Here is a 106,467-nt window from a genome sequence, read left to right as displayed (position 1 = left end):
CATTGAACATTGAACATTTTTTTAAAGCATTCCCAATTCCAGTTTCGCTTCCTCGCTCATCAATTCTTGGCTCCACGGTGGATCGAACGTTATTTCTACTTCGGCATCTTTTATCATTTTCATGGACTTCACCTTGTCTTCCACCTCCATTGGCAGACTTTCGGCAACGGGGCAATTGGGGGTAGTGAGTGTCATCAATATTTTTACCTCTCGGTCTTCGTTTATAAAAACGTCATAAATAAGGCCAAGTTCATAAATATCTACAGGTATTTCTGGGTCGTAAATGGTTTTTAGCACAGTTACTATTTTTTCGCCCAGTTCGGCCATGTCTATTTCTGCTTCCATATTTTTAATTCTTTAATTGTGTTTGGTATGCCAGGGCATACATTTTCATTTGTTTTATCATTGAAACCAATCCGTTCGCCCGGGTAGGCGAAAGATGTTCTTTTAAACCTATTTCATCAATAAAATCAGTATTTGCATCAAGTATGTCCTGGGGTTTTTGATTTGAAAAAACCCGTACCAAAACTGCAATTATTCCTTTCGTAATAATGGCGTCGCTATCTGCTGTAAAAATTATTTGGCCGTCTTTCATTTCAGAATTTAGCCATACTTTGCTTTGGCAACCTTTTATCAGTTTGTCTTCAGTCTTTAGATTTTCGTCAATAAGTGGAAGTGATTTGCCCAAATCTATCATATATTCATAGCGCTGCATCCAGTCTTCAAACATTGAAAACTCGTCAATCAATTCTTCCTGTATTGCTTCAATGGTCATAGGTTTGTTTTAATTATTTGCATCTTTTGAGGCGCTGAGCAAAACGCTTCTATCAGTTTTGGAATATAGTGTTAGTACACCGTTCTCCAAGGCATAAGACCCAGTATTGTTGAGTGCATCAAGAAAATCCCTTTCGGTTTTCATAATATTTTTGTCCATACACATCTTTTCGCTCACAGCTAAATCACCAAAACTAAGGCTGTAGAGATTAAGGGTGTAATTTCCAAATACGGAATTGCAACCCGTGGTGCCACGCACGGAATTATCCAAAGCAGATAATGTGAATGTTGGGTTGGTAGTGTTTGTAAGTTTTTTTCCATTAATAGCAGAAACCGTGTAACTTCCCGTTAGCTGCACGCTTCCGGCAACGTCAATTACTTTTTTGGTTTCATCGCAACCTGTAAATATTACTGCAAATATTAATAGTGATAATGTGGCAAGTGTTTTCATAGTTGTTGTCTTTAAAAGTTTGAAAATCAAAGTTCAAGATTTCCATTATAGCTCTTGGTCAACTTAACATCATTTTAGCTTTTTTTACGGCATTTACCAAAGCATCCACTTCTTCCAAAGTGTTATAAAATGCAAAGGAAGCCCGCACCGTTCCTGGGATTTTATAAAAATCCATAATAGGCTGGGCGCAGTGGTGGCCAGTCCGCACGGCAATTCCTAATTTATCTACAATAGTTCCAATATCATAGGGATGAATGCCTTCAATATTGAAAGAAACCACTGAAGTTTTATCAGGCCCAGTGCCGTAAATTTTTAAACCTTCAATTTCCAAAAGCTTTTCTGAGGCGTATTTTAAAAGTTCGTTTTCGTGTTTTTCAATTGCCTCAAAACCGATGGAATTTAAATAATCTATCGCCGCTCCAAAGGCAATTCCACCACAAATATTGGGCGTTCCAGCTTCAAATTTATGAGGAAGTGTTGCATAAGTGGTTTTCTCGAAAGTAACTTCGGCAATCATCTCGCCACCTCCTTGATAGGGTGGAAGTTTGTTTCCCCATTCCTCTTTCATATAAAGAATACCTACACCCGTGGGACCGCACATTTTATGGGCCGAGGTTACGTAAAAATCCACATCCAGTTTTTGAAGATCTGGTTTTATATGCGAACAGGATTGTGCCCCGTCAATAAGTACGACCGCTCCAACTTCGTGTGCTTTTTTAATAATTTTTTCGATTGGGTTTATTGTTCCCAATGCGTTTGAAATATGGTTTACAAAAACAAGTTTTGTTTTTTCTGAAAGCAATTTTTCGTATTCCGAAAAAATCAAAACACCTTCCTCGTTCATTGGAATCACTTTCAAAATGGCTCCAGTTTTTTCACAAAGCATTTGCCATGGCACAATATTGCTGTGGTGTTCCATTGCGGAAACGATAATTTCATCGTCTTTTTTCAAAATTCCCGAAAAACCATTTGCAACCAGATTTATTCCATGCGTAGTACCTGCAGTGAAAATAATTTCAAAAGCTTCCTTCGCGTTAAAATGGGTTTGGATTTTTTTGCGCGAAGCTTCGTAAGCATCTGTTGCTTCTTGCGAAAGTGTGTGTACGCCACGGTGGATATTTGCGTTGTAATTGCTGTAATAATCAACAATGCTGTCAATAACCTGCTTCGGTTTTTGCGAAGTCGCGGCATTGTCCAAATAAACCAACGGATAACCATTCACCTTTCGGGAAAGGATGGGAAAATCGTTACGTATTTTTTGGATGTTGAAGGGCATTGTTTTTTAATTCACATTTTTGTTAGCAGAAACTGATTAGATAATTCGACTGCGTGGATATATTCTTTCATACTTTTTTTTGATTTTTCCGAAAGTCCACCCAACATAGAATTAGACCAAAAGTCAGTAATTCCATTTTTATTATATTTTATCCAAATGCTATACGAAGAGACACCAACAGAATACTTATTGTAAGACATTACCAAGAAATCACTATTCTTAGCAAGAAAAATTAGATGTTTTGAAGGTAACCCATCTATCGTAGAACAGTCGTCCTGATATGGTTCGTCAGAATTCGCAATATCAAAACCGTTAAAAAAACAGTCTAATTGTTTTTTAACGAGAAGAGGTATGTCATTTTTATTATTGCTTATTTTCAATTCTTCTTTACTTAAATTTTTCACAAACCAATTTAATTTTTGATTTGATTCTGCTGGGTCTGTTATATTTTTAAATCCGCAATCTTGTGAGAAAGTAGTTGTCGTTATGAATAGAATAAGTAGAGACAAAATTTTCTGTTTCATAATTTAACTTTATTAAGGTATAAGCAAAGCAATAAAAGATGTTTTTATAAATAAGTATTTATTAAAATACTAGCTGTTATAAATTTCATTCCTTATTACAATTCAAATCCCAAACTAACCCCAATTTTGTTGGCGATAAGCTTGTTGATCCGCACTTTCAATTCTGGAATTTTCACGCTTTCCAAAACAGTATTTGCAAAAGCGTACATTAATAAAGCGCGTGATTCTTTCAAACCAATTCCACGGCTTCGCAGGTAAAACAAAGCATCTTCGTCAAATTGGCCAATGGTGCAACCGTGTGAGCATTTCACATCATCCGCAAAAATTTCTAACTGTGGTTTGGCGTTGATTGTTGCTTTATCATCAATCAAGATGTTGTTGTTTTGCTGAAAAGCATCAGTCTTTTGCGCATCTTTTTCAACAATAATTTTTCCGTTGAAAACGCCTATGGACGATTCAGCAAATAATCCTTTGTAATCTTGGTGGCTTTCGCAGTTTGGCGCAATGTGGTGTACCAAAGTATTGTGGTCCACATGTTGTTTGCCTTCCAAAATGGTTATTCCTTTCAAAGTAGAATCGCAGTGCTCTCCTTTTTGATAAAAGTTGAGGTTGTTGCGAACCAAATTTCCACCAAAAGCGAAGGTGTGCACACGGCAAACCGTATCGCGTTCCTGTGAAATATAGGTATTGTCTATCAATGAAGCGGTTGCTTCGTCGTTTTGAATTTTATAATAATCTACATAAGCGCGCTTTTCAGCAAAAATCTCAGTCACTGAATTCGTTAAAACCTCATTGCTGGAAAGACTTTGATGACGCTCAATAATTTGAACATGTGCATTTTCGCCAACCACAATCAAATTTCTTGGTTGAAGAAACATTGCAGCTTCATTCCCAGTTGAAAAATTGATTATTTCAATAGGTTTTTCAACTTCTTTGTGCGCCGGAATATGAATGTATGCGCCTTCTTTGGTAAATGCTGTATTAAGTGCGGTCAAGCTGTCGCTTTTCGCCACTTTGTTGAAATAGGCTTCAATAACCGGCTTGTATTTGCTCTTGTTCAAGGCCGAAGACATTAAACAAACATCCAATGAATCGTGTGTGGTTTCTGAAAGGAACGAGTTGTAAACCCCATCCACAAAAACAAGTTTATAGGTATCTATTTCGTGAAGGAAATACTTGCGAACGTTTTTCAGCTCTACGTTTCTCTCCTTGTTTGAATAGACGCTGTAATCGGGTTTCAGCAATGAATTCAGGGAAGTATATTTCCAAGCCTCTTCCTTTTTGGTAGGAAAACCTTTTTCCTCAAAGATTTTAATGGCGTTGTTCCGCACATCATGCAATGGCGAATCAAACTCCAAATAGTCTTCTAGGGCTATGTATGATGATAATAATTTGTCTTTAAAACTCATTTTTTTTAATTCATAATTCAGAATTCATAATTCTGAATTGTTTTAAACCAATTCTTCCTTAATCCAATCGTATCCTTTTTCTTCAAGCTCGTAAGCAAGTTCCTTGGTGCCGGATTTTACGATTTTTCCATTCATAAGAACGTGAACAAAATCTGGAACGATATAGTCCAAAAGACGCTGATAGTGCGTAATTACTAATACCGCATTGTCTTTGCTTTTCAATTTATTTACTCCGTTGGCAACAACTTTCAGCGCGTCAATATCCAATCCGGAATCTGTTTCGTCTAGGATGGCAAGTTTGGGCTCTAGCATTGCCATTTGGAAAATCTCGTTACGTTTTTTCTCACCTCCGGAAAAACCTTCATTTAAGGAGCGAGAAAGAAATTTGCGATCAATTTCCAGCATATCGGCCTTTTCCTTTATCATTTTCAGCATTTCTGAAGCTGGCATGTCTTCTTTTCCTTTGGCTTTGCGTGTTTCGTTGATTGCCGTTTTAATGAAATTGGTTACTGAAACACCCGGAATTTCCACAGGATATTGGAATGATAAGAATATACCTTTGTGTGCTCTTTCTTCGGGATCTAATTCTGAAATATCCTGATTTTCAAAAGTGATGTAACCTCTGCTTACTTCATATTCCTCTTTGCCGGCCACTACCGATGCCAAAGTGCTTTTCCCAGAGCCGTTAGGCCCCATTATTGCGTGGACTTCGCCTGCTTTTACCTCAAGGTTAATACCTTGCAATATGTCTTTTCCTTCAAGTCCGGCGTATAAATCTTTTATTTTTAACATTTTACTTTTTCTTAGCTGTTTCGTCTAATTTTATATCTACTTCGGAAGGTTTATCGTTAACCCTCATAATGTCTTTGATTGTAATAACCTCTTCCCACTCACTGTCGTTATCTGTATTTTTGGAAACCACTCCGCGAACAATAACCCCAACCATATCAGTATCGTTCTTTTTTACGGCTGCTACCTGTTTTGAAAGGCTTTCGGAAATCGCATCCCGCTTAACACCGTAAATAAAATTACTTCCCATCAAAACGAGGGCGCCGTTGGAATCTATAAAATCTCCTTTATAGGCTTTTAAATTTTCTGCGTTTTCCACATTCTCAGTCGTGGTTTCTTCTACTTTTTTCTCTTCGGAATTTTTACAAGAAAAAACTGCTGCTGAAAGCATTAACAACAAAATGATTTTTTTCATAATAAAATGATAGTTTAGTTTTTAAAATAGTGAGTTTTATTATAAATAATTATCCAACCGAGCCTTCAAGGCTGATTTCCAATAACTTTTGAGCTTCAACTGCAAATTCCATCGGGAGCTTGTTCAATACTTCCTTGCTGAAGCCGTTTACTATCAACGCGATTGCCTTTTCGGTATTAATTCCCCTTTGGTTGCAATAGAAAATCTGGTCTTCCCCAATTTTGCTGGTTGTAGCTTCGTGCTCTATTTGGGCGGTCTTGTTTTTTGCTTCAATATACGGGAAGGTATGTGCGCCACAACTGTTGCCCATCAACAAAGAATCACATTGCGAAAAATTCCGCGCATTGTCTGCGTTTGGCATAATTTTCACCAAACCCCGATAACTGTTCTGTGATTTCCCGGCTGAAATACCTTTTGAAATAATAGTGCTTCGGGTGTTTTTGCCAATATGTATCATTTTGGTTCCCGTGTCTGCCTGCTGAAAATCATTGGTTACGGCAATGGAATAAAATTCCCCGATGGAATTATCACCTTTCAGTACACAGCTGGGGTATTTCCAGGTTACGGCACTTCCGGTTTCCACTTGTGTCCAAGAGATTTTAGCTCTGTTTTCACAAAGACCTCTTTTGGTTACAAAATTATAAACGCCACCTTTTCCATTCTTATCACCCGGATACCAGTTTTGCACCGTTGAATATTTTATTTCGGCATCATCCAAAGCAATCAATTCAACCACTGCGGCATGCAATTGGTTTTCATCGCGGCTTGGGGCGGTACAGCCTTCCAAATAACTTACATAGCTTCCTTCATCTGCAATTACGAGGGTTCTTTCAAATTGCCCCGTTCCGGCTTGATTTATTCTGAAATAGGTAGAAAGTTCCATTGGGCAACGAACGCCTTTCGGAATGTAGCAGAAAGAACCATCACTGAAAACGGCACTGTTCAAGGCTGCATAAAAATTGTCACGCTGCGGCACAACGGTTCCCAAATATTTTTTTACCAATTCCGGATGCTCTTTTATCGCTTCGGAGATGGAACAGAAAATAATCCCCTTTTCTGCCAAGGTTTTTTTGAAAGTAGTTGCAACGGAAACCGAATCCATCACAATATCCACAGCAACTCCGGCGAGTTTTTTTTGCTCGTCCAAAGAAATTCCGAGTCTTTTAAAGGTGTCCAAAAGTTCGGGATCCACCTCGTCAATGCTATCGTATTTGGGTTTTTTGTTTGGTGCGGAATAATAGGAAATATTCTGAAAATTCGGTTTTTCGTAATGCACATTTGCCCAATCGGGCTCCACCATTTCCTGCCAATAGCGAAATGCTTCCAACCGCCATTCGGTCATCCATTCCGGCTCTTCTTTTTTTAGGGAAATAGCTTTTACTATTTCCTCATTCAATCCAACCGGGAAAGTGTCAGATTCTATATCAGTATAGAAACCATATTCGTATTCTTTGGTTTCTAGTTCTTTTTTTAAATCATCTTCAGTGTACTTACTCATCTTCATTAATTTTTAAAGAGAAAAAGATTCTCCACAACCACATGTTCTGTTTGCATTTGGGTTGTTAAATACAAACCCTTTACCGTTAAGGCCACCACTGTACTCCAATGTTGTGCCTACGAGGTACAAAAAACTCTTTTTGTCCACAGCAATTTTCACGTTATCTTCTTCAAAAAGTTTATCGTTTTCACCCAAACTATGGTCGAATTTCAACTCATAGCTTAGACCAGAACAACCGCCGCTTTTAACGCCAACACGAACAAAATCCTGAATAATATTGAAGCCTTCTTCAGACATCAATTGTGCGATTTTGGTTTTTGCATTTTCACTTATCTTAATCATATATAGATTAATTCTAAATTAGACCGCAAATATACATCAAATACTACTTTTAACCATAAAGAAGTGGGATTTTAAAACTATAGCATGATAGTTTTAGACAATAAGTAAAAGTGCCATTTTATTGGGAAATTAATGGCTTGAAAAAGAAAGTGGATTAATTTGGATCCTGAAAATCAGGATTGTTTATAAAGGAAGAATCAGAAAGTGAAAGAAGAAAGGCTTTTAAATCCGCTTTGTCCGGTTCGGTTAAATGGACACCACCTCGCGAAACAGCTTTCATTAATGGATCAATGGTTTCAGAATACACCAAACCTTCACTGTAATGGTTTATTACTTCTTCTAAAGTTGCAAAACGGCCATCGTGCATATAAGGTGCCGTGTAGGCAAGATTTCTCAACGAAGGCGATTTAAACCATCCGTCTTGACTGGGGTCTCCCGTAACATTGCCCAGCCCTTTATCTGTAATAACAGCGTCCAAACCGTTATTGTGGAAAATATTATCCGTCCATAACGGACTATTTTCGTTGCCATGGCAGTGGAAACAATCCCCCCGGGCTTCATCCATGAATATTTGGAAACCATTAAGTTCTTGTGGGGTTAGTGTTCCTTCGCCCAACAAATATTTATCAAAAGGCGAATTTGCGGAAATAAGGGTTCTTTCAAATTGGGCAATCGCTTTTGCAGTAAGTTCCTTTGTGATATTGCCTGTTCCGAAAGCTTTGTTGAAAAGTTCGGGATATTCACCATCACTTTGTAAACTAGATACGGCATTTTGCCACGTATTGTGCATTTCTATGGGGTTGGTAACAGGTTCCAATGCTTGTGCCTCAAGACTAGTAGCGCGGCCATCCCAGAAAAACTTGCTGTTACCGTTCCAAGCCATATTATAGATTGGCATGGAATTGCGCGTTCCTTCCAAACCGTCAATACCTATGCTAAATTTTGTGTCGTCAGTAAAGGAATTGCTTGGCTTGTGACAAGATGCGCAGGCTTGTGTTCCATCGCCGGAAAGAATTGGGTCAAAAAACAATTTTCTTCCCAAAGCTATTCCTTCCACGGTCTGTGGATTATCTCCCGGAACTAAAGGAGGTGGAAGTAAACGTTGAAAAATGGGAGGAACGGTCAAAGGTTTGGGCGTGGGCACATAATCCTCATTCGGATCAACCGGATCTGGGTCGTTTGAAGAACAAGCGACCAAAAGGCTGAGTGCAAATATGCCAACCAATAATCGATATGTTTTCTTTGACCGTTCCTTCATTTTTTAAATTTATTGTACTATGGCACCAATGCTGAAAACAGAAGCACCGTTTCTTTGCATATCTTTTTGTGCCAGATAATTCATCATTAGGTCTACACTTCTGTCGTTAAGATCCCAAGTTAATGGATTTTTATACCATTCAGAAATGTCCATTTTTATTTCAATGGTTGCGTCGCCAGTAATTGTAAAATTTTGATTGAAATCAAAAGAGATGAAATTTTGCTCAAAAACATCAGGGCTCACTCTTGCAGTACCGTTGTGGTATGCATATGGTTGTGGAGCTCCATTTGTATCATCAAAAGATCCTTCCATCTGCATAAAATGGTACCCGCCGCCAAGCATTGATGGCCAGTTCCAGTTTGCGGCATTCAAGTCTGGGTACGCCCCACTGATATTGTCTGCTTCATTAAAACCATAAACAAAGGAAATACCCGTGTAATCGCCCGTAGTAGCAGTTAATGCAGGAGATAAGTTTAATGTTGTTGGATCTGTAAGATCCACTAATTGATATTCAGTAAAATCTACTGAAGAGCCATCTGCTTTATGAAGTGAAATCCTTGAAATTAAATACCGAAGTTTTGAAATAGTAACAAAATTTCCGGCGGCATTGGTATAAATTGATGAATTGAAATCAGCTTGTGTCACTGGTGCACCTCCCCAATTTTGGGAAAATTTAAAATCAACGGACACATTCTGTGGTGTTGGATCACCACCATCGTCATCTTTTTTACATCCAAAAGCAACAACAGCTAGTGCGAACAATAAAATTATTTTTTTCATAGGTTAAAATAAATGGGTTTTTAATTGTTGATTTTATTTTAGTTTAATTATTAAAAAGTCTTTAGAGCCTTGGTTTAAAGGGATGTCTAAATCGTTACTTTCACTATCTCCAACAGCGAGTATTTTACTGTCTGATGTTTCAATGGCTTCAGAAGCAAAATCCAGACCTGAGCCACCAACGCTCTTTTCAAATTTTAAAGCTCCGTTGTTGTCAACTACAAGTATCCATGCATCGTTTACGCCGTTGTTGCTTTGCAAATCCCCATCTGAACTTCTGCTGTGTCCCGCAAGTATATAATCGCCATTGGCGCGTTGCACAATACTATGTGTGGTATCAAACTGTGAGCCTCCAAACGATTTTTGCCAGATTTTATTTCCGTTGTCATCAAATTTTACCATCCAAGCATCGGCATTTCCGCGAGGAGATGTTACATCTTGATCGGAACTCCTTGAATCTCCAACCATAATATAGTTGCCATCATTCGTTTTCAAGGATGCATAGGAATTGTCTATTTCTGCACCTCCAAAGGATTTGGTCCAGACCAAATCGCCAGAAGGAGTTAAACGAACTGCCCAATAATCATAACTTCCCTTGGGGTCTATTTTGTCAAAATCAACACTTTCTGAAGTGCCGGTCATCAAGAAACCGCCATCTGCTGTTTGCCAAGCATCATAGCTTCGGTCGTTATTTGTTCCGCCAAAATAGCGTCTCCATTCTTTGTTTCCATTGGCATCCAACTTTATGCCCCAAAATTCACCCACACCGTGAACAACGCCTCGTTGTAGATCATTTCCCGCACCGCCACTGGCCGAAACATCAAAAAACCCTGTTATGAAGTACCCTCCATCTGTAGTTTGAAATGCTTTGTAGGCTTGGTCACTTCCGGCAAAACCAAAGTTTTTATCCCAAAGTATATTTCCGGAAGCATCAACTTTTAAAATCCAGTAATCCTGAAACCCTTCATTTCCAGAAACATCCCCATCATTGCTGGTGGTGTAACCGCTTAAGAGATATCCGCCATCATTAGTTTTAGTGATACGGGCTGCATTTTCGTCATCGCTTCCGCCATAGGTTTTACTCCAAACTATTTCTCCGGTCTTGGTGATTTTTAGTAGCCAAAAATCGCTGTCATTGCCTGATTTGTCTGTAATATCTCCATTGGAGCTTCGGGTGGTTCCTAATATAACAAAACCCCCATCAGCTGCTTCAACCACTGATACAGCTTCATCGCTTTCGCTTCCGCCATAGGTTTTTACAAAATCTATGTCTCCGTTTATTTCTTGATCGGGACCATCGCCGCCATCATCTTTTCCGCAGGAAACAATCAATAATGTGAAAAATAGCAGGAATGAAATCTTCTTTAATTTATTTTTTTTTAGGAATAGCATAAGGGGATAAGTAGATTATTTTAGTCTATTAATAAACGTTTTGTTGTAGCTGCATTTATTTTCATCACATACATTCCAGCTTGAAGATTTGAGATGTTTATGTTTTCCGAAAGGCTTGCTTCAAAATTTTGATCCATTACTTTTTGACCCAAAACGTTGAAAATTTCAACCTGTGAAATTGGTTCTGCTTTTGAACTAATGGTAACAAAATTCTTTGCAGGGTTTGGAGCAATCGCAAAATTTGAAACAGAATTATCGTTTAAGCCCAAAAGATGGTCCCTAACAATAAATAAACCTCTATCAATATCACTAATTACAATGTTTCCGCTTGCAAAATATGGGTAAACACTCCAAGCTCCGTCAAAGTTAGCAGAATCATTATTTGGATATGTGTCAAAATATTTGGTTTCAGACATATTTCCATTTTCAATATCGCTTATATCTATTATCCGCAAACCAGCACGGTAGCTGGAAAGGTAAAAATCATTGCCCACTACATAACCGTTATGGTCTATTGCTTCAGTATCACCTTCATATTCAAAGTGAACAAAAGGATTGTCCAAATCGCTAACATCAAAAATAATAGTTCGGGTGTTAAAGCCAAAACTAGATTCATCTAATTCATCACCTATTATAAAGTAACGTTTGTCTTCTGTAAGCCAGCCTTGGTGGGTATATTCAACACTGCCATAAAAACCATTTGAAATTCCTTGTGGGTTTGCCTTATCTGTAACATCAACAATAGAAACTCTGTCTTCATTGCTTCCAAAAAGAATTTCGCGACCAGCATAGTCTGCGTCTGGCCCGTCATACATTACTACTTGTGCATCGTGGCAATAATTATCTCCACTAAAACCACCTGCAGCAACGGGATTTAATGGATCCTGAATATTCACAAAATGTGGTCCACCACCAAAAGAACTGGTTCCAACTGCATAAGCATAACCGGTTTCTTCATTGATTACTATATTATGGCAATGTCCAAAACCACCGTAGTAAGCATCTTCTGAAAATGTTGCGGGCGGATTTGCCACACTTCGCAATCTTGTTAAGTCAAAAACTTGCATTCCGTGTCCGCTAGCTTCACTCACTACAAACGCATAATTGTTGTAAACTTTTATATCTCTCCAAGTACTGGAATCTGTATGCGTTGGTAATTTTCCGAGGTAAACTGGGTTTACTGGATCTGAAATATCAACAAATGCCGCACCATTGCTTAAGCCCATAATTGCGTATTCTTTTCCGTCCTGAGGGTCGGTCCAACCCCAAGAATCGTTTCCTGAACTTGCCCCTAAATCGTTAAGGCTTAGTCGGGATAAAAAATCGATGCCATCGCAAGGATAACCGCCGGCTACACCATTTACACATGGGGTTTGTGCTAAGGAAAACGCACTAATAAATAAGGCTAAAACTGGTAATATTTTTTTCATAATAGATAGGATAAGGTTTAAAAAGGGCTAAATGTAACTATAATATCACTTTCTCTACAAACGCAAAAGGTTAAAAGTTAGTATGCTACTTATTTTAGCTTAATTTTTATAATCATAAGCAGTGAAATTAGGGATTATTTACAACTGGCTTCGTTTATTGTTTATTGATGGTGTATTTTTGCAGAAACTACTTTTATCATTAATAATATGTTTGAAAATAAAGGCAATTCCAACACTAATATTGAAAATTTAGGTGAATTTGGGCTTATAGACCACCTCACTAAAAATTTTAAAATAAAACAAAAGTCAACCATTAAGGGCATTGGTGATGATGCGGCAGTAATTTCCTGTGATTCTGAAAAAGAACTAATTATTTCTACAGATTTGCTTTTGGAAGGAGTGCATTTTGACTTAAGCTATATGCCGCTGAAGCATTTGGGCTACAAGGCTGTAATTGTAAATCTTTCCGATGTGTATGCGATGAATGCCGAACCTTCACAAATAACAGTTTCCATTGCAGTTTCAAATAGATTTCCGGTGGAGGCTTTGGAGGAATTATATGCGGGTATTGAAGCAGCAGCAAAAATATATAATGTGGATGTCATAGGTGGCGACACCACTTCTTCAACAACTGGTTTGCTAATAAGTATTACGGCTATTGGAACTGTAAATAAAGGCGAAGCCATCTACAGAAATGGGGCCAAGGAAAATGATTTGTTGGTAGTAACGGGTGATTTGGGAGCAGCATATATGGGATTGCAGGTTTTAGAACGCGAAAAGGAAGTTTTTAAAGTGAACCCAAATTCACAGCCAGATTTGGAACCGTATTCCTATTTGGTGGAGCGACAACTGAAACCAGAAGCCAGAAAGGATATTTCGAATTTATTGAAGGAGTTGGATGTGAAACCTACTTCAATGATTGATATTAGCGATGGGCTATCTTCAGAAATAATACATATTTGTAAAAACTCAAAGGTGGGCTGTAATCTATTCGAAGATAAGATTCCACTTGATCCACAGGTTGTTTCAACTTGCGAGGAATTTAATTTAGATAGTGCCACGATAGCTTTAAGCGGTGGGGAAGATTATGAATTACTTTTTACAATAAAAACGGAAGATTATCCAAAAATCAAGGCAAATCCGCATTTAACGGTCATTGGACACATAACAGATGAAAAGGAAGGGATGCATTTAATAAGCCGTGCAGGAACAAAAATACCTTTAATTGCAAGGGGCTGGAACGCATTAAAAAATAATGGGTAGATTTTTATGAAAAGGCACTAAAAGCCTTATTCCTTAATTTAAAGGAAGAGTATTCTTAATGAAAGTTCCAGATTTTTAATGGATTGAAAGTCTTTTCTTTTTTCTAAAAAAAGAAGATAAACATTCGTTTACTTCGCGTTGTTTGCGGGTAAGTAATTCAAATTTACCAGAATAGCTATTGGAAACCTCCTTGCCACAACAAGCACATTTGTATTCGTTAATGTGATCTGTAATTTTTCGGGTTACGATGTAATCATGGCCAAATGCAGTGCATACTAGGCTCAAGATTGGAGGTCGGCTTTGGGGCATAACTTTATCCATCTCTGTCAATTTAATTGGGGTTAATCCTCAATATTAACAAAATTTTAGATAAAGTGCAAGTTTTATCCGATAAAATGTAAATATTCTGCAACAGAATTTAAGTTTTCGACCAAACTCATATGGCCTCCTCCAATAATTTTGACTGAAGCATTACACTTTTCAGCTACCTCTTTTACCTCCAAAAAAGGTAAAATAGGATCTTCTTCTGCTAAAACTAGATATTTTTCTTTGTTGAAATTTTTCAAAATTTCGGTTCGGTCCTTTCGGTCGCGCATTCCTCTTATTGCGGCTTTTATTCCTTCCACCGGAAAAGAATAAGCTTCCGTTTTTAAATTTTCAATTGCTGCGGCAAATTTTTCCCGGGAAGATTCCGCGAAGAGATTTCCGATAGCCATGCTAATATATGCTTGTGGATTTTGATCAATAACTTTCAGAGCGCGGTCACGGTTTTCTTTACGCTCTTCAGAATCTGCAATAGGTGTGGAATTGAGAAGAATCAACCTTTCAACTTTTTCAGGGAACAGTTCGGCGTAGGCCAGAGCAACATAACCGCCCATAGAATGGCCAATAAATGTTGCCGAGGAAATTTGAAGATTTTGCATTACATTATTCACAACTTCCGCCATTAATTCCATGGAATGGGTTTCTGAAATAACACTGCTTTTTCCGTGGCCGGGAAAATCAATTGTGATTACAAAGTTATTTTTTGATAACTGCGGAATCAAATGTTTCCACATAGTTGAACTTTCCAAAAAGCCATGAAGCAGAATAATTGCTGAACCTTTTCCAAAGGTTTCAAAATGGATTGGAACATTTCTATAATGAAAAGCCATCTACTTTTTATAAGCTTTAGAATTCGATTTGACGAGAAGAAAAATTACACTTCCAATAACAATAGGGAAAAAGATATAGCTGGCTATTTCAGGATTTTCCATGTATGAACTGGCAAACCCCAAAAGAATGATTGACAGCCCCATAAAGACCAAAACATTTCTTAACAGTGTAGCTACTTTTTCAATATTTACTTTTTCCTTATCAGCTTTGCTCATAGTGTTGTAGCCAGCAATAAGAAAATAGAGTTTGAAATGCTTTATCACGATTCCCAAAAGAATAAGAAAAATACCAATATAGATATATGATGTTTCCATAATTATTGTTTTTACAAAAAAACCTAACAGGTAGATTGCTTCGTTCCTCGCAATGACGTCTGTCAGGTTTTTCTTCTTTCTTCTTTTCTCGGAATTCTATTTATTCATCAACTCCTCAATCTCTTCCGCTTCAATAGGAATATTGCGCATCAAATTGAAAGGTTCTCCTTTTTTCTGGATAACAACATCGTCCTCCAAACGGATTCCGAAACCTTCGGCAGGAATATAGATTCCCGGTTCAACGGTGAAAACCATATTTTCGGTCATCTTTTCCCAAAGAATTCCGTAATCATGTGTGTCGAGCCCCATATGGTGGCTGGTGCCGTGCATAAAGTATTTTTTATAAGCTGGCCAGTTTGGGTCTTCGTTTTTTACATCGGCTTTGTCCAAAAGTTTTAAGTCAAGAAGCGCTTTGGTCATCAGTTTGCCCACTTCTTCGTGATATTCTTTCCAATAATTTCCTGGAACTAGCATTTTTGTGGCGTCGTCTTTAACTTTTTTTACGGCATCGTAAACTTCACGCTGACGTTTGCTGAATTTTCCGCTCACGGGAATGGTTCGAGTCATATCGCTTGCATAATTGGCATATTCCGCACCAACGTCCAAAAGAATCAAATCACCTTTTTTGCACTGTTGGTTGTTAACGATATAGTGAAGCACGTTTGCATTATTGCCACTACCAATAATAGGAGTATAGGCAAAGCCGCGCGAACGGTTTCTTAAGAATTCGTGCATTAATTCAGCTTCAATTTCATATTCCCAAACGCCGGGTTTTACGAAATTCAGAATTCTTCTAAACCCTTTTTCGGTGATATTACAGGCTGTTTGAATTAAATCAATTTCAATTTTATCTTTTACGGAACGCAAGCGTTGCAAAATTGGGTTGCTGCGTTCCCAACTGTGGGCCGGAAATTTTGCTTTTGTGGCTTTGATGAAACGGTCTTCGCGGGTTTCCGTTTCTACACTTTGGCGATAATGCTCGTTGGTGTTGAAATAAACACGCTCGGCTTGGGTCATTACTTCAAAGAAAATTTTGTCGAATTCCTTTAACCAGAAAACCGATTTTATTCCACTTACTTCCGTAGCTTTTTCCTTTGTAAGTTTTTCGCCTTCCCAAACGGCAATGTGATCGTTGGTTTCACGAACAAAAAGCATTTCGCGATGGTCTTTGTTTGGGGCATCAGGAAAAAGAACCAGTTTGGTTTCCTCTTGATCTGCACCGGTTAAATACAAAATATCGCGCGCTTGCTGGAAAGGCATTGTGCTGTCTGCACTAATGGGATATATGTCATTACTATTAAAAACCGCAACGCTTTTCGGCTTCATCTGCGCCATAAAATTTTTGCGGTTTTTAATATAGAGTTTGCTGTCAATTTGATCGTACTTCATGGTATTGATTTATGAATTTCTTCAAAATTAATTATTTCAAAGTTAATTGTGGGTTTGGGAGGGTTAAAAGTGTACTAATAATAGCGTGAAAGAAAAAGTAGTCTGTCTTATTTCCTTTGGCTGCGTAATTTAATCTCTAATATTCGATGATTCTATTACATTATAATTTCTATACTCTTCTTGAAATTGAGCGATGAAGGAATTAATAAAGAGTATAGAAGATAGCACTAAGATTTTTTTCATGGGTTTAATTTTATTTGATTATTAATGAAATGGTGTTTCCGCAATGGGCTATAGCTGGTGCTGGCAACTGACTTTTCTTATTCAAACGAAAAGTTTATATCAGTATATAATTCCAATAGTTCAGGTAAAGTCTTTACCTCAATGTCTAAAATCTTACTAATAGCTGGTAATTTTTTGAAAGCTTTTAAGTCATTACTTCCTTCTGTTTCTTCTGTAACAAGAATGATTTTTTCAAATGAATTTTTGCTGATTTGAGTCAGCAAATAAATAATCATTCTTGCGTCTGCTGAATCTAAAAATTCCTTTTTTCGCTGTTCAAATTGAGCACTATTTAATTTTTTAGCATTAGGCGTTATAAAATTGTTATCAACGAGATTATAGAATTTTTTAGGTGAAGGTGGAATTAAATTCTCCGTTTTAACTGGAATTTTATGTGCTTTTAAAAAGTCCTTGTCACTTAAAAAGTCCAATTTTTTTACAACCAATTTTCCAGAAACCATTTTGCATTCGTTTAATACTTCATCAATCACTATTATGTTGTGATTTTGTATTTCTTTCTTGATGAAATTAAAAAGCTTATTGTTTTGGTCAAATGGTAAGTAGTAACGAACCAAGGATAACAAAGAACTTGTATCGATTACTACTATCATTGAATAAATTTATCTAATTTTTCAGGCTTTATATTCAGTTTCTTACAAACATCGTATTCATTTATAATTCCTTCGTAAAATGCTGCTTGAATTGTTGATATAAATAAAGGCGAAGAAATTGGTTGTGCAACTGAACCTCTTATTTTATTACCTTTTTCTTTTTGTAATTCCTTTTCTCTTTCTTTTTCTTCTTGAAATTTTTTGAATTGTTCTTCAAAGTCATTCCTTACTTTATTATAGTTAGATTGACTAATTTGATTTTTAAATAATAACCTTGTAAACAAGGCGATTTGACTCAAATGAGTGTTTTCAGAAACTGTTTTTATTAAGTCAAAATGATAATCATTTGAAGCTTTGGCTGGTTCAATATTTTTAAGCATTTCTCCATATTCTCCGACTAAAAAATAATAAGCAAAATCATTACACCATCTTTCAATAGATGACAAATGTTTGTCAGCAATTACATTATAATCGAGTAATTCAATTTCCTCTTTGTTGAGCAAAAAATGACCTAGTTCGTGAGCTAACGTGAATATTTCTCTTCTAAAGGATTGATGTCTTTTTAATACAATAACATTTGGTTTAAGAAAAAAGCCATCAATATTCGCTTTCTCTTTTCTGTTGTGAGTTTCTACAAACTCAAAAACTAAAATATTACTTTCTGCAAACTTTGAAATTAGTGCTTTAAGAAAATCTCTACGTTTAGTTGTGAAACTTGGATAAAGAATTTTTCTAAACTCGTTAGCTACTTTTTCTGGATTGTCTTTTATGCTGAATTTTGGGATTTTTCTTTTTGTGTCTAATTCTGCTAATTTAGCAATTGCAGAAATAGATATTTTCAGTTCCTCAAATTGGCTAACTATTTTTTTAGCTCTAAAATTTAAGTCAGTTCCAAAATTTTCTTTTCTAAAAAAGACACTCGCTTCTTTTGAATTTTCAGGTGCTTTTGGGTCTAAATAATAATGAATTCCCTTTTCAAAAAGTTTATCGATTCTTTTTAGGTGTCCAATTTCTATTCTTTCGGAAAAAACATCTTTTTCAGAGATAGGTCGTTTTAATCCTTCGCTGATTTTCGATAAAAATTCAGATACTGAAAGCTTGTACATTTTCAGTAAGTGCTTTAATCGAGATATGTTATGTTCTACTTTCAAGAATATTTTTTATTTCAGAGGTCAAAGGTATTAATTTAGTTCTTTGTTCAGCTTGCGTACAACCAGTTTATCCCCCCAACTTTATAGCATTTATCCCGCCAATCGGGTGGGCTAACCCCCGGAAATTAACTTTTTTAATTCCGTATAGCACTCAAATATAATCAAATACTCCTAACCAAAATGCCAGCATTAGGGTCGTGGATCATACAATTTACGTATAACAGCCTCCCATTAGGGTCATCAACCCTTCCGTTTGGGTTGCGGACCCCAAAATATACGTGCAACAACCCCAACGTTAGGGTTAAGAACCCTAACTATACGTCCACCAACCCCAACGTTTGGGTCCTGAACCCTAACGGGTAGGTAAAACACGCCAACGGATGGGTTTTTAACCCTAACGGATGTGCCTTTAACCCCAATGGAGAGGTAAACCACCCAAACGGATGGGTCTTAAACGCTACCGTTGGGGTGTGGGCAAACTAAAAAACCCTGCAACTTAAAAGATGCAGGGCTTTTAACCGGAAATTAAAATACATTTTTGTTTTAGGGTTCCGTGGGGGTTTCTGGCGTATTGGTTCGCGAGTAAAACTGTTTCATTTCGTCATACTTTGTTTGGTAGCCTACATCGCCACTTTTCAGCTTATACATGGTGTAGGCATAATCTGCATTGGCGGCGGTATAATTATCAAAGTCAAACAGAATCTTGCTGCTCTCCAGGTCTTTCACCATCCCGTAAAGGGACTGCAGGGTGTTTTCAATAAAGGTGCGCATGTTATAATCATTGGTAAACTCGGTCCAGTCCACGTCTGGGCTGCTAAGGGCGGGTTGGGCGTCGTTAAAGCTTTTGGCTTTGTTCACGATGCCCTTGTTCAGTTCGTTAATGCTTCCGTAGCGTTTGCGCTCTTCAGGCGTTAAGTTTACGGCAATGGGCTGGAGGAGCGCTCGCAGGCTGTTTATGGCTTCTGAGATGGCTGCTTGTTCTACTTCCGTTAAGTGCGTGCTGTTTAAATTTGTAAATGGCATAGGTCTAGGGTTTTATGTTAAACAATAGCACTAATTTTAAAAAAATAGCAACACCAGTCAATAGGGGAAATCCTCCATTTTTTTGAAGATTTTTCCTACATTTTTGAAAGGACTTTGTGGTGTGAAACAATTTTTTTGATGGAGCATTTCAGAAGATGCAAATCAAAGTAAAATTGCACAGGTTTTTAGTATGCGAAAAAGTGGTAGGGTTAATTCCGGTTTTCACCTTTTCGCTACTCCCTAACCACTAAACCAACTATTGCAAAACCCGCCATATTTAAGTACCTTCAATTTTTTTAAAAAACCACACCAAATGAAAAAACTTTTCCTTTCGGCATGTTGCCTTATTTCATTTTTATCTTTTTCACAACAACCCGCCACTCCCGCAACCGCCGTACAAACAGGGCTGAAACAAAAAACTGAATTTGCGCAGGCCTCTCCAGTAAAAAATCTACCGTTTAAAAGCATAGGCCCCACTATTATGAGCGGCCGCGTAGTAGATTTTGCCGTAAATCCAAACAATCCCACAGAGTTTTACGTAGGCTACGCCAGCGGGGGACTTTGGTACACCAATAATAACGGAACGTCATTCATGCCAGTAATGGATAGCAGCCCAACACAAAACGTGGGTTGCGTGGCGGTAGATTGGAAAAATGGAACTATTTGGGTTGGAACTGGAGAGGTGAATGCTTCCCGTTCTTCGTATGCGGGAATTGGTTTGCTGAAAAGTGATGACAAAGGTAAAACCTGGCAAAACGTTGGGCTTACCGACAGTCACCACATCAGCAGTATTTTTATAAATCCAGCAAATCCAAACGAAGTTATTGTTGGCGCAGTTGGGCATTTATATTCCAACAATGACGAAAGAGGTGTTTTCAAAACCACCGATGGCGGTAAAACGTGGAGCAAAACACTTTTTATAAATAATGAAACAGGGATTATTGAGATTTCAGTAAACCCAAAAAACTTCAATACAATGTATGCCGCCGCCTGGGACAAAGACCGAAAAGCCTGGAATTTTGATGGCAGTGGTGAGGGCAGTGGCGTTTATAAAAGCGCCGATGCCGGAAACACGTGGACCAAAGTTTCTACTGAAAATAGCGGCTTGCCAATAGGAAAAGGAATGGGCCGGATAGGCACCGCCGTGGTAGATGACAATACGGTCTATTTGATTGTTGATAATCAATTCCACAGAAAAGAGGAAACCAAAAAAGAGGAAACGGATATCCTCACCAAAGACGATTTCAAAAAAATGGACGTAGCGACTTTTCTTGCTTTGGATGATAAAAAGCTAAATCAATTCCTAAAAATGAACGGTTTTCAGGAAAAATATCGTTCGGAAAATGTAAAGCAAATGGTTCGCGTAGGTACGGTAAAATCTGAAGATTTAGCGAAATATTTAGAAGATGCAAATAGCCAATTGTTCGATACGCCTGTAATTGGCGCTGAGGTTTATAAAAGCACCGACGGTGGAAAAACATGGAAGAAAACCCACGATGGTTTTTTGGATGATTTATATTATTCATACGGGTATTACTTCGGAAAAATTCACGTAGATCCCAGCGATGCCAATAAAATATATGTTTATGGCGTGCCAATCCTAAAATCTGCTGACGGCGGAAAAACCTTCGAAAGCATAGATGCAGACAACGTTCACGCAGACCACCACGCGCTGTGGATAAACCCAAAAATGTCTGGGCATTTAATTGATGGCAACGATGGTGGCGTAAATATAAGCTATGACGATGGAAAGACTTGGATAAAAAACAATTCGCCAGCCGTTGGTCAGTTCTATTCCGTAAACATCGATCACGAAAAAAACTATAATGTTTATGGCGGCTTGCAGGATAATGGGGTTTGGGTTGGCCCGCACGATTATGAAGCCAATCCGGGTTGGCTTCAAAACGGGAAGTATCCTTACGAATTTATTTTTGGCGGCGATGGCATGCAAGTTCAGATTGATAGCAGAAACAGTAAAATTGTTTACACAGGTTTTCAGTTTGGAAATTATTACAGATTGAACCGAAATGGTGCCGAACCTGTTTACATTCAGCCGAAACACGAATTGGGGGACAGTCCGTATCGTTTTAATTGGCAAACGCCTATTTTGTTGAGTTCGCACAATCAGGATATTCTTTATTTGGGAGGAAATAAGCTGATGCGGAGTATGAATCAAGGGGATGATTGGACAGCCATTTCCGAAGATTTAACCCAGGGTGGAAAACCAGGGAATGTAGCTTATGGAACGCTCGCAACAATCAGTGAGTCGCCTTTTCAGTTTGGATTATTGTACACAGGAAGTGATGAGGGTTTGGTGTATGTTTCAAAAGATGGAGGTGGAAATTGGACAAAGATTTCAGACAGTTTTCCTAAGGATCTTTGGGTGAGTCGCGTGATAGCTTCTTCCCATAAAAAAGAAAGGGTTTATGTTACACTGAACGGCTATCGTTGGGATAATTTTAAACCCTATGTGTATGTGAGTGAAAACTATGGAGCTACTTGGAGAGACATCAGCAGCAATTTGCCAACTTCTTCAATTAACGTCATCAAAGAAGATCCCGTAAATGAAAACCTATTGTATTTGGGAACCGATAACGGCGCGTATGTTTCCTTTAATCGCGGTGAAAGTTGGGAAGTATTTTCAAAAGAACTTCCAAATGTTGCCGTTCACGATTTGGTGATTCAACCGGAAGCAAAGCATTTGGTTTTGGGAACCCACGGAAGGTCAATTTATATAGCGGATATTTCGTTGCTTCAAAAATTAAATGAAACAAATAGAAATGAAGTGGTTCTTGCCGAAATAGATTCTTTGAATTTTTCTCCACGTTGGGGACGAAAATTCAGCACTTGGGGCGAAGTTTTTGAGCCAAAAGTAAAAATTCAATTTTACAGTCCACAAGCTGGAAAAGCAACAATTTCTATTAAAACCGAAGATGGAAAAGAGTTGAAAAGTCTTTTCATTGAGACTGTAAAAGGCGTAAATATTATTGAATATGACCTTTCAATTTCAGAAAAAGGGATGAAGGTTCTTGAAAAAGAAAATGTGAAAATCAAGAAAGCTGAAAATGGTAAATATTACTTGCCAAAAGGGCAGTATAAGCTGGGTATGAACTTATCTACAAAATATTCTACAATTGTTTTTTCAATTAAATAATTTAATACATTTGATTACTAACATTTAAAAATTTTATATGATGAAAAAACTACTTATTCTTTCAATCGCTTTTGCACTAGGTAGCGGTATTTCTACTTTTGCACAGGAAACGGAAGCTGCTCCATATTCAAATGGACAGCCAGCTACTGAAAATAGCAATGCATTATTTGACCTTCTTACGCTTGTGGATGCAGGCACATCAACAGGAACTAATGGCCTTGCTGCTGTTATTTACTTTAACGATCAATACATCACTACAAGATGGGACGCGACCATGTCAGAAGATTTTTATCGCTTGGATAGCGGTGGGGTTCTAATTGAAACTTTCCAGATTCCAGGAGTGGCTGGCGTACGTTCAATAACCACGAATGGTACAAGTTTGTTTATGGGTACGGCTGGAGCAGTTATTTATGAAATCGATCCAGGTAGTATGACAATTGATAATACAATTAACATAACCTCCTCTGCTGCTGCCCGTATGCTTACCTATGATGAAACCCTTGATGGTGGAAACGGAGGTTTTTGGATAGGCAGTTTTTCGAATGACATTGCTTCCATTGATATGGATGGAAATGAGCTTTCAGTAATACCTGCAGCTACTCACCAAACGGTGGTTTATGGGGGTGCAATTGATAATGTATCGCCCGGAGGTCCATTTCTTTGGATCCACGATCAAACCGGAACTGCCCCAAGTAGAGATTTTGTTACACAATTAAACGCAACTACAGGAGTTCCTACTGGAGTTGTTTATGATTTCTCTGCTGATGGATTTGCTTCAGGAGCTACTGATGTACTTGCGGGAGGACTGGCCATAACAGATGAGATAGATGGACACAATGGTTTAGCATTGGTAGGTATGTGCCAATGTACTCCTTCCAACCTGATTTTTGCTGTTGAATTGACTCCTTCTTTGGGCGTTAGTGATAATTCAAATTCTAACTTTAGCATTTACCCAAATCCTGCAAATGGAAAAGTCAATATCAACACTTCTATTGCTGGAGAAAAACAAGTTGTAGTTTATGACCTTTTAGGAAAGCAAGTTATCAATACCACAACAAATGGTGAGCTTAACATTTCTGCTCTTAAATCTGGTGTTTATTTGGTAAGCATAACTCAAAACGAAACAACGGCTACTGTGAAGTTAGTTGTTCAGTAAATAATTTTTTTAAGTAAATAAAAAAACCATTCACTTACGGTGAATGGTTTTTTGTTATAACAAATCTAAATAAGATACTAATAAAGATATTTCTTTGGCATTCAATTTTGGGTAACGTATTTTTGTACAACTATTCTTGAAATAAAACCATAATGGCAATACTATCCTCTTCAATTGCACGAAAAGTTGCTATGGCACTTTCGGGCTTATTTCTTGTGTTTTTCTTGGCACAGCATTTTACCATCAACATCACTTCGGTTATAGATCCCGAAACTTTTAACAGTTGGTCGCATTTTATGGGACACAACATTTTGGTTCAGTTTATTCTGCAGCCAGTCTTGATTTTTGGTGTGGTATTTCATTTTATTATGGGAATTGTACTTGAAATAAGAAACAACAATGCAAGACAAATAAGCTATAAATCCTTCAAAGGAAATAGAAATTCAACCTGGGCTTCGCGAAATATGATTATTAGCGGTGCTGTTATTTTAGCTTTTTTAGGATTACACTTTTACGATTTCTGGTTTCCGGAAATAGTTCACAAATACATTGAAAGCAATCCATTGGACGCTACGCGTTATTACCCAGAATTATTGCACAAGTTTGAAAGCCCCGTCCGAACAGGTCTATATTGCTTGGCTTTTGTATTGTTGGCGCTTCACCTTTGGCATGGCTTCTCTTCGTCTTTCCAAAGTATGGGCTGGAACAACAAATATTCAAAAGGCTTGAGGGCTTTTACACAGTTTTACGCAATATTTATTCCGTTGGGCTTTATTTTTATTGCACTTTACCTTCACTTTAATCAAATCCACTAAAAGAAAAAGCGATGTCGAAATTAGATTCCAAAATACCCAAAGGACCCTTAGCCGATAAGTGGACAAAACATAAAAACGATATAAATCTGGTTAACCCAGCCAACAAGCGTAATATTGACGTAATTATGGTGGGTACAGGTCTTGCCGGCGGAAGCGCCGCAGCAACCCTTGCAGAATTGGGCTATAACGTAAAAACATTCTGTTATCAGGATTCCCCACGTCGTGCTCACTCCATTGCCGCGCAGGGAGGTATCAACGCTGCCAAAAACTATCAAGGCGACGGTGATTCAAATTATAGATTGTTTTACGATACCATAAAAGGAGGCGATTACCGTTCGCGTGAGGCAAACGTGTACCGTCTTGCTGAGGTTTCAGCAAATATTATTGACCAATGTGTAGCTCAGGGAGTTCCCTTTGCTCGTGAATACGGTGGTTATTTGGACAACCGTTCCTTTGGAGGGGTATTGGTTTCGCGTACTTTTTATGCAAAAGGACAAACTGGGCAACAACTGCTTTTGGGTGCATATTCCGCGATGAACCGACAAATTAATCGTGGAAAAATTACTCCGTACAACCGCCACGAAATGCTGGATTTGGTAATTGTAGATGGAAAAGCAAGAGGGATTATTGCTCGCGATTTGGTTACAGGTGAAATAGAAAGACATTCCGCACACGCTGTAGTTATTGCTTCGGGTGGTTACGGAAATGTTTTCTTTCTTTCCACAAACGCAATGGGAAGTAATGTTACCGCTTCGTGGAAAATCCATAAAAGAGGCGCTTATTTTGCAAATCCTTGCTATACACAAATTCACCCAACCTGTATTCCTGTTTCGGGAGACCATCAAAGTAAGTTGACTTTAATGTCAGAATCACTTCGAAATGACGGTAGAATTTGGGTTCCGAAGAAGAAAGAAGATGCGGAAGCTATCAGAAACGGAAAGAAAAAACCAAACGATCTTTCAGCTGAAGAACGCGATTATTACTTGGAAAGAAGATATCCATCCTTTGGAAACCTGGTGCCACGTGATGTTGCTTCACGTGCTGCAAAAGAGCGTTGCGACGCAGGTTTTGGAGTAAATAAAACAGGACAAGCTGTATATCTTGACTTTGCCTCTGCCATTGAGCGCTACGGAAAAGAGCAGGCAGCAATCCACGGAAACCACAATCCTAGCAAGGAAGAAGTTACAAAACTCGGAAAACAGGTTATCGAGAATAAATACGGAAACCTTTTCCAAATGTATGAGAAGATTGTTGATGAAAACCCATACGAAACCCCGATGATGATTTATCCTGCGGTGCATTATACGATGGGTGGTATTTGGGTAGATTACAATTTGCAATCAACCATTCCGGGTTGCTACGTAACTGGGGAAGCCAACTTTAGCGATCACGGTGCGAACCGTTTAGGAGCTTCGGCCTTGATGCAAGGTTTGGCAGATGGTTATTTTGTATTGCCATATACTATTGGTGATTACCTTTCAAAAGATATTAAAACAGGAAAAATTCCAACAGATACTAAAGAATTTGACGAAGCCGAAAACAAGGTCCGTGAACTTTTGGAGAAGTTGATAAACAATAAAGGCACACATTCCGTAGATCATTTTCACAAGAAATTGGGCCATATTATGTGGGACAAATGTGGAATGGCGCGTAATGCAAAAGATTTAGAGTCTGCTATGGCTGAAATTAGAGCACTTCGCGAAGAGTTTTGGAGAGATGTAAAAGTTCCCGGTGGAATGAACGAAATGAATGCTGAGCTAGAAAAAGCAACCCGCGTTGCAGATTTCTTGGAGTTGGGTGAACTTTTTGCAAAAGATGCGCTTCATAGAAATGAAAGCTGTGGCGGTCACTTCCGAGAAGAATATCAAACTGAAGAAGGGGAAGCATTGCGTGACGACGAAAACTTTATGTATGTCGCCGCGTGGGAATACACTGGAGATCCAGGAAATGAAGTACTTCACAAAGAAGAATTGGAATACGAAAATATTGAGGTTAAATCGAGATCATACAAATAGATTATGAAGTTAACACTAAAAATCTGGAGACAGAAAAATAGTCAAACAAAAGGAGAGCTAAAAACATATCCTATTGACGGAGTAGAAGGTGACATGTCTTTTTTAGAAATGCTCGACGTTCTCAATGAAGACTTAATAAACAAAGGCGAAGAGCCCGTAGTTTTTGATCACGATTGCCGTGAGGGAATTTGTGGTAGCTGCTCGTTGCAAATAAATGGTGAACCACACGGGCCTGACCGTTTGGTTACAACTTGCCAATTGCATATGAGAATGTTCAACGATGGCGATACAATTGTTATTGAACCGTTCCGTGCAAAGGCTTTTCCTGTAATAAAGGACTTGGTGGTAGATAGAAGCGCTTTTGATAGAATTCAACAGGCTGGGGGTTATATTTCTGTAAATACTTCCGGAAATACTATTGATGCCAACACCATTCCAGTAAACAAACACGATGCAGATGAATCATTTGAGGCTGCTACTTGTATTGGTTGTGGTGCTTGTGTGGCCGCTTGTAAAAACGCCAGCGCGATGCTTTTCACTTCTGCAAAAGTTAGCCAGTTTGCTTTGCTTCCGCAGGGAAGAATTGAAGCAACGGAGCGTGTATTGAATATGGTTGCACAAATGGACAAAGAAGGTTTCGGAAACTGTAGCAATACAGGGGCTTGCGAAATTGAGTGCCCAAAAGGAATTTCCTTGGAAAACATTGCCCGTATGAACCGTGAATATTTAAGCGCGAGTTTAAAAGGATAAACACTACCCGATAAATTTTATAAGAAATCCTAAGCAATTTAGCTTAGGATTTTTTATTGCTCAATAGTTGAATTTTTGTGGTAATGAAACAAATCCTCTTCATCATCATTTAGACTGTGAAGAATTATTTTTAAAAATTTATCGGTATCATAGGGTTTTACAATAATATCGTTCATCCCGGATGCTAAAATTCTGTTTCTCATTTCTTCTACCTCAATAGCTGTCAAAGCCACAATTGGAACAATTTTATTGAACAATCTTATCTCTTTAGTAGTTTCAATTCCATCTTTCCCCGGCATATTTATGTCCATCAAAACAAGGTCAAAAGCTTCTTGCTGTAATTTTTTTATTGCATTATCGCCATTTTCAGCAATATCACCCATCATTCCATGATTTTCAAGTATTTTCTTGGTAACTATTTGGTTGATGCGATTGTCATCTACTATCAATATTTTCTTTCCGTTTAAAATGCTATTGTTGTCCAGTATTTTGTCTTGAAGCAAATGCTTCAAAATTTGGAAACTTAACGTAAAACTAAAGGTAGATCCTTCGCCGGGTTTGCTTTTTAAGTTGATTGAAGATTTTGAGGCTTCCAGCAATTTCTTCACGATAGTAAGCCCCAGACCAGTGCCCTGAAGTTTGTAATCCTCAGAATCTACTTGTTGGAATTCTTCAAAAATGGCTTTCTGTTTTTCTTTCGGAATGCCAATTCCATTGTCTGTAATGCTGAAATATATGGCTATTTCATTTTCTGAAATTGATTCTTCCTGGGCTGAAATATAAATATCGCCATTAGTGGTAAACTTTATGGCATTGCCCACTAAATTCATCAGAATTTGTGAAAGCCGCACGCGGTCACCGATAATGGTGTGTGGAATATTTTCTGAAATAGCTACGTGAAGTTTGTTTTTATTTTGAACCAAAGCGTATTGAAAAGACGAAACAATAGACTGCACTAAATCCTTCAGATCAAAGGGAGCCTTCATTTCTTCCAGGGTATTTGATTCCAATTTGCTTATTTGTAACACATCGTTTATAAGCGCCAAAAGATAGTCTGCTGAAAATTTTAGATTTTTCAAATCGGCACGGTGGTTTTTAAGCGATTCGTCCTCCAAAAGCACAGAGCTCAACCCGATAACGCCGTAAAGTGGAGTTCGTAATTCATGGCTCACGGTTGAAAAGAATTTACTTTTTGCCAAGGCTAGTTTTTCAGATTTTTCTTTGGCTTTTAAATATTGTTGGTTCTTTTCTTTTAATGTAAGTGTCAATTTTTTTCTTCCTTTATGGGATATGTAAAGAATTATTAAAAACAACCCCATTAATAGAGCGGCCCCAATAAAAAAGTAAAGGAGTACATTACTTAATATAACTTTTTCAGAAATCAATTTTTTTTCAAGTTCTGCTTGGTGCGCCTGCTTTTTGTACTCATTGACGCTAAACTGGGCCGCTGCATTTTGAATGGCCATAAGTTTCTCCTTTTCAAATTGGAGGGCTGTGAGGCTATCAAATGTTTTCCGCACCAAAAAAGCTTCTTTATAATCCCCAACCTCAAAAAGAGCCTTGCTGTATTCTTTATATGACTCAATTAAATTGTCGTCAATATAATTACCATTTTGAGCAAAAGCGATAGCTTCCTTAAAGTTGTTTATGGCTTCACTTGGGTTGTTTGAAGATAGGTTCAACTTGCCTTGCAGCAAGCTCATTTCGGTTGTTAAACCTTTAAATTTCATGGCATCTATTCCCTGTTTTGCCTTTTTGAAATAAAGCTCGGCCTTTTTTTTATTGCCTTGGTTAAGGTTAGATTCCGATAAATTGTAATATACCATGGCCACTTCCAGTGTATCTTTTCTTTTTAGCGAAAGTGGCAATGCTTTTTCAAAAAAAGGAAGGGCGGAATCGTATTTTTTTTCGGTAAGATAAAGCGCCCCCATAAAATTATAGGCGCGGGCAATCTTAAATTCGTCTTTTGATTTTTCTGCAAACTTTAAATAATCTTCCGCGTAATCGTGGGCGTTTTTAAAATCTTTTAAATATATAAAAGAGGCGCCCATCATATATCTGGAATAATAGGCGGCATCTATATCGCCAATTTGTTCGGCCAGTCTTATATTGTCTATGGATGTTAAAATAACCGAGTCGTATTTTCCTTCAAACAACATATAATCTGCTCGATCCTGCATTGCCTTGAGGGAATCTTTAAGAACAGTTTGGGATATGTTGTTTTGTGTCGAAATAGTGTCTTGGCTATTTTGCGCAAATCCTATAATGGAAATAAAAAGTATGGAGTAGCGTAAATATTTCAACATTCAGAAAGTTTCAAAAAGGGGTTTTTAAAGAGTACTAAAATAACATATTATAATGAAATTCAAATGCTAAACCAATGTCCATAAATTCAAAAAAGATTATAACTGTAAAATGTATGTATTTTTCTTAATGATTAAATTCTTCAAACTGTTGCAATAAAAATTTATCTTTAAGTACTAAATCATTTATTATGAAATCTGTTCTTTTAATTTTTAGTTTTTTTTCAATCTTTTCAACAGTGGCCCAAACCCAGAAACCCAATGATCCTTTGGCGCATACCTACTCAATAGTGGCCCGCGATGCCAAAACAGGCGAAATGGCCGTGGCGGTTCAAAGCCACTGGTTCAGTGTAGGCACTGGCGTTTCTTGGGGCGAAGCTGGTGTGGGTGTTGTTGCAACGCAATCGTTTACTAACAGATCCTTTGGGCTTCGTGGCTTGGATTTGCTTAAAGAAGGAAAAACACCCCAAGAGGCTCTAAATATATTGTTGAGTGATGATGAAGGAAGGGATTTTAGACAAGTGGCAATTTTGGATAAACAGGGAAGAGTTGCAACACACACGGGCAAGAGTTGTATTGATTTTGCAGGGCATGCCAATGGCGAAAACTTTTCTGTGCAGGCAAATATGATGCTCAATGAAAAAGTGGTGCCGGCAATGGAAAAAGCTTGGAAAGAGAATAGCGAACTGCCATTGGCTGAAAGAATGGTAGCGGTCCTGCAAGCTGCACAAAATGAAGGAGGCGACATTCGCGGCAAACAATCTGCCGCGCTGGTGGTTTTTGCAGCAGAAGCATCTACAGAACCTTGGAATGACAAATTAATTGATTTGCGGGTTGACGATTCTGAAGATCCAATAAAAGAGATTGATAGACTCTTAAAAGTATTTAGAGCTTATGAGCATATGAATCAAGGCGATTTATATGTTGAAAAGAATGAAATGAAAAGCGCCATGGACGAATACAATGCTGCCATGAAAATGTTTCCCGAAAATCTGGAAATGCAATATTGGACTGCGATTACCTTGGCAAATGACAAGCAAATGGAACGTGCTGTTGAAATGCTTCAGAAAATCTATAAAAAGGATGAAAATTGGCGCGAACTTACCAAACGGCTTCCAAAAGTTGGACTGCTGAATGTTTCTGAAATGGATTTAAAGAAATTGACCAAATAAGTTTTAACACCTTCGTTTTCAATATAACTTTAATAATTGCGTTTTCAAATAAATCATTTTGGGTTTATGCGCAAGCAATTTATTTTTTTACTTTTTTCATTCTTTGCATTTAATTGCTTTGCACAGATTGGTGCCGTAATTGGAAATGATACTGAGCAGAGAGATTATATTTCTATAAAGAAGCCTGCTTTTTCTACTGAAAAACTTGCTTTTGCCATCACAAAAGATGCTATTGCGGATACTGATAAAGTTCGCGCAATCTATGAGTGGATAACTTCCAATATTTCTTATGACAATGAATTGCGATTAAGTGCAAAACTTCAAAAGGAAATTTACACTTCAGAAGAAAATATAATTAAAAACGTCTTGGAGCGTAAAATGGCACTCTGTGGAGGGTATGCATTCCTCTTTAAAAGCCTTTGTGAAAATGTTGGAATCTCTGCGGAAGTAATTCACGGGTTCACAAAAGATTATTCGGGTAAAATTCGAAAAGTGAAGCAACCGAACCATACTTGGAATGCCGTAAAGCTAAATGGAAAATGGCAATTGCTTGACATTACTTGGGCCATTAGTTATGGCAGCAAAAGTAGTACGGATGATTATTGGTATTTAACGAAACCTGCAGATTTTATATATACCCACTATCCAGAGGATGCGAAATGGACGGGGTTGAAAAAGACTATTTCTTTTTCAGAATTTCAAAAACATACCATAAAATAAAAGACCTTCACATTTCTGCGAAGGTCTTTATTTTTATAATACAAGGTTGATACTATGCTTCAGCGTTTGGAACGATAGAAACGTAGCTCTTGTTATCTCTCTTTTTGGTAAACTTTACAGTCCCGTCCACTTGCGCGTGAAGGGTGTGATCTTTACCACCATATACGTTTTCACCTGGGTGATGCGTATAACCTCTTTGTCTTACGATGATATTTCCTGCAATGGCAGCCTGCCCTCCGAAAATCTTAACGCCAAGACGTTTCGATTCTGATTCGCGACCGTTTTTGGAACTACCAACTCCTTTTTTGTGAGCCATGGTTTATACTTTTTAATTAATGATTTCGGTTTATTTGTTTTTCAACAATTCCTTAGCTTGCTTCACCCACTCTTCAGATTCAATCTTATCACGGGTAATCCCGTCGATAGCTGAAAGTTCTTCGCGGTCTGCAGCTTTAAGTTTGCTTATTTGCTCCCAAGTATAGATGCCTACTTCGTTAAGTCTAGCTTCATAAGCTGGGCCAATACCGTTGATGAGTTTCAAATCATCTGCTTCTGCTTTTGTAGCAGTACCGATACTGTGAAGTACTTTATCGATGTTCATTTCGATATTAGCATCTTCCGCTCTGTGCTCTGCACGCGTTACAAGATTTTCGCTAACTTCAACTTCTTTTTTCGCTTTTGCTTTTGGCTCGGCTTTTTTAGCTTCAGTTTTAGCGGCTGGCTTGGTTTCTTTTTTAGGAGCAGCTTTTTTAGCTTCTTCCTTTTTAGCAGGTGTAGCTCCTGAGGCTACAATGCTTTCGATTACGATTTCAGAAAGATACTGACGGTGACCGTTTTTCTTGCGGAAACCTTTTCTTCTTTTCTTTTTGAATACAATAACCTTGTCACCTTTAAGGTGTTTTACGACTTTGGCTCCTATTTGAGCTCCGTCTATAGCTGGGGCGCCGATGGTAATTTTGTCTCCGTCACCAATAAGAAGTACATTGTCAAAAGACACTTTTTTTCCTTCCTCAACTGGCAAACGATTAACAAAAACCTTCTGGTCTTTCGCAACTTTTACTTGCTGCCCTGCTATCTCTACAATTGCGTACATAGCGAATCGTTTATAAATTAGTTAAACAAAATGCTTTCACCGTCCGGCAAAAGCGGGTGCAAATATAATTTTTAAAAAGGAAACAACAAAGGATTTTTATTTAATCTTTTCAAAGCCAAATACTAAAGGTTTTTGGATTTTTTTTTGGAATTCGGAATTTGCGGTTTGGGATTTTTATTTAAAGGGTATTCCTGTTTCCATCCTGTGTATTCCAGGATTTTTTGAGAAGTTGCATAAAAGCAAGTGTTAAAACCAAAGTGGTGGAAAAGCCCATAATTAAAATAGATAAAAGCAACATTAGCGTGCCCATATCATATTCTAAGTTCCAGGCATTCATAATATTTTCGGCAAACTCTGTATCAATTTGGTACATATAAATTGCCATAAAAAGAGTGAAGAGTATAGATGCAATTCCGCCGGAGAGCAGGCCTACTTCAAAACCTTTTTCATATTTAAAATTTCTTTTTCGCTCGCTGTATTTTTTCATTGCCATATAAATTCCTGCGCCGAAAATCAATCCATTTACTGCGCTCAAAACTGGATATTGGTGCAGGCCAACTAATTTTAAAAGAAGAAAATATGCAATCAGGACTATTGCTATCCCGATACCGTAACGTGAATATACTTTGATCATAATCGTTGGTTTTACAGTCAAAAGTTACAAAAACTTGCTGAACCATTTGCAAAGGCTTTGTTAACTTTTTTTAAGTAGCGTTTGCAGAGTGCTATTCCCAGGTAATGGTTTCCATTAATTTGCGGATGTCTTCCCGAAGATAAATTACCGCTGGATAGATAGAATCAAAGTTCGGTTTAGCGTCAAAATAGAGAGCGCCGTTCAAGAAATGATTGATGCTATCGGTAACGTAAAACTCCGCTTGGGTCGCGGCATTTCCGTTAATCATATAAAACATGCCGTACACTTTTTTGTCCGGATTTATAAAAGGTTGCTCGGGGATGCTATTCGCTTTTATGGTGTGGTCAAAAGCTAATTTTTGGGCATCCTGTAGTAACGAATCCAAATTATTGTTGCGAATATCTTGATAGGTTAAATATAAAGTGGCCTTCATATTTGGGTAATAAATATTTGTACCGCAATTTTTCTTTTTTACCATTGTAGCATTCCCGTTCATTGAAAAATTATAAGGACAACCCGTTTCTACGGTGCGGTATTCAGGTTTTGAATAGTCTAGCCGAAGCATAGCCGAAGGCTTTACCAAAACGTCATCTTCACAGGAAGCAAAGATGAAAATACTGGAAATTAAAAGGAAAACGAGGCTATAAATTTTCAATGGTAAGTTTTATTTGTTTGATGCGTTTGCCCTCAAACGCTTCAATGGTAAACGCATAATTGTGGAAAGATATTACTTCATTCTTCTTCGGAAAACCCTTTGAAATTTCCAATAGAAATCCAGCCAAGGTCTCCGCTTCGCCCTTTTCATTCTCAAAAACTTCCGGATCTTCGGGTTTTATTACTTTGTAAAAATCTTTCAATGGGGTTTTTCCTTCAAAAACGAAGGTATTGTCATCCAATTTTGAAAAGACCAAATCTTCATCATCAAACTCATCGCTAATTTCGCCGACAATTTCTTCTATAATATCTTCCAAAGAAATCAATCCGCTCGTGCCACCGTATTCGTCAACAACAATGGCAAGGTGCATTTTCATTTCCTTGAATTCGTTCAGCAAATCGTCTAGTTTTTTGTTTTCGGGTACAAAATAGGCCTCGCGCTTTAAAGTTTTCCAATCGAGGATTTTTCGGTCTGTGTAGGGAATTAAATCCTTCACATAAAGAATTCCGGTAATATTGTCTATGCTGTCTTTGTAAACGGGAATTCGCGAATAGCCATGCTCAATAATTTCGGGCAGAATTTCTTTGAAGGATTGCTCTTCGTTCAGCGCAAAAATGTCCATTCGGTTTTTCATCACCTGTTTGGTGTCGGTATTGCCGAAGGTAACGATTCCCTGTAGAATTTTTTGTTCCTCGTGCGTTGTGTCTTTGTTTGAAAGCTCCAACGCCTGCGAAAGATGGTCCACGCTAATGTTCGATTTCTGTTTGCCGTATTTCGCGTGTAAATAAAGCGTGGCTGAGCGCATCGGCAAGCTGATTGGTGAAAGTAATGTGTCCAAAATATTCAGTGGCTGCGCCATAAAAACAGCGAACGAAATTCGGTTGCGGTTCGCGTAGATCTTCGGAAGAATTTCCCCAAAAAGCAAAATAAAGAAAGTAACAACGCCCACTTCAACAATGAAACGAACGTCAATTCCGTAAAAATTGGATTGGATTCCAGAGAAAAGTGCTTCGCTTAAAGAGTCAAAAAGCAATACTATGGCAATGTTTATAAAATTGTTCGCTACTAAAATTGTAGCCAGTAACTTTTTCGGTCTTGCAAGCAAACGCTGAACAATCCCCAGTTTTTTTGCAATCGACTTTTCTTCGTTCGTTTCAAAATCTGAAGGCGTCAATGAAAAAAAAGCTACTTCGGCACCAGAAATCATTGCCGAACACGCAAGTAGAACAAACAGCATTACACCGCTCGTTATTTGGGTAAAATCCAAAACAATAAAAAAAAGTAAACCAGGGGGCTCCGTGTCCAAGTTGATGGTTTTAGTTAAACATTAAAAAGGAAGATCATCCTCTTCTTCAGAAACTGAATTGTTGTTTTGTGGTGCTGATGTAGGCTCAGATTTCTGTTCATTTTGTCCAGAATTATTATTTGAAGCACTATTGCTTTCGCCCTTTGGGGTTAAAAAGGTAAAATCTGTACAATGTATTTCGGTGCTGTATCTATCCAAGCCTTTTTCATCCTGCCATTTACGCGTTTTTAGGCGGCCTTCAATATAAACCATATCGCCTTTTTTCAAATATTTTTCGCAGATTTCAGCTGCTTTGTTTCGAACCACAATGTTGTGCCATTCGGTATTGGTTACGCGTTCATTCGTAGATTTATTAGTGTAGGTTTCGTTGGTAGCCAAAGGAAAACGGCCCAAACTGTTGCCACCTTCAAAATAATGCATTTTCACATCATCGCCCGTATGCCCAATCAGCATTACTTTATTCAAAGTTCCACTCATAATTCTTTCTTTTTCAATTTGTGCAAAGGTAAATTTTGCGTTTTAAATATAAGGATTTTTTAAATTTTTATATGAAATGATTTGCGGTTGCCACATTAAGATGTGAACAATCAATAATTTTCAAAAAATTCTGAAACGAAATTTTCGATCAAAACAGGTACGGCATAATTTTTTACTTCAGATATTGGGATTGTGCTTTCACTTGCTTCCGAAGTTTCAACAATCCAAAAACGCGTGTTTAAATGTTGGTGCGAAAGTTTGTGGACAACCGGTTTTTCATTGAAAAGGGAAATATTTTCAATATTCAGTTTTTTTGAAAAATCTTGAAACTGTGGAAGTTTTTTCAACATCGAAAGATTGATTTCTTCAGAAGTTTCAATTAGTGGAAATTCATAGAGTTTGTGCCATATTCCTTTTCCATTTCGTTGTTGCAAAATAGTGCGTTCGTTTTCCGAAAGAAATACCAAATAGTTGAAAAACCTGATTTTTACGGTCTTCGACTTAATTTTCATAGGAAGTTGCGAAACTTTTCTCTGCTGAAAAGCCACGCAAGAGTCATTAAAAATGCAGTTTCCACAATCTGGGTTTTGCGGTACGCAGAATCGTGCACCAAATTCCATAATGGCTTGGTTAAAAGTTCCGGGCTGGTCTTTATCGATCAACCGCTGCGCAAGCTTTTTAAATTCCTTTTGCCCAGCGGTTGTATTAATAGGAGTGGAAATTCCAAAAAAACGTGAAAGCACACGATATACATTTCCGTCCACAACCGCTTCGGGTTGGTTAAAAGAAATGCTTGCGATTGCACTCGCGGTATAATCTCCCACGCCCTTCAACTTCAATAAATCTTTGTAGTTATTTGGAAAAGCACCTTTCATTTCTTCTGAAACCATTTTTGCTGTTGCGTGCAGATTTCGAGCGCGGGAATAATAGCCCAGACCTTGCCAAAGTTTTAAAACTTCATCCTCGGGAGCGTTTGCTAAATCTTCAATTTTTGGATAGGCTTCAACAAACTTCAAATAGTAGGGCAAACCCTGCAAAACTCGAGTTTGCTGCAGCATAATTTCGGAAAGCCAAATATGGTAAGGATTGGCGGTATTTCGCCATGGCAATTCACGTTTGTTTTGTAAATACCACGCAATGAGTTTATTGGAAAAATATGGGGCTATTTTGAGCATTGGGTAAAATTAATCTATATCCCTTTAAATTTTAAAGGATTAAGGTTTGAATTATTGATTTTAAAATATGTATATTTGCGGTCTCTAAAAAAAATCTAGTAAAAGAAAATTAATTAAAATTTAAAAGTAATGACGAAAGCAGATATCGTAGCGAAGATTTCAGAAAAACTAGGAATGGAAAAGAATGAAGTACAAGCTACTGTTGAAACCTTTATGGAAGAAGTAAAAAACTCTTTGGAAGGTGGAGACAATGTGTATTTAAGAGGTTTTGGAAGCTTTATTATCAAAACAAGAGCTGAAAAAACAGGAAGAAACATTTCAAAAAACACAACTATTAAAATACCAGCCCACAATATTCCGGCCTTTAAACCTGCAAAAGTTTTTGTTGAAGGTGTAAAGACCAATGTGGACGTAAAATAATTCTAACCCGTTCCACTTTGGTGGAGCATTAAAAAAGACTTTAGTATGCCAAGTGGTAAAAAAAGAAAAAGACATAAGGTAGCGACCCACAAGCGTAAAAAGCGTCGTCGCGCTAACCGCCACAAAAAGAAAAAGTAGTTTCTAAACTACTTTTTCTGTTTTAAAAGTGTTTAGGAAATCTTGCTTTTTTGGCACTATTTCCGAATAAAACAAACGAAAAATCGTTCTTTGAAAATGAGATTGCAACAGCCGGCTTTTGGTTTTGGTGCAGTTTCGCCGGATTTTTATATAAAATCTGTGAAAAATATTGTTTAATTAGTTCCGAGTTTTACTTCGGAACAACAAAATTAATGTAACGTGAACTACGAATTATTTATTAGGTCCGGTTCACAAGAAGTTGATTTTGCCCTTTTAAAAGATGGAAAACTAATAGAGCTCCACAAAGAGGAAGAGGACAACAATTTTACCGTTGGCGACATATTTCTTGCCAAAATACGTAAAACAGTCCCTGGTCTAAACGCCGCCTTTGTGAATGTTGGCTATGAGAAAGATGGTTTTTTACACTATCACGATCTCGGCCCGAAAGTGCTTTCACAATTGAAATTTGTGAAAAGTGTGAGTTCTGGTAAATTAAAGGATTATTCCTTGACCAATTTTCCATTCGAAAAAGAGATTGATAAGCATGGCAACTTGAATGATGCCTTAAAAAGTAATCAATCCATCTTGGTTCAAATTGTAAAAGAACCCATTTCCACCAAAGGACCACGTATAAGTTCCGAGCTTTCTATAGCTGGAAGATATATTGTGTTGGTTCCGTTTTCCGATAGAGTTTCTGTTTCCCAAAAAATAGAAAGCAACGAAGAAAAAGACAGGTTAAAACGCTTGATAACAAGCATTAAACCAAAAGGATTTGGCGTAATAATACGCACCGTAGCCGAGGGCAAAAAAGTAGCAGAACTGGACAAAGATTTACAGAACCTTACCGAACGCTGGACAGCGATGTGTAAGAAGCTACATGGGGCGCACCACCCTTCAAAAGTGCTGAGCGAGCTAAACCGGGGAGCATCCATCATCCGCGATATGTTTAATGATTCATTCTCTGCAATACATATTGACGATGAAACCCTTTACTTGCAAATAAAAGATTATGTGCAGGAAATTGCACCAAAAAAAGACAATATCGTAAAGTTCTATGATAGCAATGTTCCGATGTTTGAAAAATTCGGAATTGAAAGGCAGATTAAAACTTCCTTCGGAAAAACAGTATCAGGTAGCAAAGGAGCTTATTTGGTAATTGAACATACCGAAGCAATGCACGTAATAGACGTGAACAGCGGTAACCGAAGCAACAAGCAAAAAACACAAGAAGGCACAGCGCTTGAAGTGAACATGATTGCAGCCACTGAGGTGGCAAGACAGCTAAGGTTGCGCGATATGGGAGGAATTATTGTAGTGGATTTTATTGATTTGGCAAATGCCAACCACCGTAAACAGCTCTATAATCATCTTCGTGATGAAATGAAAGATGACAGAGCAAAACACAAAATACTCCCGCCAAGCAAATTCGGATTGATACAAATAACCCGCCAACGTGTTAGGCCAGAGATGAACATCAAGACCCGTGAAGAAGATCCTAATGCAAATGGAAGCGGGGATGAAAATGGCGAAATTGAAGCGCCAATCATTGTTATCAACAGAATAAACGAAGAGGTGAAGCGCCTTTTCACAAAAGACTATAAAAAGATAACGCTCAATACGCATCCTTTTATAGCGGCCTTTTTAACAAAAGGATTCCCGAGTGTGCGTACCAAATGGTTTTTGGAGCACAAAAAATGGGTGAAAATTCAACCGCGTGATGCGTATACGTATCTCGAATATCACTTCCACGACAAAGATGGTGGATTGATAAAATAACCAAAACCCCTTTTGAAGGTTTACTTCGGAAGGGGTTTTTTTGTTAGTTTTACTGTCAGTTCGAGCGCAGTCGAGAACTAATCTAATGGAATCACACAAAACATACACCGTTGAAGAAGCCACCAAAAGGATGGAACGCTATTGCGCCTATCAAGAGCGTTGCCATAAAGAAGTACATCAAAAACTATATGAAATGCGTATGATTCCTGTTGCGGTAGATGAAATAATAGATCATTTACTTAGGCACAATTTCCTAAACGAGACAAGGTTTGCCCAAGCGTTTGCAAGAGGAAAATTTAGAGTCAAAAAGTGGGGAAGGAATAGAATTATAAACGAATTAAAGCTTCGCGAAATTTCAACATTTAATATAAAAATTGCCCTAAAAGAAATACCCGATTCCGAATATTACAAAACCTTTGAAGCCTTGGCAGAAAAGCGATTGCAGCAATTATCTTCAGAAAAAAATCTTCAAAAAAAAAGAAAGAAACTCGCAGACTATCTTTTTTATCGCGGGTGGGAAAGTGAAATGGTTTATGGGAAAGTGAATGAAATTTCAAAATGATGTAAATAAAACTTGACATTTAATAAATTTTTATTTTATATTTGTGTCAAGATAACTTTACATATAATCAAATACACTTTACTTATGGAAACAAAACAGAGCTCCTGGAAAGCAACTTCAAAAAGGAATATAAGGCAATTAGCCTACTGGACCGGAGGGTGGGTAGTGGCAATGGCAATAGCCTCTTTTGGTCAAAAATATTTTTGGGAAGACAATACTGTATTGACCATCATATTTATTTTTATTGCTACTCTTGTTGGCGTAGGGATGATCCTTATGAACCGAAAGTACATCAACAGTTTGGATGAAATGCAACGAAAAGTACATATTGAGGCAATGGCTATTGCTTTAGGCGTTGGCGTGGTTGGTGGTTTAAGCTATTCATTACTAGATCAGGCAAATGTTATCGGTTTTAGTGCAGAAATAGCAGACCTGGTTATGCTTATTGGGATAACATATTTAATAGCAACTTTTGCCGGTTTAAATAGATACAAATGAAGAACCGAATAAAAGTACTTCGCGCAGAACACAATATGACCCAAGCCGAACTGGCGGTTGCCGTTGAGGTTTCAAGACAGACTATAAATGCCATTGAAACAGGAAAATTTGACCCCAGCTTACCGCTTGCTTTTAAGATTTCAAAATTATTTGATTTGCCAATTGAAACTATTTTTATTGATGAATGATATTTTTTATGATTGCATGGGCGGCAAACTCATGCCATTGAGAGTTTAATAAGAGTCTGACTAAATATTAAACGAAGCCCCAACATTAAACGAAACCTGATTGTGCAATTTTTCCGCAGGCGTTAAAGAATCTGTATTGTATTTGGAAATGGGGATGCTAACTTCCGTAAAAACCCCAAAACCGCTGGTAAAGAAATAACGAGCACCCAAATGCGCACCAAAGTTTTTTAAACTGGCATATAGTCCGGGATATACATCAAAATTTTCATCAACGTTTATCACATTGCCAAGATTGGCATTAAAGCGAGCGCGGAAGTCAAAACGATCCTCAAATTTTGCGAAAGGCTCTTCATTGCCTTCCAAATCTGTGATTTTTTCAACTCCTAATAAATATGTTGACGCCACGCCAAGTGAGATATTTTCACCAACGCCAAAATCCAAACTTCCCATAATTCCAGTGCCGTTGTTTTGAAAATTGGCGCCAACCTGAAACTTCACATCGCCTTTACCGGAAAAGGCTTGCGCAAAAGTTGACTGTAACCAAAGGAGTGCGATTAGAGTTATGAAGTATTTCATATTGAAAAATTTAAAAGAAAGATACTGAATTCTTAAGAGATTACAACGCTTTGTTTGTGCGAACAATGGCCTGTTCGTTCTTCCAATCAATCCATTTTTGGCCTTTCAGCTTTCGCATTAATTGGTCAAAATATCGCATAAAGGCTATATTATAAACAGCTTTAGCCAAATTTTTTGGATTTCTCGGAATGGCGCGTAAGCTCATAGAAAAACCAGGAGTAATGTAGCGCATATAGTGCCAATAACCTTCGGGCATATACAGCACGTTTCCGTGTTCCAAGTTGGCAATATAACCTTCCGCTTTTTTCAACGCAGGCCATTTAGCGTAATCGGGATTGTGAAAGTCTATGTCTTCACGCGTAATTAAAGAATGGGGAATTTTGTATAGATAATCGTTCTGCTTTTGGTCAAAAAGGATCACTTCTTTTTTCCCTTCGAAATGGAAATGAAAAATATTTGCCAAATCGATATCGTAATGCATAAACGTGTATGAATCTCTTCCGCCGAAGAAAAGCATGGGCAGGCCTTTCATCAATTTAAGACCAAAATCCGGAAAGTCAAAATCCTTTTGAAGTTGTGGCACTTCCTTTAAAATATTCCAAAGAAAGATGCGGTATTTTGTAGGCTCGGTTTTTAATAATTCCACATAATCGCGCATTTTCATTTTGGCGTGTGGCTCATTAAAACCGTCTTTATGACTTACCGGGCGATTGTCATAAAGAGGAACCATTTTATCCCCCGCCACATTGGCCATATAATCGAGATCCCATTTTGTAAATGCAGGCCAGTCCTCCACAAACCTTTCAATAACAACAGGTTTTTGGGGCTTAAAATAATTTTTTAGAAAATCTTCTTTGGTAATTGTTTTTACCCTGTCTATTTGCTGTAGTTGCATAATTTTCTTGAACTCGCAAATTTACAAATCTCAGCGAATTGTTTGGGTCAATGTTAATATAACTTTAAGGATTTAACCAAAACAAAAATCCCAAACTCCATCATTTTGGAATTTGGGATTTGTTTATTTGAAATTTGCTTCAGCTTAATCTGCCAAAACCATCACACGATTGTTGTTACATTCAACGGTTCCGCCAGAAATTTGCAGTACCCATTTGCCGTCTTCCTGCGTAAATTTCTTTTGAAAACCTTCCGCAATGGTTGGGTTTCCTTTAAACTTCACTTTTCCTTCCTGCAAAACAGATACAATAGGAGCGTGGTTGTTAAGCATTTGGAATTCGCCTTCCACACCTGGAACGGTTATGCTTTCAACTTCTCCAGCAACTAAGGATGCTTCGGGGGTTACTATTTCTAAGTACATATTTTTCTAAAATTACAAATTTCAAGCACCAAATTCCAAAACCTGATTTTGGAATTTGGGATTTAATTTATTGTGATTTTCGAGCTCTGCTCGTTATGCTTCCGCAAGCATTTTCTCACCAGCGGCAATTGCTTCCTCGATAGTTCCTTTTAGGTTGAAGGCTGCTTCTGGAAGATTGTCCAATTCGCCATCCATAATCATGTTGAAACCTTTAATTGTTTCTTTAATGTCAACCAAAACTCCAGGAATACCGGTAAACTGCTCAGCAACGTGGAAAGGCTGTGAAAGGAAACGCTGTACACGACGCGCGCGGCCTACAGCCAATTTATCATCTTCGGAAAGTTCTTCCATCCCAAGAATCGCGATAATATCTTGTAATTCTTTATAGCGCTGTAAAAGCTCTTTTACTCTTTGTGCGCAAGCATAATGCTCTTTTCCAAGGATTGATTCGGTAAGAATTCTAGAAGTAGAATCCAAAGGATCCACTGCTGGATAAATACCAAGTTCAGCAATTTTACGTGAAAGTACGGTTGTAGCATCCAAGTGGGCAAAGGTTGTTGCCGGCGCTGGATCCGTAAGGTCATCCGCAGGTACGTAAACCGCCTGAACTGAAGTAATAGAACCTCTTTTAGTTGAAGTAATACGCTCTTGCATCGCACCCATCTCTGTTGCCAAAGTTGGCTGGTAGCCCACCGCAGAAGGCATACGCCCAAGAAGTGCAGAAACCTCAGAACCTGCTTGTGTGAAACGGAAAATATTATCTACGAAGAAAAGTACATCTTTCCCCTGTCCTTCTCCAGCTCCATCACGGAAATACTCAGCAATCGTCAAACCTGAAAGCGCAACACGTGCACGTGCTCCAGGTGGTTCGTTCATTTGTCCGAATACGAAAGTAGCTTTAGATTCTTTCATTGCAGTTTTGTCAACTTTTGAAAGATCCCATCCACCATTTTCCATAGAGTGCATAAAGTCATCACCGTATTTTATAATACCAGACTCAAGCATTTCACGAAGCAAATCATTACCCTCACGAGTACGTTCACCTACACCAGCGAATACTGAAAGACCACCGTGACCTTTTGCAATATTGTTAATCAACTCTTGAATAAGTACCGTTTTACCAACACCAGCACCACCAAAAAGACCAATTTTACCACCTTTTGCATAAGGCTCAATAAGGTCGATTACTTTAATACCTGTGAAAAGAACTTCGGTAGAAGTTGAAAGATCTTCAAATTTTGGAGCATCGCGGTGAATTGGAAGACCTTTGTCGCCAGCTTTTGGCAAGTTTCCAATACCGTCAATAGCATCACCAATTACGTTGAAAAGTCTGCCGTAAACAGCATCGCCGATTGGCATTTGGATAGGCGCTCCGGTTGCAACAGCGTCTACACCACGGCTCAAACCGTCAGTAGAATCCATCGATATGGTACGAACCATGCTTTCACCAATGTGAGATTGAACTTCAAGAACCAAAAGGTTTCCGTTGTTGTTTACTTCCAACGAATCGTATATTTTTGGAAGTTCCGATCCGCTATCAAACGCAACGTCAACTACCGGGCCAATAATCTGTGCAACTTTTCCTATGCTTTGTGACATGAGTAACTGTTTATTTTATAGTTATCTAAGGGCGAAAAAACCACCCCTGTTTTGAACGGTGCAAAGATAGTTTTTTCTGAATGAAAATTGCAATGGAAATTTTAAAAAAATGAAGATTTTTAAGAATTATCCCAATCGATTATTTAGTGCTATAAAGTTGAATAAAATCAAAGGCTTTCGCACAAACCACGAACCTCTTTGCTAAAAAGTTCAATAATTTTTTTCTGAAGTGAATCATTTTTGGAAATACTTCGTCCATCAATTTCAACAATCGGCGTAAGTTCGCCCATCGTTCCCGTTGCGAAAACGCCGTCTGCATTGTAAAATTGTGAAAGCGTGATGTCTGCTTCAATGATTTCTATATTGTGCTTTTTGCACATTTCCATCACTGAATTTCGAGTGATTCCAGGTAAACAAGCGTGGCCAAAAGGCGTAAAGATCTTTCCATTTTTTACCATAAATAGATTGCTGCCGTTAAGTTCTGCAATAAAACCGTGATCGTCAAGCATTAAACCGGCATCTTTTCCAGCTACATTGGCTTGTATTTTCGCGATTATATTATTGAGCAAATTGTTGTGGTGAATTTTACTGTCCAAAAATTGTGGAGAGTTCCGGCGTTGGCTTGTGCTAATCACTTTTATGCCGTGATTATTGTCGTAAACCAAAGGTTTCCATTCTGCCAATACTATTAAACAAGAGCCATTTTGGTTGAGTCGCGGATCCATGCCGCTGGTTATTTTTTCACCACGAGTTAACGTTAAACGTATGTGCGTATCGTCCGTCATTCCGTTAGCATCGAGCGTTTGTTTTATTGCTTTTTTGATAAATTCTTTGGAAGGAATATCTACAAATGCTAATGTTTTTGCGGATTCGTGAAGTCTTGTCAAGTGTTTGTCCAAACAAACCACGCCTTCGGGATATACGCGCAGCCCTTCCCAAACGGCATCTCCGCCTTGTACAGAGCTATCAAAAACCGAGACTTTTGCTTCGCTGCGTGGATATAATTTGTCTTTTACAAAAACTTGGATGTTGTTGTTTTTTGGATTGGTTTTTTGAAGCATAATTTCAGTTATCAGTTATCAGTTATCAGTTATCAGTTATCGGTTATCGGTTATCGGTTATCGGTTATGAGGTTTTTGTGCCAAAACTAATTTTATAATAGAATATTCCCTTTTAAAGTTTCATAATATGGAAGTGCTTCTTTCAACAAAGGGTCCAAATGTTCTGGCAAGGGTTGCGAACTGCTTTTTTGCACTGCAAACCCTTCAGAATTGTGAACATTTCCGTACCAATGTTTTGCCCAAATGCCATCTTCTTTTATTCCGCCATTTTTCCACTGAAGCATTTTTTCAGAAAAAGGGATATTCAACAAACCGCAAAGTTTTTTGAGATAGGTTTCTGGATTTTTCAACAATTCATCGCTGTCAATAACGATAGGTGTTTTTCCGTTTTTCTTCAGAAATAAAAACAATTCCGAAGCTTTTTTGATGCCGATATCATTTAAAGTTGGCGTGTGGATTACTTTTGAAAAAGAGGCTATCAACTTTTTTGGATGGCGAATCAAGATCACGTTTTCCCAATTCAAAATAAATTCTGGGGTTTCTGTTAAATAATGGTGCGCCATTCCTTTTACAAAAACGTTTTTCTTTTTTGAAAGGGAATTTATGTCTTCAACCACTTTTTCTTCCTTCAATTCCATGGTTTGAAGAATTTCCTGCTGCGAGGGATGCTCAATTTCCAACGAAGCATTTTGAAGGTAATACCCGTAAAAGGGTTCATCCAAAACAGTGGTTTCTTCGCGTTGTGCAAAGGAATACATAAGCGCCGTAGAAAGATTTCGCGGACCGGAAATGAGGTTGATGACTTTCATTTGAATAAAAGTACATCAAAAAAAGTATGTCTGAAAATGTTTTATTCTACTGTTACAGATTTCGCCAAATTGCGAGGCTGATCCACATTTCTGCCAAGCATTACGGCAATGTGGTAAGAGAGCAATTGCAGCGGAATAGTAGTTACCAGCGGCGATAGTGCTTCAGGAGTGTGCGGCACTTCCATAACATAATCTGCCATTTCCCTAACAGCTGTATCACCTTCTGAAACTACAGCTATAATTTTACCTTTTCTAGCCTTTATTTCTTGAATGTTGCTCACTACTTTATCATAATGATCACTTTTTATAGCGATGACCACAACGGGCATTTGCTCGTCTATAAGTGCGATAGGGCCATGCTTCATTTCGGCGGCTGGATAGCCTTCGGCGTGTATGTATGAAATTTCCTTTAGTTTTAATGCGCCTTCCAAAGCTACCGGGAAGTTGTAACCCCTTCCCAAATAAAGGAAATTGCGAACGTCCTTAAAAACAGCTGCTATTTCTTTTATTTTGTCTTCGGTTTTTAACGCTTCTTCCACGTGGTTTGGTATAAGTTCCAATTCTCGCAAATAAAGCATAAAATCACGATGGCCGATGGTTCCTTTTGCCTTTGCAAGACGAAGGGCTATCATTGCCAAAACTGTGATTTGGGTGGTAAAAGCTTTGGTTGAAGCAACGCCAATTTCAGGGCCAGCGTGCGTATAAGTGCCGCTGTCGGTTTCTCTTGAGATTGTAGAACCAACCACATTGCAGATTCCGTAAACGAATGCGCCTTTGGACTTTGCCAGTTTTATTGCTGCAAGTGTATCTGCGGTTTCACCACTTTGTGAAATAGCGATTACTACATCGTTTTCTGAAATAATTGGGTTGCGGTAACGGAATTCTGAAGCGTATTCAACCTCAACAGGAATTCGAACCAAATCCTCAAAAATATATTCGGCCACCAAACCGGCATGCCACGAAGTTCCGCAGGCAACGATTATAATCCGGTCTGCGTTGATGAATTTTTCAATATAATCCTCAAGTCCGCCAAGTTTTACGATGCCTTTTTCGGCAAGCAAGCGTCCGCGGTAAGTATCTTTTATTACTGAAGGTTGTTCGTAAATTTCTTTCAGCATAAAGTGGTCGTAACCACCTTTTTCAATTTGCTCTAAATTTAATTGAAGCTCTTGAATATAGGGAGCTACAAGTTTATCGCCTTTTATTTTTCGCACTTTTACATCGCGACCGCGACGGATAATTGCCATTTCTTCATCTTCCAAATAAATAGCATTATTGGTGAATTCAATGAAAGGAGAGGCATCGCTCGCAACAAAAAATTCATCTTCGCCAATACCGATTGCTAAAGGGCTTCCTAATTTCGCAACAATAATTTCGTCTGGTTTTTTTCTGTCGAAAAGGGCGATTGCATAAGCACCCACAACTTGGTTCAATGCAATTTGAACAGCTTTGCCAAGTTTTACTTTTTCATTTATTTGAATATCTTCAATAAGGTTTACCAATACTTCGGTATCTGTATCTGAAGTAAATGTATATCCGCGTTTAATTAATTCCTTTTTAAGAGAGTCGTAGTTTTCAATAATTCCGTTGTGGATAATTACCAAATCGCCACTGTTTGAATAGTGTGGGTGGCTGTTCACATCATTAGGGACTCCATGTGTGGCCCAACGGGTGTGGCCAATTCCAAGACTTCCCTTTCGTGAAATTTCTTTTTCAGCTTTTTCTTCAAGGCTTGCCACCTTGCCTTTTGTTTTGCAAAGTTGAATATCGTTTCCGTCAAAAAGTGCTATACCTGCACTATCATAGCCTCTATATTCTAAACGTTTTAGACCATTCAGAATGATAGGGTATGCTTCTCTTTTGCCAATATAGCCGACAATTCCACACATAAGCAGGGTTTAGTTTGGTTCAGTATAATAAATTTGGAGCTTTAATCTTTTTTCTTGGTTTGGGCTGGCGTTTCCGTAAAGAACGGTTCCTTCCGGTGAAATAACGCTACTTGATGGAACTTGTTCAATACTAGGTTCCATTGGGTTTTGAAGTTTTTGGGTAGTCCTTGTAAGCACGTTTTGTGAAACCACAATTCCTAAAGGCACATTGGTACTGTCTTTATTGATTAAATTACTTATGTGATTGGTAATTTTCATTTTATAATACTGCCCGTTGCCATCACTTCCCTTTTGCAACTTTCCGTAATGTATTGTCAAGGCATCTGCTGCTTCCAGCCCATTGGTTGTGTCTAAATTATAATCTGCCAATACATTGCTGTTTTTAAGATCATAGATTATAATTCTTTCCGGTTCCGTGCTCCCACCAACCATAATATCCTGATTTACATAAAAAATTAGATTGGCTTCGTTAATAAGCCATTTTTTATCGCGAAGTATTTCCAATTCATCTGCAACCCCGTTGTTGTCATTATCCTTTCCGAAAAGTTCAACTACTGATATAATTCCGTCGCCGCCACGCAGGTATAGATTTTCATCCCCTGTTTGAATATTTGGGTTTTCTATTGCGGTCTGAATTTGCTGTGGCAACTGGTTTTCAAAAGTGTTTACGCTTATCGCATTCATATTCAGTCTAAAAGTTGCATTATCGCGAGTGTCCGGATCTGTTTCATTATCATAACTGTAGAAAATGGAAACGAAAGCTTTTGTAACGTCGAAAATAAACAGACTTCCATTGTCTGTAGGGGAATCTACTTTAAAATAGAGGCCTCTCATATAATTTTTGAAGTTATTGCTGTTCCGAAGCTCCGGAGTTCCTTCCATATCGATAATTTTTTCTTGGAAGAATTCCACAGGGAGCTTTACCCGAAGGCCTGGTGGCAATTTCACTTCATCGTCTTCCCCTTCATTTAAAATATAGCCATTGTGGGTTGGGATGAAGTTTTCCACATTGGCCAATTCAGGGCCTAAATATTCTTCAAAAGTTGGTCCCTGGTCAGTATAGTAATTCTGTAATTCCTCAAAACCGGAATTAGGATCATAGTCCCTTAAAAAATAATTTGAAGGAAAGATGGAAACATTTATTGGTGTAGAGCCAAAGATTGAATCCAATTCATAGGTTGTTACACTGTCTACTGTTGTTGCCGTACTAAAAAATGGAAGGTACACAAAAACGCTATCTACTTCTGCGCTATCGCCAAATTTTGGATCATTGGATTCCAGCGTTAACTGTGACAGTAAATTCACTTTTGATTTTCCATATACCGGATCGTTGTATATGCCTAGCTGGTATGCCGGAAGTCTGTTACTCTGCAATGGCCCAAGTTTTCTGCTATATGCCACGACAGTTTGTGAGTCGTCCAAAATACCATTTGGAGTTTCGGTTCCCAAAACTTCAGAGCCAATTGTGGAAATGTCTTCTTTGCAGGAAGATAATGCAATTACAAAAAACAAAATAGCACCAGCTATGGGCAACAAATTTTTAATTTTCATCAGTTTTATTAATTTTTATAGATAAGATGTGATTTGCCATTTTTTTAAAATATTGTAAACTCCAGTAATGGCTGCTTTCATCATTAATAAGGAAGATTATTTACTTTAAAACTTTTGACCGGTAAAAGTCTAAATATGCCTGCGAAAAATTTTCCATATTATGATATTTTAACACTGGCTTTTCGAGATTGTTAAGATATTCTTCAAGCTCTTTTGGTATTTCTTCCGAACCAACGATGATTGCATCCGAATTTTTGATGGCAATTTTCATCAAATTAACATAATTGGGTTCTTCCAAATCTGCAATAACGTCATCGTCAATGGCATCAAACCTTACTTTGTCTATCGTGTTTTTAGCTAACGTTCCTTCGAAGCCTTGATTGTATACAGAGGTAACTATTTTACTGTTTTCAAAAAGTGGTTCGTTCCCATAATAATTCCGTAGGTATAGCGGCAAAAATGAAGCCAGCCAGCCGTGAACGTGAATAATATCTGGCGCCCAGTTTAGTTTTTTTACGGTTTCAATTACACCTTTTGCGAAGAAAATAGCGCGTTCGTCATTGTCTTTATAAAAATTTCCTTCTTCATCGGCATAGGTGGCCTTGCGCTTAAAATAGTCTTCGTTATCAATAAAATAAACCTGAATGCGTTCTTTCGGGATGGATGCAACTTTAATAATTAAAGGCATATCAAGATCGTTGATAACCAAGTTCATTCCAGAAAGGCGGATAACTTCGTGAAGCTGGTGCCTTCTTTCATTAATATTTCCGTAACGGGGCATGAAGATACGAATCTGGCCATCGTTATTGTTAATCATTCGCGGAGCTTCAAACGACATTGAAGAAATCTCGGTCTCGGGAAGGTAGGGTATTACTTCTGAAGACACATACAAGACTCTTTTATCTTTCATCTATTGGGTTTTAGGTATTATTCAAAATTCGCCCCAAAGCATGGAGGCGTTTAAAAACACGCAAAATTACGAAAATTTATGTAGATTGTCTTTAATATATTAATTTTGCCCGCTCTTAACCCAATTTTATGGTTGTATATACCCAGAAAGAAACATTGGTGCAGGCCTTGTCTTCCACTAAGAAAATCGGAAAAATAGGTTTTGTGCCAACGATGGGTGCATTGCATAATGGGCATATTTCACTGGTAAATAAAGCTTTAGGCGAAAACAATTTGGTTGTGGTAAGTATATTCGTAAACCCTACCCAATTCAATAATAATTCAGATCTTCAAAAATATCCGCGCACTCCGGATGACGATATTTCATTATTAAAAAAATTAAAAGGCGAAATAATTGTGTATCTGCCCGAGGTTTCAGATTTATATGAAGACGCCGTCTCAGCAAAGCACTATAATTTTGGTGGTCTTGAGAATGAAATGGAAGGCAAGCACCGAAAAGGACATTTTGACGGAGTGGGAACAATTGTGAGCAAACTCATAAAAATTGTGAAACCTGACACTGCCTATTTTGGCGAAAAGGATTTTCAGCAATTGCAGATAGTAAAGAAATTGGTTTCTATAGAAAATCTTCCCGTAAACATCGTGGGATGCCCTATTTTAAGGGAAAAGAACGGACTTGCAATGAGCTCGCGAAATAAACGACTAACGGCGAAACAGTTTGAAGAGGCTGCTATCATATATAGAACATTGAATGAAGTTCGGAAAAAATTCAGCACTACTTCCATAGCAGATTTGAATACGCTGGTTGCGGAACGGTTTTTGCAAAACCCCCACTTGAAATTGGAATATTTTGAAATTGCCAACGAAAAAACCCTTAAAACTGCAAAGCGAAAAACCAAAGCCTCAAAATACAGAGCTTTTATCGCGGCATTTGCGGGCGAAGTTCGGTTAATAGACAATATGCCTTTAAATTAATATCTTTGCACCATGCAAATACACGTAGTAAAATCTAAAATCCATAGAGTGAAAGTTACAGGCGCCGATCTAAATTATATCGGCAGCATCACTATTGATGAGGATTTAATGGACGCAGCCAACATTATTGAAGGCGAAAAAGTTCAAATTGTAAACAACAATAACGGCGAACGTCTTGAAACCTACGCCATTCCAGGCCCACGCAACAGTGGTGAAATCACTTTAAACGGTGCCGCCGCCAGACGCGTTGCTCCGGGCGATGTGCTTATACTTATCACATACGCCTTAATGGAAGTGGAAGAGGCAAAAGCCTTTAAGCCTGCCTTGGTTTTCCCAAACGAGGAAACAAACCTACTCCGCTAACTTGAGCCGCTCCCTTTCAAAATTTTTGCAGATTGCAATTCCATTGGGGTTGGGAGTTTTCCTGATTTGGTATATCTATCAATCATTCACACCACAGCAGCTGGAAGAAACAAAAAAATATTTTGCTGATGCAAATTATGGCTTTGTGTTGCTTTCGGTTGCGTTTAGTGTTTTGAGCCACCTTTCAAGATCATACCGTTGGAGTTTTATGTTGGAACCCTTGGGTTATAAAACCAAATTGGCCAACAATTTTATGGCAATCTCCGTGGCTTATTTGATGAATATTTTTATTCCGAAGAGTGGCGAGGTTTCCCGAGGTATTATTTTGGATAAATATGAAGGTGTTCCTTTTCAAAAGGGCTTCGGCACTATAATTTCTGAAAGAGTGGTCGATCTTATTTTTCTTCTCTTTTTCACGGTTTTGGCATTGGCAATAAAATTTGATGTTTTATATGAATACGTTATTCAAAGCATTCCACCATCACTTTTATATATAATCATCTTTGGAATTGTTTTGGTTGGAATAAGCATTCCGCTGTATATTAAATTTTCAAAATCGAACATAAACAAAAAGCTGAAAAACTTTATAATCGGTTTAAAGGAGGGTGTTTTCAGCATTTTAAAAATGAAGAAAAAAGGAGCTTTTCTTTTTCATACTTTTGTTATTTGGGGGCTTTATTTACTTTCCTTCTATACTGCATTGCACGCTTTGCCCGAAACTGCGAACATTCCTTTTGGCACCATTATTATCACTTTTGTGGTGGGTAGTTTCACTTTTGCCTTTACAAATAGTGGCTTCGGAACCTATCCCGCTGCCGTTGCAGGTATCTTGACCGTTTTTGGGGTCGCAAAAACCGTTGGCGTTGCTTTTGGATGGATTGTGTGGATTTCAAACATTACTTCTATTGTCTTTTTTGGTGTGCTTTCCTTGGTATTGCTTCCTCTTTATAATAGCAAACGTGTAAAGTTGTAATATTTCTGATTTATTTTTTCTTCTGAAAAAACCACAAACTCAAAATTTGTTATCTTTCCGCAGCTAAAAAAAACTAACCAATGAAAAAATTCCTGCTTTTCGCTTTCTGCGTTTTCATTAATTACGCTTCTTTTTCCCAAATTATTTATGAAGAATTCAACTCGACCAAACTCGGTGAATCCCGAAGGTTGAAAATTCAGCTTCCAAGAAATTATGAAACCAATACCGATAAAAAATACCCAATTGTTTTGGTGCTGGATGCCGATTATCTTTTTGAGCCAGTGGCTGGAAATGTAGATTATTTCAGTTATTGGGAAGACATGCCAGAGTCCATTGTTGTGGGGGTTATGCAGGGCGACAGCCGTTATGAAGATTGTTCATACGATGATGAAACTTTTATGCCCGGGGAAAAAGGCGCCCAGTTTTTTGAATTTATCGGGATGGAATTGATTCCCTATATTGATAAAAAATACCGCACGGCAAAATTCATTATTGGCGTTGGGCACGATTTCACGGCAAATTTCCTAAACTATTATCTTTTTAAAGATCCGCCATTATTGAATGGCTACATCAATTTGAGCCCAGATATGGCGCCGATGATGGAAGAACGGCTTGTGGAGCGAATTCCACAAATACCCGGAAAAATATTTTATTACATGGCTACCGGAACCGATGACATTAAAGGATTGATGGAATCTACGGAAGGTTTAAATGCGCAATTAAATGGATTGAAAAGTAAATCCTTTAATTATTATTATGATAATTTTGATGGAGCAACCCATTATTCTTTGGGAGGTCGGGGCATTCCAAATGCTTTGGAAAAAATATTTTCCGTTTACAGACCCATCAGCAAAAAGGAATACAGCGAAGTGTTACTGAAAATGGATACGCCAATCAGCCAATATTTATTGGATAAGTATAAGGTTATTGAAGATCTTTTTGGGATAACAAACAACATTCGCGTAAACGATTTTATAGCCACAGCAACTGCTGCCGAAAAGAAAAACCAGTGGGAATCACTGCGCGAAATTGCTACACTTGCTAAAAAACAATATCCAGATACGGTGCTTGGGGATTATTATTTGGGACGTTATTATGAAGAAACGGGTGAGCCAAAAAAAGCGATGAAAATCTTTCAGGGTGCTTATGACAAAGAAGAAGTTGATTTTATTACGGTTGATAAATTATTGGACCGGGCAGATAAAATCAAGAATGATTTTGGGTATTAAATCTAAAGTTCTTTGATCACATTTCTATGAAAATACGCCCAGTTTGTAAGTGCATTTGTGGTGTTTTCCAGCTCTAGCTTTGTAATAATATTACTTCGGTGCTTTTCAACGGTGCGGATAGAAATAAAAAGCGTTTCTGCAATGTCCTGACTGCTCATTTGTTCGGAAACTAATTTTAATATGGTCTTTTCGGAAGAAGTTAGATGCTTTATTCTTTTCAAATCCTCCGAAACACTTTGAAGCGAATCCGCATTAAAAGCGCGGCTGAAATATATTTCATTATTTAAGACACATTCAATACATTTTTCAATTTCTGAAAAAGAATCTTCTTTTAGTAAATAGCCATTTATCTGAAGGGCTTTGGCTTGAGAAATGTAATCGTTTTCCTTGTGAAAGGAAAGCACAATAAACTTTGTATCAACTTGTTTTTCTTTCGCCTTTTTTATCACTTCAAAGCCTGTTAATAAAGGCATGTCAATATCTAAAAGCGCAATGTTGGGGCTGTTGGCCATAATCAATTCTAAAGCTTCCATCCCGTTTATTGCTTGGCCTACAACGTTATAATTATTTGTTGTCAATTCTTCATTCAAACCTTTGAGGATCATTGGGTGATCATCAGCAATAACAATGGAAATGTCTTTTTTTTCAATCATTAAATTGGAATAATTAGCGTTATGGTCGTGCCTTTGTTAAGTTGACTTTTTATATCAATTTTTGAATGCAATATTTTTGCGCGTTCCAACAATGTTTTCATTCCAAGGCTGTTGCTTGTTTTTAGTTTTTCGGAATGTTCAAAGCCTTTGCCGTTATCCATAATTATAGCTTCAATGGTGTTTTTCTTTTTTTCGATGGTTACGGAAGCAGCTTTGGCCTCGGCGTGTTTTACCATATTGTTTAACACTTCTTGAATAATTCTATACAAATGTAGTGATGCTTCCTTGCTTAAAAAAGTATCTATGTCTTCAATTTCGTGCGTAAAAAATATGCTTGTGTTTGCATCCACTTCGTCTATCATTGTTTTTATTGCCGCAGTTGGGCCCAAGCGCTCCAAAGTGGCAGGATGCAACCCGCGTGAAATGGTACGTAATTCTTCCAAAGTATTACTGGCTAGGAATTCCATTTCCGGGTTTCCGGCTGTTTTTGTTTTTTTGGTGAGCAGCATCAGCTTTTGCCCAACACTGTCGTGAAGTTCCCGTGCCACGCGCGTCCGTTCTTCTTCCTGAGCTTTTATAAGATTATGGGTATAGACTTCGTTTCGCTTTTTTTCAGCTTTGTTTTTATAATAATAAAAAAGAAAGACGCCTAAAGCAATTATGGACAATATAGAGACCCAAAACAACCAAGTTCGCCAAAAGGGAACTTTTATAATAAACGAATATTTGTAGGGCGTGCTTTGCCAAACCCCATCACCATTGCTCGCGGTAAATTCAAAAGTATATTCCCCCGGGGGCAAATATGAAAACACAACATTTGGGTCATCCGTTGGCTGTGACCATTCGTTGCCGTTTCGAAGCCCTTTTAACCTGTATTTATATTTTACATTTTCCGGGTTTGTAAAGGTTATTGCCTCCATAGTGAAGGTCAAATAGTTTTTTTGGTAGGGAAGTATCAATTCATTTTTAAATCTGTACAAACTATCATCCAAGGGTTCTGAAAACAAAAATATTTCTGAAAGGCCGAGTTTTGGAGCATTTGTATTTGGTATAAAATCTTTTTCATTAAAGGCGAGCATGCCGCTTAATGAACTTGCCAAAACTGTTTTGTCTTTTGTTATTACAAGAGAATTAAAGTCTATGTCATTTTGAAGGAAGTGTGCTATCGAACTGAACTGGGTCGCTACAATACTATCTTTTTTTAATAAAATATCGAGATCAACTTTTAATAACATATCTCGCCCCGCCAGCCACAAATTGGTACCATCCACCTTTAACGCGCGAAAATATTTTAAGGATCCAAAGAGACTTAAATCGAATGTCTTTATCTTAAAATTATTACCTACAAGGCTTATATGGTATAAACGTTTTTCACTTCCGGCTATTATTTCGTCTGTATTAATGATATCGATGCTTCTAAAATCATAATGATTTAAAGGGCTCAAGCCAGGAATGGTATCTACTTTTTCGCCTTTCATTTGAAATAATCCTGCTATTTTGCACAGAATATACCTATCTCCAATGGGAGCCATATCAATTGATTTTCTGGTATTGATGTAATACGTGGAATCTTTCGACAAAACTTTTATTTTATTGGTTTCAAAAAGAAAAGTTTTGTCACCTTCTTTATATAAAAGATTATAATCTCCTTCGTCAATAAGTTTTGGTGGGCTGTTTTTAGAGAGTTCTTTTACTTCAGCATCAGATGTATATAATAGATTGTTTTCAGGTGTTACCAAAAGGTTTTTAATGGGTTTGTTTGGAGTAATTTGACGTATGTTTTTTTCATTGTCAATAGCCACTGCACCGTCTTCGGTAGCAACAATCCAGTCTTCGTTCCATTCTGCTATGGAATTAACAGATTTTGATGGTAAGCCCTGTTTCTCGTCATAAAGTTTAAAAGAAGTATCTCTAAAACGGATAATTCCTTCGCCATAAGACGTCATCCAAAGATTGCCTTCCGTATCTTTGATTATTCGGTAAATATATTTACTGGGAAGGCCCTGTGTTTCGTTTATTATTTTTAAATCACCTGTTTGCTTATTAAAAAATCCAAAGCCATTGCCTTCAAAACTTAAATAGAATTCATTTTCGTTTTCTTCATAAATTCCATAAATGCGATTTTTGTCAAAATCTTCCTGTTTAAATTTATATTTGGTAAGTTTTCCGTTTGAAATTTTATATAATTCGCCATAAGCACCTACCCAAACATCTTTTTTGGCATCTACGAAAACAGAATAGCAAATATTATTTACCCCGCTTTTTTCGTTATAAATGTTTTCAATTTTTAAGGGATTAAGGGTCAGTTTATAGATTCCCCTATTAGATGAGGCCAAATAAAGTGTATTGTCGTCAAACCAATCTGCACTTTGAAGTCCCGAAACCTGGTTTTCCTCAGTTCCTTTCAGCAAGTATTCCAGCTTTCCGTTTTTATAGGTCACTATACCTTTTACGAAAATGATATAAATAGTGCCATCACCACCTTCCAAAATATAAGTGGCGCTTCCCAAATAGTCAAAATCAACGCCTTTTGGGTTCGTGATCTTTCCGTTTTCAATAATGCTAATGCCATTGTCCAGTGTGCCAACCCAGATACGTCCTTTGGAATCTTCTAAAATACTGAACACAATATTAGAGGCCAGCCCATCGTCCGTAGTGTAGTTTTTGAAAGTCTTTCCGTTGAAACAGCTTATTCCGCCCGTAGTGCTAACCCATATTCTGTTTTTGCTATCCTGCAGGATAGCATAAGTTTCATTGCTTACAAGCCCTTCCTCAACTTTATAATTCTTGAATTGGTATTTTTGGGCGGTGGAAACCAATGGCAAAAAACACAATAAAAAAAATGTGAGGAATAAGCGTTTCATTTAGCGAAGGTTTGTAGCGTAAATATATTTATTTTAGCGGAACTATTATGGCCAAAACAAAATCCACATTTTTCTGCCAAAACTGCGGCGCCCAATATGCCAAATGGCAGGGGCAATGCAATTCGTGTAAGGAATGGAATACCATTGCTGAAGAAATAATCCAAAAAGCCGAAAAAGTAAGTTGGAAATCTTCTGAAAATACATCAAAGAGAGTTGCCAAACCGCAACGTATTTCAGAAATTTCCACTCAAGCCGAAGCACGTTTAAACACAAAAAACAACGAATTGAACCGCGTCCTCGGGGGCGGATTGGTTCCCGGTTCACTAACGCTTTTGGGCGGCGAACCCGGAATTGGGAAGAGTACGCTGATGCTTCAAATTGCGCTTCAACTTCCGTATAAAACCCTTTATGTTTCAGGTGAAGAGAGCGCCCAACAAATAAAAATGCGGGCTGAACGTATTCAACCCATTTCTGAAAACTGTTTCATTTTAACCGAAACAAAAACACAAAATATCTTCAGAAACATTGAAGAAATTGAGCCGGATATTGTGGTTATAGATTCTATTCAAACCTTACATACAGACCATATTGAAAGCACTGCCGGAAGCATTTCCCAAATCCGGGAAACCACGGCAGAGCTTATAAAGTTTGCAAAGGAAACCGCTACACCGGTCATTTTGATTGGCCATATTACTAAAGACGGAAACATCGCAGGGCCAAAAATTCTGGAACATATGGTGGATACGGTTTTGCAATTTGAAGGCGATCGAAACCATATTTACAGAATTCTGCGCGCCAATAAAAATCGATTCGGAAGCACCAATGAATTGGGTATTTATGAAATGCAGGGCAGTGGTCTGCGCGAAGTTTCAAACCCTTCGGAAATTTTAATTTCGAAGAACGACGAAGATTTGAGTGGAACCGCAATCTCCGCAACTTTGGAAGGCATGCGCCCATTGATGATTGAAATTCAAGCTTTGGTAAGTAGCGCCGTTTATGGAACACCGCAACGGAGTGCTACGGGTTACAATGCAAAACGCTTAAATATGATTTTAGCGGTTTTGGAAAAACGCGCAGGTTTCAAATTGGGTGCAAAAGATGTTTTTTTGAATGTAACGGGAGGAATCACGGTTGACGATCCCGCAATTGATTTGGCAGTGGTTGCCGCAGTGCTTTCCTCAAATATTGACATTGCCATTGACAAACGACTTTGTTTTGCCGCTGAGGTTGGCTTGGCAGGTGAAGTACGACCAGTAACTCGTGTGGAACAGCGAATTTTGGAAGCTGAGAAACTTGGTTTTACCTCGATTGTTATTTCGAAATACTGCAAAATTCCGAAGAATAATTTTCATATAAACATCATTAAAGTTGCAAAAGTGCACGATGTGGTTCATCATCTCTTTGGATAATACCATCCCAACCTTCCAAAAGGGAAGGAGCAAAACATCGCTTTCCCCCTTTGGGGGACTAAGGGGGCTTTTGGTACAATTTCTGTTAGTTTAGCAACGCTATGAATTTGAAAAATTTTTTCACATTAATTCTTTTGGGAGTACTTATTTCAAGCTGCAAAGAAGAGATTCGAAAAGTAGCTGACATAGTTATTCAACCAACGGCTCGCGAGGCTTACGAACGTAATTTTTCAAAAAAAGATTCACTTTTGCTTCAATGGAAAAATGCTTTTGAAAACTCAAAGCGAGACAGTATCCAAATTACATTGCCATATTCTGAAAGCGGTGTTTTTTCTGAAGAAAATTTCAATGTTTACAGTTACAATATTCAGCTGAAAGAAGGCGAACGCATTGTTGTGGAAGTTGAAAAACAGCCAGACTCTGCCTTGGTTTTTATCGATTTATTTCAAGCGAAGACAGATTCGCTTAAAATTTTCAATCATTTAAAAAGTTCTGAAGACAAAAAATCTATCATTTCCCAAGAAATTGAAACCTCAGGTTTTTATAAAGTGATTGTGCAACCGCAAATGAAATTGCAGTTTCCGTTTGTGCTGAAAATTTATACCGAACCGCTTTACGTTTTCCCTGTGAGCGGTGGAAACAGTAAAAACATCCAAAGTTTTTGGGCAGATCCGCGCGATACCGGAAGCCGTTCCCACGAAGGAGTTGATATTTTTGCAGATCGCGGAACGCCCGTTATTGCTATTTCTGACGGTATAATTGATTCTGCGGGTGAACGCGGGTTGGGCGGAAAACAGGTATGGCTTCGTGATGGGCTTTTTGGGAAAAGAATATATTATGCCCATTTGGACAAAATAGCCGTTTCCGAAGGCGAAAAAGTAAAAATTGGCGATACGCTAGGTTTTGTGGGTAACACAGGCAACGCAAAAGATCTTCCACCACATCTTCATTTTGGGATTTATAAAGCAAAAGGTGCTGTAAATCCACTTCCCTTCATTAAAAAAACAGAGATTCAAACCAGCGAAATGCCATCTTCGATAACAAAAGCTATTACTTTGAAAAATAATGCTGATGTTCGGAAAGGTCCCGCTGCGGTTTTTAAACAATTCGGAAGTCTGAAAAAGAACGATACACTTATCGTTTTGGGCAAAAATCAAAAGTGGTTTCACATTCAAACCTCTGATAGTTTGAAAGGCTACGTAAATGAAACGGTTATAAAACCACTTCCTCCAAATTAACTTTTTTTTAGCCTTAAGAAAACCGCATAATGGTATCTTTAGAATTCAATTCTCAAAAAAACCATTATGTCCATCTTTTCGAAAATAAAGCAGACCCTCCATTTAATGAAAGAAATTGACCTTGATGCGTTAGGGAAACTTTCGCAAAAAGTAGATCTTTCAGAAATTATGAAAACCGTTGGCGAACTCGATGATCGGCAATTGGCGGGATTGATGAAAATGCTGAAACACAAAGGCGGAAAAAAAGGGCAACATAAACTACCTCCAATTGATGGGGATTTTTATGATATGGCTTTAAAGTTAACTCCCGAGCAACGCGAACTTCAAATAAAAGTGCGCAATTTTATGGAGGATGAAATTAAGCCGATTGCCAATGAATACTGGAATAAAGCCGAATTTCCTTTTCAAATTATTCCAAAAATGGCAGAATTAAACATTTGTGGACTTACCTATAAAGGCTACGGCACACCTGATGAAACCTATGTTATGGAAGGGATAATAGCAATGGAACTTGCCCGTGTGGATGTTTCCATTTCTACATTTTTTGGGGTTCACAGCGGCTTGGCTATGGGTTCCATCTATATCTGCGGCAGCGAGGAACAAAAACAGGAATGGCTCCCTAAAATGGCCAAAATAGAACTAATCGGCGCCTTTGGACTTACGGAACCCGAAGTGGGATCAGCAGTTGCGGGTGGTTTGGGAACAACGTGCAGACAGGAAGGCGATGAATGGGTTTTAAACGGACAGAAAAAATGGATTGGAAATGCCACGTTTGCAGATGTTACCATTATTTGGGCACGCGATGAAGCTTCCGATCAAGTGAAAGGTTTTTTGGTTAGAAAAGGAAATCCAGGTTTTCAAGCTGAAAAAATTGAAAATAAAATGGCGCTTCGAACCGTGCAAAATGCACTGATAACAATGACAGATTGCCGCATTCCCGAAAGTGACCGACTTCAAAAATGTGATTCATTTAAAGATACTGCAAAGGTTTTACAGATGACTCGTGCGGGTGTAGCTTGGCAAGCTGTGGGTTGTGCTCGAGGTGCTTATGAAGCTGCTCTGAAATACACCAAAAAACGCGAACAGTTCGGAAAACCGATTGCCTCCTACCAATTGGTTCAAAACCATTTAGTGGAAATGGTTTCCAATCTCACGGCAATGCAGACACTGTGTTTTCGTCTTTCCGAATTGCAGGATGAAGGTTTGCTGACCGACGAACACGCTTCTTTGGCAAAGGTTTTCTGCAGTATGCGAACCCGCGATGTGGTAAGCCAAGCTCGCGAAGTTATGGGCGGCAACGGGATTTTGCTTGAATATGACGTTGCTCGTTTTGTCGCCGATGCTGAAGCAATTTACAGTTACGAAGGAACAAAAGAAATCAATTCATTGATTGTTGGGCGAGCAATTACGGGTTATAGTGCGTTTGTATAAAAAAAGCCCCCTAACCCCTAAAGGGGGAATAGCCTCACCCAAGCTCCCCGAAGGAGAGGAGTAAAGCAAGAGTTCCCCCTTCGGGGGTTAGGGGGGCCTAGGGGGCTGGATTTGGAGTCTGGTGATGAACAGCATCAATCTCTTTTAAAATTTCTTTGGAAAGCGAAACATTGATGCTCTCAATATTTTCTGAAAGTTGATCGATGGAAGTTGCGCCGATAATTGGTGATGTTACAAATTTCTTCTGAAGAATAAATGCTAAGGATAATTGCGCAAAACTTAAATTGTGTTTTTTTGCGATTTCATAATATTTCTCGGTTGCTTCAAAAGCCTGTTTACTGCTATAACGTGTGTATTGTTTGAATTGGTTTATTCGTGAATTTTCATCAGCTTTTCCATTTAAATACTTTCCGGTGAGCGTTCCAAATCCCAATGGCGAATAAGCCAAATACCCAATATTTTCACGTTGAAGAATTTCTGAAAGTCCAATTTCATCTTTTCTATTCACCAAATTATAAGGATTTTGAACGGAAACAATTTTCAACTTTCCTTTTCGAGATTCTTCGATACAGCGCATCACACCAAATGGTGTTTCATTCGAAATCCCAATGTTTCGAATTTTTCCTTCTTTTACAAAACCCTCCAAATCTTCCAAAACTTCAGCAAAGTTATCTTTCCAAATTTCTTCTTCTTTGTGTGTGTAATCAAGTTGGCCGAAATAATTCGTGTTTCGCTCCGGCCAGTGAAGCTGAAAAAGATCGATATAATCTGTTTGCAATCGGTTTAAGCTTTTATTAATTGCGTCTTTCAAAGATTTTTTACTGAAATCCAACGGCTGCCGAATATGGTCCATCGAACGACTTGGTCCGGCAATTTTTGAAGTGATAATCAACTCTTCGCGATTCTTCTTTTTTGCAAGCCAATTGCCAATATAAGTTTCCGTTCTTCCCTGCGTTTTCGGGTTTGCGGGAACGGGATACATTTCGGCACAATCAATAAAATTGATGCCGTTTTCAATAGCGAAATCGAGCTGTTCGTGAGCTTCAGCTTCTGTGTTTTGCTGGCCCCAAGTCATTGTGCCAAGACAAAGTTTGCTGATTTTTAGGTCTGTATTTGGGAGTATAGTGTATTTCATTCGATTATTTTGAAAAAACCTAACAGGTTTTCAAAACCTGTTAGGTTTGGATTCGTGAGATTCCTTCGCTATGCTCGGAATTCGAGTTCTACCAAGTGCGGACAATGATCACTGTGCATCGCATCTGGCAAAATTACGGCTCGTTTCAAATTTTTAAGTAACGGCTCTGAAACTAAATTATAATCTATTCGCCATCCTTTGTTGTTGTTTCTTGCATTGGCGCGGTAACTCCACCACGTGTAATTATGCGGTTCTTTGTTAAAATGACGAAAACTGTCTATAAATCCACTTTTCATAAATCCATCCAGCCATTTCCGTTCAACCGGTAAAAATCCTGAAACGTTTTTGTTGCGAACGGGATCGTGAATATCAATCGCTTCGTGACAAATGTTGTAGTCGCCGCAAATCACCAAATTTGGAATCTGTTGTTTTAGATTATCGACATATTTTTGAAAATCAGCCATATAGGTAAACTTATGCTCCAAACGCGCAATATTTGTTCCACTGGGCAAATACAAACTCATCACCGAAACATCATCAAAATCTACGCGAATGTTTCTTCCTTCCGCATCCATATATTCAATACCGGTGCCGTATTCAACGTGATTGGGTTTTATTTTTGAAAGAATTGCGACACCGCTATAACCCTTTTTTACCGCACTGTACCAATAATGATAGGGATAGCCAGCTTTTTCAATTTCCTCGATTTCCACTTGATCAAAATTTGCTTTAGTTTCTTGAAGGCAAATAACATCGGGGTTTGCGGCTTTTAGCCAATCAATAAAACCTTTACGCATCGCCGCGCGGATTCCGTTTACGTTGTATGAGATTATTTTCATATGTCATGCCCGTGCAGGCGGGTATCTTTTTTTCTCTGCGGTTCTCTGCGCTTTTCTCTGTGCAACTCTGCGTAATAGCTATTTCACAGAGTTTAGCAGAGAGCCGCAGAGTTACACGGAGTATTTGCGTTGCTAAAGTAAATAAGATTGTATTTTTACCCTAAAAATTTCCCAAAAGGTTATCATAAAATATCCGACAAAATAAAAGTCCAAGTGTTCAGTTTTATAGTTGATGAAGTTATACCTGTCTGTTTTTCTCTTTTTTATTGTGGCTGCTGGCTATGCGCAGGATATTTCTTCAAACTATCGCGAAAAGAAAGTTGCGGTGAAAGATACCGTGGTTTTGGACAGTGTGAGCATCAATCCGAAGCGGTTCGCAATTCTGGATAAAGATGGAAATTCTCCCGATCCTTTCAGTTATCGAATGGATTTCAAAAAAGGAATCATTATTTTTTCCGAAGAATTACAGCAACAGCAGGATTCGCTCACTATTCAATATTTGCGATATCCAGATTTTTTAACACGGGATTATTTTGCACTCGATCCAAAAATTATAGTTGAAAATACGGGAAACATTGACAAATTGTATTCATTGCAGGAAAGTACAAACCAAAGCACTTTCACCCCTTTTGACGGACTGAATACTTCGGGAAGTATTTCGCGCGGAATTACTATCGGGAACAATCAAAACGCCGTAGTAAACAGTGAATTGGATTTACAGATTATTGGAAAACTGAGCGATAAAGTTTTCATTCGGGCTTCCATTCAAGACGCCAATATTCCAGCGCAGGAAGGCGGTTATTCGCAAAGTTTGAATGAATTTGACCAGATTTTCATCGAGCTGTATGGCGATAATTGGAACATTCGGGCCGGTGATATTGACTTGCGGAACAACAACAGTTACTTCGGTAGATTTACGAAGAAAGTACAGGGAATTTCCCTTGGCGGGACTTTTAACAACGAAGACGGTTCCAAAATCTCTGCTTTTGCTTCGGGGGCTTTGGTTCGCGGTGTTTTTTCAAAAAGTGAATTTGTTGGACAGGAAGGAAATCAGGGACCCTATAAATTGGTTGGGCCCAACGGCGAACTTTATATTTTGGTGGTTTCAGGAAGCGAACGGGTTTACGTAAATGGTTTGCTTTTGAAACGTGGTGAAAACGAAGATTACGTGATTGATTACAACGCTGGCGAGATAAAATTCAACCCCACCTATCCCATAACCAGCAATATGCGGATTTCGGTGGAATATCAATACACCGATAGAAGTTACACGCGTTTCATTGGCTACGGCGGCGGAAATTATACAAGCGAGAATTTGGATTTGGGCGTGTACGTTTATTCCGAAAACGATGCGAAAAACCAACCCCTTCAGCAAAACCTTTCTGAAGAACAAGTGGCAATTTTACAGGCTGCGGGTGATGACCGCGATTTGATGAACGCACCTTCCGCAGTGCCGGATACGTATTCCGAAAATAAAATTCTATACAAAAAAGAAATTGTAAATGGGGAAGAGGTTTTCGTGTTTTCCAGTAATCCCGACGATGAACTTTTCAGTGTCCGTTTTTCCCTCGTGGGCAACAATAATGGCGATTATGTGATAAGCGACAATAACGCCATCAGCCGTATTTTTGAATATGTGGCTCCCATAAACGGAGTTCGGCAGGGAAATTATGAGCCAATAATTCGTCTAAATGCGCCTATAAAAATTCAAGTTGGCGGTTTAAATGGAAGCTTTCATCCTTCGGAAAAAACACGAATTGATTTTGAAGTCGCGGGCAGTAAGAATGACCTAAATCTTTTTAGCGATATTGATGATGGCAACAATGACGGTTTTGCGGGAAGATTGGCTTTTACCCAACGACTTTTAACAACAGCTGATACATTAAAAGTTAATGGTTTTGGCTCATTGGATTTTGTGCAAAGAGATTTCAGAACCGTGGAAAGGCTTTATAATATTGAATTTAATAGAGATTGGAACCTCGTTAACCCAATGGGGAACCAAAGTTTCGTGATTTCTGGCATTGAGGTTTCGCACCCAAAAATTGGCGGTGGCCGTTATGAATTTCAAAATTTGAATTATACCGAAAATTTCAATGGAACACGGCATGTAATCGTTTCGGAATTGAAATTAAAAAAGCTGAGATTACTAACCTACGGAAGTTATTTAAACAGCAAAGCAGATTCCATTTCCTCAAAATTTTTCAGATTGAACAACACAACAACCTATTCTTTTGAAAAAGCTTGGGTGGGCGGAAAAGTTGCTTTGGAAGACAACCGAATAAAAGATGTTTCCCGCGATAGCATTTCGCCAATAAGCCAGAAATTCAGTGCTTTTGAAGTGTTTTCGGGCGTCGGCGACAGCACAAAAGTTTTTGTGGAAGCCGGGTATCAGTTTCGGGTGAATGATAGCGTTCGGAATAATGCACTTCAAAAAGTGAATTCCTCAAACACATTTTATTTAAAATCACGGCTAATAAATACTGAAAACACGCAGCTTTCAGCTTTTGCGAATTACAGAACTTTAAAATATGAACCTTTTTTGAGTGAAGGAACTGACACAATTAATCCTGTGCCCACAAATATTTTCCGTGAAACGGAACGTTCGCTCAACTCAAGAATTTTATACAATCAAGCCTTGTTTGATGGCGGAGTTCGTTGGAATACTGCTTTGGAATCCAACAATGGGGTGATTCCCCAGCAAGAATTTACATATATAAAAACCGACGCAGGGCAAGGCGTTTACACTTGGATTGATTATAATAATAACGGAATTCAGGAATTAGAAGAGTTTGAAGTGGCGCAGTTTCAGGATCAAGCGGAATACATTCGCGTTTTGCTTCCCAATCAAGTGTTTTTAAAAATTAGGGAGAATAAATTCAGCCAAATTCTTACGCTAAACCCACAAAATTGGGCAAATAAGGAAGGATTTAAAAAGGTGCTGTCACATTTCTACAATCAAACTTCCTATGTTTTGGACCGAAAAGTGAAACGAAAAAATGACGGTTTCAACATAAATCCTTTTCAAGATGGCGGTGATGACCAATTGGGGCTTACGTTGAATTTTAGAAATGCTTTATTTTTCAATCGTGGGAAGCAGCATTTAACTACGAGCTATACTTTTATTTCAACTTCCAGCGACAATTTGTTAGCCACAGGCTTGCAGCGAAGTGAACTGAAAAGCCATCAATTCAACTTTAACCATAAGTTTTGGGAAAGTTGGCTGTTGAATTTAAAAGGCGCCACGGGAAGTAATGAAAGCCTTTCAGAGAATTTTGCAAACCGAAACTATCGTTTGGATTCCTATGAATTCAATCCAAAAATTTCGTATTTACTCAGCCAGCAAACACGTTTTGATGTTTTTTACGAATTTAAAAACCAAGAAAACCAATTGGGCGATATGGAAATATTGAACCAACAAACGGTTGGTTTTTCATTCGCTTATACGAATGCCGAAAAAATTTCAATAAACGGTGAATTTAATTATATAGACAACAAATTTGAGGGTAGTGCTTTTTCCCCAGTAGCCTATCAAATGCTGGAAGGTTTGCAGCCGGGCACCAACTTTACGTGGCGATTGCTTTTTCAGAAACGGATTACGAAATATTTGGATGCCAATCTTTCGTATTTTGGAAGGAAAAGTGAAACTACCAAAACGGTACATACAGGAAGCATTCAGTTGCGGGCGTATTTTTAAGATCCGTTTAAGGACTGTCTAAATTGAATAGCACTTAATCCTTCAAAACCTCAAATAATTTTAAATTTAAATACAGATTCTCCACCCCAACTTTTTGTGATTTTAGAACTCCAATTTTTTCAAGTTCATTAAGGTATTCTGCAGCAGTCTGCCGTTTGGCAATACCTTTGTCCACGAGATATTTCACTTTGCAATACGGTTGCTCGAATAAAAGTTCAATCAATTCTTTCGAATAAACACGGGGTGGAAGATTTTCCTTTGCAAAACCAATCGTGGTGTGCATCAATGTATTTATTACGTTTATTTTGTTCAAAGTGTAATAAGCGGTTTCTTCAATTCCTTTGAGCATAAATAGAATCCAAGATTCCCACATGGCATTTTCAGTTACATTTCTGAGATTCTTATAATAGTCGTTTTTGTTCTCAATAATGTATTTGCTCAAATATAAAATGGGTGTATCCAATAGCCCTTTTTCAACAATATAGAGCATGTTCAGTACTCTTCCGGTTCTGCCATTTCCATCAAAAAAAGGATGGATGGCCTCAAACTGATAATGCATAATTGCCAATTTTATAAGACAATCCAAGTCGTCATCTGCGTGGATAAAAGCTTCGAGGTTTTTAAGTAGGTCTCGAATCGTGTTTTCCCCTTCGGGCGGGGTATAGATTGTCTTGTTATTGCTGGTTATAACAGTTCCCGATGAATTTCTAATTCCCGAGCCATTTTCTTTTATGGTTTGCGCAATTTTTATGAACGAATTGGTAGAGAGCGGCCTATTTTTCAATTCATTAAAACCATCCCAAAGCGCTTGCCTGTATCTCAAAACCTCTTTAGTCTGGGCATCTGTTTTAGAAACGTTAGAAGAAAATGCCTTATACAATGTATCTTGGGTAGTAACAATATTTTCTATTTCGGAACTGTCTTTTGCTTCCTGAAGTGTTATGGCATTTACGAGCATGGACTGGTTTGGAATTTCGTCTGCGCGCCCTTTCAATTCAGCCAATATTTTATTTGAAGCAATGGCTTGTTTAAGTATTCTTTTCGTTTCTACTTCCTCAGATGGGGGAAGCAGAGGCAGTTCGTTATATGGTTTATTGGGATTGTACATACTATCGACATATTATTGGAACTATGTCGATAAAATCGACACACTGCAAATATATGTCGAAATATTCACAATACATCGACACATGTAAAATATTATCAAGGATAGCAGCAATATTTTTTGAGAATTTAATTCTCAATATTGAGTTGATATTTTCCTTTTTGTATCTTCATAAATCAATTCTAAAAAATATAAAATGTTTTTAAAAATAGGACTTGCAATCATTTCAACATTAATCCTTTCCTGTGGCACCACAGAAAAGCAAACCCAAACTACTTCAACAGAGGAAACAACTTCAGCTGGAGAAGTTATTGACCCACAAAAATTGATGGCGGAAGGCTATATGTTGGGCACCGTTGTGTATTCTGACAAGGAAGGCGATTGCCCGTACACGATACAAATGCCGGGCGACAAAATGGAGTTTTATTATTTGGACCCGATAAATTTGGACGAAAGCTTTAAAAAGGACGGGCAAAAAGTTTGGATAAAATTCAGCGGTTTACGAAGAATGAACCGTTGTGATAAAGCTACCCCTGCAGAAATTATCGACATAAAAAAAGGAGGATAAATAAATATCCTCCTCCTTCAAAATATAGAATTAACCACTTAAAAAATTTTAGGAAAGCCAATTTTTGTATGAAATTGTTTCCTTCATCTTTTCTGAAATCTCTGCAATAGAAATTCGTTCCTGTTCCATCGTGTCGCGATAGCGAATGGTTACAGTGTTGTCTTCAATAGTTTGGTGATCTACGGTAATGCAGAATGGAGTTCCAGCTGCATCTTGACGACGGTAGCGTCTTCCAACGGCATCTTTTTCATCATAAATTACATTGTAATCCCATTGCAGATCGTCAATGATTTTTTGTGCAATTTCTGGCAGGCCATCTCTTTTTATCAAAGGCAAAACAGCGGCTTTTACGGGGGCCAAAATTGCTGGAATTTTTAAAACAGTACGCACACTTCCATCTTCCAAGGTTTCATCCTGCAGTGAATTGCTCAAAACAGCAAGGAACATTCTGTCTAAACCAATTGAGGTTTCTACAACATAAGGCACATAGCTTTCGTTCAATTCCGGATCAAAGAATTGTAGTTTTTTCCCTGAGAATTTTTCGTGTGCTTTTAAATCGAAATCGGTTCGTGAATGGATTCCTTCCAATTCCTTAAACCCAAATGGAAAATTGAACTCAATATCCGCAGCGGCATTGGCATAATGTGCCAATTTTTCGTGATCATGGAAACGATAGTTTTCTGCGCCCATCCCAAGTGAAAGATGCCATTTTAAACGAGTTTCCTTCCAGTATTCATACCATTTCAGCTCCTCGCCGGGACGAACGAAGAATTGCATTTCCATCTGTTCAAACTCTCGCATACGGAAGATGAACTGGCGCGCAACAATTTCGTTACGGAATGCTTTCCCCGTTTGTGCAATTCCGAAAGGAATTTTCATCCTTCCGCTTTTTTGTACGTTCAAAAAGTTAACGAAAATACCTTGTGCAGTTTCTGGACGAAGGTAAAGATCCATCGCGCTATCTGCGGAAGCGCCCAATTTTGTTGCAAACATTAGGTTGAACTGTCGCACCTCAGTCCAATTTTTCGAACCCGTATCGGGGTCAGCGATTTCCAGCTCTTCAATCAAAGCTTTCACATCTGCCAAATCTTCCTTTTCAAGCGAACGCGCCATTCTTTCGAGAATAGTTCGCTGGTCTTCCAAATATTTTACAACACGCGGATTGGTAGTTACAAATTGTTCTTCGTCAAAGCTATCGCCAAAACGACCTTTAGCTTTTTCAATTTCTTTTTGTGCTTTTTGGTAAAGCTTTTCAGCGTAATCTTCAATCAACACATCTGCACGGTAGCGTTTTTTGGAATCTTTGTTGTCTATCAACGGGTCGTTGAAGGCATCAACGTGGCCGGAAGCCTTCCAAGTTGTGGGGTGCATCAAGATTGCGGAATCAATACCTACGATATTTTGGTGCATATAGACCATGCTTCGCCACCAATATTCGCGAATGTTTTTCTTTAATTCTACACCGTTTTGGGCGTAATCATAAACAGCACTAAGGCCGTCGTAGATTTCGCTGGATGCAAAAATATAACCGTATTCCTTTGCGTGGGATACTACTTTTTTAAATTGATCGTCGTTGTTTGCCATAGCGCAAAAATAAAAAAACCGCCGTGATATGTTCACGGCGGTTTCATTTATTTTATAATTTACCTACTCTTATTATAAAATAAACTTATTTAAGTTCCATAGTAGTGGTAGCAACAAGGCTTCCAGCATCGAAAAGGTTGATGGTATATCTACCTTCCACAAGATCAGATTCAGCTGAATTTACGAGAATACAAACGTCAAGTTCGTCATTTTCATAAAACACATTTGTTGAAGCACTGTAGTTAATGTTTTTATCCTCAAATTGTTTCACGGCATTGTCGCCCATCATTTTATTTTTTGGATTTATAACTTGAACATACAATGTTCTATCTCCTTTTTGTGCAATGGCGTTTGGCGCCAAAGTAAAGCAGGTGCGTATTTTATCTGCACGACTTGCGCGTTTTGTATCAACTACTTTCCCGCTGTTTCTAATAATTACGGCTTCTCCACGAAGGTCTGTAGCTTTAACTATAGAACCTTTTTTGATAGTTTCATTCATCGCCATATTCTCACTGCTTACAGAATCCACTATCATTCTTGTGTTGGAAAGCTCCATGGAAGTGCTATCGCGCTCCATAGCCAATTGTTTGTTGGCAGCAATTAAACTATCCGCACGTTTAAAAAGCATAGTGCGTTCTTGTTTAAGTTTACCAACCTCAATTTTATATCTCTCGATCAAACCAATATTGGCTTTTGCATCTTTTACTGAGTCCAAAAGAACTGTAATTCTTTCGCGAGCGGCAAGTAAATCTTTGTCTTTTAATTCGTTGTCTTTAATTACTTCATCATAGTTTGCAATCAAACCTTCAAGTTCTTGCTCAATATCAGCTTTTTGCATCTCAAGATTTGATACTGTACTTTTACTATCGTTGAATAATGTTACGGTATAAACCGCCAAGGCAATTAGCAAAACGGAAAGAACCCCTATAAGAATCTTAAATTTGCCACTATTGTTTTCGTTTTCTGTACTCATAATAAATAAGTTAAGTTTAAGCGGTAAAAGTAGGTAGGTATTTCTTTAACAAACGTTTACAAAATGGTAAAAATTCTTAAAATATGTTAAATGTGCTTTTTCCTAAGATTTGCGCCGTTTGTAAAGAACCACTTTTAAAGGGGCAAGAGGTTTTATGTGCAGAATGTATTCATTCCCTTCCATTAACATTATTTCACAAAACTGGAAGCGAAATGCTGAAAAATAAATTTTACGGAAGGTTTTTGGTTCAAAACGCGACGGCATTGATCAATTTTCAGAAAAGAGGAATCACCCAAGAATTGTTGCATAATTTGAAATACCGCGGAAAAAAAGAAATAAGTTCGTTCTTTGGAAAATGGTTGGGAGCAGAATTGGCGGAAATTCCGGCATATCGCGAAATTGATTTGGTAATTCCCGTGCCCTTGCACAAACAAAAGCTGAAAAAGCGCGGTTACAACCAAGTGGAAGGTTTTGGGAAGGAAATAGCGGCGGCTTTAAATATTCCCTATAAAGATGAAATTTTAATAAAAGTTTCGAAAACGGGATCGCAGGTTTTTAAAACGCGTATGCTTCGGTTTGAGGCCGAAGAGGTTTTTACCGTTCAAAATTTGGATCAAATAAATAACAAACACGTTTTGTTGGTAGACGATATTATTACCACCGGCGCAACCTTGGAAAAATGTGCACTGCAATTGCTGAAAGCTGAAAATGTAAAGATTAGTATCGCAACAATAGCAACAACCTAAAGTTATTTCGAAATGGTAAAAGGTTATTGTTTATTTTTGAAACCGCAAACCATAGTCTCGTAATTTTAAGCAACACTAAGTGAAACACCGACTTCTTTATATTCCTATTGCATTTTTATTTATGCTTTCTTTTGTGGATTGCGCAAAAAAAGGAACTCCTTCCGGCGGGCTTCGAGACACTATTCCGCCAGTGATTGTGAATAGCAGCCCAGAAAATTACAGTATTAATTTTACGGGGAATGAAATTGAAATCCGTTTTGATGAGTACATAAAACTGAAAGACATCAGCAAAGAGTTGATCATTTCACCCCCTATGAAATTTACGCCCGTCATTACTCCTTTAAGTACTTCAAAAACCTTGAAGATAAAATTGATAGACACTTTAAAGCCGAATACAACATATTCTTTTAACTTCGGAAACAGTATTGTTGACAATAACGAGGAAAACAAGTTTGAATATTTTAAATATATTTTTTCAACCGGAAGTTATATCGATAGCTTAAAACTTTCAGGAAAAGTAAAGGATGTACAGCTAATTGCCCCAGAAATTCCAACTACGGTGATGCTTTATGAAGTAAATGAAACGTTTAAGGATTCCTTGATTTATTCAGAAAAACCAACTTATATTACCGTAACAAAAGACAGTACGGGCACTTTTGAACTGAGCAATTTAAAGGAAGGAAAATATTTACTTTTGGCGATGAAAGAAAAAAATAACGATTACATTTTTCAGCCGCAAAACGATAAGATTGGTTTCGTGAAAGAATTGATTACACTTCCCACAGATTCAACATATACACTTACGCTTTTTAAAGAAACTCCAGATTACAAATTTGTACGGCCAAGTCAATTGGGTAAAAATCACATAGTCTTCGGATACGAAGGACGCGCGGATAGTTTGAATATTGAAATGCTTTCACAAGTGCCACAGGATTATGTTTCCACATTTTTTAAGGATGAAAAGAAAGATACCCTCCATTATTGGTATAAACCTACAATTGAAAAAGATTCGTTGATTTTTAAAGTTTCAAACGGAAATAGCGTGGATACAACCACTGTGCGAATGCGTGAACTTTTTAAGGATTCATTGAACATTTCGGCACTCAAAACGGGAACACTTAAATTGAAGGACACTTTTAAATTGCGCGCCAACACTCCATTAGTTTCCTTTGATGCAGAAAAATTTCAGGTGATGGCGAAAGATTCGTCTTTGGTTTCCGCTACAATTAGATTGAACAAAGAATATAATTGGGCCGAAGTATTTTTTCCGAAGAAAGAAGATCAAAGCTATTTAATAAAACTTTTTCCGGGAGCGTTGACCGACTTTTTTGATGCGAGCAATGACACGCTTCAATTTAATGTGAATACACGGCTTTCTTCAGATTATGGAACACTGAATCTTACTTTGGCGAATGTGAATCGGTTCCCAATTATAGTGCAAATGGTGGATGGCAAGTACAATGTTGTGGCCGAAGAATATTTATCTGAAAACAAAACTGTTTTTTTCGACGAACTTTCTCCCGATAAATATTTCCTAAGAATTATTTACGACAATAACCGAAATGGAAGGTGGGACACGGGAAGTTTCCTAAACCGAATGGAGCCTGAAAAAATAGTTTATTACCCAACGCAAATTGAAGTCCGTGCCAATTGGAGCTTGAATGAAACGTTTACGTTAAAGTAAAAGAATCGCGATCATTCAAAAATTGAAGGTGTTTGCGGTTGCTTTCAACGTGTTCCTTTTCCAAAACTATAGTTTCGTTAAATTCAGTTTCCAAATTAGATTTTGAAACTTGTTTGCCCAAAACATCATAAACGGCAGAATGGCCAATATATTCGTGATCATTTCCATCAAAACCCATACGATTTACACCTATGCAATACGTCATATTTTCAATGGCTCGGGCACGCAATAATGTATCCCAAGCAAGGGTGCGAACTTTTGGCCAATTGGCAACATAAATTAAAACATCGTACTCTTCCGTATTTCTCGCCCAAACAGGGAAACGCAAGTCGTAACAGATCAAAGGGCAGATTTTCCAGCCTTTGTAATCTACAATCAATCTTTCGGTTCCGGCTTTATAGGTTTCGTTTTCCTTTGCTAAAGTGAAGGTGTGTTTTTTGTCATATTTTTTAAAATTTCCATCGGGGAAAACGAAAAATAGACGGTTGTAATAATTGTTTTCTTCTGAAATGATAACACTTCCCGTTATTGCACAATTATTTTTCTGTGCTTCTTGAATCATCCATCGCAAAGTTTCTCCATCGTTGGGTTCAGCGAGTTTTTCAGCATTCATGGAAAAACCAGTGGTGAACATTTCCGGCAGCACAATTAAATCTGTTTCGCCTTCAATATTTTGAATTTTCCCAGAAAACATGGCACGATTGGCTTCTGCATTTTCCCAGTGCAATTCACTTTGAATGATTGTTATTTTTAGTTTTTCGTTCAAACGTCTTTTTCTTTAATCTTTATTCTTTTTTCTTCTCAAGCAATTCCACCATTTCTCGTATTCCCTGCATTTTTGCGTGATCTGCAGCCGTCAAACCTCTATCGTCTTTTATGGAATTATCTGCGCCTTTGTCTAAAAGCATCCAAGCTATTCCTTTTCGCCCGAAAGTAGCGGCAAAAATTAAAGCGGTAGCTCCGTTGAAATTTTTAATATTTGGATTAGCGCCATTTTCGAGCAATAATTTTGCGATATGGTCAAAACCCTTAAAGCAAACGCCCATTAAAGCTGTATTGCCAGAAGCATCTTGTGCATCAATATTCTGCGGAAATTTTAAAATTATTTCTGAAATATCGTACAGCCCAAAGTAGGTCGCCAATAGCAACGGGGTAGAGCCGCGGGCATCTTTTTCAGAAATCAATTGAGGGGAATTATTCAAAAGATTTTCAACTTCTGATATATCTTCCTGGCGAATGGCGTTAAAAAGTTGTTCTTTCATTCCCTAAAATTAAGAAATAATGTCAGCTTGAGCGCAGTCGAAACCTCATTTAGTTTTCGACCGCACTCAAACTGACAAGAGAATTATTTCAAATCAAAACGATCTAAATTCATCACTTTAGTCCAAGCAGCCACAAAATCATTCACAAATTTTTCTTTGGAATCTTCACAAGCATACACTTCTGCAATTGCACGAAGCTCGCTGTTAGAGCCAAAAATTAAATCTGCCCGAGTTCCGGTCCATTTAAAAGTATCCGAAGCTCTGTGGCGTCCTTCAAAAATACGGTCGTCATCGCCGACGGTTTTCCAAGTTGTTCCCAAATCAAGAAGATTTACGAAGAAATCATTTGTCAATGTTTCAGGTTTATTGGTAAAAACACCGTGGCTGGAACCATCCCAATTTGTATCCAAAACGCGCATTCCGCCCAAAAGAACTGTCATTTCTGGAATCGTGAGCGTTAATAATTGTGATTTGTCAACCAACAATTCCTCAAAAGAAGCGTGTTGATCAGGCTTCAAATAATTTCTGAAACCATCCGCAGCCGGCTCAAGATGTTTAAAGGAATCAACATCGGTTTGTTCCTGTAAGGCATCACTTCTTCCGGGAGTGAAAGGCACGGTTACATTTTGACCAGCATCTTTAGCGGCTTTTTCAATTGCTGCACTTCCGCCCAAAACAATCAAATCTGCCATTGAAACTTTTTTATCAGTACTTTGGCTAGCGTTGAAATCTTTTTGAATTTCTTCAAGTTTGCCCAAAACTTTAGCTAATTGCGAAGGATTGTTGACCTCCCAATTTTTCTGTGGTTCCAAACGAATTCTTCCACCATTTGCGCCACCGCGCATATCGGAACCTCTATAAGTTGAAGCCGAAGCCCAAGCTGTGGAAACCAATTCAGAAATGGAAAGACCAGTATCTAAAATTCTTCCCTTTAATGAAGCAATATCCTTATCATCAATTAAAGTGTGATTAATTTCTGGAATTGGATCTTGCCAAAGCAATTCTTCACTCGGAACTTCTGGGCCCAAAAATCGGGAAAGAGGTCCCATGTCTCTGTGTAATAATTTATACCAACTTCTAGCAAAAGCATCCTCAAACTCCTCAGGGTTTTCACGGAAATTTTTTGAAATTTTTAAATATGCAGGATCAGTCTTTAAAGCAATATCTGCCGTACTCATCATTAAATCCTGAGTTTTGGAAGCATCGTGCGCCATTGGAGCTTTTCGTGCATTTGAAGCCGCAGTTGGTTTCCATTGATGGGCACCAGCTGGACTTTTGGTTAATTCCCAATCGTAATCCAACAAAACTCTAAAGTATTCATGATCCCATTTGTTCGGTGTAGGCGTCCAGGCACCTTCCAAACCACTGGTTATGGTATCATCTCCAAAACCTGATTTATAACTGCTTATCCAGCCTTTGCTTTGAGCTTCAATGTTTGCGCCTGCGGGTTCCGCAGCAACATACTTTTCTGCATCGCCTGCTCCGTGGGCTTTCCCAAAGGTATGCCCGCCAGCAATAAGTGCTACGGTTTCATAATCGTCCATCGCCATTCTTCCAAAAGTTTCACGAATATCGTGTGCTGAACCAAGTGGATCTGGCACTCCGTTTGGTCCTTCGGGATTCACGTAAATTAATCCCATATGTGCCGCAGCTAAAGGTTTTTCAAGATGACCATCTTCGTAACGTTTATCGTTCCCAAGCCATTGCGTTTCTGAACCCCAATAAACATCTTGTTCTGGCTCCCAAACATCTTCGCGTCCTGCGCCAAAACCGAAAGTTTTAAAGCCCATGGATTCCAAAGCAACATTTCCCGTTAAAAGCAACAAATCTGCCCAAGAGATTTTTTTGCCGTATTTCTGTTTAATTGGCCAAAGTAGTAATCGTGCCTTATCTAAGTTTCCGTTATCCGGCCAACTATTTAAAGGTGCAAAACGCTGGTTTGCGGTATTTCCACCGCCACGACCATCAGTTACTCGGTAGGTTCCCGCGCTGTGCCAAGCCATTCTTATGAACAATCCACCATAATGGCCGTAATCTGCGGGCCACCAGTCTTGGGAATCGGTCATTAAATTTGTTAAATCTCTTTTAAGTGCATCGTAATCGAGCTTTCCGAATTCTTTTTTATAGTCAAAATCGTTACCCATAGGATCTGATTTTGAACTTTGTTGCCGTAGCACGTTCAATCGTAGGCTGTTTGGCCACCAATCGCTGTTTTTGGTGCCTCCGCCAGCTACTTGATGCTGAACATTTCCAAAGTATGGACATTGTGCGGCTGCACCGTCGTCATTTATTTCCCAAGCCTCGCCTGAATTTCCGCTTTGATTTTCGTTTTTGTGATAATTTTTATCTTTATTATTTTCCATAATTGAAGAATTTTGAAGTGTCTGCTACGAAAATAACAATTAAAATTGCCGAAACCTTAAATATCAATCGGTTGTTTTAATCTTTAAATTGATAAAACTTATTCTTTAAAACTAATCCAATAAATTTTATTAATTACAATTGCTGAAGAATTTTGGCGGCTTGTGATAAAGTTTCATCTGTTTTAGCGAAACAAACTCGTATTTGTTTGAAATCCTTTTTCCCTTCATTAAAAACAGAAGTTGGAATCGTGGCAATTTTCAATTCTTTGGTAAGCCTTTCCGCAAAAACGATATCACTTTCATTTGAAATTTCTGAAAAATCCAGCATTTGAAAATACGTTCCTTTGGAAGGAATAATTTTGAAGTTTGAACCTTTCATTAAATGAAGAAAGAAATCCCGCTTTTGCTGATAGAAATCTGAAAGTTTTAAATAGTGGTTTTCATCTTTTAAATAAGTAGCCATAGCTTTTTGAATGGGATGGTTTACGCAGAAAACAACGAACTGATGCACTTTTTGAAATTCCTTCATCAACTTTTCAGGCGCAACGCAATAACCCATTTTCCAACCCGTATTATGAAATGTTTTTCCGAAGGAAGCCGTTACAAAACTTCGCTCCGTCAAGGCTTCAAATCTCGATGCGCTTTGATGAACATTGCCGTCAAAAATGATATGTTCGTAAACCTCATCGCTTAAAACAAACAAATCATTTTTTTCTGCCAAATCTTGTAATTCGAGCATATCGTCTTTTGAAAATAGCATCCCACTTGGATTGTGTGGCGAGTTGATGATAATCATTTTCGTTTTGGAAGAAATTTTATCCGCAACTTCCTGCCAATCCACTGCATAAAAAGGAGGTTTAAGTTGAATTGGAACAATCTTTCCGCCGAACAATTCCACGGTGGGCGCATAACAATCATAAGCTGGGGTGAAAATAATCACTTCATCACCTTCAATAATTGTAGTTGCGATTATTGTGAAAATAGCTTGCGTTGCACCAGCGGTAATCGTGATTTCTGTTTCGGGATTGTAAAAATGATTGTGAAGATTTTCAATCTTTTTTGAAATTTCCATCCGCAGTCCAAAATCGCCGGGCATTGGAGCGTACTGGTTAAAACCTTCACGCATCGCTTCGTCCACCAGGGCATTTAAAGCGGGGTCGCTGGGAAAATTTGGAAAGCCTTGTGAAAGATTTAAGGCGTTATGTTCTGCTGCCATTTTGCTCATTTTGGCGAAGATGGAGGTTTCAATATTGGGTAATTTTGAGTTAATCATTCTGTCCGGTATTTATATACACCAAAATATCGTTGATGCATTTGTTGAGGTTGTTCTTTATTTCGTTGGTCCAAAACCGAAACACGGTATAGCCCATTTCTTCGAGTTGTTTGTTCACTTCGCGGTCGCGCTGCATATTGCGCTCAATTTTTGGAATCCAAAAACCACGGTTACTTTTTAAAGTTTTCTTTCTTTCGGGCCAATTGTAGCCGTGCCAAAACTCACCGTCAATAAAAATGGCAAGTTTGTATTTTTGGATGGAAACATCGGGCTTTCCCGGGAGTTTTTTACTGTCCACGCGATACCGGATGTCTTTTTTCCAAAGTGCTTTTCTAAAGAGCAGTTCCAGCTTGGTATTCTTCCCACGAATTTTGCCCATCATTTTTGAGCGCTTTTTTGTGGTGTAGAAGCCGGATTCCTCGTTGAAACGCGGGACTTTTATTTTCTTATCTTCGTAATTGAATGACATCACTTTAAAATTAGCAATAATGACTGAGAATCAAAGAATTCAAATCTTAAGAAATTCTAAAACATTTTTTAGAAATGAAATTGTCAATTCACATCTTGAAGGAGCTACGAAAAGAGCAGGTTCTCTTAAGTCATATAATTTAAATCCTTTTTTACTGGCTTATCTGGCAAATTTTCTTGAAGGTAAATCTAGTCCTGAAAGTTTTGCAAAAGCGTTAATCTATCCAAGATTATTAGGAACTTCAATTAATACTACTTTTGGAAACAAAGCGCAAAAAATGATTTCTGAACTGTTTGATGGGATGATGGGTTCAGTTGTACAAGGAATTGACATTGAGTTTGTAGATACTATAGATGGTAGAAAAAAATATTGTCAATTGAAAGCTGGTCCAAATACTATAAATAAAGATGATGTAAAAACCGTGATTGATCATTTCAATACAGTAAAGAATTTGGCAAGAACTAATAATCTAGACATAAGATTAACAGATATGGTTGTTGGTGTTATTTACGGACAATCTTCTGAATTGAGTACTCATTACCGAAATATAAACAAAGAATTCCCGGTAATAGCAGGAAAGGAATTTTGGCATCGCCTTACTGGTCAAGAGAATTTTTATTTTGAACTAACCAATGCAATAGGGGAAGTTGCGTTGGAAATAGATGGGACTCATATACTTCAAGAAACAATTTCAACCTTGGCCGAAGAGATTCGAGAAACTTTTCCTCCTAATGCTTTTTCATAATTATTTAAAAACCGCACAATAGAATACCCAATTTCCTTTGCCAAATTGACCGGAACTGCATTCCCTATCTGTTTATATTGTTGGGAAACAGAACCTTCAAACTTCCAATCATCGGGAAAAGTTTGAATCCGTGCATACTCGCGTACTGTGAAAGGCCTTGTTTCGTCGGGATGGCAACGTTCCGTTTGTTTTTGCGCAGGGCTGCAAGTTAAAGTCAAACAAGGTTCGTCCCAGCCAATTCTACGTGCCATCCCTGTTTTTCCCCCTCCCAAGAAGAAACTTTTCTGCATATATTCCTTTTGGATTTCAAGCGGTAAATCTCTCCAATAACCTTTTGGTGGAACTAAATCCAGAACATCTATTTTGTGTTGTGGATATTTTGCGCCTTTAGATTTTGGAACATTTGAATCGAATAATTTTCCTTTTTTAAGCGCATCCTTTAAATTATAAATTTCTGAAAATGGTTTTGGATATTCATATTCAACATTTATGTCTTTTCGAATTGCAACCAAAATCAATCGTTCTCGTTTTTGAGGAACATTATAATTTATAGCTTTTAAAACCCGAACTGGAGAAACTACGTTATAACCAATTTCATCTAAAATAGAAATCATCCCTTCGAGCGTTTTTCCATTGTCGTGACTCAAAAGTCCTCGAACATTTTCACCAATACAGATTTTGGGACTTGTCTCTTTTACAACTCTTGCAAATTCATAAAATAGAGTTCCACGAGCATCTTCCAAACCTAATTTTTTTCCTGCATAACTAAATGCTTGACAAGGAAATCCTCCTGTAACTACGTCAATATTATTTTTAAATTCAGAAAAATCCATTTCCCGAATATCACCTTCTAACACATTCCAATTAGGGCGATTTTCTCTCAAAGTCTGGCAAGCCCATTTATCAATTTCATTTAACGCTTTACATTTTAAACCTGCTTTTTCCATTCCAATTGCAAGTCCGCCCGCGCCCGCAAAAAGTTCTAAAACTGAATAATTATTTATTGGTTCAACAAAATTACTTTCATCAATTTTTTCAAAGTATGATTTAAATTCAGGAAATATTTCAAGATTTTCTTTTTTATAAACCCGATAATTGCTCATTGGTTCCCTAACGGCTTGAAGCTTTCCATCATTGTCCCATCGTCGAAGTGTTTCGGGGTTTTTACCTAAAATTTCAGCAGCTTCTGAAACAGAATAAAATTCTTTTATAACCATGTTATACAACCTTATATATGGTTATAAATATAAAACATAATTCTAAAACAAAATTTAATTCTGTTTAAAATATTTTGAAACTTATTCACAACAAAAAAACCCTCACAAGCTGCAAGGGTTTTTAGTTATCTTAATGAAAACCCTTCGTCCCGATATTTATCGGGAACGCTCAGGGTGACATTTCGCTATTTAGTATCTGTAATACTCAGGTTTAAACGGTCCTTTAACTTCCACACCAATATAATCAGCTTGCTCTTTCGAAAGTTCAGTAAGCTCAACCCCAATTTTCTCAAGGTGAAGTTTCGCCACTTTTTCATCCAAATGCTTTGGTAGCATATAAACTTCGTTTTCATAGTTTTCACCATTTTTCCAAAGTTCAATCTGTGCCAAAGTTTGGTTGGTAAAACTGTTGCTCATCACAAAACTTGGGTGACCAGTTGCACAGCCAAGGTTTACCAAACGACCTTCAGCTAAAAGGATAATGTCCTTTCCGTTGATGGTATATTTGTCAACCTGTGGTTTGATTTCCACTTTGGTGTTGCCGTGGGTTTTATTCAACCAAGCAACGGCAATTTCGTTGTCAAAATGCCCAATGTTACAAACGATGGTTTTATCTTTCATCGCTTCAAAATGCTCAGGACGGATAATATCTTTGTTTCCGGTAGTAGTGATGACAATATCTGCAGTTTTTACAACAGTTTCCAGCTTTTTCACTTCAAAACCGTCCATTGCGGCTTGCAATGCACAAATTGGATCAATTTCAGTAACAGTAACGATACTTCCAGCTCCTTTAAAAGAAGCGGCAGTTCCTTTACCCACATCGCCATAACCACAAACTACAACGCGTTTTCCGGCAAGCATTATGTCGGTTGCGCGACGTACTGCATCAACAGCACTTTCACGACAACCGTATTTATTGTCGAATTTACTTTTGGTAACGCTATCGTTAATGTTGATAGCTGGCATTGGTAAAGTTCCTTTTTTCACGCGCTCGTATAATCTGTGAACACCAGTAGTAGTTTCTTCAGAAATACCTTTTACGCCAGCGGCAAGCTCTGGATATTTATCCAAAACCATATTCGTTAAATCGCCGCCATCGTCAAGAATCATATTCAACGGTTTGCGGTCTTCGCCAAAGAAAAGCGTTTGCTCAATACACCAATCAAATTCCTGCTCATTCATACCTTTCCAAGCATATACAGGAATTCCAGCAGCAGCAATTGCAGCTGCAGCGTGGTCTTGCGTTGAGAAAATATTACAAGAACTCCAAGTAACTTCTGCTCCAAGCGCTTTTAATGTTTCAATAAGTACCGCAGTTTGAATGGTCATGTGAAGACATCCAGCAATGCGCGCGCCCTTTAAAGGCTGTTCGTTTCCGTATTCTTCACGAAGAGACATAAGCCCTGGCATTTCGGCCTCGGCAAGCTCAATTTCCTTTCTTCCCCAGTCTGCCAGGGAAATATCTTTTACTTTAAACGCCGTGTAAGGCACAGTTTTCGTTGACATATTTGTTATATTTATACCCGCAAAAGCGGACATTCATTAAAAATTAATTTTCTAGTTTTAAGTCTGCAAAACTACGAAATATCCTTTGAAAGTTTATGCCACTTTACAAAACTATAACAGTAAACCCCCACACTAAAGTCTTCATTTGGAAGATTGAAGAGTCTTTTGAAGCCCTTTCCGAAGGGATTGATCTTACAAAAAATTGCTCTAACAGAGTGGTAAATATGAAAAGCGACCTACATCGTCGGGGTTTTATGAGCATTCGGCATTTATTGGCTTTGGGGGGCTATTCCGATCACGATTTGTATTATGACGAAAACGGAAAACCCCATTTAACGGGCGATAAGCATATTTCCATTACACATTCCTTTAACTTTTCGGCAATAATAATTAGCGATATTGAAGTAGGGATTGATATTGAAATGCAGCGCAGTAAAATCCTTAGAATCGCACATAAATTCACACCAATTGAAGAATACCGAACCATCGCCAATGAAGATGCAATGATGCGAAAACTTACGATTGTTTGGTGTGCAAAAGAGTCACTTTATAAAAGCTTTGCCGAAAAAGGCGTGAGTTTTTTGGAGAATATTTATGTGGAAGATTTTAGATTGGATGAAACCAAGACCACGGCTACGGTAACTTACGAAGATAAACAGCAACAGTACGATGTAGATTTTCTTGAATTTGAAGAATTTACTTGCGCCTACGCCCTTATTTCTGAAAAATAGTAGATGGAAGGAATTTTTTACAAATCTTTTCTGAAACGAATTGACGAAAAAGAAAAGCAACTCGCCATTTTGATTGATCCCGATAAGTTCAATAGTTCTGAAACAAAATCATTTCTGAAAAAACTTCCGAAGAAAACCACTCACCTTTTTGTGGGAGGAAGTACCGTTGCCAATGGCGAAACCGAAGCAACCGTAAAAGCGTTGAAAGCCGAAACACAATTGCCAATCTTTCTATTTCCGGGCGACCATTCGCAGATTACTCCACTTGCAGATGCACTATTGTTTTTAACATTACTTTCTGGGCGGAATGCGGAATATTTGGTGGGCCAGCAGATAAAGTCCATTTCAAAATTGAAAAATAGTCCTTTGGAAATTATTTCCACGGGCTATATTTTGATCGACGGCGGTAACGACTCGGCAGTTTCAAAAGTGACGAATACCGAACCGCTTCCGCAGGAAAATATTGAAAACATTGTACACACGGCGTTAGCAGGCCAATTTATGGGCGCAAAATTGATTTATTTGGAAGCGGGCAGCGGCGCTAAATTTCCCGTAAAACCCGAAATCATTTCCGAAGTAAAAAAAGCAATCAACATCCCTTTAATTGTTGGCGGCGGAATAAAAACCGAAGCACAAAAAAATACCGCTTACGAAGCTGGAGCGGATATGGTTGTGATGGGAACGGCGTTTGAGTAAATTCCAAATCTTAAAAAACCAGATTCCAAAAACTGCAAACTGCGAATGAAAACTTTTTAAAATCGTAGTTTTGAAAAAAATGAAAAAATGAAAATTTCAGTAGAATTAACCCTCACGCCTTTACAGGACGATTACGAACCCGCAATAATCAATTTTATAAAAAGCCTTCGAAATTCTGGCCTTACAGTATTGGAAAATCCCCTAAGCACACAGGTTTACGGCGATTATGATGCGGTGATGAACCTTCTTCAAAAAGAAATGAAAGTTGCATTGGAAGCTGTGGAAAGAGGTTTGCTTTACATCAAAATAGTAAAATCAGACCGCAGCGACTATGAGCCCCATTTTTGATTGGTTTTTTGCGCAATACGCTGAAGTTCCCACACATTTAATAGTGCTGGAACTCATCGGCGTTTTCTTTGGCTTTTTGAGCGTGTGGTTCAGCAAGCAGGATAATATTCTCGTATATCCCACGGGGATTATCAGCACGGCTATTTTCGTTTATATTTTGGCTGTTTATGGGCTTTTGGGCGATATGATGATAAACGCCTATTACTTCGCAATGAGCATTTACGGCTGGTATATTTGGACCCGAAAAGTGGATGCGACCCATTATACGCCCATCACAAAAGCCACAAAAACCGAAAACAAACAGTCTGTTTACATTTTTATCGCAACGCTTATTTTCGTTTTTGCAGTCTATGAATTTTTCGACAAATGGAACAGTTGGACAGCCTATGTTGACACGATTACGACCGCAATTTTCTTCGTAGGAATGTGGCTTATGGCGAAAAAGAAACTCGAAAACTGGATCTATTGGATTATTGGCGACCTAATTTCCGTGCCACTATACCTTTATAAAGGGCTCGTGTTTACTTCGTTCCAATACCTATTATTTACTATTATTGCCATTTACGGATACCGCGCTTGGAAGAAAAATTTGAACATACCCGAAACCAGCCTACTGAATTGATAAAAGTAGTATTATACGGCCCCGAATCTACGGGAAAAACTACTTTGGCAAAACAGTTGGCGGAACACTACAAAACGCTTTGGGTTCCCGAATATATGCGGGAATACCTTCAAAAAAAGTGGGATTCCGAAAAGAAATTGGTTGAAAAGGAAGATTTAATTCCCATTGCAAAAGGGCAATTGCAACTTGAAAAGGATGCTTCGCAAAAGGCTCAAAATCTGCTGATTTGCGATACGAATCTGCTCGAACTAAAAGTCTATTCCGAATATTATTACGATGGATTTTGTCCTTCGGAAATAAAAACCGAAGCAACCAAAGACAATTACAGCATCTACCTTTTGACCTATGTTGACACGCCTTGGGAGCCGGATATTTTGCGCGACCGTCCAAACAACCGCGAAGAAATGTTTCGTATTTTCGAGGCCGAATTGAAAGAACAAAATTTCCCATATAAAATTTTAAAGGGAGACAAAGAAGAAAGATTTGAAAACGCTGTCAAAATTATTGACGAATTGCTGAAGAAGAAATAAAATGTTTACTGATAAAAACTTACAACAAATAAAGAATCACGGGCTTTCCGAAGCTAAAGTAGCACGCCAACTTGAAATTTTTAAGGAAGGAATCCCGTTCGCAAATGTAGTTGAACCAGCTTCGGCGGATAATGGCATTGTGGTATTTTCAGAAACGGAACAACGCCATTTTGCAGCGCTTTTTGAAGCTGAAAAAGACAGACTTGATTTGCTGAAATTTGTGCCAGCTTCGGGTGCGGCGACGCGAATGTTTAAGTTTTTGCATCAGTTTTTGGAGAGTTATGATTTTAATAATGAAGACATCGATGTGTTTCTTCAAAAGCAAGAGAATAGAAATTTGAAAATCTTTTTTGAATCAATTGAAAATTTTGCTTTTTCTTCTTTGGTGAAAGAGAAATTGGAAGCGAAATTTCCCGATTTTGAAAATTTCGAAAAAGGAAAACGCTACTATTTCTTCGTAAAGGAAATGCTGGAAGAAAACGGTCTCAATTTCAGCAACACGCCCAAAGGCCTCGTTCCTTTCCACAAATACGATGAAGATTATGTTACCGCTTTTGGCGAGCAATTGTACGAAGCAGCTTTTTATGCAAGCTCGAACGGCATAGCCAATTTACATTTTACGGTTTCCGCGGAACACGAGGAAAAGTTCAAAAAAAGATATGAGGAAATTCAGGAAACCGTTGAAAATAAAACAGGCGTGAGATTCAATATTTCCTATTCCTTTCAGAAAAAGGAAACTGATACAGTTGCCGCAAATACTGAAAACAAAGCTTTTTTAGATGAAAACGACGATTTGGTTTTCCGTCCGTCCGGGCACGGCGCGCTTTTGGAAAATTTGAATGAAGTGGATGCCGACATCGTTTTCATAAAAAATATTGACAACGTGGTTTCCCAAAATTATGTGGAAACCATCGCTTTTCAGAAAAAAGTGCTAGCCGGGAAATTGCTATCGCTACAGCAAAAAATCTTTGGTTTTGTGGAAAAACTTCACGCTGCAAATCCTTCCGAAGAAGTTTTGAAAAACGCTTCCGAATTTATTTCCGAAGAACTTTTCATAAAAAACACTCCTATATATAAGGAAGCAATTTTGAAAATTCTGGAACGGCCCATCCGCGTTTGTGGCGTTGTTGAAAATACGGGCGCTCCCGGCGGCGGCCCATTTCTTATAAAAGACAAAAACGGAAACCTTTCCTATCAAATTGTGGAAATGTCCCAAATCGATAAAAACAATACGCAACAAAAGGTTTTGGTTGAAAAGGCAACGCATTTTAATCCCGTGGATTTGGTTTGCGGACTGCGTAATTATAAAGGAAAAAAGTATGATTTGCTGAAATTTTCAGATCCCGATACAGGTTTTATTTCACATAAATCATATTATGGAAAACCTATAAAAGCATTGGAACTTCCGGGACTTTGGAATGGCGCGATGGCAAACTGGAACACGGTTTTTGTAGAAGTGCCGCTGATCACTTTCAATCCTGTGAAAACGGTGAACGACCTTTTGAATACAGAACACCAACCGCAATGAATGCCGAAGTTTTAATTTCTGAACTTTCCTTTAAAGCCATCCGCAGCAGCGGGCCAGGCGGACAGCATGTGAACAAAACGGCTTCAAAAATTGAGGTTTCATTTAGTTTAGAAAATTCCGGAGCACTTTCAGAAATTGAAAAGGAACGTCTTCGAACAAAACTTTCCACAAAAATTTCTTCCGAAGGAATAATAGTTCTTCAATGCGGCGAAACCCGAAGCCAGCACCGCAACAAGGCCATCGTTATTGAAAGGCTTGTTGAATTGCTTCAGAAAAACCTTAAAGTCGCAAAACCGCGAAAGAAAACAAAACCTTCAAAAGGAGCGATTGAAAGACGTTTAAAATCCAAAAAGGAAAATGCCTTTAAAAAATCCAACCGCAAACCACCAAAAATTGAATAGTGTTTACACAAAAACTGTGTAATTTTTATACAACTGTTCTTTCCATTATACACTTTTCTTAAAATTCAAAACAATTGAATAATCTTTAAATAACTGTTTTGCAGTTATTTAATGGTTTTTTCTGTTCCATATTTTCTATGGCACTACTTTTTCTATATACAAGACAACAAACAAACTTAGAGAAACGAATAAATAATTATTAAAAACAAAAACAAATGAAAAAGTTAATTTTAAGTACAGCAATCGTATTAGGAGGTTTAACCGCAGCAACCGCACAAGATAAAGAGCCCACTGCAATGAATGAGCAAAAACAAACTGCCGTTGAAGCCCAATTGGAAAGCAGAATTGAAGCTGCGCAAGATGCTGAAACTGCTGATGTAGTTGATGCCGAAACAGCTGTGATTGCAGCCCCCGTACAAGATTTTAAAGAAGTAAAAGCTTCTGAGGTACCACAAACCGTTAAAGACGCCGTAGCTAAAGACTTTAGCGGTGCCACTATTTCTAAGGCTTATGTGAATGCCAATGGAGAATATAAACTTGACCTTGCCACTGCAGATAAAAAAGCTGCAACGGTTTATGCTAACGCAAAAGGTGAGTGGATTAAAAACGATATGAAGAAGCAGTAAGCTGCAGGTATTTTAGATTCAATACTTCTGGGAAAGGCGTCCATAAAATGGGCGCCTTTTTTTATGATAAATTTAAAGTTTGCCCAGCCATATACTCACTATTTTTACGTTCTCAGAAAACGTAATGGCGCAACAAATACATATAGTTGAAGACGATGTAGCTTTTGGAAAAATGCTTACCTCTTTTTTGGAACGAAGAGGTTTTAATGTCACTGTTTCGCTTTCAGGCGAAAAGGCGCGAAAAACCATTTCTGAAAGCAATTTTGATTTGCTGATTACGGATTTAAAGCTGCCGGACGATTCGGGTCTTGACTTGCTTGAATTTTCACAAAAAACTTCCCCGAAAACAAAAGTGATTTTAATGACAGGCTATGCCGAAGTTGATACTGCGGTGAAAGCCATCAAAAAAGGCGCTTTGGATTATATTTCGAAACCGTTCCGGCCAGAGGAATTGTTGATGATTATTGAAGCGGATTCTCAAAATACGGAATCTTCGGAAGAACATATTTCAGAAACTGTTGAGCCGAAACAGCCTGCTTCCCAACCAACTTCTGAAAATTCCAAATTTGTCATCGGCATCAGCGAAGCCTCTAAAAAATTCAACGAATATTTAAAACTCGTCGGGCCAACGGATATGTGCGTTCTTATTCAAGGTGAAAGCGGAACTGGAAAGGAAGTTGCCGCAAAGGCAATCCACAATTATAGTTCCCGAAAGGATAAAAATTTTGTCGCAGTAGATTGCGGCGCTATTCCGAAAGAGATTGCCGCGAGCGAATTTTTCGGCCACGTAAAGGGAAGTTTTACGGGCGCGGTGAACGACAAAAAAGGCCATTTTGAAGCGGCAGACGGCGGCACCCTTTTTTTGGATGAAGTTGGGAATCTTTCCTATGAAAATCAAATTCAACTCCTGCGTGCTTTGCAGGAACGCCGCATAAAACCCGTGGGCAGCAATACCGAAATTGACGTGGATGTACGGATACTTTCCGCAACGAATGAAGACTTGCTGAAAGCCGTTTCCGAGGGAAAATTCCGCGAGGATTTATATCATCGGTTGAATGAATTTTCAATCCACATTCCATCGCTGCACGAACGGAAAGAGGATCTTTTTCTGTTTATTGAATATTTTTTAAACGAAGCGAACAAATCTTTGGGAAAGGAAGTAATCGGACTTTCGAAAGAAGTGGAAGAAGCCTTTAAAAACTACGCTTGGCCGGGCAATTTGCGCGAATTGAAAAACGTAATCAAGCGTTCCGTTTTGTTGACCAATTCACATTTGATTCCGTTGGAAGTTATTCCGCGGGAAGTTCTTTTTTCTGCAAATACGAAAAAGGAAACCGTTGATTTTTCGAAAGAAAGCAACGAAAAACAACTTATTTTGAACGCTTTAAAAGAAGCGGATTTCAATAAAACCAAAGCCGCAAAACTGCTGAACATTACCCGAAAAACGCTTTATAACAAACTGGAGCATTATCAAATAGAATTGTAAAATTATCGGATTGAAAGAGCATTTTGTAAATCTCGAATGTTCAAAATAAGCTTCTCAAAATCCATCTTCATTTCCAAAGGTTCAACTATTTCGGCAGTGTAATCCTCCATTTTTTCAAGGATAGGAATAACTTCTTTCGCCTTTAATTGGCGGAACATCGTCAACATTCTGTGGGCGATTTCGGTTATTGTATTTATATCCTTTTCGGCAATTGAATTTTTTATTTGTTGCAAATCTTTTTCGGTTTGTGTGTTGAAAACCTCCAGCACTTCTTCCAAGGCTTCGGGCGTATTTAAAAAGGATTTTAAAAGGGAAAGATCAAATTTTTCGTTGGCTGTGGAATTTGATTTGAAGATTTCATCCGTATTATTTTCTCCTGAAAAATTCCTGCGGTTTGGAAAAATGCGCTCCAAAACCGTAACAAGTTCATGTTTTGAAAAAGGTTTTGGAAGCATTTCGGAAAACCCTTTGTTGAGGTAGAAATCGCGGCTGTACTCCCTACTTCCCGTCATTGCTATTACGGGCTGGTTTTTATAGGAATTTATTTCGCCGTTTTTCAAATTTTTTAGAACCAAAAAACCATCTGTTTTTGGCATTTGTATGTCGGTTAAAACAAAATCGAAATCGAAATTCAAATCGAAGTTTTTAAAGTTTATAAAACTGCTGAATGCTTTCGAATCAATATTCATTTGCTCAAAAATCTCTTTTAAAAGTGAGCGCATCGCGTCGTCATCGTCAATTATTACGGCAGATAAACCTTCAAAGTAATTTTGTTTTTCCGAAGAAATATTTGATAAAACCCGCTCCGAATTTTTAAGTGGAAGTGTAAGAATAAATGAACTCCCTTCTCCCAAAATACTTTTCACTTTTAAATTTCCACCTAAAAGTTCGGTCAGTTTTTTTGAAATTGCCAATCCCAAACCACTGCCGCCAAATTTGTGTGCAATATCTGTTTCAGCTTGGGTAAATTCGTTAAAAATAACATCTTGTTTTTCTTTTGAAATACCAATTCCAGTATCGATTACTGAGATTTTTATTTTTGAAGTTTTGTCAAATTTTTCGATTTCAGAAACCTTAATTTCAACACTTCCGTTTTCTGTAAATTTAAAAGCGTTACCAACAAGATTATTTATTATTTGACGAATTCGCAACGGATCACTTTCAAAGATCTTGCTTTTTATAGCTTCAGAAATAGAAATTTTAAGTTCAATCGGTTTTTGAAAATATTGTTGTTTTACAGCATTTCCAGTGTCGACGATGATATTTTCCAAAGAAAAAGGAATGCTTTCCATCGGCAATTTTCCGGCTTCCAATTTGGAGTAATCCAGCAAATCATCCACCAAATGCGAAATGAAATGCGAGCTGGAAGTGATTTGCGCCAAATAATATTTCTGCTTTTCGGAAAGAGAGGAATTTTCAAATAATTCGGAATAGCCACTGATGGTATTTAATGGTGTTTTCAAATCGTGACTTACAGTGGAAATAAGCTGTTCGCGACTTTTTAGCAATGATTCAGCGTAATTTTTTGATTCCTCCAAATTCTTCTTAAATCGCTCTGCCCTAAAAAAGTCTGAAAGGATAAAATATGAAAACAATAAAACTACAATTCCACCTAAAATTCCTGCAAATTTTAAAATCTGCTTTGTGCGTTCCATAGATTCCGCACGCTGTTGCTTTTCAAGATTGTTGTTCTTCGAAATTTCGCGATCAAAACTGCCAATTATTTCACGCAAACGTTCAGAAATATTGAGGTCGTTTCGAATCAATTCATTCTCTTTTTGAATCAAGCATTCACGAATTCTCGAATTTTCCTTTTTCGCTTCGGCAACAATATAACGCGAAGCCACAAGCATAGAATCTACGGTTTTGGACTTTACCGTTGCCGTATCTCGGGTAGCATCCCTGTTAAGATAATCTGCATACGATTGATAAACTTTTCTTTCCCGATTGCTTAATTTGGAGGGATTTCTGATCAATGATTCCACCGAATACAGACCGACGGAAGATTCCAATTTTCGCACTTCCTTCATAATATCATCCAACGAAGTGTCTTTTTTATTAGTCAAACGTAGGATACGAAGTTGCTCAATATTTCGGTTTTTATCTTCGAGCAAAGATTTTACGCTATCAAGTTGTTTTACCTGAAAATCATTATTTGTGAGCGACTTTATCTCTTCAATTTTTCTGAAAAGTGAATCGGTTTTGGCCATATATTTTTCAAAATCTTCATCGCTTTCCGTTAAGAGCGCAAGTCTTGAAAATCCATCTGTTTCGTAAACCAGATTGATGAGCGTTCCGGTCTCAATGAATTTTTTTTCGCCTTTTGTTTCAGTAGATTCGGCAGTGAAATTTTTGAATTCAGAATATAAAAAAGCCCCGACCAAAACCGATAAAGCTCCCAAAACGAGGTAGCTGAGAATAATTTTAAATGTGAATTTGTTTTTTGAAGTGGCCATCGTTCAAATGTAAACACTATAAAAAAGGGGAAGTATTAAGGATATGATAAAAAAATCGAAATCGAAAACGAAGCTGAAATCGAAAAAAGTAATGTACTTTTGCCGAACATCTCAAAGGGGTGCTTTTTGAAAAAAGAAATACGAGGTACGAAGTACGAATGATAAGTTCGTCGCTCGTCGCTCAAAATTCCTACTTCAAAAGGCTGAGATTATACCCAAAGAACCTGGGCGGGTAATGCTGCCAAGGGATAACAAATAGGAACCCCCTGTAATAATACACGACGTATTGTTTTCAGGGTTTTTTTATGTAACCATTTAACGAACCAAGAATAACGCCCCTTTTATTCGTATAAAATTATTTTTTACGAATGAAAAAGTTATTGATTACTGTAGTTTTTGCTTCATTATTTATTTCTGTTTCCGCCCAGGAATTACCGAAGGACAAAACGCAAGATTCCACTAAAGTTGAATCGCTCGACGAAGTTTTAGTAAAAGCTGTACGCGTTGATGCAGATTCACCAATTACCCACTCAAACCTCGATAAAGAGGAGCTTGAAAAGCGAAACCTTGGACAAGATATTCCATATATGCTTAACTATTTGCCGTCCGTTGTAACAACAAGTGACGCCGGCGCAGGCGTGGGTTATACGTACATTCGGGTTCGCGGTAGCGATGCCTCACGAGTGAATGTTACATTGAATGGAATTCCGTACAACGATTCTGAAAGTCAAGGTACTTTTTGGGTGAATTTGCCCGATTTTACTTCTTCGGTTCAAAGCTTGCAACTGCAACGTGGCGTTGGAACTTCAACAAATGGCTCGGGGGCTTTTGGCGCGAGTTTGAATTTGTTGAGCGATGCAGTTTCAAACGAAGCTTATGGCGAAATTGCAAATTCCTTAGGAAGTTATAAAACGCATAAACACAACGTCAAGTTCAGCACTGGCTTGCTTTCCGACCATTTTGAATTAGCGGGAAGGTTGTCAACAATCCAATCTGATGGATATATTGACAGGGCCAGTTCCGACTTAAAATCGTATTTTCTTCAGGGCGCATTTGTGAATAGAAATACCTTAATAAAAGCTCTTGTTTTCGGAGGAAGGGAAGAAACCTATCAATCTTGGAACGGTTTGGAAGACTCCGAAAAACTTGAAAATGACAGAACTTACAACACCGTTGGAATGTACACCGATGAAGATGGAAACATTCAGTTTTATGATAATGAAGTTGATAATTATGCGCAGGATCACTATCAATTGCTGTGGAATCAACGATTCGATAATAATTGGAGCACGAATGTTTCTTTCAATTACACAAAAGGAAAAGGCTATTTTGAACAATATAAAGAAGACGAAGATTTTGAAACTTACGGTTTTGAACCGATTGAAATTGGTGGCGATACCATAAATACAACCGATTTAATTCGCCGTCGTTGGTTGGATAACGATTTTTACGCAGCAAATGCAAATGTGAATTACAAAAACGAAAAAATAGATTTCACGGGCGGTGCATTTTATAGTTATTACACCGGCGACCATTTTGGCGAAGTAATTTGGGCACGATATGCCAGTAATTCTGAAATCCGCGATCGTTATTATGAAGGAAATGGCGAGAAAAGTGAATTCACTGTCTTTTCAAAGGCAACCTATAAAATTGACGAACAGTGGAGCGTTTTTGGCGATTTGCAGGGTAGGTTTTTGAATTATAAAACTTCTGGGATTACTTCAGATTTGGTTCCTTTGAATGTAGATGAAAACTATTCGTTTTTCAACCCAAAAGCGGGATTGACTTATAAATTGAATCTTTCAAACCAATTCTATTTTTCATACGGAAAAGCCCATCGCGAACCTTCCCGAAATGATTACGAACAAGGAATTATTACTCCAGAAAAATTGGATGATTTTGAACTTGGCTGGCGTTTCGCTTCAGAAAAAACGAAGGTGAATACCAATGTGTTTTTTATGAATTACAAAGATCAATTGGTCCTTTCCGGCGAATTGAATGATGTAGGCGCAGGTTTACGAACCAGCAGCGGAAAAAGTTACCGTTTGGGGCTGGAAGTTGATGCAGAAATACAACTTTTGAAAAATTTGAGAACCATTCCAAACATCGCTTTAAGCACCAATAAAAATGTAGATTTCGTTGCTTCCCGCGATGGCGAACTGGTAAATCTTGGCAATACAAACATTTCTTTTTCACCTTCGATAGTTGCTGGAAATATGCTGGAATATTCACCAATCAAAAAACTGCAATTAGGGCTTCTTTCAAAATTTGTAGGCGAGCAATATATGGGGAATATTGACAGCGAAGCTTCTAAATTGGACAGCTATTTTATCAATGACTTGAATATCGTTTACACTTTGGACAATCTTCCGTGGATTAAAGAAGTCGTCTTTTCAGCTTTGGTAAATAATATTTTCAACGTAAAATATATTTCCAACGGTTATTTTTATACCTATGATGATGATTTTAGTAATCCGGGAACGGTTACTACCATTGAAGGCGCAGGATATTATCCGCAGGCGACGATTAACTTTTTGGTCGGGGCGACGGTGAAATTTTAGTTTTCGGATACAAAAGCATTTTGCTTTGTTTTAAAAGAAAAAACCTAAATTTAGCGAACACTAACCAATGGTAAATGGAAAATTCGCCTAAACCAATTCAGCCGGAAATTTCGATTGAATTTATAGAGCTTTTAAAGGAAGAATGCGCCAAAGTTTCAATTATCTGCCAAAATTTGAACGCAGATCAGAAATTTGCAAACGCCGTCGCATCCCTTGCTGCAACTGATTTTAATGCACAAACCAGCAACGCCGCACACATTTTATTGCGCGATGTTGTTTCACTTTTTAATAAAGTTGTTACGCTTCAGGGTGATGTTGCAAAAATGCCTATCCGTGCAAAATTCCTTCTTATTTATGTGTACGAAAGTCTGCGCGGCAAAGACCTGAGCAATACCTACAATATTGAAAAGATGAACGCGCTCACAAAAGCAGAGCCATTCAACAAAAATATTTCTACTGTTCGCGAAACGTCTTTTTTTCAGTCTGTTGCTACTATGAATGAAGAATTTTTAATGCCTTCAATTCTTCAGAAAATAAAAAATGAAAACGCTTCGGGAATAGCTTCCTTTCTGAATAGAATAGCGACTTTACTCGTAAAAGCAGATAATAGAATTTCAAAAAAAGAAAAGGAATTTTTGATAAAAATTTCAGAAAAAATAAACCATCCAAAAATTATTGTTTCCAAAGCAAAATACAACGAAGTGCCTGAAGATGATACTTTGGAAAAAGTATTGGCCGAACTACACGAGCTTATTGGGATGGTCGGGATTAAAAAAAATGTTGAAGACTTAACCAATTTTTTGAAAGTCCAAAAAATTAGGGAAAGAGAAGGTTTAAAAACGATGAACACTTCGCCACATATGGTTTTTATGGGCCCACCGGGAACTGGGAAAACAACTGTGGCGCGCTTGCTTGGCCGTGTTTATAAACACCTCGGCTATCTTGAAAAAGGGCATTTAATAGAAACCGATCGCGCGGGAATGGTTGCCGGATATGTTGGGCAGACCGCCATAAAAACAGATGAAATTATAACCTCAGCGCTTGGCGGCGTACTTTTTATTGATGAGGCATATTCGCTTACTTCCAACGGATTTAATGATTTTGGCGGGGAAGCCATTGAGATTTTATTGAAAAGAATGGAGGATCATCGTGATAATTTTGTAGTGGTTGTGGCGGGATATCCAGATGAGATGCAGATTTTTATACAAAGCAATCCTGGGCTTCAATCGAGGTTTAACAGGTATTTTGAGTTTGATCATTTTACGGCGGAAGAGCTGATGCAGATTTTTAAGCTGAATGTAAAAAAAGCAGATTTTATACTTACGGAAGAAGCTGAAGACAAACTCAACGAAATACTTATAAAACTTCACGAAAAGCGCGACAGAAGTTTTGGGAATGCACGAACCATACGCAATCTTTTTGAAAAAATAATTGAGCGCCAGGCCAACAGAATTGTAAGTATTACGCCAATAACTAAAGATTTATTGATGAATCTTACAGAAGAAGACATTCCTGAAATAAATGCAACAGTAAAGAGCATTTTGCTTTTTCAGGAAGAGGAATGAAAGGCAGTTCAAAAAAACCTATTATATTGAGTGAATTTTATATAAATTTACTCCTTTAAGAAATTATTAACGATTCGCAGCAAAGTAATTTAGATTTTCATGGCCACAGATAAATTTAACTGGAAAGGACTTTTTGTAAATAACGAGGAAGGTACTTCAAATGAAAAAGTTGAAAAGGATTCTCCAAAACAGGAAACTGCTTCAACCAGTTTTCCACAAAGCAAGCCTATTTCTACCTTTCCGTCAGACATTCCAAAGGGAACCGCAAACAGCTCTATATTGTCTTCCATTGTTGAAATGTATGAATCTGGATTTGATTCCCTAAACCAACCCGGCTATGATTTTTATGAATTTTTCAAAGCCATAAAAGCCGTTAACTCAAACGATGCCAATGTTTATAAAATGGCACTTTCAATGGCACAAGGCGTAGATTCAAAAGTGAGCAAAACTACTTTGCTTACCCAAGCTGGCTTCTATGTTACTGAAATTGATAAGGTTCACAAACATTATCAAGAAAAGGGAAATGCCAAAAGAAATGAACTTCAGCAGCAGATTAAAAACCAAAAGGAAAACCTAAGTTCTGAAATTTCAAGTCTTGAAAAACAAATTCTTGAAATGCAGACCAAAGCGAGCAATTTGAAAAATGAACTTCAGAATTTAGACGCTAAACTTTTATCTGACGCTTCGGAAATTGATCAAAAAATAAATGCCAATGATATGGCAAAAACCAAAATCCTAGATACTATACAGAGTGTTATTGACGGGATTAAAAACAACCTTTAGAAAACTATGGAAAGCAAAGCTGAAAAAAGCCACGTTCTGGACCTGCCCATCCTTAAGCATTTTGATGATGAAAAGGGTGAGATTTCCTTAAATCCCAAAAACTGGCGAAATGGAGAAAAGGGTTTAAATGCACTCTTGAAAATTGCCTTGTTTGCAGCATTGGGTGTTGCGGCTTGGGTATACGTTTTGCCGCCGCTTTTCACCGCTTTGGGTCAAGTAATAGCTTTGGCGGGCGTAGCCGTTTTTGTGATTTTCTTTATAATGATGTTACCTGTAATTTTTAAGGGAATCAGAAGGCTTACGCGTTTTATCCATAAATCGTTGATTCGCCATGATCCTTTTGGGGAGCTGGAAGAACAGAAGCAAAAAATGATGAAAAACCGCAGGGTTTTTAAAGATTCCAAAGCAAAGATCAAGGCTTTGAAAAATAATATGGAAGCCGAAGCTTTTAAAGCTGAAAAGGAAGCCAAAGATTATCAAGACCAAGTTGTTTCCCTTCAAAAACACGCGCAGGCGCTAAAAGAGAAAATGGAAGCAATTGTGAAAGAGCAAGGAAATGCAGGAAAAGATACCGATGAATATGTAGAGCTTCACAGCGCGCTTGCCAAAAAACTTTCCGAATCGCAGCGGGTTGCACAACAATTGGAACAGAGCAAAAGCTTTATTCAAAAATACGGAAGCCGTGCAAGCATTATGGGGAAATTGGACCGTAAACTTACATTGGCGGGAACTGCGATTGATATAAAAATTTCAGATTTTGAAGTGACAATCCAAATGCTTCAAAAGGAATTTCAATTTGCCAAAACTGCACGTGAGGCTACTGATAGTGCAAAAAGCGCGATGCTTTTCACCAAGGATTGGGAGCTTGAATATGCGCTGGATGTGGTTAGTGAAACTATAGCAATGGACATTGCCCGAACCCAGGAAAACCTTTCGGATATTGATTCGCTTACTTCAAAATATGATATTGATAGTGATGAACTTTATTCACAGCTCGATACTTTGGCAGATAAAATTAAAACGGGTGAAGATTACGTGCCCGATTCAAAAAAATATAATAACCCAAATTATAAACTTTCCGCAGAAGATAAGCAGGAAAGTGGCGGTTTTGGAAATATGTTTGACTAATAACAACTAACACAATGGGAAAGATTTTACGAATAAGAAAACTTACAACACTTTCAGAATTATTAATTGCAATTGTAATTCTTGGCGGTATTTTATTTGCCGTTTATCATTTTGCACCTGGACTTCGTGTGGGAAAAGCATTACAGTTGGACCAGCTTAATGTGGATAAAGGTGATGTGGACAATGTAGTGACCACTGAAAAACTGGAATTGCCATCCACAAGCACTTCAAGTGAAGTGAAAGATAAACCTTTGGTGCGTATGGCAGCCTATGCTTGGAACGCACAATCTGGGATTATTGTTGCAAACGGAGGAGCCAAAACTACAAAAGGTTCATTAATGGAGCAAAACGGGGTTAATCTGGAAATAATCCGTCAGGATTGGCTTTCGGAACTTCGGAATATGCAAATGAAATTCATTGAGGAATTTGATCGCGGGGAAGAATTTCCAGATGCAGATAAAAGTGCCTTTGCAATTATGATGATGGGCGATGGTGCTCCATTTTATATCAGTACAATGCAACAAGCACTGGACGATAAATTCGGGAAAGATAAATATCACGTACAAGTAGTTGGAGCCGTAGGATTAAGTTATGGGGAAGACAAATTGATTGGCCCACCAAGCTGGAAAGTAGATCCAAAAAGCATGAAAGGCTCATTAATTTCAGCGGTTTTGGGCGATGGTGACTGGGTAACGGCTGTTAACTATGCCTTTGCAAATGGATTGAAAGTAAATCCAGACGTAACAACTTATGATCCGGATGCCGTAAACTTCTATCCTTCACAGGATGATGATTATATTAAATCTGCGGAAGAATTGATAAAATCACAAAAAGCAGGTTGGACAGTTCCGTTGAAAGAAGTAAAAGACGGAAAATTGACTGGCCAAACCATCAACAAAAAAGTAGACGGCTGTGCTACTTGGACCCCGGGAGACAAAATGGTTTTTGATGCACTCAATGGCTTTACGGATATTGTTTCAACAAAAGAATTCAACAACCAAATGGCGACCACCATTATTGCTGTTAAAGAATGGTCTGTAAAGCATCCAGATATTGTAAGCAATATTTTAAAATCTGCGTTAACGGCTTCCAACCAAATGAAGCAATATGACGATTGGCGCGTTCGTGCCTCTGAAGCTGTGGCTTCCACTTATGAACTTGAAACCCCACAATATTGGTATGATATGTTCAAAGGCCAAAAGGGAAGCAAAAACGGCATTGAATACAATATGGGTGGTTCGCGAGTGTTGAATTATGCAGATGTTATGCAGTATTACGGAATAAGTGATGGCGTTAACAGATATAAAGCTGTTTACAGTCAAGTTTCTTCCTATTTGAAGGAGTTGAATCCTTTTGGATTTAACGAATCTGTAAAAAGGATTGTTCCTTATGATGAAGCAGTAAACCTTTATTTCCTTAAAAACATAAATGACATTGATGCGGGAGCGGCTTATAAACCAGACTATTCAAAAACTACTGATAAAGTTTTGGCCTCTGGCGAATGGAATATAAATTTTGACACGGGAAGTGCAAATATTTCAAGTTCATCAATGCAAACCGTAGAAACGATATATAACCTTCTAATTCAAGCGGAAGACACAAAAATAAAACTGGAAGGACATACCGATGATACTGGCACCTCTGAAGCAAATTACGATCTATCACAACGTCGCGCACAGGCTGTTGTAAATTATTTACGCGGAAAAGGAATTCCTCAAACTAGGGTTCAATCTGTAATTGGAAAAGGGGAGGATGAGCCTGTTGCAAGCAACACAACCAATGAGGGTAGAGCCAAGAACAGAAGAGTTGTTATTACATTAATGAATTAATTTTTTTAAAAGGACGCTGACTGAAAATGTTCGGCGTCCTTTATTTTTAAATTTTAATGAAAATGAAAAAAATCTTCACTCCATTTGAAAATATTGGAAAAAACAGCAGATTGCTTATTATTCTTTCTTGGGTAATATTAGTTGCTGTCTTTTGGTTTGTTTCCAGTATGGGCGAGCGACATCTTTTTCCTTCCCCTGAGCAAGTGGGGAGAGGTTTTAGAGAGCTTTACAACGAAGGATTGATGGTTCATGTGGGCAGTTCGTTGTGGCTTTGTCTTAAAGCTATTCTTATTGCCATTACCATTTCACTTACAATTACATATTTATCTACTATTCCTGTTGTTATGCCTGTTGCTAGGGCAATAAGTAAGCTCCGTTATTTGCCGCTTACGGGAATAACTTTTTATCTTGCTATTATCATTAGCAATGCCAGAACTATGCAGGTTTGGGTTTTGGTTGTTTTTATGAGCACATACCTTACTACTTCACTTTTAAGTATGGTGAGTTCCATTGAGCAGGAAGAATTTGACCACGCCCGTTCCCTTCAATGCAACCGTTGGGAAGTACTTTGGGAAGTAGTTATTAAAGGAAGAATGGACCACGTGATTGAAGTGATACGCCAAAACTTAGCGATTGTTTGGATGATGCTCGTTACTGTGGAATCCATTTTAGTAGCGGCAGGCGGACTCGGTTTCTTAATAAAAAACAGTGATAAATTTATGAACCACGGAAGAATTATTGCACTTCAAATTGTAATTCTTTTTGTTGGACTTTCTATAGATTTTATACTCGATTACCTTCGGAAGGCATTCTTTAGATATTCAAAAATATAGCTTATGGATTACCAAATGCAAAATACCCTATTATACGTTGAAAACCTCAGCGTTGCCTATGGTGAAAAAGTTGTAATAAAAGATGTAAGCTTTGTTGAAAAAGATGTTACGCGCGAAGGAAGTGTTACAGGGCAAGTGATAGCGGTTGTTGGACGTTCGGGCCGTGGCAAATCTACATTGTTCAGGGCACTAACGGGGTTAATAAAACCAACAACAGGCAAGATTTTAATTGCTGATGTGGCTACAGGAGTTGAAAACGATGCAAAAGAAGTACACGAAGGCGACGTGGGTTTTGTGGACCAGAAATACACACTTTTCAGAAATAAAACAATTTATCAAGCATTAATGTTCGCTTTGCGGCATAAAGATTTTTCAAAAGAAGAAAAGCATAATACTATAACAAAATATCTTCAGGAATGGGGCTTGGAAAAAGCGAAAGATCAATACCCCTGCGAACTTTCAGGTGGGCAGCGGCAGCGTACCGCTATTATTGAACAGATTTTGTGTTCGGGCCATTATATGGTTTTGGATGAACCATTTTCGGGACTGGATATCGGCAATATTGAAGATGTAAAAAAAGCCTTTAGTTTAATTACGTCACTTCACGAATTCAATACCATTATTTATTCTACACATGATATTGAATTAGCGGTGGAACTTGCAGATAGTATTTATGTAATCGGCTATCCAACAATTGATGGAAAAACGGCAGATTACGGTACTATTGTAAAACACGTAGATATGAAAGAGCGAAAATTAGCTTGGAAAGAATACGGAGTGGAACATTTGGAGGTCGTTAAAGAAATTAAGGCCGCGATGCTCACTTCGTAAAAATCTCTCTAATTACTAACAACAACAGTATTTCCGTTTAACTGTGCATTATATTGCTGCATAGGATACTTACTGCCGGGTTCGGTAGTGTGCTGCCCAGAAGTTATAAAGTATTCATTGTCATCATTTGTGCAGGGGCAACTTGCAATTACACCCGTAAGTTCCATGCGCGAACAACTGCTGGGCACGTGGTTGGGGTCTGTAAGATCAAAAGCCAGATACTGGTTCTCACTTACGCAGTACACAACAATGCCCTTTATTCCCTGGGAAGTAACAACGTAATTTCCGGGAAATTTTAGAGGATTGTATTCTGGAAGATTTAAATTTAAATTTAGGCTTACAGCGGGATCTGTTAAAAAAGGATTCCTGTCTTGTTTATCATCACTTTTAGAACAAGAAAGCACTATTAAAACAGTTAAAAGGAAAAGAAATTTATTTTTCATGAGAGCAATTAAATTTTGATGTCGAAATTACAACAAATTACGCAACAAGTAAATTTTTAGTATATTTGTTAAACACAATCCCGTCAAAGCATGGGATTTTTCAATTTATTAAAGTGAGTCCCGCCACGAGTCGGGATTTTGTTATATTAAAGAATACGTATGTTCTGCATACACAAACGATGAAGTTATGAGTAAAGTATCTTATTACACTGCCGAAGGATTAAAAAAATTGAGGGACGAAGTGGACCAATTGCGTGATGTTGAACGTCCAAAAGCTTCCAATGCAATAGCGGAAGCCCGCGATAAAGGAGATTTAAGCGAAAATGCTGAATATGATGCAGCCAAAGAGGCACAGGGAATGCTGGAAATGCGCATTGCTAAATTAGAGGAAGTTTTGGCCAATGCCCGTTTGATAGATGAATCACAATTGGATTTGAGCAAGGTTTTGGTGCATTCCACCGTAAAGATTAAAAACCAAAACAACGGCATGGAAATGACCTATAAACTAGTGGCCCAAAGCGAAGCCGACCTTAAGACCGGAAAAATTTCAGTTGATTCTCCAATAGGCCATGGTTTATTAGGAAAAGAAGTGGGCGAAGTTGCAGAGATAAAAGTACCCAATGGCGTGCTTAAATTCGAAATATTGGAAATTTCAAGAAAGTAATTATGGCATCAATTTTCACACAAATAATTGAAGGAGAAATACCTTGCTATAAAGTTGCCGAAGACGATAATTTTATTGCTTTTTTGGATATAAATCCAAATGCAAAAGGACATACACTCTGCGTTCCAAAAGAAGAAATTGATAAAATTTTTGACATGGGCGAACATATGTATTTGCAATTGATGCAATTTTCCAGAAAAGTAGCTCGCGCCCTTGAGAAAACGGTTCTCTGCAAGCGTGTAGGAATGGCTGTTGTGGGTTTGGAAGTGCCACACGTGCACGTGCATCTTATTCCGTTGAACGAAATGGACGATATGCGTTTTACAAAAAAAGTAAAAATGACTTCAGAGGAATTTGAAATGTTGGCCGAAGCAATTTCCGAGAAACTTAAATCTTAGGAATCAACACATAAACCACTGCGGCAACCAAGACAATTGCCACAACAACCAAAATATAAAATAGCGGTTTCACCTTTAAATACTGTTTATTGGTTTCCGCTATTTTTTTGTTGTAATCAAAAACCCGCTCAATATCTTCGGTCCAGTTTACGGGATAGATTGAATTTTTGCAGGTATGGCAGAATAAAGTGTGTTCTATAGTTGCATCTGGTTTTTTAAATAAAGGTGTTTCCTTTTCATTCTGCGTAAAAGTTATTTCCAAACCATCTGTTCCAAAACAAGTGGGACAATTATTTTTTAGGCGAGCCGTATGTAATGTGTTGGTTTTACTTTTCATAATTAATCTTTTCTTATAAATACTCCAATTAAATAAACAATGAGCAGGTATGGTATGTAGAATGCAAATGCCATTATTGCTTTTAATGGCCATCCAATTCCAAAATAATCTATTTCAAGCTGTTTTGTCCGCTCCATATTTTCACTCGCTACTTCCTTAAATCGTTCCGCTTCGTTCATTGCGTCAAAATTATATCCATACTGACTCAATAAAATCTGGTCTGAAAAGTTTGCCCACCAACTAAATATAAAAATTAAAAAAGCCGAAATAATCACTCCAAAAACAAAATAATTAAGCAAATTGAATTTGAATAGATTCCATTTTTTTAAACCGATTAAAAGAAAAATAGGCGCTGAAACCAAAAAAATAAAAATTATAATCGATACTATGGTTATTAGAATTTCCATTTAAAAAATTAATTCTTTTAAATTACAATTAACTTTCTGTCTTTAGGGAAATTTCCACAGTGGTGCCTTCGCCCACAACGCTTTTCAGCACTTTAATCTTTCCGTTATGGTATTCTTCAATAATTCGTTTCGCAAGTGAAAGGCCTAAGCCCCAGCCACGTTTTTTTGTGGTATGGCCCGGTGTAAATATTTTTTTGAACTCACTTTTTGTCAGCCCTTTGCCTGTGTCAGAAATAAGCACCTTTGCATATTTTGAATTCTGCTCAATGGCGATGGTTATTTTGCCTTTTCCTTTCATAGCATCGATGCCATTCTTCACTAAATTTTCCACCGTCCAACTAAAAAGTTGGGGGTTTATTTCAACATAAATAGGGGTTTCGGGGACATTAAGTTGAAAGTTAATCAGCTTTGAAGTGCGTTTTTGTAAATAATAAAAAGTTGCTTTTGTCTCTTCCACCAAATCGTGTTGCTCCAGTTTTGGCACCGAACCTATTTTTGAAAAACGGTCCGTAATGGTTTCCAATCGCGAAATATCTTTTTCCATTTCACTGATATATTCAGGATTCACGTTTTCAGATTTCAAAATTTCCGTCCAACCCACCAAAGAGGAAAGTGGCGTGCCAATTTGATGCGCCGTTTCCTTTGCCATTCCTGCCCAAAGCCTGTTCTGTTCGGAAGATTTTGAGGTTTTGTAAAAAAGATAAACGGCTAATATGAAAAGAAAAATTATTAATATTAATGCCGCTGGATAGTATTTAAGTTTGTTTATCAAGGGGGAATTTCCAAAGTAGATTACAGAAAGTACCTGATCTTTGTATTTAACTTCCAAAGGGTCGTATTCTGAAACAAACTGTTTTATTTTCCTTTTTAGGGCAGCTTCGTTATTTAAAATTTTTTCGTCAATATTTCTGCCTTCATAGTTGTCTTCCTTCAGCGTATGAAGAATCATTGGCGTGGTGCCATTGTTTCGTATTATGGTAAGGGCTGTTTCGCTAATAGGGCTTCCTTCAACATCTTGACTTTGGGCCAATTCCTCTTGTGCAACTGCCCAAATCTCCATTTTAGTGCGTTCGTTTTCCTTCAATTGATTGAAGAAAATATAGGTATTCCACAAAATTAGGCTGATAACGATAAGGGAAGCTAAAATAAAACCCCAACGGGAGAGTGATTTGTTGCGCAACATAAAGAATTTTTTTCCAGTTTAAATATAAAGCAAATATGTTGATATTATTGTACAATCATGTTTTTAGAAGCTATAATCTTTGGGTACTTTTGCAGGCAATGATCTCTATTGAACCACACGAATTATCTACGGGAAAACTGCACGGCTACCTTTTGGGCGCTGTTTCGCCACGGCCAATATGCTTTGCGAGTACCGTGGACAGCGAGGGAAACGTGAACCTTTCGCCTTTCAGTTTTTTTAATGTTTTTAGCGCCAAACCGCCAATCTTGGTTTTTTCGCCCGCACGCCGCGGTCGAGATAATACAACAAAACATACCTATGAAAATGTTTTGGAAGTGCCCGAAGTGGTTATAAACATTGTGAGTTTTGAAATGGTTCAGCAAGTTTCGCTATCCTCAACAGAATATGCAAAGGGTGTAAACGAGTTCACAAAAGCCGGTTTTACCGAATTACCTTCGGAAATGGTAAAACCACCTCGCGTAGCTGAAGCTCCCGTGCAACTGGAATGTAAGGTAAACGACGTAATTAAACTGGGTACTGAAGGCGGTGCCGGAAATTTGGTAATTTGTGAAGTGGTAAAACTTCACATAAAAGAAGAAATTTTAAGCGAAGATGGAAGTATCGATCCATTTAAAATTGATACTGTTTCCAGACTTGGCGGCAATTGGTACAGCCGTGCAAAAGAAGGCCTTTTTGAAGTGCCGAAACCGTTAACAACATTAGGGATTGGCATCGATAGCCTGCCAGAAGAAATTCGTAAAAGCAAGGTGTTGACAGGAAATGATTTGGGGATGCTTGGCAACGTAGAAAATTTCCCAAATTCGGAAGAAATTAATACCTTTATAAATGCTTCGGAAGAATTGAAATGGTTGCGGGATGAAGGCAATTCTTTAGAAATTCATAAAAAAGCTCAAGACTTGTTGTGTGAAGGGAAAATAGATGATGCTTGGAAGGTGCTTTTAAGTAAAAAATAGAACGAAAAACAATTAAGAATAAACAATAAAACGATGGAACTACAAGGAAAAATTAAAATGATAGATGAAACCAAAACCTACGGAAACAATGGGTTTAGGAAACGCGAGCTGGTAATTACTACCGAAGAACAATATCCACAACATATTTTGATTGAATTTGTACAGGACAAAACAGATTTGTTGAACAATTATAAAGTAGGGCAGGGCGTGAAAGTGAGCATTAATGTTCGCGGCCGTGAATGGGTAAATCCGCAAGGCGAAACCAAGTATTTCAACAGCATTCAGGGATGGCGCGTTGAAAATCTTTCGCAAGCGGCGGGAAGTGGAGAGATGCCTCCAATGCCTCCAGCGGAAGCTTTTGAGCCAGCAAACGATTTTAACGAAGAAGAACACGATGATCTTCCTTTTTAAGAAATACCAAAAAATATAATTGTTTAAAAAACCTCGAAGCCATGCAAAAATTCGAGGTTTTTTCATGCTTATAACTCCCGCACTGCCAATTGCATCTCTTGCAAAGCCATTTGCAACTCCTGCATTGCCAATTACATCTCTTGCAACGCTATTTGCAAC

Annotated in this window: 101 protein-coding genes; 45 read left to right on the top strand and 56 right to left on the bottom strand. The window is 38.0% G+C overall.

Translation table 11 applies throughout. The features are described from left to right. Positions 1-21 precede the first annotated feature (21 nt). The 14 genes from A7A78_RS11530 to A7A78_RS11465 all read right to left on the bottom strand — a co-directional run bounded on the left by A7A78_RS11530 (position 22) and on the right by A7A78_RS11465 (position 12,335). Positions 22-345 carry an SUF system Fe-S cluster assembly protein gene (locus A7A78_RS11530; protein WP_068762612.1) on the bottom strand — a complete coding sequence of 108 codons (324 nt, stop codon included), beginning with the start codon at positions 343-345 and terminating at the stop codon, positions 22-24. 4 nt (positions 346-349) lie between these two features. Beyond that, positions 350-775, bottom strand: a complete 426-nt coding sequence (locus A7A78_RS11525; protein WP_068762611.1) for a SufE family protein — start codon at positions 773-775, stop codon at positions 350-352. Between the two features lie 9 nt (positions 776-784). After that, the gene (locus tag A7A78_RS11520) at positions 785-1,225 is read right to left on the bottom strand and encodes an META domain-containing protein (RefSeq protein WP_068762610.1); all 441 of its coding nucleotides are present in this window, start codon (positions 1,223-1,225) and stop codon (positions 785-787) included. 58 nt (positions 1,226-1,283) lie between these two features. After that, positions 1,284-2,501, bottom strand: a complete 1,218-nt coding sequence (locus A7A78_RS11515; protein WP_068762609.1) for an aminotransferase class V-fold PLP-dependent enzyme — start codon at positions 2,499-2,501, stop codon at positions 1,284-1,286. A gap of 11 nt (positions 2,502-2,512) precedes the next feature. After that, positions 2,513-3,025: a hypothetical protein gene (locus A7A78_RS11510; protein ID WP_068762608.1), complete on the bottom strand. Its 513-nt coding sequence runs from the start codon at positions 3,023-3,025 to the stop codon at positions 2,513-2,515. A 95-nt stretch (positions 3,026-3,120) separates the two neighbouring features. Beyond that, entirely contained in the window at positions 3,121-4,434 is a 1,314-nt protein-coding gene (gene sufD / locus A7A78_RS11505) for a Fe-S cluster assembly protein SufD (protein ID WP_068762607.1), read from the bottom strand. A gap of 42 nt (positions 4,435-4,476) precedes the next feature. Beyond that, positions 4,477-5,226: a Fe-S cluster assembly ATPase SufC gene (gene sufC, locus A7A78_RS11500; protein WP_068762606.1), complete on the bottom strand. Its 750-nt coding sequence runs from the start codon at positions 5,224-5,226 to the stop codon at positions 4,477-4,479. A gap of 1 nt (position 5,227) precedes the next feature. After that, positions 5,228-5,638, bottom strand: coding sequence for a hypothetical protein (locus A7A78_RS11495; RefSeq protein ID WP_068762605.1), 411 nt, complete (start codon positions 5,636-5,638; stop codon positions 5,228-5,230). A gap of 49 nt (positions 5,639-5,687) precedes the next feature. Continuing rightward, positions 5,688-7,136, bottom strand: a complete 1,449-nt coding sequence (sufB, locus tag A7A78_RS11490) for a Fe-S cluster assembly protein SufB (protein WP_068762604.1) — start codon at positions 7,134-7,136, stop codon at positions 5,688-5,690. Positions 7,137-7,148: 12 nt separating this feature from the next. Further along, positions 7,149-7,478, bottom strand: coding sequence for a HesB/IscA family protein (locus A7A78_RS11485; RefSeq protein WP_068762603.1), 330 nt, complete (start codon positions 7,476-7,478; stop codon positions 7,149-7,151). Between the two features lie 154 nt (positions 7,479-7,632). Beyond that, positions 7,633-8,736 (bottom strand): cytochrome-c peroxidase, encoded by a 1,104-nt coding sequence (locus tag A7A78_RS11480; RefSeq protein WP_094746124.1) that lies wholly within the window; start codon positions 8,734-8,736, stop codon positions 7,633-7,635. 9 nt (positions 8,737-8,745) lie between these two features. Beyond that, positions 8,746-9,516, bottom strand: a complete 771-nt coding sequence (locus A7A78_RS11475; RefSeq protein ID WP_068762602.1) for an MbnP family protein — start codon at positions 9,514-9,516, stop codon at positions 8,746-8,748. Between the two features lie 33 nt (positions 9,517-9,549). Next, positions 9,550-10,905 carry a hypothetical protein gene (locus A7A78_RS11470; RefSeq protein ID WP_068762601.1) on the bottom strand — a complete coding sequence of 452 codons (1,356 nt, stop codon included), beginning with the start codon at positions 10,903-10,905 and terminating at the stop codon, positions 9,550-9,552. Positions 10,906-10,925: 20 nt separating this feature from the next. Next, positions 10,926-12,335, bottom strand: coding sequence for a choice-of-anchor B family protein (locus A7A78_RS11465; RefSeq protein ID WP_068762600.1), 1,410 nt, complete (start codon positions 12,333-12,335; stop codon positions 10,926-10,928). 207 nt (positions 12,336-12,542) lie between these two features. On the opposite strand from A7A78_RS11465, the gene thiL reads away from it, so the two are divergent. Further along, positions 12,543-13,598, top strand: coding sequence for a thiamine-phosphate kinase (thiL, locus tag A7A78_RS11460; RefSeq protein WP_068762599.1), 1,056 nt, complete (start codon positions 12,543-12,545; stop codon positions 13,596-13,598). A gap of 383 nt (positions 13,599-13,981) precedes the next feature. On the opposite strand, the gene A7A78_RS11455 is transcribed toward thiL, so the two are convergent. The 6 genes from A7A78_RS11455 to A7A78_RS11430 form a co-directional block, all read right to left on the bottom strand. Further along, positions 13,982-14,752 carry an alpha/beta fold hydrolase gene (locus A7A78_RS11455; protein WP_068762598.1) on the bottom strand — a complete coding sequence of 257 codons (771 nt, stop codon included), beginning with the start codon at positions 14,750-14,752 and terminating at the stop codon, positions 13,982-13,984. Beyond that, positions 14,753-15,067, bottom strand: a complete 315-nt coding sequence (locus A7A78_RS11450) for a DUF3784 domain-containing protein (RefSeq protein ID WP_068762597.1) — start codon at positions 15,065-15,067, stop codon at positions 14,753-14,755. 96 nt (positions 15,068-15,163) lie between these two features. Beyond that, positions 15,164-16,456: an aminopeptidase P family protein gene (locus A7A78_RS11445; RefSeq protein WP_068762596.1), complete on the bottom strand. Its 1,293-nt coding sequence runs from the start codon at positions 16,454-16,456 to the stop codon at positions 15,164-15,166. A gap of 320 nt (positions 16,457-16,776) precedes the next feature. Beyond that, positions 16,777-17,349: a PIN domain-containing protein gene (locus tag A7A78_RS11440; RefSeq protein ID WP_068762595.1), complete on the bottom strand. Its 573-nt coding sequence runs from the start codon at positions 17,347-17,349 to the stop codon at positions 16,777-16,779. Further along, positions 17,346-18,455, bottom strand: a complete 1,110-nt coding sequence (locus A7A78_RS11435) for an ImmA/IrrE family metallo-endopeptidase (RefSeq protein ID WP_207489365.1) — start codon at positions 18,453-18,455, stop codon at positions 17,346-17,348. Before A7A78_RS11435 ends, A7A78_RS11440 begins: the two co-directional genes overlap by 4 nt. A 588-nt stretch (positions 18,456-19,043) precedes the next feature. Continuing rightward, positions 19,044-19,523, bottom strand: a complete 480-nt coding sequence (locus tag A7A78_RS11430; protein WP_068762593.1) for a hypothetical protein — start codon at positions 19,521-19,523, stop codon at positions 19,044-19,046. 313 nt (positions 19,524-19,836) lie between these two features. Between A7A78_RS11430 and A7A78_RS11425 the strand changes: the two genes are divergently transcribed. From A7A78_RS11425 to A7A78_RS11405, 5 genes are all read left to right on the top strand, one after another. Then, the gene (locus A7A78_RS11425) at positions 19,837-22,677 is read left to right on the top strand and encodes a WD40/YVTN/BNR-like repeat-containing protein (protein WP_068762618.1); all 2,841 of its coding nucleotides are present in this window, start codon (positions 19,837-19,839) and stop codon (positions 22,675-22,677) included. Between the two features lie 37 nt (positions 22,678-22,714). Continuing rightward, positions 22,715-23,833: a T9SS type A sorting domain-containing protein gene (locus A7A78_RS15310; RefSeq protein WP_242649273.1), complete on the top strand. Its 1,119-nt coding sequence runs from the start codon at positions 22,715-22,717 to the stop codon at positions 23,831-23,833. Positions 23,834-23,985: 152 nt separating this feature from the next. Then, entirely contained in the window at positions 23,986-24,648 is a 663-nt protein-coding gene (locus A7A78_RS11415; RefSeq protein ID WP_068762592.1) for a succinate dehydrogenase cytochrome b subunit, read from the top strand. Between the two features lie 11 nt (positions 24,649-24,659). Continuing rightward, the gene (locus A7A78_RS11410) at positions 24,660-26,663 is read left to right on the top strand and encodes a fumarate reductase/succinate dehydrogenase flavoprotein subunit (protein ID WP_068762591.1); all 2,004 of its coding nucleotides are present in this window, start codon (positions 24,660-24,662) and stop codon (positions 26,661-26,663) included. A 3-nt stretch (positions 26,664-26,666) separates the two neighbouring features. Next, the gene (locus A7A78_RS11405; protein ID WP_068762590.1) at positions 26,667-27,413 is read left to right on the top strand and encodes a succinate dehydrogenase/fumarate reductase iron-sulfur subunit; all 747 of its coding nucleotides are present in this window, start codon (positions 26,667-26,669) and stop codon (positions 27,411-27,413) included. Between the two features lie 53 nt (positions 27,414-27,466). Here A7A78_RS11405 and A7A78_RS11400 read toward each other — a convergent pair whose 3' ends face one another. Beyond that, positions 27,467-29,719 (bottom strand): tetratricopeptide repeat-containing hybrid sensor histidine kinase/response regulator, encoded by a 2,253-nt coding sequence (locus A7A78_RS11400; protein WP_068762589.1) that lies wholly within the window; start codon positions 29,717-29,719, stop codon positions 27,467-27,469. Positions 29,720-29,907: 188 nt separating this feature from the next. Between A7A78_RS11400 and A7A78_RS11395 the strand changes: the two genes are divergently transcribed. Both A7A78_RS11395 and A7A78_RS11390 read left to right on the top strand, forming a co-directional pair. Further along, on the top strand, positions 29,908-30,888 hold the full coding sequence (locus tag A7A78_RS11395; protein WP_068762588.1) for a DUF1028 domain-containing protein: 981 nt from the start codon (positions 29,908-29,910) through the stop codon (positions 30,886-30,888). A gap of 66 nt (positions 30,889-30,954) precedes the next feature. After that, positions 30,955-31,608, top strand: coding sequence for a transglutaminase domain-containing protein (locus A7A78_RS11390; protein ID WP_068762587.1), 654 nt, complete (start codon positions 30,955-30,957; stop codon positions 31,606-31,608). Positions 31,609-31,660: 52 nt separating this feature from the next. Here A7A78_RS11390 and rpmA read toward each other — a convergent pair whose 3' ends face one another. From rpmA to mutY, 7 genes are all read right to left on the bottom strand, one after another. Continuing rightward, complete coding sequence (gene rpmA / locus A7A78_RS11385) at positions 31,661-31,924, bottom strand: 50S ribosomal protein L27 (protein WP_068762586.1); 264 nt, start codon at positions 31,922-31,924, stop codon at positions 31,661-31,663. 30 nt (positions 31,925-31,954) lie between these two features. Beyond that, positions 31,955-32,701: a 50S ribosomal protein L21 gene (rplU, locus tag A7A78_RS11380; protein WP_068762585.1), complete on the bottom strand. Its 747-nt coding sequence runs from the start codon at positions 32,699-32,701 to the stop codon at positions 31,955-31,957. A 178-nt stretch (positions 32,702-32,879) separates the two neighbouring features. Then, positions 32,880-33,335: a DUF4199 domain-containing protein gene (locus A7A78_RS11375; protein WP_068762584.1), complete on the bottom strand. Its 456-nt coding sequence runs from the start codon at positions 33,333-33,335 to the stop codon at positions 32,880-32,882. 91 nt (positions 33,336-33,426) lie between these two features. Continuing rightward, positions 33,427-33,990 carry a gliding motility lipoprotein GldD gene (gene gldD, locus A7A78_RS11370; protein ID WP_068762583.1) on the bottom strand — a complete coding sequence of 188 codons (564 nt, stop codon included), beginning with the start codon at positions 33,988-33,990 and terminating at the stop codon, positions 33,427-33,429. Next, positions 33,977-35,296, bottom strand: coding sequence for a gliding motility-associated protein GldE (locus A7A78_RS11365; RefSeq protein WP_068762582.1), 1,320 nt, complete (start codon positions 35,294-35,296; stop codon positions 33,977-33,979). Before A7A78_RS11365 ends, gldD begins: the two co-directional genes overlap by 14 nt. A 21-nt stretch (positions 35,297-35,317) precedes the next feature. Then, the gene (locus A7A78_RS11360; protein ID WP_068762581.1) at positions 35,318-35,773 is read right to left on the bottom strand and encodes a single-stranded DNA-binding protein; all 456 of its coding nucleotides are present in this window, start codon (positions 35,771-35,773) and stop codon (positions 35,318-35,320) included. Between the two features lie 110 nt (positions 35,774-35,883). Beyond that, positions 35,884-36,948: an A/G-specific adenine glycosylase gene (gene mutY / locus A7A78_RS11355; protein WP_068762580.1), complete on the bottom strand. Its 1,065-nt coding sequence runs from the start codon at positions 36,946-36,948 to the stop codon at positions 35,884-35,886. Positions 36,949-37,077: 129 nt separating this feature from the next. Here mutY and A7A78_RS11350 point away from each other — a divergent pair, with 129 nt between their 5' ends. The 5 genes from A7A78_RS11350 (at position 37,078) to A7A78_RS11330 (ending at position 40,530) form a co-directional block, all read left to right on the top strand. Continuing rightward, the gene (locus A7A78_RS11350) at positions 37,078-37,368 is read left to right on the top strand and encodes an HU family DNA-binding protein (RefSeq protein WP_014782104.1); all 291 of its coding nucleotides are present in this window, start codon (positions 37,078-37,080) and stop codon (positions 37,366-37,368) included. Positions 37,369-37,725: 357 nt separating this feature from the next. Next, a complete protein-coding gene (locus A7A78_RS11345; protein ID WP_068762579.1) occupies positions 37,726-39,282 on the top strand; it encodes an Rne/Rng family ribonuclease in 1,557 nt (518 codons plus the stop codon). Positions 39,283-39,367: 85 nt separating this feature from the next. Further along, positions 39,368-39,844, top strand: a complete 477-nt coding sequence (locus tag A7A78_RS11340; RefSeq protein WP_068762578.1) for a regulatory protein RecX — start codon at positions 39,368-39,370, stop codon at positions 39,842-39,844. An 84-nt stretch (positions 39,845-39,928) separates the two neighbouring features. Then, positions 39,929-40,342, top strand: a complete 414-nt coding sequence (locus A7A78_RS11335; protein WP_068762577.1) for a hypothetical protein — start codon at positions 39,929-39,931, stop codon at positions 40,340-40,342. Further along, positions 40,339-40,530 (top strand): helix-turn-helix transcriptional regulator, encoded by a 192-nt coding sequence (locus A7A78_RS11330; protein WP_068762576.1) that lies wholly within the window; start codon positions 40,339-40,341, stop codon positions 40,528-40,530. Before A7A78_RS11335 ends, A7A78_RS11330 begins: the two co-directional genes overlap by 4 nt. 60 nt (positions 40,531-40,590) lie before the next feature. On the opposite strand, the gene A7A78_RS11325 is transcribed toward A7A78_RS11330, so the two are convergent. From A7A78_RS11325 to A7A78_RS11285, 9 genes are all read right to left on the bottom strand, one after another. After that, positions 40,591-41,106, bottom strand: a complete 516-nt coding sequence (locus A7A78_RS11325; protein WP_068762575.1) for a DUF6646 family protein — start codon at positions 41,104-41,106, stop codon at positions 40,591-40,593. 40 nt (positions 41,107-41,146) lie between these two features. Then, entirely contained in the window at positions 41,147-42,001 is an 855-nt protein-coding gene (locus A7A78_RS11320; protein ID WP_068762574.1) for a cupin-like domain-containing protein, read from the bottom strand. Positions 42,002-42,145: 144 nt separating this feature from the next. After that, complete coding sequence (locus tag A7A78_RS11315) at positions 42,146-42,421, bottom strand: FoF1 ATP synthase subunit delta/epsilon (protein ID WP_068762573.1); 276 nt, start codon at positions 42,419-42,421, stop codon at positions 42,146-42,148. Between the two features lie 93 nt (positions 42,422-42,514). Further along, on the bottom strand, positions 42,515-44,020 hold the full coding sequence (gene atpD / locus A7A78_RS11310) for a F0F1 ATP synthase subunit beta (protein WP_068762572.1): 1,506 nt from the start codon (positions 44,018-44,020) through the stop codon (positions 42,515-42,517). 167 nt (positions 44,021-44,187) lie between these two features. Next, positions 44,188-45,081, bottom strand: coding sequence for an aminotransferase class IV (locus tag A7A78_RS11305; protein WP_068762571.1), 894 nt, complete (start codon positions 45,079-45,081; stop codon positions 44,188-44,190). Between the two features lie 92 nt (positions 45,082-45,173). After that, a complete protein-coding gene (locus A7A78_RS11300; protein ID WP_068762570.1) occupies positions 45,174-45,890 on the bottom strand; it encodes a sulfotransferase-like domain-containing protein in 717 nt (238 codons plus the stop codon). Between the two features lie 41 nt (positions 45,891-45,931). After that, positions 45,932-47,779, bottom strand: a complete 1,848-nt coding sequence (gene glmS / locus A7A78_RS11295; protein ID WP_068762569.1) for a glutamine--fructose-6-phosphate transaminase (isomerizing) — start codon at positions 47,777-47,779, stop codon at positions 45,932-45,934. Positions 47,780-47,788: 9 nt separating this feature from the next. After that, positions 47,789-49,330 (bottom strand): BamH family beta-barrel-assembly machinery protein, encoded by a 1,542-nt coding sequence (gene bamH / locus A7A78_RS11290; RefSeq protein WP_068762568.1) that lies wholly within the window; start codon positions 49,328-49,330, stop codon positions 47,789-47,791. 100 nt (positions 49,331-49,430) lie between these two features. Continuing rightward, positions 49,431-50,240, bottom strand: coding sequence for a glycogen/starch synthase (locus A7A78_RS11285; RefSeq protein WP_068762567.1), 810 nt, complete (start codon positions 50,238-50,240; stop codon positions 49,431-49,433). Between the two features lie 128 nt (positions 50,241-50,368). On the opposite strand from A7A78_RS11285, the gene panC reads away from it, so the two are divergent. From panC to A7A78_RS11265, 4 genes are all read left to right on the top strand, one after another. Next, a complete protein-coding gene (panC, locus tag A7A78_RS11280) occupies positions 50,369-51,214 on the top strand; it encodes a pantoate--beta-alanine ligase (RefSeq protein WP_068762566.1) in 846 nt (281 codons plus the stop codon). A gap of 12 nt (positions 51,215-51,226) precedes the next feature. Then, positions 51,227-51,577 carry an aspartate 1-decarboxylase gene (gene panD / locus A7A78_RS11275; protein WP_068762565.1) on the top strand — a complete coding sequence of 117 codons (351 nt, stop codon included), beginning with the start codon at positions 51,227-51,229 and terminating at the stop codon, positions 51,575-51,577. A gap of 1 nt (position 51,578) precedes the next feature. After that, positions 51,579-52,550, top strand: coding sequence for a lysylphosphatidylglycerol synthase transmembrane domain-containing protein (locus A7A78_RS11270; RefSeq protein ID WP_068762564.1), 972 nt, complete (start codon positions 51,579-51,581; stop codon positions 52,548-52,550). Positions 52,551-52,630: 80 nt separating this feature from the next. Continuing rightward, positions 52,631-53,779 (top strand): alpha/beta hydrolase, encoded by a 1,149-nt coding sequence (locus tag A7A78_RS11265; RefSeq protein ID WP_068762563.1) that lies wholly within the window; start codon positions 52,631-52,633, stop codon positions 53,777-53,779. Between the two features lie 2 nt (positions 53,780-53,781). On the opposite strand, the gene A7A78_RS11260 is transcribed toward A7A78_RS11265, so the two are convergent. Together A7A78_RS11260 and A7A78_RS11255 are read right to left on the bottom strand one after the other, a co-directional pair. After that, positions 53,782-54,432 carry a response regulator gene (locus A7A78_RS11260; protein WP_068762562.1) on the bottom strand — a complete coding sequence of 217 codons (651 nt, stop codon included), beginning with the start codon at positions 54,430-54,432 and terminating at the stop codon, positions 53,782-53,784. Beyond that, positions 54,432-57,296 (bottom strand): sensor histidine kinase, encoded by a 2,865-nt coding sequence (locus tag A7A78_RS11255; protein WP_068762561.1) that lies wholly within the window; start codon positions 57,294-57,296, stop codon positions 54,432-54,434. Before A7A78_RS11255 ends, A7A78_RS11260 begins: the two co-directional genes overlap by 1 nt. Before the next feature lie 47 nt (positions 57,297-57,343). On the opposite strand from A7A78_RS11255, the gene radA reads away from it, so the two are divergent. The 3 genes from radA to A7A78_RS11240 all read left to right on the top strand — a co-directional run bounded on the left by radA (position 57,344) and on the right by A7A78_RS11240 (position 61,374). Continuing rightward, positions 57,344-58,705 (top strand): DNA repair protein RadA, encoded by a 1,362-nt coding sequence (gene radA / locus A7A78_RS11250; RefSeq protein WP_068762560.1) that lies wholly within the window; start codon positions 57,344-57,346, stop codon positions 58,703-58,705. A 107-nt stretch (positions 58,706-58,812) separates the two neighbouring features. Continuing rightward, positions 58,813-59,943 (top strand): M23 family metallopeptidase, encoded by a 1,131-nt coding sequence (locus A7A78_RS11245; protein WP_165593566.1) that lies wholly within the window; start codon positions 58,813-58,815, stop codon positions 59,941-59,943. Positions 59,944-60,009: 66 nt separating this feature from the next. Continuing rightward, a complete protein-coding gene (locus tag A7A78_RS11240) occupies positions 60,010-61,374 on the top strand; it encodes an acyl-CoA dehydrogenase family protein (protein WP_068762558.1) in 1,365 nt (454 codons plus the stop codon). 97 nt (positions 61,375-61,471) lie between these two features. Here A7A78_RS11240 and A7A78_RS11235 read toward each other — a convergent pair whose 3' ends face one another. Beyond that, positions 61,472-62,509, bottom strand: coding sequence for an NADP(H)-dependent aldo-keto reductase (locus tag A7A78_RS11235; protein ID WP_068762557.1), 1,038 nt, complete (start codon positions 62,507-62,509; stop codon positions 61,472-61,474). 68 nt (positions 62,510-62,577) lie between these two features. Further along, positions 62,578-63,348 carry an exodeoxyribonuclease III gene (locus tag A7A78_RS11230; RefSeq protein WP_068762556.1) on the bottom strand — a complete coding sequence of 257 codons (771 nt, stop codon included), beginning with the start codon at positions 63,346-63,348 and terminating at the stop codon, positions 62,578-62,580. Positions 63,349-63,580: 232 nt separating this feature from the next. Between A7A78_RS11230 and A7A78_RS11225 the strand changes: the two genes are divergently transcribed. Then, entirely contained in the window at positions 63,581-67,042 is a 3,462-nt protein-coding gene (locus tag A7A78_RS11225) for a hypothetical protein (RefSeq protein WP_068762555.1), read from the top strand. A gap of 34 nt (positions 67,043-67,076) precedes the next feature. Here A7A78_RS11225 and A7A78_RS11220 read toward each other — a convergent pair whose 3' ends face one another. Then, positions 67,077-68,150, bottom strand: coding sequence for a Fic family protein (locus A7A78_RS11220; RefSeq protein WP_068762554.1), 1,074 nt, complete (start codon positions 68,148-68,150; stop codon positions 67,077-67,079). 193 nt (positions 68,151-68,343) lie between these two features. Between A7A78_RS11220 and A7A78_RS11215 the strand changes: the two genes are divergently transcribed. After that, positions 68,344-68,715, top strand: coding sequence for a hypothetical protein (locus A7A78_RS11215; RefSeq protein WP_068762553.1), 372 nt, complete (start codon positions 68,344-68,346; stop codon positions 68,713-68,715). 48 nt (positions 68,716-68,763) lie between these two features. On the opposite strand, the gene A7A78_RS11210 is transcribed toward A7A78_RS11215, so the two are convergent. Next, complete coding sequence (locus tag A7A78_RS11210; protein WP_068762552.1) at positions 68,764-70,299, bottom strand: glycine--tRNA ligase; 1,536 nt, start codon at positions 70,297-70,299, stop codon at positions 68,764-68,766. A gap of 85 nt (positions 70,300-70,384) precedes the next feature. After that, positions 70,385-71,272: a hypothetical protein gene (locus tag A7A78_RS11205; protein WP_068762551.1), complete on the bottom strand. Its 888-nt coding sequence runs from the start codon at positions 71,270-71,272 to the stop codon at positions 70,385-70,387. Positions 71,273-71,484: 212 nt separating this feature from the next. Here A7A78_RS11205 and A7A78_RS11200 point away from each other — a divergent pair, with 212 nt between their 5' ends. Both A7A78_RS11200 and A7A78_RS11195 read left to right on the top strand, forming a co-directional pair. Further along, entirely contained in the window at positions 71,485-72,018 is a 534-nt protein-coding gene (locus tag A7A78_RS11200) for a ComF family protein (protein ID WP_341271725.1), read from the top strand. A 79-nt stretch (positions 72,019-72,097) separates the two neighbouring features. After that, on the top strand, positions 72,098-73,702 hold the full coding sequence (locus A7A78_RS11195; RefSeq protein ID WP_131811136.1) for an Ig-like domain-containing domain: 1,605 nt from the start codon (positions 72,098-72,100) through the stop codon (positions 73,700-73,702). On the opposite strand, the gene A7A78_RS11190 is transcribed toward A7A78_RS11195, so the two are convergent. From A7A78_RS11190 to A7A78_RS11170, 5 genes are all read right to left on the bottom strand, one after another. Further along, on the bottom strand, positions 73,689-74,468 hold the full coding sequence (locus A7A78_RS11190) for an amidohydrolase (RefSeq protein ID WP_068762548.1): 780 nt from the start codon (positions 74,466-74,468) through the stop codon (positions 73,689-73,691). The two genes, A7A78_RS11195 and A7A78_RS11190, sit on opposite strands and share 14 nt — an antisense overlap. 19 nt (positions 74,469-74,487) lie before the next feature. Further along, positions 74,488-74,964: an ankyrin repeat domain-containing protein gene (locus tag A7A78_RS11185; RefSeq protein WP_068762547.1), complete on the bottom strand. Its 477-nt coding sequence runs from the start codon at positions 74,962-74,964 to the stop codon at positions 74,488-74,490. Between the two features lie 83 nt (positions 74,965-75,047). Next, positions 75,048-77,327 carry a catalase/peroxidase HPI gene (gene katG / locus A7A78_RS11180; RefSeq protein WP_068762546.1) on the bottom strand — a complete coding sequence of 760 codons (2,280 nt, stop codon included), beginning with the start codon at positions 77,325-77,327 and terminating at the stop codon, positions 75,048-75,050. A gap of 133 nt (positions 77,328-77,460) precedes the next feature. Next, positions 77,461-78,600 (bottom strand): methionine aminotransferase, encoded by a 1,140-nt coding sequence (locus A7A78_RS11175; protein WP_068762545.1) that lies wholly within the window; start codon positions 78,598-78,600, stop codon positions 77,461-77,463. Next, positions 78,593-79,069 (bottom strand): very short patch repair endonuclease, encoded by a 477-nt coding sequence (locus A7A78_RS11170; RefSeq protein WP_068762544.1) that lies wholly within the window; start codon positions 79,067-79,069, stop codon positions 78,593-78,595. Before A7A78_RS11170 ends, A7A78_RS11175 begins: the two co-directional genes overlap by 8 nt. A 19-nt stretch (positions 79,070-79,088) precedes the next feature. On the opposite strand from A7A78_RS11170, the gene A7A78_RS11165 reads away from it, so the two are divergent. Next, positions 79,089-79,814, top strand: coding sequence for a PmeII family type II restriction endonuclease (locus A7A78_RS11165; protein ID WP_068762616.1), 726 nt, complete (start codon positions 79,089-79,091; stop codon positions 79,812-79,814). Here A7A78_RS11165 and dcm read toward each other — a convergent pair. Together dcm and ahcY are read right to left on the bottom strand one after the other, a co-directional pair. Beyond that, the gene (gene dcm, locus A7A78_RS11160; protein ID WP_068762543.1) at positions 79,748-81,031 is read right to left on the bottom strand and encodes a DNA (cytosine-5-)-methyltransferase; all 1,284 of its coding nucleotides are present in this window, start codon (positions 81,029-81,031) and stop codon (positions 79,748-79,750) included. The genes A7A78_RS11165 and dcm overlap by 67 nt on opposite strands. Before the next feature lie 189 nt (positions 81,032-81,220). Beyond that, a complete protein-coding gene (ahcY, locus tag A7A78_RS11155) occupies positions 81,221-82,537 on the bottom strand; it encodes an adenosylhomocysteinase (protein WP_068762615.1) in 1,317 nt (438 codons plus the stop codon). 95 nt (positions 82,538-82,632) lie between these two features. Between ahcY and A7A78_RS11150 the strand changes: the two genes are divergently transcribed. From A7A78_RS11150 to A7A78_RS11110, 9 genes are all read left to right on the top strand, one after another. Continuing rightward, on the top strand, positions 82,633-83,268 hold the full coding sequence (locus tag A7A78_RS11150; protein WP_068762542.1) for a 4'-phosphopantetheinyl transferase family protein: 636 nt from the start codon (positions 82,633-82,635) through the stop codon (positions 83,266-83,268). Between the two features lie 3 nt (positions 83,269-83,271). After that, positions 83,272-83,964 carry a phosphoglycerol geranylgeranyltransferase gene (locus A7A78_RS11145; protein ID WP_068762541.1) on the top strand — a complete coding sequence of 231 codons (693 nt, stop codon included), beginning with the start codon at positions 83,272-83,274 and terminating at the stop codon, positions 83,962-83,964. 87 nt (positions 83,965-84,051) lie between these two features. Then, the gene (locus tag A7A78_RS11140; protein WP_045081418.1) at positions 84,052-84,312 is read left to right on the top strand and encodes a thiamine-binding protein; all 261 of its coding nucleotides are present in this window, start codon (positions 84,052-84,054) and stop codon (positions 84,310-84,312) included. Then, positions 84,296-84,934: a nicotinamide riboside transporter PnuC gene (gene pnuC / locus A7A78_RS11135; protein WP_068762540.1), complete on the top strand. Its 639-nt coding sequence runs from the start codon at positions 84,296-84,298 to the stop codon at positions 84,932-84,934. The genes A7A78_RS11140 and pnuC overlap by 17 nt, the downstream gene beginning before the upstream one ends. Further along, positions 84,931-85,464 carry an AAA family ATPase gene (locus A7A78_RS11130; protein ID WP_094746125.1) on the top strand — a complete coding sequence of 178 codons (534 nt, stop codon included), beginning with the start codon at positions 84,931-84,933 and terminating at the stop codon, positions 85,462-85,464. Before pnuC ends, A7A78_RS11130 begins: the two co-directional genes overlap by 4 nt. A 1-nt stretch (position 85,465) precedes the next feature. Continuing rightward, complete coding sequence (locus A7A78_RS11125; protein WP_068762538.1) at positions 85,466-86,992, top strand: DUF4301 family protein; 1,527 nt, start codon at positions 85,466-85,468, stop codon at positions 86,990-86,992. Continuing rightward, positions 86,989-87,393 carry an alternative ribosome rescue aminoacyl-tRNA hydrolase ArfB gene (gene arfB / locus A7A78_RS11120; RefSeq protein WP_068762537.1) on the top strand — a complete coding sequence of 135 codons (405 nt, stop codon included), beginning with the start codon at positions 86,989-86,991 and terminating at the stop codon, positions 87,391-87,393. The genes A7A78_RS11125 and arfB overlap by 4 nt, the downstream gene beginning before the upstream one ends. A 215-nt stretch (positions 87,394-87,608) precedes the next feature. Continuing rightward, a complete protein-coding gene (locus A7A78_RS11115) occupies positions 87,609-88,019 on the top strand; it encodes a hypothetical protein (RefSeq protein ID WP_094746123.1) in 411 nt (136 codons plus the stop codon). A gap of 124 nt (positions 88,020-88,143) precedes the next feature. Further along, positions 88,144-89,505 (top strand): sigma-54-dependent transcriptional regulator, encoded by a 1,362-nt coding sequence (locus tag A7A78_RS11110; protein ID WP_068762536.1) that lies wholly within the window; start codon positions 88,144-88,146, stop codon positions 89,503-89,505. Between the two features lie 2 nt (positions 89,506-89,507). On the opposite strand, the gene A7A78_RS11105 is transcribed toward A7A78_RS11110, so the two are convergent. Then, positions 89,508-91,961, bottom strand: a complete 2,454-nt coding sequence (locus A7A78_RS11105) for an ATP-binding protein (protein ID WP_068762535.1) — start codon at positions 91,959-91,961, stop codon at positions 89,508-89,510. Between the two features lie 368 nt (positions 91,962-92,329). Here A7A78_RS11105 and A7A78_RS11100 point away from each other — a divergent pair, with 368 nt between their 5' ends. The 7 genes from A7A78_RS11100 to A7A78_RS11070 all read left to right on the top strand — a co-directional run bounded on the left by A7A78_RS11100 (position 92,330) and on the right by A7A78_RS11070 (position 101,491). Continuing rightward, positions 92,330-94,522, top strand: a complete 2,193-nt coding sequence (locus A7A78_RS11100) for a TonB-dependent receptor (RefSeq protein WP_068762534.1) — start codon at positions 92,330-92,332, stop codon at positions 94,520-94,522. 74 nt (positions 94,523-94,596) lie between these two features. After that, a complete protein-coding gene (locus A7A78_RS14895; protein WP_094746122.1) occupies positions 94,597-96,087 on the top strand; it encodes an AAA family ATPase in 1,491 nt (496 codons plus the stop codon). A 99-nt stretch (positions 96,088-96,186) separates the two neighbouring features. Beyond that, a complete protein-coding gene (locus tag A7A78_RS11090) occupies positions 96,187-96,870 on the top strand; it encodes a hypothetical protein (RefSeq protein ID WP_068762533.1) in 684 nt (227 codons plus the stop codon). A 6-nt stretch (positions 96,871-96,876) separates the two neighbouring features. Then, positions 96,877-97,998, top strand: coding sequence for a hypothetical protein (locus A7A78_RS11085; RefSeq protein ID WP_068762532.1), 1,122 nt, complete (start codon positions 96,877-96,879; stop codon positions 97,996-97,998). A gap of 14 nt (positions 97,999-98,012) precedes the next feature. Beyond that, a complete protein-coding gene (locus A7A78_RS11080; RefSeq protein WP_068762531.1) occupies positions 98,013-99,827 on the top strand; it encodes an OmpA family protein in 1,815 nt (604 codons plus the stop codon). Positions 99,828-99,889: 62 nt separating this feature from the next. Continuing rightward, a complete protein-coding gene (locus A7A78_RS11075; RefSeq protein ID WP_131811135.1) occupies positions 99,890-100,660 on the top strand; it encodes an ABC transporter permease in 771 nt (256 codons plus the stop codon). A 3-nt stretch (positions 100,661-100,663) separates the two neighbouring features. Next, positions 100,664-101,491 carry an energy-coupling factor ABC transporter ATP-binding protein gene (locus tag A7A78_RS11070; RefSeq protein WP_068762529.1) on the top strand — a complete coding sequence of 276 codons (828 nt, stop codon included), beginning with the start codon at positions 100,664-100,666 and terminating at the stop codon, positions 101,489-101,491. Between the two features lie 8 nt (positions 101,492-101,499). Here the strand turns inward: A7A78_RS11070 and A7A78_RS11065 are convergent, their stop codons facing one another. Beyond that, positions 101,500-101,934 carry a hypothetical protein gene (locus tag A7A78_RS11065; protein ID WP_068762528.1) on the bottom strand — a complete coding sequence of 145 codons (435 nt, stop codon included), beginning with the start codon at positions 101,932-101,934 and terminating at the stop codon, positions 101,500-101,502. A 187-nt stretch (positions 101,935-102,121) separates the two neighbouring features. Here A7A78_RS11065 and greA point away from each other — a divergent pair, with 187 nt between their 5' ends. Continuing rightward, the gene (greA, locus tag A7A78_RS11060; RefSeq protein WP_068762527.1) at positions 102,122-102,598 is read left to right on the top strand and encodes a transcription elongation factor GreA; all 477 of its coding nucleotides are present in this window, start codon (positions 102,122-102,124) and stop codon (positions 102,596-102,598) included. 2 nt (positions 102,599-102,600) lie between these two features. Next, positions 102,601-102,996 (top strand): HIT family protein, encoded by a 396-nt coding sequence (locus A7A78_RS11055; protein ID WP_068762526.1) that lies wholly within the window; start codon positions 102,601-102,603, stop codon positions 102,994-102,996. On the opposite strand, the gene A7A78_RS11050 is transcribed toward A7A78_RS11055, so the two are convergent. The 3 genes from A7A78_RS11050 to A7A78_RS11040 are packed head-to-tail and all read right to left on the bottom strand — an operon-like array spanning position 102,986 to position 104,923. After that, positions 102,986-103,333, bottom strand: a complete 348-nt coding sequence (locus A7A78_RS11050) for a hypothetical protein (RefSeq protein WP_068762525.1) — start codon at positions 103,331-103,333, stop codon at positions 102,986-102,988. The genes A7A78_RS11055 and A7A78_RS11050 overlap by 11 nt on opposite strands. 2 nt (positions 103,334-103,335) lie before the next feature. Then, complete coding sequence (locus A7A78_RS11045) at positions 103,336-103,740, bottom strand: hypothetical protein (RefSeq protein ID WP_068762524.1); 405 nt, start codon at positions 103,738-103,740, stop codon at positions 103,336-103,338. Positions 103,741-103,768: 28 nt separating this feature from the next. Then, positions 103,769-104,923 carry a sensor histidine kinase gene (locus A7A78_RS11040; protein ID WP_068762523.1) on the bottom strand — a complete coding sequence of 385 codons (1,155 nt, stop codon included), beginning with the start codon at positions 104,921-104,923 and terminating at the stop codon, positions 103,769-103,771. Positions 104,924-105,021: 98 nt separating this feature from the next. Between A7A78_RS11040 and A7A78_RS11035 the strand changes: the two genes are divergently transcribed. Next, positions 105,022-105,897 carry a flavin reductase family protein gene (locus tag A7A78_RS11035; protein ID WP_068762522.1) on the top strand — a complete coding sequence of 292 codons (876 nt, stop codon included), beginning with the start codon at positions 105,022-105,024 and terminating at the stop codon, positions 105,895-105,897. A 33-nt stretch (positions 105,898-105,930) separates the two neighbouring features. Further along, complete coding sequence (locus A7A78_RS11030) at positions 105,931-106,308, top strand: DUF3127 domain-containing protein (RefSeq protein WP_068762521.1); 378 nt, start codon at positions 105,931-105,933, stop codon at positions 106,306-106,308. Positions 106,309-106,467 lie beyond the last annotated feature (159 nt).

It is taken from the genome of Aequorivita soesokkakensis (genome assembly GCF_001641085.1).
Taxonomy (GTDB): domain Bacteria; phylum Bacteroidota; class Bacteroidia; order Flavobacteriales; family Flavobacteriaceae; genus Aequorivita; species Aequorivita soesokkakensis.
Note: the sequence above shows the minus strand (reverse complement) of the source record. Positions and strands in the feature narration are given on the sequence as shown.

What these genes read in the sequence shown, in the direction of transcription:
- A7A78_RS11340 (WP_068762578.1), top strand. Translation starts at nt 39,368, where the DNA reads ATGGAATCACACAAAACATACACCGTTGAAGAAGCCACCAAAAGGATG.
- A7A78_RS11320 (WP_068762574.1), bottom strand. Translation starts at nt 42,001, where the DNA reads ATGCAACTACAGCAAATAGACAGGGTAAAAACAATTACCAAAGAAGAT.
- A7A78_RS11360 (WP_068762581.1), bottom strand. Translation starts at nt 35,773, where the DNA reads ATGAGTGGAACTTTGAATAAAGTAATGCTGATTGGGCATACGGGCGAT.
- A7A78_RS11200 (WP_341271725.1), top strand. Translation starts at nt 71,485, where the DNA reads ATGCTGAAAAATAAATTTTACGGAAGGTTTTTGGTTCAAAACGCGACG.
- A7A78_RS11415 (WP_068762592.1), top strand. Translation starts at nt 23,986, where the DNA reads ATGGCAATACTATCCTCTTCAATTGCACGAAAAGTTGCTATGGCACTT.
- A7A78_RS11080 (WP_068762531.1), top strand. Translation starts at nt 98,013, where the DNA reads ATGGGAAAGATTTTACGAATAAGAAAACTTACAACACTTTCAGAATTA.
- A7A78_RS14895 (WP_094746122.1), top strand. Translation starts at nt 94,597, where the DNA reads ATGGAAAATTCGCCTAAACCAATTCAGCCGGAAATTTCGATTGAATTT.
- katG (WP_068762546.1), bottom strand. Translation starts at nt 77,327, where the DNA reads ATGGAAAATAATAAAGATAAAAATTATCACAAAAACGAAAATCAAAGC.
- A7A78_RS11045 (WP_068762524.1), bottom strand. Translation starts at nt 103,740, where the DNA reads ATGGAAATTCTAATAACCATAGTATCGATTATAATTTTTATTTTTTTG.
- A7A78_RS11350 (WP_014782104.1), top strand. Translation starts at nt 37,078, where the DNA reads ATGACGAAAGCAGATATCGTAGCGAAGATTTCAGAAAAACTAGGAATG.
- A7A78_RS11225 (WP_068762555.1), top strand. Translation starts at nt 63,581, where the DNA reads ATGAAGTTATACCTGTCTGTTTTTCTCTTTTTTATTGTGGCTGCTGGC.
- A7A78_RS11240 (WP_068762558.1), top strand. Translation starts at nt 60,010, where the DNA reads ATGTCCATCTTTTCGAAAATAAAGCAGACCCTCCATTTAATGAAAGAA.
- A7A78_RS11485 (WP_068762603.1), bottom strand. Translation starts at nt 7,478, where the DNA reads ATGATTAAGATAAGTGAAAATGCAAAAACCAAAATCGCACAATTGATG.
- A7A78_RS11185 (WP_068762547.1), bottom strand. Translation starts at nt 74,964, where the DNA reads ATGAAAGAACAACTTTTTAACGCCATTCGCCAGGAAGATATATCAGAA.
- glmS (WP_068762569.1), bottom strand. Translation starts at nt 47,779, where the DNA reads ATGTGTGGAATTGTCGGCTATATTGGCAAAAGAGAAGCATACCCTATC.
- greA (WP_068762527.1), top strand. Translation starts at nt 102,122, where the DNA reads ATGAGTAAAGTATCTTATTACACTGCCGAAGGATTAAAAAAATTGAGG.
- A7A78_RS11480 (WP_094746124.1), bottom strand. Translation starts at nt 8,736, where the DNA reads ATGAAGGAACGGTCAAAGAAAACATATCGATTATTGGTTGGCATATTT.
- A7A78_RS11410 (WP_068762591.1), top strand. Translation starts at nt 24,660, where the DNA reads ATGTCGAAATTAGATTCCAAAATACCCAAAGGACCCTTAGCCGATAAG.
- atpD (WP_068762572.1), bottom strand. Translation starts at nt 44,020, where the DNA reads ATGTCACAAAGCATAGGAAAAGTTGCACAGATTATTGGCCCGGTAGTT.
- A7A78_RS11330 (WP_068762576.1), top strand. Translation starts at nt 40,339, where the DNA reads ATGAAGAACCGAATAAAAGTACTTCGCGCAGAACACAATATGACCCAA.
- A7A78_RS11390 (WP_068762587.1), top strand. Translation starts at nt 30,955, where the DNA reads ATGCGCAAGCAATTTATTTTTTTACTTTTTTCATTCTTTGCATTTAAT.
- A7A78_RS11085 (WP_068762532.1), top strand. Translation starts at nt 96,877, where the DNA reads ATGGAAAGCAAAGCTGAAAAAAGCCACGTTCTGGACCTGCCCATCCTT.
- A7A78_RS11325 (WP_068762575.1), bottom strand. Translation starts at nt 41,106, where the DNA reads ATGAAATACTTCATAACTCTAATCGCACTCCTTTGGTTACAGTCAACT.
- A7A78_RS11030 (WP_068762521.1), top strand. Translation starts at nt 105,931, where the DNA reads ATGGAACTACAAGGAAAAATTAAAATGATAGATGAAACCAAAACCTAC.
- A7A78_RS11055 (WP_068762526.1), top strand. Translation starts at nt 102,601, where the DNA reads ATGGCATCAATTTTCACACAAATAATTGAAGGAGAAATACCTTGCTAT.
- A7A78_RS11175 (WP_068762545.1), bottom strand. Translation starts at nt 78,600, where the DNA reads ATGATTAACTCAAAATTACCCAATATTGAAACCTCCATCTTCGCCAAA.
- radA (WP_068762560.1), top strand. Translation starts at nt 57,344, where the DNA reads ATGGCCAAAACAAAATCCACATTTTTCTGCCAAAACTGCGGCGCCCAA.
- A7A78_RS11235 (WP_068762557.1), bottom strand. Translation starts at nt 62,509, where the DNA reads ATGAAATACACTATACTCCCAAATACAGACCTAAAAATCAGCAAACTT.
- A7A78_RS11230 (WP_068762556.1), bottom strand. Translation starts at nt 63,348, where the DNA reads ATGAAAATAATCTCATACAACGTAAACGGAATCCGCGCGGCGATGCGT.
- A7A78_RS11525 (WP_068762611.1), bottom strand. Translation starts at nt 775, where the DNA reads ATGACCATTGAAGCAATACAGGAAGAATTGATTGACGAGTTTTCAATG.
- A7A78_RS11105 (WP_068762535.1), bottom strand. Translation starts at nt 91,961, where the DNA reads ATGGCCACTTCAAAAAACAAATTCACATTTAAAATTATTCTCAGCTAC.
- A7A78_RS11430 (WP_068762593.1), bottom strand. Translation starts at nt 19,523, where the DNA reads ATGCCATTTACAAATTTAAACAGCACGCACTTAACGGAAGTAGAACAA.
- A7A78_RS11495 (WP_068762605.1), bottom strand. Translation starts at nt 5,638, where the DNA reads ATGAAAAAAATCATTTTGTTGTTAATGCTTTCAGCAGCAGTTTTTTCT.
- thiL (WP_068762599.1), top strand. Translation starts at nt 12,543, where the DNA reads ATGTTTGAAAATAAAGGCAATTCCAACACTAATATTGAAAATTTAGGT.
- A7A78_RS11070 (WP_068762529.1), top strand. Translation starts at nt 100,664, where the DNA reads ATGGATTACCAAATGCAAAATACCCTATTATACGTTGAAAACCTCAGC.
- A7A78_RS11445 (WP_068762596.1), bottom strand. Translation starts at nt 16,456, where the DNA reads ATGAAGTACGATCAAATTGACAGCAAACTCTATATTAAAAACCGCAAA.
- panC (WP_068762566.1), top strand. Translation starts at nt 50,369, where the DNA reads ATGGTTGTATATACCCAGAAAGAAACATTGGTGCAGGCCTTGTCTTCC.
- A7A78_RS11520 (WP_068762610.1), bottom strand. Translation starts at nt 1,225, where the DNA reads ATGAAAACACTTGCCACATTATCACTATTAATATTTGCAGTAATATTT.
- A7A78_RS11100 (WP_068762534.1), top strand. Translation starts at nt 92,330, where the DNA reads ATGAAAAAGTTATTGATTACTGTAGTTTTTGCTTCATTATTTATTTCT.
- A7A78_RS11035 (WP_068762522.1), top strand. Translation starts at nt 105,022, where the DNA reads ATGATCTCTATTGAACCACACGAATTATCTACGGGAAAACTGCACGGC.
- A7A78_RS11170 (WP_068762544.1), bottom strand. Translation starts at nt 79,069, where the DNA reads ATGTCATTCAATTACGAAGATAAGAAAATAAAAGTCCCGCGTTTCAAC.
- sufD (WP_068762607.1), bottom strand. Translation starts at nt 4,434, where the DNA reads ATGAGTTTTAAAGACAAATTATTATCATCATACATAGCCCTAGAAGAC.
- dcm (WP_068762543.1), bottom strand. Translation starts at nt 81,031, where the DNA reads ATGGTTATAAAAGAATTTTATTCTGTTTCAGAAGCTGCTGAAATTTTA.
- A7A78_RS11440 (WP_068762595.1), bottom strand. Translation starts at nt 17,349, where the DNA reads ATGATAGTAGTAATCGATACAAGTTCTTTGTTATCCTTGGTTCGTTAC.
- A7A78_RS11465 (WP_068762600.1), bottom strand. Translation starts at nt 12,335, where the DNA reads ATGAAAAAAATATTACCAGTTTTAGCCTTATTTATTAGTGCGTTTTCC.
- pnuC (WP_068762540.1), top strand. Translation starts at nt 84,296, where the DNA reads ATGAGCCCCATTTTTGATTGGTTTTTTGCGCAATACGCTGAAGTTCCC.
- A7A78_RS11140 (WP_045081418.1), top strand. Translation starts at nt 84,052, where the DNA reads ATGAAAATTTCAGTAGAATTAACCCTCACGCCTTTACAGGACGATTAC.
- A7A78_RS11090 (WP_068762533.1), top strand. Translation starts at nt 96,187, where the DNA reads ATGGCCACAGATAAATTTAACTGGAAAGGACTTTTTGTAAATAACGAG.
- A7A78_RS11470 (WP_068762601.1), bottom strand. Translation starts at nt 10,905, where the DNA reads ATGCTATTCCTAAAAAAAAATAAATTAAAGAAGATTTCATTCCTGCTA.
- A7A78_RS11450 (WP_068762597.1), bottom strand. Translation starts at nt 15,067, where the DNA reads ATGGAAACATCATATATCTATATTGGTATTTTTCTTATTCTTTTGGGA.
- A7A78_RS11425 (WP_068762618.1), top strand. Translation starts at nt 19,837, where the DNA reads ATGAAAAAACTTTTCCTTTCGGCATGTTGCCTTATTTCATTTTTATCT.
- A7A78_RS11065 (WP_068762528.1), bottom strand. Translation starts at nt 101,934, where the DNA reads ATGAAAAATAAATTTCTTTTCCTTTTAACTGTTTTAATAGTGCTTTCT.
- sufB (WP_068762604.1), bottom strand. Translation starts at nt 7,136, where the DNA reads ATGAGTAAGTACACTGAAGATGATTTAAAAAAAGAACTAGAAACCAAA.
- A7A78_RS11110 (WP_068762536.1), top strand. Translation starts at nt 88,144, where the DNA reads ATGGCGCAACAAATACATATAGTTGAAGACGATGTAGCTTTTGGAAAA.
- A7A78_RS11435 (WP_207489365.1), bottom strand. Translation starts at nt 18,455, where the DNA reads ATGTACAAGCTTTCAGTATCTGAATTTTTATCGAAAATCAGCGAAGGA.
- A7A78_RS11300 (WP_068762570.1), bottom strand. Translation starts at nt 45,890, where the DNA reads ATGAAAGTCATCAACCTCATTTCCGGTCCGCGAAATCTTTCTACGGCG.
- A7A78_RS11510 (WP_068762608.1), bottom strand. Translation starts at nt 3,025, where the DNA reads ATGAAACAGAAAATTTTGTCTCTACTTATTCTATTCATAACGACAACT.
- A7A78_RS11405 (WP_068762590.1), top strand. Translation starts at nt 26,667, where the DNA reads ATGAAGTTAACACTAAAAATCTGGAGACAGAAAAATAGTCAAACAAAA.
- A7A78_RS11475 (WP_068762602.1), bottom strand. Translation starts at nt 9,516, where the DNA reads ATGAAAAAAATAATTTTATTGTTCGCACTAGCTGTTGTTGCTTTTGGA.
- A7A78_RS11255 (WP_068762561.1), bottom strand. Translation starts at nt 57,296, where the DNA reads ATGAAACGCTTATTCCTCACATTTTTTTTATTGTGTTTTTTGCCATTG.
- A7A78_RS11285 (WP_068762567.1), bottom strand. Translation starts at nt 50,240, where the DNA reads ATGAAAGATAAAAGAGTCTTGTATGTGTCTTCAGAAGTAATACCCTAC.
- A7A78_RS11075 (WP_131811135.1), top strand. Translation starts at nt 99,890, where the DNA reads ATGAAAAAAATCTTCACTCCATTTGAAAATATTGGAAAAAACAGCAGA.
- A7A78_RS11145 (WP_068762541.1), top strand. Translation starts at nt 83,272, where the DNA reads ATGGAAGGAATTTTTTACAAATCTTTTCTGAAACGAATTGACGAAAAA.
- A7A78_RS11040 (WP_068762523.1), bottom strand. Translation starts at nt 104,923, where the DNA reads ATGTTGCGCAACAAATCACTCTCCCGTTGGGGTTTTATTTTAGCTTCC.
- bamH (WP_068762568.1), bottom strand. Translation starts at nt 49,330, where the DNA reads ATGAAAATTAAAAATTTGTTGCCCATAGCTGGTGCTATTTTGTTTTTT.
- rplU (WP_068762585.1), bottom strand. Translation starts at nt 32,701, where the DNA reads ATGTACGCAATTGTAGAGATAGCAGGGCAGCAAGTAAAAGTTGCGAAA.
- A7A78_RS11335 (WP_068762577.1), top strand. Translation starts at nt 39,929, where the DNA reads ATGGAAACAAAACAGAGCTCCTGGAAAGCAACTTCAAAAAGGAATATA.
- panD (WP_068762565.1), top strand. Translation starts at nt 51,227, where the DNA reads ATGCAAATACACGTAGTAAAATCTAAAATCCATAGAGTGAAAGTTACA.
- A7A78_RS11205 (WP_068762551.1), bottom strand. Translation starts at nt 71,272, where the DNA reads ATGAGTACAGAAAACGAAAACAATAGTGGCAAATTTAAGATTCTTATA.
- A7A78_RS11530 (WP_068762612.1), bottom strand. Translation starts at nt 345, where the DNA reads ATGGAAGCAGAAATAGACATGGCCGAACTGGGCGAAAAAATAGTAACT.
- arfB (WP_068762537.1), top strand. Translation starts at nt 86,989, where the DNA reads ATGAATGCCGAAGTTTTAATTTCTGAACTTTCCTTTAAAGCCATCCGC.
- rpmA (WP_068762586.1), bottom strand. Translation starts at nt 31,924, where the DNA reads ATGGCTCACAAAAAAGGAGTTGGTAGTTCCAAAAACGGTCGCGAATCA.
- A7A78_RS11220 (WP_068762554.1), bottom strand. Translation starts at nt 68,150, where the DNA reads ATGTACAATCCCAATAAACCATATAACGAACTGCCTCTGCTTCCCCCA.
- A7A78_RS11125 (WP_068762538.1), top strand. Translation starts at nt 85,466, where the DNA reads ATGTTTACTGATAAAAACTTACAACAAATAAAGAATCACGGGCTTTCC.
- A7A78_RS11150 (WP_068762542.1), top strand. Translation starts at nt 82,633, where the DNA reads ATGCCACTTTACAAAACTATAACAGTAAACCCCCACACTAAAGTCTTC.
- A7A78_RS11375 (WP_068762584.1), bottom strand. Translation starts at nt 33,335, where the DNA reads ATGATCAAAGTATATTCACGTTACGGTATCGGGATAGCAATAGTCCTG.
- A7A78_RS11455 (WP_068762598.1), bottom strand. Translation starts at nt 14,752, where the DNA reads ATGGCTTTTCATTATAGAAATGTTCCAATCCATTTTGAAACCTTTGGA.
- A7A78_RS11050 (WP_068762525.1), bottom strand. Translation starts at nt 103,333, where the DNA reads ATGAAAAGTAAAACCAACACATTACATACGGCTCGCCTAAAAAATAAT.
- A7A78_RS11315 (WP_068762573.1), bottom strand. Translation starts at nt 42,421, where the DNA reads ATGTACTTAGAAATAGTAACCCCCGAAGCATCCTTAGTTGCTGGAGAA.
- A7A78_RS11305 (WP_068762571.1), bottom strand. Translation starts at nt 45,081, where the DNA reads ATGCTTCAAAAAACCAATCCAAAAAACAACAACATCCAAGTTTTTGTA.
- A7A78_RS11215 (WP_068762553.1), top strand. Translation starts at nt 68,344, where the DNA reads ATGTTTTTAAAAATAGGACTTGCAATCATTTCAACATTAATCCTTTCC.
- sufC (WP_068762606.1), bottom strand. Translation starts at nt 5,226, where the DNA reads ATGTTAAAAATAAAAGATTTATACGCCGGACTTGAAGGAAAAGACATA.
- A7A78_RS11395 (WP_068762588.1), top strand. Translation starts at nt 29,908, where the DNA reads ATGAAATCTGTTCTTTTAATTTTTAGTTTTTTTTCAATCTTTTCAACA.
- A7A78_RS11400 (WP_068762589.1), bottom strand. Translation starts at nt 29,719, where the DNA reads ATGTTGAAATATTTACGCTACTCCATACTTTTTATTTCCATTATAGGA.
- ahcY (WP_068762615.1), bottom strand. Translation starts at nt 82,537, where the DNA reads ATGTCAACGAAAACTGTGCCTTACACGGCGTTTAAAGTAAAAGATATT.
- A7A78_RS11115 (WP_094746123.1), top strand. Translation starts at nt 87,609, where the DNA reads ATGAAAAAGTTAATTTTAAGTACAGCAATCGTATTAGGAGGTTTAACC.
- A7A78_RS11165 (WP_068762616.1), top strand. Translation starts at nt 79,089, where the DNA reads ATGACTGAGAATCAAAGAATTCAAATCTTAAGAAATTCTAAAACATTT.
- mutY (WP_068762580.1), bottom strand. Translation starts at nt 36,948, where the DNA reads ATGCTCAAAATAGCCCCATATTTTTCCAATAAACTCATTGCGTGGTAT.
- A7A78_RS11260 (WP_068762562.1), bottom strand. Translation starts at nt 54,432, where the DNA reads ATGATTGAAAAAAAAGACATTTCCATTGTTATTGCTGATGATCACCCA.
- A7A78_RS11515 (WP_068762609.1), bottom strand. Translation starts at nt 2,501, where the DNA reads ATGCCCTTCAACATCCAAAAAATACGTAACGATTTTCCCATCCTTTCC.
- A7A78_RS11265 (WP_068762563.1), top strand. Translation starts at nt 52,631, where the DNA reads ATGAAAAAATTCCTGCTTTTCGCTTTCTGCGTTTTCATTAATTACGCT.
- A7A78_RS15310 (WP_242649273.1), top strand. Translation starts at nt 22,715, where the DNA reads ATGATGAAAAAACTACTTATTCTTTCAATCGCTTTTGCACTAGGTAGC.
- A7A78_RS11210 (WP_068762552.1), bottom strand. Translation starts at nt 70,299, where the DNA reads ATGGCAAACAACGACGATCAATTTAAAAAAGTAGTATCCCACGCAAAG.